A 115,343-nucleotide genomic window follows, 5' to 3' on the forward strand; every position below is an offset into this window, starting at 1 on the left:
GACGGCGGCAGCGTGTGGTAGCCCTGCGAGCGGTAGAACTCGCCCTCGTAGGCGACCGGGCGGATCCTCTCGGGGTCGGCGAAGACGTTGCGCGCGTGGTCCAGCACGATGACGTCGTCGTCGTTGCCGCCCTCCCAGAAGGAGAAGGCGACGTCGACGTACTCCTGGGCCGCGCGGTAGCGCTCGTCGTGCGGGACCATCGCGGACTGGCCGAGCATCGCGGCCATCGTGTTCTGCGAGGAGCCGGTGACGATGTTCCAGCCGATCCGACCGCGGGTGACGTGGTCGAGGGTGGAGAACTTGCGCACGGCGTGCAGCGGGTGGTCGGCGCCGGTGGTGCTGGTGACCACGAAGTTCAGGCGCTCGGTGCCGACCGCGAGCGCCGGGATGAGGTACGCGCCGTCGAGCGCGAAGGTCATGCCGGCCTCGACGAGGACGTCCGAGAGCTCGCCGCGGCGCGAGGAGTAGCCGAAGGAGCCGCCGGCGAAGAAGAGGAAGTCGAAGCCGGCGTCGTCGAGGAGGCGCGCCATCCGCTGCCAGTAGTCGATGTCGCGGAAGTCACCGTCGCGGCTGCGCGGATGCGACCAGCTGATGGTGCCGCCGACGTGCGGGGTGCCCGCTTCGAAGACCCCGAGGACGATCCGCTTCTGCATGCTCTCCCGCGTTCCGGCCGGCGTCCGCCGGCCCTGCTCCGGGAACCCTAGCGAGCGCGCGTTTCGGGGCTGTTGCGGGGGAGTGCGCGGGGTGGGTGGGTCTCGGTACGCCCGCTGCGCGGGCTACTCGACCGGCATGGGGTGCCCGCGGCGCGGGCTGCTCGGCCGGCATGAGGCGCGGGTCGCCGCTGAAGCCGCGCACAACACCAGCTGAGACGGGGGTCCCTCCGCTGACGGGGGAGGCCCTGTGCTCTCAGCTGATGTTGTGCGCGGCGGGGTCTCGATTCGCCCGCTGCGCGGGCTACTCGACCGGCAGGGGGCGCGCCAGCATGCTGGTCGAGTAGCCGCGCAGCGGCGTATCGAGACCCGCGCGTCAGCCGCTGACGCCCGTCAGGCCGAAGCGGAACTCGAGGCGGCCGTCGAGCGGCCGGACCTCGTACTCGGGGTGCGGGCGCGCGCCCCAGGAGTCGTCGCCCGCGACGCCGCGGCGGCGCAGCGCCGGACGCAGCACGGTGCGCTGCACCGGCGGCAGCTCGTTCGGGTGCTGCGCGTTCTCGATCTCGTACGGCGTCCACGGCAGGGCCGAGAACTCCATCCCGCCGGCGCAGTCGAGCCGCAGGCCGAAGCCCGTGTCGTCGGTCACCTCGGCCCAGCGCACTCCGGTGCGGCTGCCCGATTCCTGCGGCTTGAGGTACGGGGTCAGCTCCCGCGCGACGTCGCTCTCCCAGACGTCCAGGCGCGCCCCCAGCCGGCGGTCGGAGTAGCACTCGTCCGGTCCGTCGCCGTACCAGCGCAGCCGGTGCGCGTCGGCGCCGGTGGTCAGCTGCATCCCGAACTCGGGCAGATCGGGCAGCCCGTCCGGCACCGTCATCGCGACGGTCACCTCGATCCGCCCGTCGCCCGTGACCCGGTAGTCGACGTCGCAGACCGCGCGCGGAGTGGTCGGCAGCTCGTAGCGGAAGCCGACGACCACCGCGTGCTCCTCGACGGACACCCGCGCCGTCCGCAGCGCCTCGCCCGCGGCCCGCGCGTAGCGGCTCGCCAGCAGCCACTGCCCGTCCTCGAAGGGACCGCCCCAGCCGCGCTCGTTCGAGGTCGGCGCGTGCCAGAAGGACGGCGTCGGGATCGAGGTGAGCAGCTCGCGGCCGCCCTCGGGCCCGCCGCCCCAGCGGTACGACATCAGCCCGCCGTGCAGCCGGGAGAAGAGGACGCTGAAGTGCTCGCCGACGACGCCCACGTTGTGGGTGCCGTCGATGAGCTCGGGCCGCGGCGCGTGCTCCGGCCGCGCATGCCCCGCGACCTCGAGCACGTGCTGCCCGCGCGCGACGACGTGTCCCGCCGCCGCCCACCGCGTGTCCTCGCGCAGCCGCAGCTCGACGTCGAGCGTGTACTCGCCCGGCAGCTCCGGCAGCGGCACCGGCTGCGGGAAGGTCGACGACCCACCCGCGGCGACGTCGGTCGCGAGCTCCCTCTCCGCCAGCACCCGCCCCTCCCGCCGCAGCACGACCACCGCCGCGTACGCGGAGGAGGAGGTGGCCAGCAGCCGGTTCCCGATCACGATCTCCGCCGCCGAGACGTCGACGCGGAACGGCTGGTACAGGTGCGCGACCTCCTGCAGCTTCGGCGTCGGCGTGCGGTCGGCGAAGAGGATCCCGTTGCCGCTGAAGTCGCCGTCGTGCGGCGACTCCCCGCTGTCGCCGCCGTAGCCGAGGAACGGCACGCCGTGCCGGTCGGTCATCGCGACGGCCTGGTCCGCGAAGTCCCAGATGAAGCCGCCCTGGAAGAGCGGCTCCCGCTCGGCCAGATCGAGGTAGCGGTCGACCGCGCCGAAGGAGTTGCCCATCGCGTGCGCGTACTCGCAGAGCAGGAACGGCTTGTCGCGGTGCTCCGCGAGGTACTCCTCGATCTCCGCCGCCGGCGTGTACATCTGGCTGACCACGTCGGTCGTCTCCGGGTAGCGCGAGTCCCAGTGCACCCCCTCGTAGTGCACCGGACGGTCGTCGACCGCGCGGAACCAGTCGGCGAGATCGCGGAGGACGGTGCCGCCGAACGACTCGTTGCCGAGCGACCACATCACCACGCTCGGGTGGTTCTTGTCGCGCTCGAGCAGGCTCCGCGCCCGGTCGTGCAGCGCGGGCGCCCACCGGCCGTCGTCGCCGGGCACCGACTCGGCGAGCGGCGCGTCGAGGTAGCGGACGCGGTCCCACAGCCCGTGCGTCTCGAGGTTCATCTCGTCGATCACGAGGAAGCCGTACTCGTCGGCGAGGTCGTAGAAGTAGGAGTTGTTCGGGTAGTGGCTGGTGCGGATCGCGTTGACGCCCACCCGCTTGAGGATCCGGAGGTCCTCCTCCGTCTGCGCCCGGTCGACGACCCGCCCCTGCAGGTCGAACTCGTGCCGGTTGACCCCGCGGAAGACGACCCGCCGCCCGTTGAGGCTGAGCACGCCGTCCTCGATCGCGAAGCGGCGGAGCCCCACGGTCTGCGGGACCACCTCGGTCACGGCGCCGTCCGCGTCCCGCACGCGCACCGTCAGGCGGTGCAGGTGCGGGTCCTCGGGGCTCCACAGCCGCGGCTCCGCGAGCCGGAGACGGTGCACGCCGTCCGGATCGAGCCGCAGCGGGCCGACGCCGTCGAGCTCGACCGTCGCCGAGCCCGCCCCGTCGAGCCGCAGCTCGACCGCGATGCCGGCACCGTCGTCGTCGACCGTCGTCCGCACGCGGAGGTCCTCGACGTGCGCGCGCGGGCGGCGCAGCAGCACGACGTCGCGGAAGATCCCGGAGAAGCGGAAGAAGTCCTGGTCCTCGAGCCACGAGCCGGCGCTCCACTTGACCACCTGCGCGGCGAGCAGGTTCTCGCCGGGCAGCAGCGCCTCGGTGAGGTCGAACTCGCCGGGCGAGAAGCTGTCGGCCGAGAAGCCGAGGTAGACGCCGTTCAGCCAGAGCGCGATCGTGCTCTCGGCGCCGCGCACGTCGAGCGCCATCCGCTCGCCGGGCGCGAGCGGCGCGTCCAGCTCGAAGGTCGTCCGGTAGGAGGCCGTCGGGTTGAACCGCTCGGGCGCCTGCCCGGGCAGGATGCTCTCGCGCCCGTCCCAGGGGTACTGCGTGTTCACGTACTGCGGGCGGTCGTGGCCGTGCAGCTGGATGTGCGCGGGCACGGGGATCAGCTCCCAGTCGCCCGCGTCGAACTCCGGCCGCTCGAAGCCCGCCGGCGCGTCGGCCGGCCGGGGCGCGCAGTGGATCCGCCACAGCCCGTTCAGCGACTGCTCGAACGAGCTGACGCCCGTCGCGGCCTCGTCCGAGGAGCGGAACCAGCGGTGATCGGAGTGCGCCGGCCGCCGGTTCTCGGCGAAGAAGCCGGGGTCGGAGAGCCGGGCGAGGTCGAACCCGGTGGCGGGCGCCGCCTCGCCCGGGAGCTCCGCGAGGCTCACTTGATCGCCCCGGTGATGCCCTCGGCGAAGGAGCGCTGCAGGACCATGAAGACGATGACGGTGGGTACCGAGGCGAGGAAGACGGCCAGCATCAGCACGCCGTAGTCGACGACGTAGCCCGCGCTGAGGTTCGAGATCAGCATCGGCATGGTCTGGAAGTCGTTGTTCACCAGGATGACCTTGGGCCAGAGGAAGTTGTTCCAGGCGGTCATGAAGGTGATGACTGCGGCCGCGGCGTAGGTCGAGCGCATCGACGGCAGGTAGATCCGGGCGAAGATCCCGAGCTCGCTGACCCCGTCGATCCGCGCGGCCTCGATGATCTCGTAGGGGAACGAGCGCGAGGCCTGCCGGAACAGCAGGATCAGGAACGGGGTCGAGATCGCCGGGATGATGACCGCGCCGAGGGAGTTGATCATCCCGACCTCGGCGAAGACCTGGAAGAGCGGGATCATCGTCGCCGCGAACGGAATCATGATCGCGATCAGCAGGATCGCCATCAGGAGGTCCTTGGCCCGCGAGTGGAAGACCTCGAAGCCGTAGCCGGCGATCGAGCAGACGATCAGCGCGAGCACCGTGGTGCCCACCGCGACGGTCGCCGAGTTCCACATCGCCGAGCCGACGTCCTGCAGATCGAGCAGTCCGGCGAAGTTGTCGAAGAGCGCCAGGCCCGGGATCATCCGCGAGTCGAGGACGTCCTGGCTGGTGTTCGTCGCCGAGACGGCCATGAAGTAGAGCGGGAAGATCGAGAAGAGCGCGAAGACCGAGAGGAAGAGGTACTTCGGCAGGCCGCGCAGCCGCGAGGAGAGCGGCGCGCTGCGGACGGGGACGGACTCGCTCGGAGTGACGGACTCGACGTCCTCGATCGCGGGCAGGGTGCTGACGCGCTCAATCACGCTTGTCACCGACTTTCAGCTGAACGAACGCGAGGACCGCGACGAGGATGAGGATCACGTAGGAGAGGGCGGAGGCGTAGCCGAAGTTCGGGTTCTTCAGGAACGAGACCTCGTAGAGGTAGTGCGACATCGACATGGTCGTGTAGGCCGGGCCGCCTCTGGTCAGCGCCCACGACTCGTCGAAGAGCTGCAGCGTCCCGTTGGTCGACATGATCGCGGTGAGCAGGATGATCGGCTTCAGCTGCGGGATCGTGACGTGCCAGAAGGTCTGCAGCGCGTTCGCGCCGTCCATCCGCGCGGCCTCGATGCTCGAGTAGTCGACGTTCTGCAGCGCCGCCAGGTAGAAGACCATGTTGTAGCCGGTCCAGCGCCAGAGCAGTCCGAGGATGATGACGAAGCGCCCGGTGTCGGGATTGCCGAGCCAGTTGATCGGCGAGTCCATCAGGCCGACGCCCATCAGCACGTCGTTGACGAAGCCGTCGTTGGCGAAGATCGTGCGGAAGACGAGCGAGTAGGCGACGAGCGAGACGGCGCACGGCAGGAAGATCGCGGTGCGCCAGAAGGTCTTGAACTTCAGGTTCCTGGTGTTGAGCAGATTGGCCAGCACCAGCGCCATGATCAGCATCACCGGCACCTGGATGATCAGGTAGATGAAGGTGTTCTGCAGCGTCAGCCGGAAGATCTCGTCCTGCAGCAGGCGCTCGTAGTTCAGCCAGAACGGCTGCGCGTAGCTGAGGTTCGCCCCGCGGCCGGTCTGCAGCGAGAGCAGGAAGGCCTGGATCATCGGCAGGAAGCTCACCAGGAAGATGAGCACCGCCGCCGGCAGGAGGAAGGCCCAGCCGGTGAGGCTGCGGCGGCGCTCCCCGGTCATGCGGATCGGGCGGCTGCGGAGATCGCGCTGCGGCCGGGGTGGGACGCGCAGGCGCGGGCGCGGAGGGGCGGAGGTCGACACGGGCGGGCTCGCATTCTCGGAGAGAGGGACGGGGAGGGACGGGCCGGGGAGGAGGAGTCCTCCCCGGCCCGGGGTGCGAGCCGGCTCGCGGTGACGTCGGGTCTCGGTGACGTCGGGTCTCGGCGACGCCGGCTCGCGGCGAGCCCTAGCTCATGGCGAACTCGACGTTCTTCTGCGCCTCCTCCAGCGCCGAGGCGGGGTCCGCACCGCCGATGATCTGCGTGATCGCGGCGCTCACGGCGTCGCGGCCCTCGTAGTAGTAGGCGCCGGTGTTGTTGCTCGGCACCTCGGCGCCGAACTCGGCGACCTCGGCGAAGATCGGCTGGCCGGCGAAGAACTCGTTCGGCTGCTCGTAGGCGGTCGAGGAGCCGGCGGGCAGCCAGTTCGCGACGGCGCCGGACTTCGGCAGGATCGTGTCGTAGAGCTCGGTCGAGCCGGCGAAGGTCGAGGCGAGGAAGTCGGCCGCGAGGTCGACGTCGGCGTTCGCGCTGATCGCCCAGGACGATCCGCCGCTGGCCGTGTAGTTGGTCGCGCCGGAGATGCCGTCGAGCGAGGGGACGTTCGTGATCGCCCAGTCACCGGCCTGGTCCTCGGCGGTCTGGATGGAGCCGACGATCCAGACGCCCTGGATGGTGCCGCCGACGGAGCCGTTCACGAAGGTGCCGAGGTACTCGTCCCACGAGTTGACCTCGACGAAGACGCCCGAGTCGACGAGCTGCTTGTAGACGTCGATCGCGGCGAGCAGTGCGTCGTTGTCGGTGATGGTGGGGTTGCCCTCGTCGTCGAAGAGGCTGGCTCCGGCGCTCTGCAGCATCATCATGATCATGTCCGAGGAGCCGGCCTGGCCCGAGAGCAGCGGCGATCCGGTCTTCGCCAGGACGTCCTTGCCCTTGGTGAGGAACTCCTCCCAGGTGATGTCGGTGAAGTCGTCGATCGTGTAGCCGGCCGCCTCGAGGACGTCGGTGCGCAGCGCGGTGACGGCGGTGCCCGAGTCGAACGGCACGCCGTAGTGCACGTCGTCGAGGGTCGAGTAGGCGGCGACGGCCTCGGGGAACTCCGCGAAGTCGACGGCGTCGGCGGGCAGCTCGCTGAAGATCTCGGGGTAGTTGACGAGGTTCTTCTGGAACGCGTTGTTCTGCATCAGGAAGACGTCGGGCAGCTCCTCGTACTGCTGCGACTGGGCCAGGGTGGTCAGCTTGGGCTGCAGGTCGTCCCAGGGGGTCTCGATGATGTCCAGCTTGAAGTCCGGGTGGTCCTTCTGGTAGATCTTCTCGGCCTCCTCGAGGGCCGCGATGTTGAACACCGGGTCCCAGGCCCAGACGCTGAGCGTCTCGTCGCCGTCGCCTCCGCCGGCGGCGTTCCCGCCACCGCCGCCGCCGGCCGCGCAGGCGCTCAGCGCGAGGACGAGGGGCAGGGAGACGGCCACGACGGTCGTGAACTTCTTGGAGCTTCTTCGCACGGATTCGTTCCTTCTGTGTGGGTGGGGTGCTGCTGCGGATGCAGTGGTGCTGCGGAGTGCAGTGGTGCTGCGGGAGAGAAGACAGTGGTGCTGCGGGAGGGAGGAGGAGGGCGCTCGGGCTCAGCCGAGCGGCTGCCAGGGCCCGTACGGGTCGCCCGGGGCCTGGTTGCGGGTCCACCACTTCGCGCGGTAGCGCTGGCCCTGGTGGACGACGACGTCGCCGGTGTCGAAGATGCGCGAGGCGGTCCAGACCGCGGTGCCGTCGGGTGCGGTCGCGAGCTGCTGCCACGGGCCGTTCGGGTCGCCGGGGGTCTGGTTGCTGGTCCACCACGACGCCCGCCAGAGCGAGCCCTGGAAGAGGACCGTGTCGCCCTGCTGATAGACGGAGGTCGCCGACCAGGAGGCCGCGGCCTGGCGGCGGAGAGCCAGCGCGTCGACCGTCAGTCCGGCGCCGCCGGGGCCGCTCGCCAGGATCGAGACCGTCGCGGTGCCGGCCGGCAGCGAGAACTCCGCCGAGCGCACGTCGGCCCAGCCGCTGGTCGCGGGGATCTCGGTGCGGTGCTCGACGCCGTCCGCGCCGGTGACCACGATCCGCGCGGAGTCGAGTCCGCCCGGCCGGTCCGCGCGGAGCGACAGGGTGTAGACGCCCGCGGGGACCTCGTCCTGCTGCTGCACGCCGCCCGAGAAGGCCTGCGCCGCGCCGAGCCGGAGCGCGAAGCGCGAGCCGTCGGCGCCGGGCGAGGGGTTCGAGACGAAGCCGGTGGTCGTCGAGGCGGGGTCGGTGGTCTGCGTCCAGCCGGTGACGGTGGTCACCGCGATCCGGTCGGCGGCGAAGTCGGGGTTGAGGATCCAGTTGTTGCCGGCGCCGACCTGCCACTCGCCGGAGCGGGCGTTGAGGTCCCACTCGCTCAGCGACTCGAAGCGGACGTCCGCGCCGGTCCCGCTGAGCGGCAGCCACTGGTTGTAGCCGAGGCCGTTCCAGGCGAAGTCGGCCCAGCGGTCGCCGGCGTAGATCACGGTGTCCTGCTCGGTGCCCTGCACCGTCAGGAAGAAGCCGCTCTGCGTGACGTGGCTGTAGTCCTTCTCGGTGCCGGGGAGGACGTACATGCTCGAGTACGGCCCCTGGATCCGGCCCTCGAGCGAGCGCACGAGGTAGGTCTGCGAGGTGTTCCAGCCGTGCAGGTCCGAGCTCGCGACGTAGTACTGGCCGTCGAGCTTGAACATCGCGTTGCCCTCGCGGCCGGCGCCGCGGTAGACCTCGACGGCCGTCTCGACCGAGAGCGAGTCGGTGTCGCTGATCCGGCCCACGTAGGTCCGGCTGCGGCCGTCGCGGTAGGAGAAGACGAGGTAGTCCGCGCCGTCGTCGTCGGTGAAGACGGTCTGGTCGCCGGTGCCCTGCTCCCAGCCGGGCTTGCTCGGGTTCCGGTAGACGCCGGGGATGTGGGTCTGCAGGTTCGCGTACTCGAAGTCGGCGACGGGCGAGTCGCCGCTGAGGAAGAGGACTCCGGCGTTGGTGACGCGGGCGGGGTCGGGGCTCTCGAACTGGGTGAGCAGGACGTACTTCCCGGTCTGCTCGTTGTAGGCGACGCCGAGCCGGCCGATCCAGACCGCGTCGGCGAGGGTGTCCATGTCCGAGAAGTAGGTGCCCGTGACGTCCTTCGATGCGGGGATGTGCAGCACGGTGTCCTTCGTGGCGACGTCGTTCTCGAAGGTCCAGTTCACGAGGTCCTCGGAGGAGTACGCGGTGACCGCGACGAAGTCGCCCTCGCCGGCCCGGGTGTAGGTGCGGGTCGGGGAGTCGTAGTAGAGCTGCGAGCCGGTGTACTCCACGCCGTACCAGTAGTAGCGGTCGCCGAAGCGGAAGATCCCGCCGCCCTGGGAGAAGATCGGGTCGCCCGCGGTGTCGAGCCAGAACCGGTTGTTCTCGATCGTCTGAAGGGTGCCGTCGGCGAGCGGGAAGAGGGCGGCGGCGGTGGTCTGCAGGCCGTTCTTCGCGGCGACGACGGCCGCGGCGCTCGCTCCGGCGTCGTCGAGGACCTCGCCCGCGGTGACGGTCGCCGCGGCGAAGGGCGCCCAGGACGCGGCGGTGTAGGCGGAGGGGACCCGGGTGCGGTACTCGTCGAGGCGCTCGCGCAGCCCGGAGATCCGGACGAGGCCGGTCTCGGCCGTCTCGAGGGCGCTGCGGGCGGAGAGCAGGGCGGCGTCGGTCGAGGCGGCGTCGTCGCGGGCGGCGGTCGCGGTCGCGACGGCGGCCGAGAAGGGGGCCCAGGAAGCCGCGGTGAAGTCCGGAGCGGCGAGGGCGCTCAGCCGGTCGAGCGCGGCGGCGAGGCGGGCGCGCTCGTCGACGAGCACGGTGCTGGTGAACTCGGCGGACGCGTGGTTGATGAAGCCGACCGTGACGACGCGGAGGACGTGGTCGCCGGGGGCGAGCCCGGTGAAGGACGCGATCGGGACCGTCGTGGTCGATCGGGCGCCGCGGTAGTCGGCCGAGCCGATCTTCACGCCGTCGACGAAGACGTCGGCGGTGCCGTTGGTGGTGGCCTTCCGGCCCGAGAGGGCGACCGTCTCGCCGGTGAAGGCGATCTCGAAGGCCGCGCCGCCGGTCGCCCAGGTGTGCGTGCTGTTCTTCGACCAGGCGCCCTCGTAGAAGGTGGCGTTCGGCGTGCCGCGCACGGTCGTGGTCTCGGTGAAGGCGACCGTCGTCGTCCGGATCTCGGCGGCCTCGGCGGTCTGCCCGGCGAGGGGCGACTGGCCGGCGAGCACGAGCAGCCCGGCGAGCAGAGCAGCGATCAGGGCGGGGAGCCGCCTCGTCGTCGTACGCGTCATGTCGTGCCTCCGTCGTCGCAGGTCCACTTGGTACAGCGCTGTACCACGAACGCGAATCTAGCCTGGAGGATCCTGTGAGGGCAAGGAGACTTTTCTCTGATCAGCGTGTCGTGCCGCGGGCGACGACCTGCGACCGGGCGAAGAGCGTGGTCGCGGGAGCCTCCACCCGGTCGATCCGCGCGACCAGCCGCTCGAGCGCCGTGCGGGCGATCCACTCGATCCGCGAGTCCATCGAGGTGAGCGGCGGGGAGAGGAACGCGGACTCCTCGATGTCGTCGAAGCCGATCACCTGCACCTCGTCCGGGATGCGCAGTCCGCCCTCCCGCAGGGCCGAGATCGCGCCGGTCGCGAGGACGTCGTTGAAGCAGACCAGGCCGTCGAACGGCACCCCCGCCTCGACGAGCGCGCGGGCGACCCGGAAGCCGGAGCCGATCGTCCAGTCGTAGCCCGTGACGCCGACCAGGCGCGGATCGAGCGCGCGACCTGCGGCGGCGAGCTCCTCGACGACCCCGCGCAGGCGCTGCTCGGCGTTCCCCTCGCGGGCCGCGCCGATGCGGCCGGCGTCGAAGGGCGAGTGCGCGCCGACGACGGCCAGCGCGGTGCTGCCGCGTGCGAGGAGGTGCGCCGTGGCCGCGCGGGCGTCGGCGACGTCGTCGGTCGTCACCCGGTCCACCAGCTCGTAGGTGTCGCGGGTCCCGAGGCAGACCAGGGGGTACTCGACGGCGAGCGCCGAGCGGTCGAGGGTCTCGTGCTCGGACAGCGAGAGGAGCAGCCCGTCGGTGAGCTGCGAGTTGAAGCGCTGCAGCAGCCGGCGCGAGCCGTCCCCGCCGTCGTCGGGGTAGGTCGTGACGGAGACCGCGAGGTCCATGTCGCGGGCGGTCTCGATGACCGCCTCCGCCAGCTCGGCGAGGTAGGCGGCCTTCAGGGTCGGCACGGCGAGCGTCACCGCGTCGGTTCGTCCGCGGGTCAGATTGCGGGCTGCGACGTTCACCGTGTAGCCGAGCTCCTCGACCGCGGCCCGGACGCGCTCCCGCGTGCCGTCCGCCATCCGGCCCGTGCCGTTGACCGCGTTCGACGCCGTCTTCAGCGAGACCCCGGCGCGCTCGGCGACCGACTCGAGCGTCGCCTTCCGGCGCGGTGGGGCCATGTCGTCGCGCCTTCCGTCGTCCCGGGCGGTCCGCCTGCGCCCTCCCCATGGATACACCACGGCTCGGATCCCGTCCTGCGCGAGGGCCGAGGTCAACCCTCCCCGGCGCACGGAGCGCGCTGGAGGAGAGCGGCGGATACTGGAGGGGCACCCGATAGCAGACAGATGTCGGACTGCGCGGAGCGCGGCCCGGCGAAGGAGGAATCGTGAAGGCACTGCGCTACACCACCGTCGGACAGGCCCCCGAGGTCGTCGAGATCGAGAAGCCCGTGCCCGGGCCGGGCGAGATCCTGCTGAAGGTGACCGCCGCCGGCGTCTGCCACTCCGACGACTACGTGATGAGCCTCCCCGAGGAGGACTACCTCGCCCAGCACTACCCGCTGCCGCTGACCCTCGGCCACGAGGGCGCCGGCGTGATCGAGGAGTTCGGCCCCGGCGTCGAGACCGGCCTGCAGATCGGCGAGGCCGTCGCCGTCTACGGACCGTGGGGCTGCGGCCACTGCCTCAACTGCTCGCGCGGCGCGGAGAACTACTGCACCAACGCCGAGGCGGAGGGCATCCGCCCGCCCGGCCTCGGCAACCAGGGCTCGATGGCGGAGTACATGATCGTCGACGACGTCCGCCACCTGATCCCGATCGGCGACCTCGACCCGGTGAAGAACGTCTCGCTCACCGACGCCGGGCTCACGCCGTACCACGCGATCAAGCGCAGCCTCCCGAAGCTCGGCGCGGGCACCTTCGCCGTCGTCATCGGCTCGGGCGGGCTCGGCCACGTCGGCATCCAGATCCTCAAGGCGCTCTCCGGCGCGACGGTGATCGTGCTCGACGTCAGCGAGGAGAAGCTGGAGCTGGCGAAGCACGTCGGAGCGGACGTCACGCTGATCAGCGACTCCTCCGCAGCCGAGAAGATCCGCGAGATCACCGGCGGGCTGGGCGCGGACGCCGTGTTCGACTTCGTCGGCGCCGGCCCGACCATCGCGACGGCCACCGCGGTCGCCGCCGTCGAGTCGGACGTCACCATCGTCGGCATCGGCGGCGGCCAGGCGACCGTCGGCTTCGGCACGATCGCCTACGACGCGGCCCTGCGGATCCCCTACTGGGGCTCCCGCAGCGAGCTGATCGAGGTCTTCGAGCTCGCCAAGGCGGGCCGCATCGACGTCGAGGTCCAGCAGTACGCCCTCGCCGACGCGCCCCAGGCCTACGCCGACCTGCACGACGGCACCGTCCGCGGCCGCGCGGTCATCGTCCCGTAGGCCGCGACTCGCGGAGCGGTGGATCTCGATACGCCCGCTGCGCGGCCTACTCGACCAGCATGGAGGGGCCGCCCCTGCGAGGCCCGCGGTCAGCACCAACCATGCTGGTCGAGTAGCCCGCAGGGCGTATCGAGACCCGCCCACCCGTCTAGCCTTCGAGGATGCGCTCCCGGCTCCTGCACGCCCGCGAATCGTTCTGGTTCCTGCCCACCCTGTTCGGCGTCCTCGCGATCGCCCTGGCGTTCGGGCTGATCGAGCTCGACCGGCTGCTCATCCGCGCGGGCATCCAGGACCTCCCCCTCGTCGAGGACCTCTCCGCCACCGGCGGCCGGGCGATCCTCTCCGCGATCGGCGGCACGATGCTCGGGGTCGCCGCGACCTCGTTCTCGATCACGATCTCCGTCCTCGCCACCACGTCCTCCGCCTACGGGCCCCGGCTGGTCCGCAACTTCATGGCCGACCGCGGCAACCAGGTCGTCCTCGCGGTGCTGACCTCGACGTTCCTCTACTCGCTGATCGTGCTCCGCTCGGTGCACACCGAGGAGGACGCGACCCTCGCCTTCGTGCCCGTCGTCGCGGTCGGCTTCGCCGTGGTGCTGGCCGTCGGCGACGTCGCGGTGCTGGTCTACTTCATCCACCACATCGCCCTGTCGGTGCAGGTGACCACGCTGCAGAAGCGCGTGCTCGGCGAGCTCGAGGACGTCATCGCGGAGCTGTCGGGCGACGAGGACGAGCCGGACCGCCGCGAGGAGCCCTTCCCCGCCGGCGGTGTCGTGCTGACGGCACCCCGCTCCGGCTACGTCGAGCAGCTCGAGTTCGAGCGCCTCGTCGCGCTCGGCGCCCGCCACGACGCGGTGCTGCGGATGCTCGCCTCACCCGGCGACCACGTGCTCGCCGGCGACCCCGTGCTCGAGCTCGTCGGCGGGAGCGACCTCGAGGAGGCGGCGCTCGCCGCGGTCGTGATCGCCGACGCGCGCACCCCGCACCAGGACCTCCGCTACGCCGTGCAGCAGGTCGTCGAGATCGGCGTGCGCGGCCTCGCGACCGGCACCAACGACCCGTACACCGCGGTCAGCGCGCTCGACGCCCTGACCGGCGCGCTCGTCGAGCTCTGCCGGGGCGACGGCCCGCGCACCCGATTCCGCGACACCGACGGCGTCGCCCGGCTGTGGTGCACCTGGCCGACCGCCGCGGACCTCCTGGCCGAGGTCTACCTCGCCCTGCGCGCCTACGCGCTGGACCAGCCGCTCGTCGTCCGCGCCGGCCTCCGCCTGGCGCAGCGCCTCGAGCCCGTCGCCCGCGGCACCGCGCGCACCGAGCTGCACCGCCAGCTCGAGGCCTTCGCCGGCGCCTACGACGCCGCCGACCGCGACGCGCTCGAGGCCCCCGTGGTCCGCCGCGACCTGGCCGAGCTGGGCGCGCGCCTGTCCGCCGTGGAGTCCGCGCGCAGCTGAGGTCCAGCTGCGCCGCACGATCCGTGCCGTTCTGCCGCGCCGGTGTCAGAGGTTGGGCGCGAGCGTGGCCGGGGTGCGACCCTGTCCGGGCTCGACCCCCGTACCCCGCTCGCCACCCCTGAGGAGCACCCGTGTCCCGTCCTCGCCCCCGGCCTCTCCGCTCCCGCCGTCGCCACCGCGGCCCCGCGGCCGCCGCCTCCGTCCTGATGACCGTCGCGCTGTTCGGCGCGGCGGCGACCACCGCTCAGGCCGCTGATCCCGCCCCGACGCCGTCCACTTCGCAGACCGTCTCACCCGCGTCGTCCCAGGCGCCTGCGGTCGAGCATCCCGCCGTGGAGGTGAGCGTCGTAGGGTCGTTCCTCGTCGAACCGGGTCGTCCGATCGGGGTCGGTACCCGGGTGAATTTCACGTATCGCTGGACGAACACCGGTGATGTGCCTCTCCGTGGTCTTCACGTCACTCCGACGCTCGCCGTCGGAGCTGTCTCGGAAGTGGTCTACGAGAGGACGATCGAACAGGAGGAGCTCGACAGGGGATACATGTTGATGGCGGGAACGTCCGGCAGCCTGACCACTCCTGGGGGCGCGGAGGCCGAGTACGACCTCGACGAGACGAGGCTCCGAATACCTCCCGTCGGTCCGCAACGAGAGGCCGCCGTCGAGCGTCCGAGTCTGACGATCACCGTCACCGGGAAGTACCTCATCAAGCAGGGCGAGACGGTGCAGGTCGGCACACCGGTGCAGTACACCCTGCACCTCGCGAACACCGGCGACGTCCCGCTCACCCTGGCCGGCACGCAGATCGAACCGGGGCGGTCGACGGACGTCGTCCAGAACAGGACGGTTACGCAGGAGGACCTCGACAGGGGGTATGCGGAGACCGCAGGGAGCCTCGGGCAGATCCCCACTCCCAACGGCTCGTACTCGAGACCCGGCTACTCCTACCGTCTGCCGATCCCCGCCGCGACGCCGACTCCCACCCCGACTCCCACCCCGACTCCGACTCCGACTCCGACGTCCGCTCCGTCGGCGGGACCCGTGGTCGAGCATCCCGGGATGACGATCACCGTCACCGGCAAGTTCCTCATCAAGCCGGGCGAGACGGTGCAGGTCGGCGTTCCGGTGCAGTACACGCTGCATGTCGCGAACACCGGCGACGTCCCGCTCACCCTGGCCGGCACCCGGATCGAGCCGGGGCGGTCGACGGACGTCGTCCAGAACAGGACGGTCACGCAGCAGGATCTCGACAGGGGATACGCGGAGACCGCGGGGAGCTTCGGCCGGATCCCCACTCCCACCGGCTCGTACGCGAGTCCCGACTACTCCTATCGTCTGCCGATCCCCGCCGTGACGCCGACCCCTGCGCCGACTCCGACTGCCACGCCCACATCCACGCCGACGCCCACGCCGACACCGACCCCCGCGGTCGAGCACCCCGCGGTGCCCGGGCTCGCCGGCCGCGTCGCCGGCTCGCCCGTCCTCGCTCCGGGGGAGAAGCCGAGGATCGGCACGAGGGTGACGTGGACCGTGACGGTCACCAACACCGGCGACGTCGAGCTGCAGGACGTGCGGCTGCGCGGCGGGAAGGAGCGGGTCTTCCTCGCGCCGGGCGAGACCCGGACCCTCACCCGGTCGACGACGCTGTCGGCGCACGATCTCGAGACGAGGCGCGTCTCGAGCATCACCCAGGTGTCGGGCCGCACTCCGGAGGGAGCGCTCGTCCACCTGGAGGTCCGGGGAGCCCGCCTGATCCGCCTCCCGTAGACGGGCACGCAGCGGACTCACGAGGCCGGCGGCACACCCGTCGAGCCGCACCCCGTGCTGGTCGAGTGCCGCGCAGCGTCGTCTCGAGCGGCGAAGTCGCTTCGCGTCTCGGTGGTGAGGGAAAGGACGCGCGGCGCCCCTTTCATGCTGGTCGAGTAGCCCCGCAGGGGCGTATCGAGACCCACCACCGTCAGCAGGGCGGTTCTGCAGACTCGCGTTCCGACGGTGGTGGATCTCGATACGCCCGCTCCGCGGGCTACTCGATCAGCATGGTTCTCCCATCCGTATGAAGTGATCTTTTACGAGGAGACCGCGCGTCAGCGCAGCGGCGCCGTCGACGAGCGCAGCACCAGGCGGGCGGTGACCGCGGTCCGCTCCTGGCGCTCGCCGGTGCGGATGCGCGCGGCCAGCATCTGCAGGGCCTTCTCGCCCAGCAGCTGGTGGTCGAGGTGCATCGTCGTCAGCGGCGGCGAGTAGTACGCGGAGTCCGGCATGTCGTCGACGCCGACGATCGAGTAGTCGCCGGGCGCCGTCCGGCCGCGCTCCGCCATCGCGCGGAGGAAGCCGAGCGCGATCTGGTCGTTGGCGGCCGAGACCGCGGTGAAGGACTGCGGATCGACGGCCCGGCCCTGCGCGGCTCCCGACTCGGCGTCCCACTCCGCACAGCGCAGCACCTCGAGCGGGGCGACCCCCGCCTCCGTCAGCGCCGCCAGGTAGCCGCGCTCGCGGTCGACGGCCTCGTTGCGGTCGCCCGGGCCCGCGAGGTGCAGGATCCGCCGGTGCCCGAGCTCGAGCAGGTGCCGGGTGCCGAGGTAGCCGGCGCCGTAGGAGTCGGCGTAGGTCGAGTCGCCCGCGGGGCCGCCGCGCTCGGAGCGCGTCACGACCGGCACCGAGGCGGCGATGTACTCGACCAGCTCGTCGAGTCCGCCGTAGGGCGTGCCGACGATGATCCCGTCGACCTGGAAGGAGAGCAGCTTGTCGACCGCGTGCCGCATCTCCTCGCGGGCGCCGGGGGCGTCCGGCCCGACCTCGAGCAGGGCCGTGATCAGCGAGAGCCCTTCGGCGCGCGCCGCCCGGCTCACTCCGGTCAGCAGCTCGGAGTGCCCGTAGTTCAGCGGCCCCATCGCGAGGAAGCCGACGGTGTCGGTGCGCTGGACCCGGAGGTTCCGGGCGACGCGGTTGTGCCGGTAGCCGAGCTCGGCGATGGCCGCCTCGATCCGCACCCGCGTCGCCGGAGCGACGTAGCCACCGGTGAAGAAGCGGGAGACGGTCTGCGCCGAGACCTCCGCATGCCGCCCGACGTCGGCCATGCTCGGCCGTGCGCGGGGCGGGAACGTGCTCGACATCGAGGCTCCCTCCCTGGCGGCGACCCGCTCACTCTACTGAGCCGGTTCCGGGCCGATCGCCGTTACCCGATCGTGACCCATCAACCGGTTGCGCGCATTGTCGCCCGAATGTGTTATCGATAACGTATCCCTCATCCACCGCCGCTGGAGCTCCAGTCCGGCCCCGATCGGCGGATCCGACGTCGATGTCGCGCTGCTGCGATGTCGAGCAGCGAAAGGACGCGAAGATGCGTGCTCTGACCCGTTCCAGTGCTCTGACCCGATCGGTCGCCCTCGCCACGGGCGCCCTCCTCCTCGCAGGCCTGGCCGGCTGCTCCGCGGGCGGCGGCGACTCCGGCGGGAAGACCGAGATCACCTGGTTCAAGCTCACCGAGTCGGCCGACTCCGCGAACGCGACGATCAACGAGATCGTCAGCGACTTCGAGGAGGCGAACCCCGACATCACCGTCAAGGTCGAGCAGCGGGCGGTGGACGCGCACAAGGACGCGCTGCGCACCACGCTCGGCACGAGCGGCGCCCCCGACCTCTTCTTCTCCTGGGCCGGCCCGGGTCTCGGCGGCGAGTTCATCGACGCCGGCGCGAGCCTGGACCTGAAGGAGTACTACGACGAGTACGGCTGGGCCGACCGCTTCTCCGACACCACGATGTCCACCGTCACCCAGTACGGCGGCTACGACGGCGTGCCGTACACCCAGCGCACCGAGGCGGTCTTCTACAACAAGGACCTCTTCGAGCAGGCCGGCATCGACGCCGCGCCCACCAGCTACGACGAGCTGGTCGAGGACGCCGGGAAGCTGAAGGACGCGGGCATCACCCCGTTCGAGTTCGGCGGCACCGTCAACTGGCACGTGATGCGCCTGCTCGACAGCCTGCTCGAGACCGAGTGCGGCGCCGACGGCTACCAGGCCCTCGTCACCGGCGAGGCGAGCTGGGCCGACGAGTCCTGCGTCACCGACACCTTCACCGAGTTCGCCACCTGGACGAAGGACTACGTCAACGACGGCTTCATCTCGATCAACAACGACGAGTCGAGCTCGCTCTTCTTCGCCGGCAAGGCGGCCATGGCGATCGAGGGTGACTGGTTCAACCAGCAGATCCGCGACGCCGGCATGTCCGAGGACTCGGTCGGCATCTTCGCCTTCCCCACGGGCACCGACCGCATCTACGGCTTCAACGAGAACAACTACATCTCCGCGAACTCGGAGCACGCCGACGAGGCCGCGAAGTTCCTCGACTACCTGACCTCGCCCGAGGCGCAGGCCACGTTCATCGCCACCTTCGGCAGCCGCTCGGTCAACGTCGACGTCACCCCCGAGGACCAGAGCGCCTTCGACGCCCTCTGGAACCCGATCACCGAGGCGGCGACCGGCGTCTACATGAACAACGACCAGAACCTCTCGCAGTCGCAGACCACCGAGTACTGGCGCATCCAGAACCTGGTCGCGACCGGCGACCTCGACCCGGCCGACGCCGGCGCCGAGTTCCAGAAGTTCATCGACCAGCAGTGACGCCCGGGGCGGAGGGGGCCGCGTGTCCCCTCCGCCCGAGCGCCGCCGTGCCCGAGCACCCCGCGTCCGAGACGTCCGAGAGGTCCGCCATGACGACATCCACCCCCGCCCGCCCGCGGCAGTCCGCGCCGGAGCAGCCGCGGAGGAAGCATCCGCGCCGCCGCGCCCTCGCCCGCTTCGGCGGCACCGGCTTCGTCGCCGCCCTGCCGTTCCTCGCGCCGGCGCTCGCCGCCTACCTCGTCTTCGTGGTCGGCCCCTCGCTCGAGTCGGTGCGGCTCAGCTTCTTCGAGTGGTCCGGCTTCCAGGGCGCCCCGCAGGTCTTCGTCGGACTGCAGAACTACGTCCGCATCTTCACCCAGGACCCGGTGTTCTGGACCGCGTTCTCGAACACCCTGATCTGGGTGGTGCTGTCGCTCTTCATCCCGGTCGGCCTCGGGCTGGTGATGGCGCTGGCGCTGAACCGCCCGCTGTTCGGGCGCAACGCCTTCCGCTCGCTCTTCTACATCCCGGGCGTGCTCGCCCCGATCGCCATCGCGAACATGTGGCGCTGGATGTACAACCCGAACTACGGCGTGGGCGTGAACCTCGCGCAGCTGTTCGACCTGCCGTGGCTGGCCGAGGTGCAGTGGCTGGGCGACAAGAACCTCGCGCTCTACTCGATCTTCGCGGCCTTCGTCTGGCAGATCGCGGGCACGAACATGGTGCTCTTCCTCGCCGGCCTGCAGAGTGTCTCGCCCGACCACGTCGAGGCGGCCCGGCTCGACGGCGCGAACGCCTGGCAGGTGTTCCGCAACGTGACGATCCCGGCGCTGCGGCCGACCACGGTCATCGTCGTCGTCCTCACGATCATCAACTCGATCAAGGTGTTCGACCTGATCGTCGGCATGACCGGCGGCGGCCCGGCGCAGCAGACGCAGGTGCTCGCGCTGTGGTCGTTCCAGCAGTCCTTCAACAACCACGAGTACGGCCAGGGCAACGCGATCGCCACGGTCCTGCTCGTGATCACCCTCGTCATCGTCGTCCCGTACATGGTGTGGACGGCTCGTCAGGAGAAGAACTCATGAGCGTCACGAGCATCCCGACCAGCTCACCCGGCCTGGTCGCGCCGCCCAAGCGCACCCGCCGCCCGGTCGGCGGCCGCGACTGGATCCGGATCGGCCTCTGGATCGCGCTGGTCTTCGCCGTCCTGATCTGGGCCGTCCCGCTGATCTTCATGGTCTTCACCTCGCTGAAGAGCGAGGCCGACATCTTCAGCACTCCGGCCTTCGTGCCGCCGTGGTCGCCCGACTTCGGCAACTACGTCGAGGCGCTCGACCGCGGCAATCTGCTCACGGCGGGCGGCAACAGCCTGATCATCGCGCTCTTCAAGGTGCCGATCGGCCTGTTCATCTCGGCGGCCGCCGCCTTCGCGCTGGCCCGGATGCGGTTCCGCCGGCAGCGACTGCTGATGGGCGTGATCGCGCTCGGCGCGATGGTCCCGATCCAGGTCGCGATCGCGCCGCTCTTCCAGGTCATCAACGGGCTGGGGCTGCTGAGCAGCAATTTCGGCATCATCCTGCCGTACATCGCGTTCGGCCTGCCGTACCAGACCTTCATCCTCTACGGCTTCTTCCGCCAGATCCCCGAGGAGATCGACGAGAGCGCGCGGATCGACGGCGCCGGCAACTGGCGGCTGTTCCTGACGATCATCCTGCCGCTGGCCCGCCCGGCCCTCGCCGCGCTGTTCATCCTCGACTTCGTCTCCACCTGGAACGAGTACTCCATCGCGCTCGCGCTGCTGCAGAGCCAGGACTCCTGGACGATCCCGCTCGCGCTGCAGGGCTTCCAGTCGCAGTTCACCAGCTCGTACGGGCCGCTGAACGCCTTCACCATCATGTCCGTGTTCCCCGTGCTGATCGTCTACCTGATGTTCCAGCGCTACTTCGTCGAGGGCGCCTTCGCCGGCGCCGTGAAGGGCTGACCGTGCCGCACACCACCGACACCGCCGAGCGGTTCTCGCGCGAGACGCGCCTGTTCGAGGTCCTCCGCGACCCGCGCGGGCACGAGATCGTCGAGCGCCGCCTCCCCGGGCTGGTGCACTCCTCGATCCTGCACACCCTGCACGGCTACCCGATCGGGCTCGTCGTCGACACCGAGGAGTCGCTCGACGCGGCCGAGCGCGAGGCGCTGCTCGCCGAGGTCGCCGCGATCCCGACGGAGGAGCCGGCGCCGGTCCGCGAGCAGGAGCGGTACGTCGAGCCCTCCGGCGACTACGAGACCGCGGACGTCCCGCTGGCGTCGGCCGTCGTCTCCGCGCCGGCCACCGCCTCCGTCTTCGGGCGCTTCGAGATCGAGCTGCGCGGGCCCGCGCACGGCAACCCGTTCATCGACGTCGCGCTCTCGGCGATCGTCGACGGGCCCGACGGCTCGGTGCGCGTGCCCGGCTTCTACGACGGGGACGGCGTGTACCGGCTGCGCTGGATGCCCGAGGCCGCCGGCGAGTACGCCTGGACAACCTCGAGCAGCGCCCGCTCGCTCGACGGCGTCACCGGCTCCGTCTCGGTGACCGCGGCGGTGGCGGGGCAGCACGGCCCGGTGCGGGTGGCCGACACCTTCCACTTCGCGCACGCCGACGGCACCCGCCACCGCCCGCTGGGCACCACCTCCTACGCCTGGACGCACCAGGGCGACGCGCTGGAGGAGCGCACGCTCGCCGCGCTTGCAACTGCCCCTTTCACGAAGATGCGGATGTGCGTCTTCCCGAAGTCGTACCTCTTCAACGAGAACGAGCCGGAGCTCTACCCGTTCGAGGGCTCGCCCGAGGCGGGGTTCGACTGGCAGCGCTTCGATCCGGAGTTCTGGGCGCACCTCGAGCGGCGGATCGAGCAGCTCGGCGAGCTCGGCATCGAGGCGGACCTCATCCTCTTCCACGCCTACGACCGCTGGGGCTTCTCGACGATGGACGCCGTCGCCGACGACCGCTACGTGCGCTACGCCGTGGCGCGGCTCGCCTCGTTCGCGAACGTCTGGTGGTCGCTCGCGAACGAGTACGACCTGCTGTTCGAGAAGACCGAGGAGGACTGGGAGCGCTTCGCCGGGATCGTGGGGGAGGACGACCCGTCGCGGCACCTGCTCTCGATCCACAACTGCCGCGAGTTCTACGACCACTCCCGCCCGTGGATCACGCACGCCAGCATCCAGCGGCAGGACGTCTACAAGACGGCCGAGATGACGACCGAGTGGCGGCGCTGGGGCAAGCCGGTCGTGATCGACGAGTGCGCCTACGAGGGCGACATCGACCAGGGCTGGGGCAACATCACCGGCGAGGAGCTGGTGCGGCGCTTCTGGGAGGGCGCGCTGCGCGGTGGCTACGTCGGCCACGGCGAGACCTACGTGCACCCGGACGACGTGCTCTGGTGGTCGAAGGGCGGCGAGCTGCGCGGGACGAGCCCGACGCGGATCGCGTTCCTGGAGTCGGTCCTGGCCGAGGGGCCCGCTCGCGGCCTCGAGCCGATCCCGCTCGACTGGGACGTGCCGCGCGCCGGCGTCGAGGGCGAGTACTACCTCTACTACTTCGGCTTCGACCGGCCGACCTACCGCCGCTTCCTGCTCGAGCCCGACGTCTCGTACACGGTCGACGTCCTCGACACCTGGGCGATGACGATCGAGCGCCTGCCCGGCACCTACTCGGGCCGCTTCCGCATCGACCTGCCGGGCCGCGAGTACATCGCGGTGCGCCTGCAGCGCGCGGACTGACGCCGGGGCGCGTCCTGCTGATCGAGCAGCCCGCGGAGCGGACCGCCGCATGCTGATCGAGCAGCCCGCGGAGCGGACCGCCGCATGCTGATCGAGCAGCCCGCGGAGCGGACCGCCGCATGCTGATCGAGTAGCCCGCGGAGCGGGCGTCTCGAGATCCACCCTGCTCACGACGGTGGGTCTCGATACGCCCCTCCGGGGCGACTCGACCAGCAGAGCGGGCGGGCGTCGCCTCACTTGCGGCCGGCCCACTCCATGCTGATCGAGTAGCGGCCCCGGGCCGCGTATCGAGACCCCGCCAGGAGACCTTCACTGGGCCCTGTGCTTAGTCGAGGCCCCAGGATGCGTCCGTTCGCAGCCGCCGCGCGCACCGACTGGACTCGGGACGGGGTCTGCTCGTCGTCGCGACCCCGATGCGCGTCGGATCGTTCATCGCGTATCGAGTCGTGAACTGCGGCCGGATGTCGACTCCAATTGAGCGGACCTTCGCGGCTGTTTCTGCCACTGTGCGATCGAGCTCGAACGCTGCACGGAGAGGCACCGCCGGATCAGTCAGCGTGATGTTCGCCACATCGCGCAGCAGGCACAGTGCCGCACGCGCGTCACCGTCGCCCCTGTCCTTCCGGAAGCCCCAGGCCGGCTGCTGCACGAGTGGACGCCCCGGCTTCGGACAAGGTCACGCCGGCAGGTGCGGATATCCGGTCGACGTGCGCGGTCGTTGTGCCAGTGCTCTGATGAGGCGGACGAGCCCGATACTCCCGCTCACGGGAATCGCGAAGAACAGGAGGCTGATTCCTACCGCGGTGGCCCAGTGAGTGGTGGTCGAGTCTGGACCCTGGGTGGCGAAGCCCGCCCCCAGGAACATGAGCCCGATGTAGGTGATCGCGAGTACTGCGAGGGTGCCGGGTCGTCGCAGGCGCTCCGCGGGGGTTCGCCAGCTCGCCGGTGGCTCGAGGGAGCGGCGCAGGAGTCTGATCACCAGGGTCCCGAGCAGCCCGAAGAACCCCGCACTTCCCAAGAGCACGCCGACCGTCACGAGTGAGTAGGAGAGACGGGGGTCGGAGGACGCGAGCGAGCCCCAGATGGTGGGGACGAATCCGATGACGCCGCAGCTGAGAGCTGCCCAGATGCCGAAGCCGCCACGAAGAACGGGTTCTCGGCGTCGCTGGCCGCGCAAGGGCGGCAGTGCGATGTGCCCCTCCTCCTGATCGTCCATCGGACGAGGAAGGGGCGGGGGCGCGGGGATGCCGACCGACGGGCTGCCGTAGGGAGCCGCGGTAGGCGGCGGGTAGTCGGGCTTCGCCTCGGTCGTCGACCCCGCATCCGCCGGAGCAGGAGTGCTCGGGACGGATGGAGCGACTGCCGCCAACGGAAGCGGCCTCGTGATCGCCGGTGAAGGGGACTGCAGTACCGCCGGAGCGCTGCCGAGTCCGATCAGTTCTTTGACGGGGATGTCCCGGAGCGGCGCCTCGACGCGAACCTCGGGTCGACCTGTCACCGTCACGGAAGCGGCGACGTCCGCACTTCGCTTCAGAAGACCTGGGGAGAACGTGACCGATGGGCGCCCGGTTAGGCTCCAGTTGTCCGACCGGCTCCCGCTGCCGGCCCAGTCGAGTCCCTGCGCCTCGCGGCCGAGGTGCACCTCGATCGGACGTCCCGCGTCGAAGGAGTCGGAGGGGATGTCCGCCTTTCCTTGATTGCGCAGTGTCAGGTCGAGACGCCATCTGTCGTTCTCAAGAGGGTGGAGCTGAACAGCGATCAGCAGGAGCCGCTTGGGGTTGTTGCGCATATAGCCGATGTAGATCGGCACGATCGAAGCGATCGTCGCGAGAAGGCTCAGGACGGCGACGACGATCTCGATCTCCATTCCGGAAGTAAAGCACTCGCCGTATTCGCATGCATGCTGCCGGGCGGCTGAGGGTCGATACTCGTGGACCCCTGTTTATCGAGGGCTCGAATCAATTCGACTAGGCTCGACGGCATGACCGAGAACACAGGCACGACCGAGATCCCCGGGGAGTTGCGCGTCGGCGTCGTCGGCCTCGGCTTCGCCGGCACCACCCACCTCGACGCCTTCCAGGCCCTCCCCGGTGCGCGCGTCGTCGCGCTCGCCGGCCAGGAGGAGGGGCGCCTGCGCGAGCTCGGCGCCACCCGCGGCGTCCCCGACCTCTACGCCGACTGGGAGGAGCTCGTCGCCCGCGACGACCTCGACGTCGTCTCGATCGGCGTGCCCAACCACCTGCACCACCCGATCGCCGTCGCCGCGCTCGCCTCCGGCAAGCACGTCTTCTGCGAGAAGCCGCTGGCCACCACCGCCGAGCTCGCCGCCGAGATGGTCGACGCCGCCCGCGCGAACGACCGCGTCCTCGAGATCGCCTACAACCACCGCCGCCGCGCCGACGTCGCCTACCTGCGCACCTACCTCGACGACGCCCCGCTCGGCGAGATCTACCACGCCCGCGCGAGCTGGCAGCGGCGCACCGGCATCCCGGGCATCGGCTCCTGGTTCACCAGCAAGGAGCTCGCCGGCGGCGGTCCGCTGATCGACCTCGGCTCGCACGTCCTCGACATCGCGCTGCACCTGCTCGGCGAGCCGCGGGTGACCAGCGTCTCCGCCGTCGCCTACGGCGAGATCGGCCGCTCCGGCCGCGGCGGGCGCCCGCACGGCGTCGCCGCCACCGGCACGCACGCCTTCGAGGTCGAGGACTTCTCCAGTGCGCTGCTCCGCCTCGACAACGGCCGCAGCCTGCAGCTCGACGCCTCCTGGGCCAGCTACTCCAAGGTGCACGAGGACATCGAGGTCGAGCTGCTCGGCTCGGCCGGCGGCGCCCGCCTGCACGTCGCCGACTACGCGACGGAGGGGACGCTCACGTTCTACTCCGAGGTCGCCGGCGCCCCCACGGTCTCCCGCCCCGACGTGCCGGTGCCCGCCGGTCACCACCGCTCGGTGATCGCGGAGTTCCTCGCCGCGATCGCCTCGGGTGCCGACGCGCCCGCCGGCGGACCCCGCTACGCCGGCCACTACGGCGACTACGCGCTGCACCGCAGCCGGGTGGTCGACGCGATCTACCGCTCCGCCGCCGAGAAGAAGGAGGTGGCGGTCGCATGAGCGCTCCCCTCGAGGTCCTGGTCTGGAACGAGTTCCGCCACGAGACGCGCGGCGACGAGACCGTGATGCGGCACTACCCCGACGGCATCCACCGGGTGATCGCCGACGGCCTGACGGAGTCGCTCGGCGATGCCGTCTCGGTGCGCACGGCGACCCTCCCCGAGCCCGAGCACGGCCTGACCGAGGAGGCGCTCGCGAAGACCGACGTGCTGCTCTGGTGGGCGCACATCGCGCACCCGGAGGTGTCGGACGAGGTCGTGCAGCGGGTGCTGCGGCACGTGCAGGAGGGCATGGGCATCCTGATCCTGCACTCCGGGCACTACTCGAAGATCTTCCAGGCGCTGATGGGCACGACCTGCTCGCTGAAGTGGCGGAACGACCACGACCGCGAGCTGGTCTGGACGATCGCGCCGACGCATCCGATCGCGGAGGGCGTGCCGAGCCCGATCGTCATCCCCGAGCAGGAGATGTACGGCGAGTACTTCGACATCCCGGTGCCCGAGGAGACGGTCTTCCTCTCGACCTTCTCGGGCGGCGAGGTCTTCCGCTCCGGAGTGACCTACACCCGGGGCCTGGGCAAGGTGTTCTACTTCTCGCCCGGCGACCAGGACTACCCCGTCTACCACCACCCCGACATCAAGCGGGTGCTCGCCAACGCCGTCCAGTGGGCGCGCCCCAAGCGCGAGCGCACCCCGCTGACGGCCGACCACCATCCCCGGGGCTGGTTCGAGTCCTGACCCCTTCCGCGAGATGCCACTTGTGCACGCCTTTCACGGCGTGTCGCGTGCACAAGTGGCATCTCGCGAAGGTGCGGCAGCCGTCCTGCTGATCGAGCAACCCCTTCATGCTGATCGAGTAGCCCTCGCAGAGGGCGTATCGAGATCCACCACCGCCGACACGTCGGGTCTCGATACGCCCCTCCGGGGCCACTCGACCAGCAAGAAAGGCGCGGCTCCGCCACCAGCAAGGAAGGCGCGGCTCCGCCACCGGCAAGAAGGGCGCGGCTACTCGGCCGGCGTGCTCACCTCGCGCGGCGGGCGTGCCAGGCGCGGAGGGCGGCGACGCCGAGCGCGGCGACCACCAGGGCCGTCCCGGGCGTGCGGAGCGACACAGCAGGGAGCATCAGCGCGCTGGTGAAGACGGCCTGCGCGTAGTCGAGCATCTCGAGCGGATAGCGGGCCAGCACCCGCGAGCCGGCGGCGGCGGAGACGGCGGTGACCAGCACCGGCCCGACCCAGAGCACGGCGAGGCTCACGATCCACGCGATCACCCGGCCGGCGGAGAGCACCCCGCACCAGGCGAGGGCGAGACCGGCCAGGATCCCCGGCAGCCACTGCACCGCGTTCAGCAGCGAGAGTCCGGCGGCCGAGCCGTCGCGGCTGAGCGGCGCCACCACTCCGGTCAGTCAGCCGCCGGCGGCCACCGCAGCGAACGCGATCGCGACGGCCGCCCCCGCCCGCGGCGCCCGGGCGATCACGAGCAGGAGCAGCGCGCCGACCGCGATCGCGGCGACGGTGCCGCCGACGATCGCCGCGAGGTAGAGGTCGGAGTCGCGGTCCTCCCGCAGCCCGGCGGACACGGTCAGCGCCGACTGCACCAGCGCGACGACCTGCACGCCGACCGCTCCGAGCGCCGCGCCGAGCGGGCCGATGCCGCGGCGCCGGCCGACCCGGGCCGCGAGTCCCGCGAGGGCCGACCCGACCACGATCACCGAGACGATCAGCGTCAGGAAGTACTGGCTGAACGGCAGGAGCGCGAGCGGCATCTCCTCCGGGAGCACGTCGGTCGCCCAGAGGTTCTGCAGCGGCAGCCGCAGCCCGGTGAGCAGCCAGGGCAGAAGCCCGAGCACGCCGGCTGCGACGCCGGCCCCGAGACTCGGGAGCAGGCGCGGGCGAGGGTGGGCGGGCGCTGCGGAGGAGGTCACCCGACCATCCTCGCGCGAGTGCTGTCCCGCGGGGGCCCGCTCGTGCGACTGTGAGGAGTCCCCGCTCCTCCCCGCACCCGCGCCCCACACGAGAGGAGGGCCGCCGTGGCCCTCGACCAGACCGTCCGCTCCTCCGCGGCCGAGCTCGACCGTCTCGACCCGCTCGCCGGCTACCGCTCCCGCTTCGTCGGCTCGGACGACCCGGCGCTGCCCGCCTACGTCGACGGCAACTCGCTCGGCCGCCCGCTGAAGGTCCTGACCGAGCGCTACGCCGCGTTCGTCGAGCAGGAGTGGGGGACCCGCCTCATCCGCGGCTGGGACGACAGCTGGTTCCAGCTCCCGCTGACGCTCGGCGACCGCCTCGGCCGCTCCGTGCTGGGTGCCGCTCCCGGCCAGATCGTCGTCGGCGACTCGACCACCGTCTCGCTCTACAAGCTGATCCGCACCGCGCTGACCGCCCGACCCGGCCGCTCCGAGATCGTCATCGACCGCGGCAACTTCCCGACCGACCGCTTCGTGGTCGAGGGGATCGCCGCCGAGACCGGCGCGAGCATCCGCTGGATCGAGACCGAGTCGGGCTCCGGGGTGACCCCGGACGACGTCCGCGCGGTCGTCGGCGCCGACACGGCCGTCGTCGTGCTGAGCCAGGTCGCCTACCGCTCCGGCTACGCCGCCGACGTCCCGGCGATCACCGACATCGTGCACGAGCACGGCGCGCTGGTGCTCTGGGACGTCTGCCACTCCGTCGGCGTGCTGCCGATCGAGCTCGACGCCTGGGGTGTGGATCTCGCGACGGGCTGCACCTACAAGTACCTCAACGGCGGCCCGGGCGCCCCCGCCTTCCTCTACGTGCGCCGCGAGCTGATCGCCGGCGCTCGGCAGCCGATCCAGGGCTGGATGGGCGTCAAGGACTCGTTCCGGATGGGCGAGGACTACGACCCCGCCGACGGGATCCGCCGCTTCCTCAGCGGGACGCCGCCGATCGTCGGGATGCTCGCGATGCAGGCGATGCTCGACCTGATCGAGGAGGCGGGCCTGCCCACGATCCACGCCAAGTCGATCGCGCTGACCGCCTTCGCCGTCGAGCTGTTCGACGAGCACCTCGCCCCGCTCGGCGTCGAGCTGTCGACCACCCGCGAGCCCGCGCGCCGCGGCGGCCACATCACCGTCGACCACCCGGAGTTCGCCGCGATGGTGCCGGTGCTCTGGGAGCGCGGGATCATCCCGGACTTCCGCACGCCCAGCGGCATCCGGCTCGGCCTCTCGCCGCTCTCCACGTCCTTCGCGGAGGTCGAGACCGTGGTCCTGGCGGTGCGCGACCTGCTCCTCGAGGGGGCGCGCGAGTCCCGAGAGGTCCACGGCGGAGCGTGAGCGGGGTCCTCGACCTCGTGGCGCGCGAGGCCGACCAGGTGCTCCGCTACGGCGAGGCGCCGGAGCAGATCGCGGAGCTCTACCGCGGCTCGGGGCGGGGTCTCGTGCTGTTCGTGCACGGCGGCTTCTGGCGGGCGCGCTGGGACCGGAGCCACGCGCGTCCGCTGGCCGCCGCGCTCGCCGATGCCGGCTGGTCGGTGCTGCTGCTCGAGTACCGGCGCGTCGGCGACGCGGGCGGCGGATGGCCGGGCACCTTCGACGACGTCCCCGCGGCCGTCGCGGCGCTCCCGCCTCTGGTCCCCGTCGTGGAGCGGCCGCGCACGGTCCTGGTCGGCCACTCGGCCGGCGGGCATCTGGCGCTGTGGTCGCAGGCCGCGCATCCGTCGCCGCACGTCGACGCCGTCGTCTCGCTGGCAGGAGTGACCGACCTGCGTGCCGCCGCGGACGAACGACTGGGCGACGGCGCCGTGGCGGAGCTGCTCGGCCCGGACGGCCCGCTCGACGACCTCGACCCGGCGCGGCTCCCCGCCCCGCCGATGCCGACCGTGCTCCTGCACGGCGACCTCGACGACGAGGTCCCGATCGCGTACAGCCGCCGCTACTGCGTCGCGCACCCGTCCGCGCGCCTCGTCGAGCTCCCGGACGCCGACCACTACGCCCCGATCGACCCGCGCACCCCGGCGTTCGCGACCCTCCTGGCCGTCCTCTCGTCCGCGCGCGTGCACACGTAAGGCTGAATCCCCCGAATCGATCTGTTCTCCCGCCGATCGGGCTTCCCGGCCTTCGTTGTGCACCCGACCGCGGGTCGAGGCTCGGCCGTCGAGTCGACCTCATGCTGGTCGAGTAGCCCCGCAGGGGCGTATCGAGACCCGCCCAGCTTCAGCAGGGCGGCCTGCAGACTCGTCCTGCTGGGCGGGTGGATCTCGATACGCCCGCTTCGCGGGCTACTCGATCAGCATGAAGACCGCGAAGGTGGATGGCGCGGCCGCTGCGCGTCGTCATGCTGGTCGAGTAGCCGCGCAGGGGCGTATCGAAACCCGCCGTCCTCATCGGGGTGGTCTGCAGACTCGTCCTGCTGGCGGTGGTGGATCTCGATACGCCCGCTCCGCGGGCTGCTCGATCAGCAGGGGCGGCTCCGCGCTGAGGCGGTGAGCGATCCGCGAGGCGGCGGGTTCCGCCGCTACAGGGCGGGCGGGTAGAGGAAGAGGGGGACCTGCGCCGTGGGGAAGGTGCGGGTGACGTAGCTGTGGCGGCCGCCGTAGTTGTACTCCTCGAGGAGGACGGTGCCGTCTGTGTTGACCTGCTGCACGTAGGAGACGTGGTTGTAGGTCCACCAGGCGACGCAGCCGACGATCGGGACGGCGCTGGTCGCCCAGCCCATCGCGGCCCAGTTGTCCGGCCACTCCCAGGCGCTGCCGCCCATCGGGGTGATGTTGCCCCAGGTGTACTTCCACGGCGCGGCGGTCGCGCCGGCGTCGCGGTTGAGGCGCCAGGCCACGAAGTCGACGCACTCGCGGTAGTAGTAGCCGAGCGGGGAGAGCCCGCCGCCGTTGTCGTCGATGGTCTCGTAGGGCCACGGGTAGTCGTCGCCGACGGCGCGGGTCTGCACGGTGCTGAAGCCGCCGCCGTTCGCGTTCTGCAGCACGGCCGCCTGGCGGCTGGCCTCGTCGAGCTGCGCCTGCGTCGGCGCGGCGAACGCGTCGCGGACGGCGGTCTGCCCGGCCGCCTCCGACGAGACGGTGAGGTTCTGCAGGCCGGCGCGGTTCGCGGCGGTGCCGGCCGCGGTGGCCGCGGTGCTGCGGGCGCCGTACGCGGGGAGCGCGGCGGTGGCGAAGAGGCCGCCGACGATCGAGAACGTGGCGAAGCCGAGGGTGCGCCGGCTGAGCCCGCCGGAGCGAGCGGGCTGCGGGACGGCGGGAGTGCGCGGGGCGACCGGAGTGCGCGGGGCGACCGTGGCACGAGGAGTCGCGACGGGCACGGAAGCGACGGGCGCAGTAGCGGCGGGCGCGGAAGCGGCTGGCTCCCCAGCGACGGCCGCGGCAGCGACCGGCACAGCGGCACCGGCCGCCCGTGCCGCGGCGGCGGCCTCAGCGGCGCGGACCTCGCGGCGGGTGCGGTGCACCGGCGTGGAGGGAGAGGTGTCGTGACACTCCTGCGGATCGGGAATGCCAGTGGTCGACACGCGTGCGCTCTCCTCGGGTGGGCGGACTGGGGTGGTGCAGGGGGGGGCCTGCGGGGTGGTGCGGGGCGCCGGCAGGGCCCGGCGACTCGTCACTCTAGCCCGCCACCGCGCGGTAACGGAATGATCACGACGGAACTCGTCGCGCAGCGTCTCCTCCCGCTCCGGCCCCGGTGGGAGGATGGAACGACCAGGGAAGGAGCCGTCCATGACCGAATCCACTCCCTCCGGACCCGTGCTCGTCGGCGTCGTCGACGGGCAGCGTCCCGAGGTCGTCCGCACCGCCGCGCAGCTCGCCTCCGGGCTCGGCGCGCCGCTGCTGCTGCTCACCGTGGTCGCCGATCCGTACCTCGTCGGCGAGTACGTCGACCCGATGACCGGCGGCATCCCGGTCGGCCTCGTGCCCCGCTCCGGCGGTACCGGCGCCGGCCCCACCGAGCCGCCCGGACTCCGCGAGGAGATCGGCGCGGCCCTCGCCGGAACGGACGTCGACTGGACGCTGCGCACCGTCCAGGGCGAGCCGGCGCTGGTCCTCACCGACGTCGCCGAGGAGGTCGACGCCCGGATGATCGTGGTCGGCACCCGCGATGCCGGAGTGCTCGCGAGCATCGCCGAGTTCCTCAGCGGCAGCGTCGCGGTGCACCTCGCGCACCGCCAGCGGCGCCCCGTGCTCGTCGTGCCCCGCGCCGACGAGGGCACCCGCCGCCGCGTCCCGTGGGACACGGGGGAGTGACGCCGCCGCAGGCTCCGTCGCAGGATTCCGGGCCGCACGCTGAGGGACCGCGCTCGCCCTGCCGCCGCTCGGCACCGTCCCGGTGGCGACGATCACGGTCGACCTCGTCGGCGCCCTCCTGCTCGGGCTGCTGCTCGCCTGCCTAGGCCGCCGCGGATGCTGCTCGAGCGGCGCTGGGTCGCCGGCCTCGGGATGTGGGCGGCGGCGCTCGCCGCGGCGGCCGGCGGACCGGCTCTGACGGCGGCTCTGCTCGCGCGCTGAGACCGAATGTCTCGTCGACCGGCCCGAGAGGTGCTCCGACGACGGAGCCGAGCCCCCCTTTTGCGGGGTTCAACCGCCCCTGAGCACGATCTTCGCCGATCGCGTGTCCGGCACCGGGTCAAGATATGCGGTGTGACATTCGGGGGAGGTCTGAGGGAGCTGCGGCTCGCCGTCGTCGACGACCAGCCGCTCTACCGCCAGATGCTCGCCTCGCTGCTGCGCGCGGTGCCGGGCGTCCGGAGCGTCGTCGAGGCCTCCTCCGCCGCGGAGGCGCGCGAGCGGCTGCGGCCCGCCGAGCTCGACGTCGCGATCATCGACATCGAGCTGGGCGACGGCGACGGCATCGAGCTCGGCCGCGAGCTGCGCGCCGGCGACCCCGAGCTCGCCGTCGTGCTGCTCTCGGCGGTCGACTCCATGCACCGCTTCCTCCGCCTCGGCCGCGACGAGGTGCGCGGCTGGAGCTACCTCTCGAAGAGCTCGTCGCTCTCGTCGCCCGCGCTGATGACCGCGATCCGGGCGACCCTCGACGGCCGGACCGTGCTCGACCCCGCCCTGGTCGCCGCGCGCACCGCCCGCCGGAGCTCGCCCGTCGACGCGCTCAGCCGCCGGCAGTACGAGGTGCTCGGCGCCCTCGCCTCGGGCCTCACCAACGCCGCGATCGCGGAGCGGCTCGGCATCGCGGTGCGCTCGGTCGACAACCACGTGAACGCCCTCTACGGAGCGCTGAGCCTGCGCTCCGACGGCTCGCGCAACCCCCGCGTGGAGGCGACCCTGCTGTTCCTGGAGCACACCCGGTGACCCTCCCCGACGACTCCCGGCCGCGCCGCGCGGACGACGCCGAGGACAACCGGATCCTGCGCGGGACCGTCGCGATCCTCGGCGGGGTGCTGGCCGTCCTCGCGGCGCTGCAGGCGGTCTTCGCGCTGGGCATGCTGTCGCAGACCGTCCGGGGAGTCGAGAGCGGGCCGGTCGTCGACGTCGTCGTGCGCGTGGTCGTCAACACCGCGTCGATCGGCCTCGCGGTCGTGCTCGTCGCGCTGCTGCGTCCCGAGCGCCGCGCGCGCACCGGGCGGCTGCTGGTCTCGGCGGGGATCGCGGCGGCCGTCGCCGTCGTCCGGGTCGCGCTGCAGCTCATCGTCGGGGTCTACCTGCCGACCGCGCTCGACGCCCTCGTGGTCGAGCTCGTGGTGGGCGCGGTGGTCGTCGGCCTGATCGTCTCGTTCGGGTTCCTGCTCGTCGATGCGACCCGGCGGGTGCGCGAGAAGGAGCGGGAGCGCGCCCGCGTGCTCCTGCAGGCCGTCGACGCGGTGCAGGCGCTCCAGCAGGAGGAGCTGCGCGTGCGCCGCGAGGTCGCGCAGGGCCTGCACGGCCGGCTGCAGAACACGCTCGTGGTGCTGGCCGCGGAGCTGCGCGGGCTGGCCGCGACTCCTCCGTCCGCCGCGACCGCCGAGCGCCTGAGCGGGATCGCGAGCCGGCTCGACGAGCTGCGGGAGCAGGAGGTCCGGGCGGTCAGCGGGGCGCTCTACCCGGTCGACATCGAGCACGGGCTGGTCGCCGCCGCCCGCGATCTGCTCTCGCGCCTGCCGCCGGAGATCGCCGTCGACCTGGACGTCCACGACGACTACCCGGGCCTCGAGGAGCGCGGTGTCCCGATCGAGCAGCGGGTGCTGCTGGTGCGGCTGATCGAGGAGGCGCTGACCAACGCGCTCAAGCACGGCGGCGCGCGGGCCGTGCGGCTGCAGCTCGACGTGGCGCGCGGGGAGCGGGAGCACGCCGTGGTGATCGGTCTCGACGACGACGGCGGCGGGCTCGCGGCCCCGCCGGTGCTCTCCGGGCTCGAGCGCCTCTCGCGCCAGTTCGCGGTCTACGGAGGCTCGATCGAGCTGGCCCCGTCGGCCGCCCTCGGCGGCGCGCGGCTCGCCGGCCGGCTGCCGCTGCGGCTGTCCTGAGCCAGGGAGCCGTCCTGACACGACGAGGGGGAGGCGATTCCGTCCGCCTCCCCCTCGCTCCGCGCCGTCTCTCCGGCGCTCAGCCCGCCGTCAGCTCTGCGGCGGCGTGTAGTACTGGAGGTCGTTGCCCTCGGAGTCCTTGAAGGGGAGGATGCGACCCCACTCGTGGTCGCTGATCTCGCCCTCGATCGACGCGCCGCGGGCCTTCAGCCGCTCCAGCTCGTCCTCGATGCTGCCGTCGGGCTGGAACGAGATGACCGCTCCGCCGCTCTCCGCGACCGAGGCCGACTCGCGGGCGTTCAGCCCGATCATCAGTCCGCCCGCGTCGAGCTCCGACCAGTCGCTCGAGGTGCTCTTCACGTCGAGGCCGAGGGTGTCGCGGTAGAACGCGACCGCCCGCTCCATGTCCTCGACCGGCACCCATACCGTCGCCACTCCTGCTGCCGCCATGATCCGGTCTCCTTCGATCGATGTTCCCGTCCGCTCACGGTAGGGCGGGGCCCGAGGCGCCGAGGGGCGTCCTCACCGTTCGTCCAGCCGGCGGCCCGGTGACTGGCGGCCGGCGACTCGGAGATGCACAGCAACGCGGGCGGCCAAGGGGTTGCTTCCGCCGGATCGGGCGCGACTCGTCGCCGCCCTCGACGTCGCGCATGTTCTGCCGTTCCGGCTCCATGCTGGTCGAGTAGCCCCGAAGGGGCGTATCGAGACCCGCCTCCCCCCGAACGCCGGCCTCCTCCCCGCCCTGCGCCCGAACCTGACCCGCCCCCTCCGCTCGATACGCTGACGGGAGACCGCGGCCGATCGCGCCGGTGCCCGCCGCGCCGCTCGCCCGCCGCTCGAAGGGACTCCCGTGACGACGCCCGCTCCGACTCCGCCCCGATCGACCGAGCCCCGCCCGGCCCGCGCCGATCGTCTGCGCGTCGTGGCCGCCACGCCGATCAGCGAGGAGCTGATCGCGCGGGTGATGGAGTTGGAGCCGCGGATCGACTTCGTCGCGGATCAGTCGCTGCTGCCGCCGATGCGCCACCCGGGGGACCACCCCGGCGACCCCGCGTTCCAGCGGACCGCCGAGCAGCAGGCGGCGTTCGAGGAGCTGGTCGACTCGGCCGAGGTGCTCTACGGGATCCCCGACGAGACGCCGTCGGAGCTGGCCCGCACGGTCGCCGCGAACCCGGGGCTGCGCTGGGTGCAGACGATGCCCGCGGGCGGCGGCGCGCAGGTGAAGAAGGCGGGCCTGAGTGAGGAGCAGCTGGCGCGGGTCGCGTTCTCGACCTCCGCGGGCGTGCACTCCGATCCGCTGGCCGAGTTCTCCCTGTTCGGGCTACTCGCCGGCGCTAAGACGCTGCCGAAGCTGCAGGCACTGCAGGACGCCCGCGAGTGGGGCTCGCGCTGGACGATGGGACTGCTCTCGGAGCAGACGATCCTGATCGTCGGGCTGGGCACGATCGGCCGGGCGACCGCGCAGAAGCTGTCGGCGCTGGGCGCCCGGGTGATCGGCACCAGCCGGCACGCCGACTCCGTCGAGCACGTCGACGAGATCGTCCAGCCGTCGGCGATCGCCGACGTCGCGGGGCGGATCGACGGCGTCGTCGTCACCCTCCCCGGCACCGAGCAGACCGAGAAGCTCGTCGGCGCGGACTTCTTCGCCGCGCTGCGCCCCGGAGCGACGCTCGTCAGCGTCGGCCGCGGCACCGTCATCGACGAGGACGCACTGCTCGCCGCGCTCGAGGACGGCCGGGTCGGCTTCGCCGCCCTCGACGTCGTCGCGGAGGAGCCGCTCGCGCAGGACAGCCCCCTCTGGAGCCACCCGAACGTCCTGCTCAGCCCGCACACCGCCGCGCTGAACGCGGCCGAGGACCGCCTGATCGCCGAGCTCTTCGCCCGCAACGCCACCCGCTACCTCGACGGCGAAGAGCTGATCAACCGGGTCGACACCGTCGAGTTCTACTGACGCGAGGGCGCGCGCGACCCCGAGAGACCCCTCCACAGCCGCCGATCCGGCGCGAATGCCCGCTCAGAGGCCGGATCTGCGCTCGCGCGCGCCTCCGACGGCCTACCGTTGCACTATGGCGTCCACCGATACACCCGAACCCGCCCCCCAGGCCGACGGCGCGACCGCGCCCGCCGCCGACAGCACCGCCCCGGCCGCGCCGGCAGCCGAGACCGCCCCCTCGATGGTCTTCTCGGACCTGGGTCTCAGCGACCCCGTCCTCAAGGCCCTCAAGGAGGTCGGCTACGAGACGCCCTCGGCGATCCAGGCCGCGACGATCCCCTCCCTCCTGTCCGGCCGCGACGTCCTCGGCGTCGCGCAGACCGGCACCGGCAAGACCGCGGCGTTCGCGCTGCCGATCCTCTCCCGCCTCGACGTCTCGCAGAAGACGCCGCAGGCGCTCGTGCTCGCGCCGACCCGCGAGCTGGCGCTCCAGGTCTGCGAGGCGTTCGAGCGCTACGCGTCCGGCCTGCGCGGCGTGCACGTGCTCCCCGTCTACGGCGGCCAGGGCTACGGCACCCAGCTGTCCGCGCTGCGCCGCGGCGTCCACGTCGTCGTCGGCACCCCCGGCCGCATCATGGACCACCTCGAGAAGGGCACCCTCGACCTCACGCACCTGAAGTACCTGGTGCTGGACGAGGCCGACGAGATGCTCAAGATGGGCTTCGCCGAGGACGTCGAGACGATCCTCGCCGACACCCCGGTGGAGAAGCAGATCGCGCTGTTCTCGGCGACCATGCCGTCGCAGATCCGCCGCATCTCGCAGAAGTACCTGAAGGACCCGGAGGAGATCACGGTCAAGGCCAAGACCACGACCTCCGCGAACACCACCCAGCGCTACCTGATGGTGTCCTACCCGCAGAAGGTCGATGCGCTGACCCGCATCCTCGAGGTCGAGAACTTCGAGGGCATGATCGTCTTCGTCCGCACCAAGAGCGAGACCGAGACGCTCGCCGAGAAGCTGCGCGCCCGCGGCTACACGGCCGCCGCGATCAGTGGCGACGTCGCGCAGGCCCAGCGCGAGCGCACCGTCGAGCAGCTGAAGTCGGGCAAGCTCGACATCCTCGTCGCGACCGACGTCGCGGCCCGCGGTCTCGACGTCGACCGGATCAGCCACGTCGTCAACTACGACATCCCGATCGACACCGAGTCCTACGTGCACCGCATCGGCCGCACAGGCCGGGCCGGCCGCAGCGGCGCCGCGATCAGCTTCGTGACCCCGCGCGAGCGCCGCCTCCTCTCCGCCATCGAGAAGGCGACCCGCCAGCCGCTGACCGAGATGCGCCTCCCGAGCGTCGAGGACGTCAACGTCACCCGCCTCTCCCGCTTCGACGACGCCATCACCACGGCGCTGGCCGACCGCGAGCGGCTCGACCGGTTCCGCGACATCATCGGCCACTACGTCGAGCACCACGACGTCGTCGAGTCGGACGTTGCCGCCGCGCTGGCGATCGTCGCCCAGGGCGACGAGCCGCTGCTCCTCTCACCGGACGACCCGCGCTTCCGCCGCGAGGACAGCCGCGGCGACCGCCCGGAGCGCTCCGACCGGTCCTCGTACGACAACGACCGGGAGCGTCCCGAGCGCCGTCAGCGCTCGTCGAACAGCAACCTCGCGTCCTACCGGATCGAGGTGGGCCGCCGTCAGCGCGTCGAGCCCCGCCAGATCGTCGGCGCGCTCGCGAACGAGGGCGGGCTCAACCGCGGCGACTTCGGGCACATCGACATCCGCCCGGACTTCTCGATCGTGGAGCTGCCGGCCGACCTGCCCCAGGACGTGCTGGACCGCCTCGCCGGCACCCGCATCAGCGGCCAGCTGATCGAGCTCAAGCCCGACCGCCGCCCCAGCCGCGCCGGCGCCGACCGCGGCGCCCGCCCCTCGGGCCCGTCCCGCTCCTCGGAGCGTCCGGAGCGCAAGCCCCGCTACTGAGCCCTGCCCCCTCCCCTCCGCGAGATGCCACTTGTGCACGCCTTTCACGGCGTGTCGCGTACACAAGTGGCATCTCGCGGAGGTGGTTAAGGCGTCAGAGGATGTCGGCGTCGGCCAGTGCCTCGGGGCGGAGCAGCTTCCGTGCGCCGAGGATCTCGACGCCGATCAGGTGCCCGGCGGCGTCGAAGTCGAGGATGATCTCGCCGAACCCGCGCGGGTCGGCGATGTCGCACACCTGCTCGACGGACTCGCCGGCCTCGGGCTCACGCCCGACGGGCAGGTAGGCGGCGTTCGCTTGCGGGTCGTATCGGATCCTCATGACTCCCACCGTGCTGACTCCTCCCGCGAGATGCCACTTGGGTACGCGTTTCGCGGCGTGTCGTGTACGCAAGTGGCATCTCGCGGAGGGGGAGGGGACGCGCGGGTTAGCGGCGGAGGACTCGGCGGGCCAGGACGTTGCCGAGCAGCTGGACGAGCTGGACGATCACGATGATGACGAGCACGGCCGCCCAGGTGACCACGGGCTCGAACTGGCGGTAGCCGTACTGGATCGCGAAGGTGCCGAGGCCGCCGGCGCCGATGTAGCCGGCGACGGCCGACATGTCGATGATGGCGACGAAGACGAAGGTGTAGCCGAGGATCAGTGGTCCGAGCGCCTCGGGCAGCAGGACCGTGCGGACGATCCGGAAGCGGCTCGCGCCGACCGAGCGGGCGGCCTCGATCACGCCGGGCTGCACGGTCAGCAGGTTCTGCTCGACGATCCGTCCGATGCCGAAGGCCGCGGCGAGCGAGAGGGTGAAGACGATCGCGTCGGTGCCGATGCCGGAGCCGACCACCAGGCGCGCGAGCGGCTGGGCGGCGGCGATGAAGATGATGAACGGGATCGGCCGGAAGACGTTGACGATCACGTTCAGCAGGCCGAAGACGAAGCGGTTGGCGTAGAGCGCGCCGCCGCGGGTGACGGCGAGGCCCAGCCCGATCAGGAGCCCGCCGATCCCGCCGAAGAGCAGGCTGAGGGCCACGATGTAGAGGGTCTCGCCGGTCGCCTCGGCGAGCTGGGGCAGCAGGGGGATGAGCTCGTTCATCGGGGCACCTCCGTGAGGGCGACGCGGGCGCCGAGGCGGGCCAGCAGGGGGTCGATCACGGCGTCGGACGCGTCGAGGGCGACGGTGAGGTGGCCGAAGGCGCGGCCGCGGACGTCGGTGATGCCGCCGTAGACGAGCTCCAGCGGGACGCCGGCCTGCGCGATCTCGGCGAAGACCTCGCCCTGCGAGGCGGAGCCGTCGGAGAAGGACAGCGTGACGAGACGGCCGGGGTGGCGCGCGCGCAGCACCGCCGCCTCCTCCCGCGAGGGCACCGTGCGCACGACCGTGGAGACGAAGCGGCGGGTGACCGCCTCCCGCGGGGCCGAGAAGACGTCGAAGACGGGGCCGCGCTCGACGATGCGGCCCGCCTCCATCACGGCGACCTTCGTGGCGAGCTGCTGGACGACGTCCATCTCGTGCGTGATGACGACGATGGTGACGCCGAGCTCCTCGTTGATCCGGCGCAGGAGCGCGAGCACCTCGCCGGTGGTGTCCGGGTCGAGGGCGCTGGTGGCCTCGTCGGCGAGGAGGATGCGGGGCGAGGCGGCGAGGGCGCGGGCGATGCCGACCCGCTGCTTCTGGCCGCCGGAGAGCTGCTCCGGGTGGCTGCGGGCCTTGTCCGAGAGGCCGACGAAGCGGAGCATCTCGTCGACGCGGGCGCGCAGCTCGGCACGCGGCGTGCCGGCGACCTGCAGCGGATAGGCGACGTTCTGCTCGACGGTCTTGGAGCCGAAGAGGTTGAACTGCTGGAAGATCATGCCGATCCCGAGCCGCAGCCGGCGCAGCTCCCGCTCGGGCAGGCCGACGATCTCGCGGCCGTCGATCTCGATGCTGCCGCCGGTGGCGGGCTCGAGGGCGTTGATCAGGCGCGCGAGCGTGCTCTTGCCGGCTCCGGAGTAGCCGATCACGCCGTAGACGTCGCCGGCCTCGATGTCGAGGCTGACGCCGTCCACGGCGGTCAGGGCGGACGCGCCGCGCGCGAGCGGCGGGTAGACCTTGCTCACGTCGGCGAGGCGGATGAGCGGCACGGCGCTTCCTTCACTGCTGGGGTCGGACACTGCTGGGGTCGGGCATGGCCGGGTCGGGCACTGCTGGGCCGCGGGGTCGCGGCGGGGGAGGGGCGGGTCAGCCCTGGGCGGCGGCGTCGGCCTCGACGGTGGCGAGCGTCGACTGCAGCTCGGCGGCGGGGGTCGTCGCGAAGACGGCGGTGCCGCCCGACTGCTCGGAGACGCCGTCGAGCACGTCCTGCGAGGTCTGGTAGACGTCGACGAGCTTCAGGTAGGTCTCGTTCTCCGCGTCGTCCGCGCGGGCGGCGAACACGTTGACGTAGGGCACCGCGGTCGGGTCGCTCGGGTCGTCCTGCGCGAGGGCGTCGGTGGCCTCGAGGCCCGCGCCCGCGAGGTAGTCGTTGTTGACGACCGCGGCGGCGACGTCCGGGAGCGAGGTCGGCACGAGCGCCGCGTCGAGCGCGGTGACGGTGACCTTCGACGCGCCGGTGTCGATGTCGTCGAGGCCGGAGAAGGCGGTGCCGCCGTCCGTCAGCTCGATCAGGCCGGCCGACTGGAGGACGAGGAGCGCGCGGGCCTGGTTGGTCACGTCGTTCGGGACGGCGACGCTCTCGCCCTCGGGGATGTCCTCGACGCTGTCGTACTGGGTCGAGTAGAGGCCGAGCGGGTAGATCGCGGTCGCGCCGATCGGCACGAGGTCGGCGTCGGCGGAGGTGTTGTACTGCGCCAGGTAGACGAGGTGCTGGAACTGATTGAGGTCGATCTCGCCCTCGGTCAGCGCGGGGTTCAGCTGGTTGTAGTCGGTGAAGTCGACGATCTCGACGTCGATGCCGGCGTCCTCGGCGGCCTGCTCGTAGGTCGCCCAGTAGGGGTCGCCCGCGCCGACCACGCCGATGCGGACGGTGTCGTCGCTCGCGCCGGCGGCGGACGAGCAGCCGGCGAGGAGGAGGGCGGAGGCGGCGATCGCGGTGGTCGCGAGGAGAGTGCGGCGCAGGGACATGCGGTGGATCCTTCCGGGGAGAGGATCCGGGCGGCGTCCACGGGCGGTGCTGGTCCCCGCCGGCGCTGCGACCGGCCTCCGGTCGCTCGACGCCGCGACTGCGCGGATCCCGGAGACCACCGTACGCAGGGCGCCACCGGGCGCGCGAAACACGCCCGTAACACGGCGACTTCCGCGGGGGAGGGAGAGCGGGGGAGGAGGGTCAGCCCGCGAGGGCCTGGTCGCCCGACTCCGCCGCGAGGGCCTCGTGCTTCGCGAGGCGCGCGGCGATCGCGTCGCGCTCGGCCCGGAGGGAGGCGATGGTCGGCTGGTCCAGGCGCGGGTCGGCCAGGTCCGCGAACGGGCTCGAGGTGCCGGTGCGGGCCGAGACGAGCGCCGAGTAGGCCTTCGTCGCGGCGCGGAGCTCGGACGCGGCACGCGCGACCTTGCTCGGCTTCGACGACTTGTCGCCGACGAGGCCGGCGTGCTTGTCGAGGGCGGCTACCAGGGCGCGATGCGCCGCGTCAATCTTCTTGCTCATCCAGGAAGTATGGCGCAGGATCGCCTCACGAGGCGAAGCCCCCGAAGCGCCCCCGCCGACCCCCTCCGCGAGATGCCACTTGTGCGCGGATTCCACGGCGTGTCGTGCTCACAAGTGGCATCTCGCGGAGTGCGACGGGGCGCGCGTGTCACGGGATCGGGGTCAGGGTCCAGGCGCCGTCGGTGCGGATCGCGACCACGCCGGGGAGGGCGGCGTCGACGACCCGGGCGAAGGCGGTGGTGTCGCCGAAGGTCTGCCGGGTGCCGGCGGTGCCGAGGACGCGGCCGGAGAGCGAGTCCTCGCTGCTCGCCGGGCCGTAGGAGACGTCGAGGCTGTCGACGTCGTCGGAGAACGCGAGCACCGCGGATCCGCTGCCCGACTGCTCGCCGGAGACCTCGGGCAGGTCGTTCCAGCTCTGCAGCGTGAGCGTCCAGTGGCCGGCGGTCTGCACGAGGAGCGACTGGTCGACGGGGTCGGTCGCGACGGTCTCGAGGAGCCACGACGACTGCGTCCCCGCCGCGGCCTCGCCCACCGGAGTGCTGCGCCCGGGCGCCGACACGGTGACGGTCCCGGAGCAGGCCGAGCAGTCGAGCGCGACGACCACCGCGAAGTCGCCCTGCCGCTGAAAGGAGACGTCGACGGTCCCCGCGGCGGAGACGCTCGCCGAGGTGCCGTCCGCCACGCCACCGGCACCGACCGCTGCCGGCCCGGACGACGCCTCGACGCAGCCGCCCAGCAGCAGCGCGACGACCGCGACGGCCGCCGCGGAACTCCCTCGTCGGCGCATCGCCCCAGCCTGGCACTGCGTGCTGCCGGTCGGCGTCAGACCGGGCCGGTGCCGCGCTGCACGGGGGTGGACTCGGAGCGGTTGGCGGCGCTCGTCGAGACGGCGGCGAGGACGCGCTGGACCTCGAGGGCGTCGGCGAAGGTCGGGGTGGCGGGGGTGCCGGCCGCGATCGCCTCGACGAGGTCGACGACCTGGTGGCTGAAGAGGTGCTCGTAGCCGATGCCGTGGCCGGCGGGCCACCAGGCCGACATGTACGGGTGCGAGGGCTCGGTGACCTGGACGGTGCGGAAGCCCTGGGCGTCCTCGGGGTCGCGGGCGTCGTAGTACTCGAGCTCGTTCATCCGCTCGAAGTCGAAGGCGAGGCTGCCGGTCTCGCCGTTGATCTCGATCCGGTTGGCGTTCTTCCGGCCGGTGGCGACGCGGGTCGCCTCGAAGACGCCGAGGGCGCCGCCCTCGAAGGAGGCGGTGAAGGCGGCGGCGTCGTCGACCGTGACCGGGCCGCGCTCGGCGCCCTCCTCCGCGCGGCCGCCGAGGCCCGACTGCGTGGCGAGCACGGGGCGCTCGGTGGTGAAGGTGCGCAGGACCGCCGAGACGGAGGAGATCGGGGTGCCGGTCAGCCACTGCGCGCTGTCGATGATGTGCGCGCCGATGTCGCCGAGCGCGCCCGAGCCGGCCTTCGCGGCGTCGAGGCGCCAGGTCAGCGGGGCCTCGGAGTCGCTCAACCAGTCCTGCAGGTACTGGGCGCGGACGTGGCGGATCGCGCCGAGCCGGCCCTCGTCGACGAAGCGCTTGGCCAGGGCCAGCGCGGGGGTGCGGCGGTAGCTGAAGCCGCACATCGCGACGCGGCCCGAGGCGGCGGCCGCGGCGACCATCCGCTCGGCCTCCTCGACGGAGTTGGCCAGCGGCTTCTCGCAGAGGACGTGCTTGCCGGCCTCGAGGGCGGCGATCGCGATCTCGGCGTGCGTGTCGCCGGGGGTGCAGATGTCGACGAGGTCGATGTCGTCGCGGGCGATCACCGCGCGCCAGTCGGTCGAGGACTCGCTCCAGCCCAGGGTCTCGGCGCGCTCGGCGGTCCGCTGCGGGTCGGTGCCCACCAGGACGGCCAGCTCGGGGCGCAGCGGCAGCGGGAAGAAGCGGGGGGCGGTGCGCCAGGCGTGCGAGTGGGTGCGGCCCATGAAGGCGGTCCCCACCATCGCGACGCGCAGTGCTCGGTCGTTCGACATCGTCGTCCTTTCGTCGGCGGGTCGACCCTCCCATGCCCGCGCTCGGCTCCGCCAGCTCTTTCTGCTGAGCGGGAGGGCGGCGACGGAGGGCTCGGAGGCCGAAGGTCACGATCCGGTTGCGGCCCGGATGGGATTCATAGGGTCGGAGAGCGCTCTATGACGAGACTCCGTGTCCAGACGCGCCGTGCACTGCGCCGTCAGATGTCGCCTAAACCCGCGGATCCCAGGGCTGGCGCGGGTGACGGAAGCGTTTCGACGCGCTGGGCGACCGCCGCGATCTCCTTCGAAACGGCTCAGAACTTTTGGTTGACCCGCGACTTAAGTCGCTGTAGCTTCGTCCGCATGGTCAACGCAGACCCCGGCGACACCGCCGCCCAGCCTCTTTCCCGCACCCAGGACACCGCGTCAGAACTGCTTCTGCAGATGCGCGGCATCGTCAAGATCTTCCCCGGAGCACGAGCCCTCGACGGCGTCGACCTCGACGTCCGCCCGGGCGAGGTGCACTGCCTCCTCGGGCAGAACGGCGCCGGCAAGTCCACGCTGATCAAGACGCTCGCCGGGGCCCACCAGCCCACCGAGGGCGAGATCCTCGTGGACGGGAAGGTCGTCACGATCCCCTCGCCGACGGCCGCGCTCGCGCTCGGCATCGCCACGATGTACCAGGAGCTGGACGTCGTCGACGGCCTCTCCGTCGCCGAGAACATCTACCTCGGCCACGAGCTCTCCCGCGGCGGCTTCACCGCCCGCTCCAAGGCCGCGCGGATCACCCGCGAGCTGATGCAGCGCCTCGGCCACCCCGAGATCGCCCCGCACCGCGAGGTCGGCAGCCTCTCCGCCGCCGGCAAGCAGATCGTGCAGATGGCGCGGGCCCTCTCCCACGACGCGCGGGTCATCATCATGGACGAGCCCTCCGCGGTGCTCGACTCCGAGGAGGTGGAGAACCTCTTCCACGTGGTCCGCCAGCTCACCGCCGACGGCGTCGCCATCGTCTACATCTCGCACCGCCTCGAGGAGATCCGCGCCATCGGCGATCGGATCACCGTCATCAAGGACGGCGCGACGGTCGCGAAGAACCTCGCCGTCGCCGACACCCCGACCTCGAAGCTGATCACGCTGATGACCGGCCGCGCCGTGGAGTACGTCTTCCCGGACCGCACCGAGCTCCCGACCGAGGCCGAGACGCTGCTGAAGGTGGAGAATCTGGGGCTGCGCGGCTCGTTCGCCGACGTCTCGCTCGAGATCCGCGCCGGCGAGGTCGTCGGCCTCGCGGGGCTCGTCGGCTCCGGCCGCTCGGAGATCCTGGAGACCATCTACGGGGCCCGCCGCGCCAGCACCGGCACGGTCAGCGTCGCGGGCAAGCGGCTGCGGGCCGGCTCGGTCACCTCCGCGGTCGACGCCGGCATCGGCCTCTGCCCGGAGGAGCGCAAGAGCCAGGGCCTGCTCCTGGACGAGCCGGTCTACCGCAACATCACCCTCTCGACCTTCGACCGCTTCGCCAAGCGCGGCTTCCTCGACGAGCGCTCCGAGCGCGCGGCGGCGGCCGAGCAGGCGGTGGCGCTCGACCTCCGCCCGCACGGCGTCGACCGCGACGCCCGCACGCTCTCCGGCGGCAACCAGCAGAAGGCGCTCCTCGCCCGCTGGCTGGTGCGCGGCTGCCGCGTGCTGCTGCTCGACGAGCCGACCCGCGGAGTCGACGTCGGAGCGCGGGCCGAGATCTACACCCTGATCCGGGACCTCGCGACCAACGGCGCCGCCGTGCTCGTGGTCTCCAGCGAGATCGGCGAGGTCCTCGGGCTCTCGGACCGAGTGCTCGTGATCTCCGACGGCGCCGTGGTCCACGAGGGCCCCGCCGATTCGATCGACGAGCACCGCGTGCTCGATCTCGTCATGGAAGGAAGTGCAGCGTGAGCGGACAGCTCGACACCGCGTCACCGTCGATCGGCGGTCCGCAGGAGGACGCCGGACGTCACGCCTCGGCCGCGACCGGAGGGCCGAGCGGCGGGACCCCGTCGAAGGACGCCCGCTCCGGGCTCGCCGGGATGATGGGCGGCTCGCTGGGCCGCAACATCGGCCTGGTGCTCGCGCTGGTCATCCTCTGCATCGTCGGGTTCGCCACCGCGGGGGAGCGCTTCGCCAGCGTCGACAACGTGCTGACGATCCTCCGCCTGGCCGCCGTGATCGGCGTGCTCAGCATCGGCATGACCTTCGTCATCACCTCGGGCGGCATCGACCTCTCGGTCGGCTCGGTGATGGGGCTCGCGACGGTCTGGGCCAGCACCGTGTCGACGCAGTACTACGCGGCGAACACCTCCTGGCTGGTCATCGTGCTGACCGCGGTGCTGGTGGGCCTGGTCTGCGGACTGATCAACGGGGCGCTGATCGCCTACGGCCGCGTGGTCGCCTTCATGGCGACGCTGGCGATGCTCGTCGCGGCCCGCGGCTTCGCGGAGCTGATCTCGAACCGGCAGACGCAGATCGTCACCGTCGACCCGTTCCTCGACTTCTTCCGCGCCGACGTGCTCGGCATCCCGGTCCTCGTGCTGATCTTCGCGCTCGTCGCGGTGGCCGGCTGGATCCTGCTCAACCGCACCACCTTCGGCCGCCGCACCGTCGCGGTCGGCGGCAACCCGGAGGCGGCCCGCCTCGCCGGCATCAAGGTCCGCCGGCACACCATGTACGTCTACGGCCTCGCAGGCCTGACCGCGGGCATCGCCGCGGTGATGATGCTCGCCCGCACCACCGCCGGCTCCTCGACCAACGGCACGCTCTACGAGCTCGACGCCATCGCGGCGGTCGTGGTCGGCGGCACCCTGCTCGCCGGCGGCCGCGGCACGATCGTCGGCACCGTGTTCGGCGTCCTGATCTTCACGACCCTCACCAACGTCTTCACGCAGAACAACATGTCGACCTCGGCCCAGGCCGTGGCGAAGGGCGCGATCATCGTCGCCGCCGTCCTGCTGCAGCAGCGCTTCGCCGCCCGCGGCAAGTCCTGACCCGAGGGGCCGCCGGCCCCACCTCGTCCCGGGGCGCTCGCCCCGCTTCCCAGCACCAGCAGCATCCACCTCGACCACTCCGGTCACCCTCCGCAGGCACCGCTGTGCCCTGCGGCCCCTCATGGATCCATCGAAGGAGATCACTTCCATGTCCGTTCGCCACCCCTCCGGCTCCCGCCTCGGCCGCACCACCCGACTGGGCCGCACCACCCGAATGGGCCGCACCGCCCGCCTGGGCACCGCCGGCTTCGCCTTCGGCGCCGTCGCGCTGATGCTCACCGGCTGCATCTCCAACGCCCCCGTCGAGACCGGGAACGCCTCCGGCGGCGGCACCGCCGCCGCGGTCGCCGCCTCGGACAACGACGCCTCGGGCGACAACGTCGTGATCGGCTTCACCGCTCCCGCCGCCGACCACGGCTGGATGGGCGCCGTCAGCCGCGCGGCCATCGCCGAGGCCGAGAAGTACGACGACGTGGAGCTGCGCACCGCGGAGGGCACCAACGACGTCAACCTGCAGATCAGCCAGGTCGAGACCTTCATCAACGACGGCGTCGACGCGATCGTGCTGCTGCCGATCGACGGCGCGGCGCTGACCGAGGTCGCGACCGAGGCGATGGAGGCGGGCATCACCGTCATCAACGTCGACCGCGAGTTCTCCAGCCCGTTCGCCGCCCGCTCGACGGTGCTCGGCGACAACTACGGCATGGGCGTCAGCGCCGGCACCTACCTCTGCGAGCAGCTCGGCGACAACCCGGACGCGGTCGTCGCCGAGATCGCCGGCATCGACTCGCTGCCGCTGACCCAGGACCGCAGCCAGGGCTTCGCCGACGCGCTCTCGGGCTGCGGACTCGACGTGGACAACCGCGTCGCCGCCGACTTCACCGTCCAGGGCGGCGAGCAGGCCGCGGCCAACCTCCTCCAGGCGGCGCCGCAGATCGACGCGATCTGGAACCACGACGACGACCAGGGCGTCGGCGTCCTCGCGGCGATCGACACCGCGGGCCGCGACGAGTTCATCCTCGTCGGCGGCGCCGGCTCGGCGAACGTGATGCGCTCGATCGAGGCCGACGACTCCGTGGTCAAGGCCACGGTCGTCTACCCCTCGACCCAGGCCGCGGACGGCATCAAGCTCGCCCGCCTGATCGAGCAGAACAAGTCGATGAGCGACACCACCTCGCTCGGCGTCCCGCGCCAGATCCAGCTCTTCGCGCCGGTCGTCACCAAGGACAACGTCGCCGAGTACCTGCCCTCGGCCTTCGAGTCCTGATCCGCTGATCCGCTCGGACCACTGATCCGCTCGGCCCACTGATCCGATCGGCCCACAGACCCGCCGGCGCGGGGGAGACCCCGCGCCGGCCCGGACCAGCCGGAACCGCACCTCCCTATTAAGAGGAGCGACCGGCGCCGCGACAGCATCCCGCGAGAGGAGGCGACGACGAAGACATCGGCCCACGGGCCGACCAGAGGAGACCGGATCCGCACGTCGTGCGGACAGAGACGGATCCGGCCTCTGCGATGAACACCTCGTTGAAGGAATCACATCACGCATGAATGGTAAGCGATCCACGAAGAGAAGCATCAGGTCTCTCTTCGCCCTCGGCATCGCCGGGATGGTGACGGTCTCCGGACTCACCGCCCTCGGCCTGCCCGCCTCGGCCCACGACGGAGTGGACCACGGCTCGGAGCCGGGCGCGGAGTCCGCGCTCGACTGGAGCAACTACGAGAAGGTGCTGCTGACGAAGAACGTCGGCGAACCGATCGACCTCGCCGTCCTCCCGGACAAGTCGGTCCTCCACACGGCACGGAACGGCGAGATCCGCCACACCGATCCGAAGACCGGCACCACGCGCGTCGTGGCCACGATCCCCGTCTACCAGAACTCGGAGGACGGACTCCAGGGCGTCGGCGTCGACCCCGACTTCGCCGAGAACCAGTGGGTCTACCTGGTCTACGCGCCCCAGAGCGGCACGCCGACCGGCGCGGCCCCGAACATGCTCCCCGCGGGCGAGGACGAGAGCTACTGGGACCAGTGGAAGGGCGTCAACCGCCTCTCCCGGTTCAAGTGGACCGGCTCGGGACTCGACCTGGCGAGCGAGCAGAAGATCATCGAAGTCGAGGCGCAGCGCGGGCAGTGCTGCCACGTGGGCGCCGACTTCGACTGGGACGCCGACGGCAACCTGTACCTCTCGACCGGCGACAACACGCCGGCGAGCGCTCCGGGTGCCGCGGGCTTCGCGCCGAACAACGACGCGCCCGGCATGAACCCCGGCTTCGACTCGCGTCGCGGTGCGGGCAACACGAACGACCTGCGCGGCAAGATCCTCCGGATCACGGTCCAGGAGGACGGCTCGTACACGATCCCCGAGGGCAACCTCTTCCCGGTGGGCACCGAGAAGACCCGCCCCGAGATCTTCGTGATGGGCGTGCGCAACCCGTTCAAGATCGACGTCGACGCGGAGACGAACACCCTCTCCTGGGGCGACTACGGTCCCGACGCGACGAAGGCCGCCGCGGCCGACGGCGTGCGCGGCCCGATGGGTCTCGTCGAGTGGAACGCGACCGGTCTCGACCAGCCGCAGAACTCGGGCTGGCCCTACGTGCACGGCCCGAACCTGCCGTACAACGAATGGAACTTCGAGACGGCGACGCCCCGCGGCTTCTTCGACCCGCAGAACCTGAAGAACAACTCGCGCTGGAACACCGGCCTCGTGGACATCCCGGCGGCCACGCCGGCGACCGTCTACTACGGCGACAACCCCGGCGACCAGCCGTTCGACGAGCTCGTGAACTTCGGCACCGGCACCGGCCAGGGCCCGATGGGCGGCCCGGTCTACCACTTCGACGAGGAGAACACCTCGACGTCGAAGTTCCCGGCCTACTGGAACGAGAAGACCTTCTTCGGCGAGTTCTCGCAGGACTACATCGCGGCGTTCACGCTCGATGACGACCGCGCGGTCACGCACATCGAGGACTTCCTGCCCAACGCGGCGCTCACCCAGGCCGCGCAGCCGATCCACGACAACCCCATGGACATGGAGTTCGGCCCCGACGGGTCGATGTACGTGCTCGAGTACGGCGACGGCTTCTTCCGCGCCAACCCCGACGCCGGCCTGTACCGGATCGACTACGCCGAGGGCAACAAGGCCCCCCAGGCGCGCTTCACCGCGACGCCGCTGTCCGCCTCCGAGACGCCGCTCGAGGTGACGTTCGACGCCACGGGATCCTCCGACCCCGAGGGCGACGCGCTCACCTACGACTGGGACTTCGACGGCAACGGCACCTTCGACGCCACGGGCGTCACCGCGAAGAACACCTACACCGAGCTCGGCCAGTTCACGGCCCGCCTGCGCGTCACCGACGCCAAGGGCAAGTTCAGCCTCACCTCCCGGGTGATCTCGGTGGGCAACCAGGCGCCGCAGATCGAGATCACGACGCCCGGCAACGGCTCGTTCTTCGAGTGGGGCGACGCGATCCCCTACCGGGTGACCGGCCGTGACGCGGAGGACGGCGACCAGATCGTCGGCAGCCGCGTGGGCTGGACCTACGGTCTCGGCCACGACGAGCACGCCCACCCCGAGGTCACCGGCACCGGTGCCACGGGAGCGTTCCCGACGTCCGCCGACTCGCCCGAGCACGGCCCCGGCGCGCTGCTCTACGGCACCGTCGTCGTGACCTACACGGACGCCGGCTACAACGGACTGCCCCCGGCCGCGGCCGAGGCGACGCTGCGGCTGAACCCGAAGACGCAGGAGGCGGAGCACGCCGCCCGCGAGGGCGTCCTGCCCTACGCGGACACCACTGCCAGCGGCGGCAACGCGGTCAGCGGACTCGGTGCGGGATCCTTCCTGCGCTGGGATCCGGTGAACCTCGCGAACCTGACCGGCGTCGTGGTCCGCGCCACCGGCGAGGGCACCGTCGACCTCCGCTGGAACGCCGCCGACGCGGCGCCCTTCGGAACGGCGACCATCCCCGCCGGCGCCGGCTGGCAGGACGTCCTCGTGCCGTTCTCCGGCCAGCCCACCGGCACCGGCTCGCTCTACGTGACCTCGCCCTCCGGCCTGTCGCTGGACTCCCTCACCTTCCAGGGTGCGGGTGCCGGCGACAAGACGGCGCCGACCGTCAGCGCGACCCTCGACCCCGCAGCGCCCACCGGCGTCGGCGGCGTCTACAACCGCGCGGTGAACCTGAACCTGGCGGCGGCCGACAACGGCGCGCTCGCCAGCGTGCAGTACTCGGTCGACAACGGGACGACGTGGACCACGGTCCGCGCCGCGAACGGCGCCTACTCGGTGCCGTTCACCACCAACGGCGCCCGCACGGTCCAGTACCGCGCCACCGACACCGGAGGCAACGTCTCCGCGGTCGGCACGGTCTCGTTCACGATCGACCTCGCCGCGGGGAACGCGCCGACCGTCGACTCGACCACGACCGTGGCGCTCGGCGCCCCGCGCGTCGTCTTCGGCGCCCCCGGATCGGCGACGGTCACCGTCTCCGGTCAGGGCGGCACCCCCGGCGGCGAGGTCGTCCTCTACGAGGGCGACACCGAGATCGGCCGCAGCGCCCTCGAGGGCGGGAAGGCGACCATCGCCCTGCCGCAGACGCTCGGGGCCGGGACGCACACCTTCCGCGCGGCCTACGGAGCGGACGGCACCTTCAAGGCGTCGGCCGGCACCGCCCGCCTGATCGTGTCGAAGGCCGACTCCGTGCTCACCGCGACCGTCTCGCCGAACCCGGTCAAGCCGGGCGCCAGCGCGCAGGTCTCGGTCGAGTCGACGACGTCCACCGGCGTCGCCGGGACCGGCCAGGTCACCGTGATGGTGAAGAGGAACCTCGCCACCGTCGCGATGCTCACCGGCACCCTCGACGAGAACGGGAAGGTCGTCGTGACCCTGCCGAAGCTCGCGGCGGGCAGCTACAAGCTGACCGTCACCCACACCGCCACGGCGAACACCAACGCCGCGTCCAGCCTGCTGAACCTCACCGTCCAGCAGTAGCCGCGGCGGGACCGGCCGGCTCGCGCCGAGAGCCCGGGCCGGCCGCCCCCCCTGATCCATCTGCATGTTCCGTTTCGAAGGAGAGACAATGCACCACCACCACGGATCCATCACGGCGAAGCCGATGAGCCGACGCGCGCTGATGACGGCGCTCGCCGCCTCCACGGTCGCCGTCGGAGTCGGAGCCGGCGCGCTGGCGCCCGGCGCCCTCGCCGCTCCCGCCCCCTCGTCCGGCGCCAACCGGCTCGTCCCGATCAACCGGATCGGGATCCAGCTCTACAGCGTCCGCGACAAGGTCTCGTCGATCGGCTTCCGGGCCGTCTTCGAGGAGCTGGGCCGCATCGGCTACAGCGAGATCGAGTTCGCCGGCTACACGCAGGGCAACGTCGGCGCGATCACCCCCCAGGAGATCCGCCAGCTGCTCGACGACAACGGCCTGCGGGCCGTCGGCTCGCACGTCGGCACCAACCTGCTCCGCTCGGAGCTGGGGAAGCAGATCGAGATCGCGCAGATCCTCGGCACCCCGCACCTCGGCACCGGCAACGCGCCGACCAACGTCAACACCGTCGCGGGCTACCGCGCCGCTGCCGACGAGTGGAACGCCTGGGGCCAGCAGGTCTCGGCCGCCGGCATGAAGCTCTACCAGCACAACCACGCGGGCGAGTTCGCCTTCGGCTCGGACGACCCGAAGACGCGCCTCTACGACGTGTTCTACGACAACACCGACCCGAAGCACGTGTTCCTCGAGATGGACGTCTACTGGGCCTACGTGGGCAAGAAGCTCTACCCGGGCTTCGAGCCGCTCGACTACATCAAGCGCAACCCGCGCCGCTACCCGATCCTGCACCTCAAGGACGGCAAGACGAACAACGCCAACACCAACGGCTACGACATCATCGAGTTCGGCGCGGGCAACCTGCCGTACCAGGCGTTCCTGTCGGAGCTGCGCGACCGCGGCCAGCGCTACGGCGTCTGGGAGCAGGACACCGCGCCCACCCAGGCCGTCGCACCCAACCCGGTGAACTCGCTCGGCAACGCCGCGCGCAGCTACGACGCCATCGAGGCTCTCCGTGGCTGAGTCCTCGCGCCGCGCCGGCGCCTCCCTTCCCCGCACCACCACGCGCACCGGCGCACCGAGGAGAACCCCCATGAAGTGGAAGACGACCACGGCGGTCCTCGCGGCCGCCTCCCTCGCGATGGTCGCCGCGCCGTCCGCCTTCGCGGCGACGACGGACTGCACGACCGAGCTCGGCAACACGACGATCGCGGGCGACCTGACCGTCGCCGCCGGCGAGACCTGCGTGCTGGGCAACGTCGTGGTGCAGGGCTCGATCACCGTCGGCGACGACGCCTGGCTCGACGCCACCTCGGCGACGATCGAGGGCGACGTCATCGGCACGGACGCGTACGGCATCTCGATCGACGGCACCAGCGTCGGCGGCGACGTCGTGTCGTTCTCCGAGGGCTCGCGCGCCGGCTTCCTCTACCTCCGCGACCTCACCGTCGCGGGCATGGTCGAGGCGGGCGGCATCGACGTCGAGCTCAGCGACGTCTCGGTCGACGGCTCGGTCAGCACCGATGCGGCGAACTACGTCGACGTGGCGCGCACCAGCGTCGGCGGCGACGCGACCTTCGCCGGCAGCGACTTCGGCGTGAGCGTCGGCGGCGCGATCGTCGGCGGCTCGCTGACGGTCAGCGGATCCTCGCGCGGCGTGCTCCTCGGCGCGAACGAGGACGGCTCCGCGGCCGCGCTCGGCAACACCGTCGGCGGGAACCTCGTGCTCTCGGGCAACTCCGGCAACGTCCAGCTCGCGGGCTCGACGGTCGGCGGGCGGATCACGCTCGCGGAGAACGCTCCGGCGGTCAACTTCGGCGCGGGCAACACCGCCGCCGGAGTGGACGGGGACTTCACCGGCACGGCCGCCGGCGCTGCGGCGCAGGGCGACCAGGCCGTCGCGGTCATCGTGCCGGACGCGCGCGAGGGCGAGCTGACCTGGAGCCTCGAGGGCACCAGCAACCTGGTGAACCTCGGTGTCGCCGAGGAGCAGGGCGACCACTTCGCCGCGTCGGGCGAGCTCGTGCCGGTCCGCGTGACCGACTCGCGCCTGTCCGGACCGGAGTGGTCGGTGACCGCTCAGATCAGCGACTTCCGCGCCGGCGACCAGACGGTCTCGGGCAAGTACCTCGGCTGGACCCCGAAGGTCCTCGAGAACGAGGGCGGTGCCGTCGCCGGCGCCCCCGTCGTCTCCGGGTTCGTCTCGGGCGAGGGCCTCGCCACCGCTCGCGTCCTCGGCTCCGCCGCGGCCGGGCACCCGACCGGATCCTCGGTCCTCGGCGCCGACCTCGACCTGCAGCTCCCGCTGTCGGTCGGAACCGGCACCTACACGGCGACGCTGACGCTCACCGCGCTCGGCTAGCCACCCCGGGCGGCCGGTCGCTGACGCGGCCGGTCGCCCCCTCCCTCTCCTCTCTCCTCCGCGAGATGCCACTTGTGCACGCCTGACACGGCGTGTCGCGTGCACAAGTGGCATCTCGCGGGGGACCCACCCCCTCGAAAGGCTGGACGATGATGTTCCGCTCCACACTCCGCTCGCTCGGTGTCCTGCTCGTCGTCGGGCTCGGGGCCGCCGCGCTGCCGGCGCAGGCCCTCGCCGAGGAGGCGAGCTCGGCCGTCACCTGGGGGGTGCGGCCCGCCGACACCGAGCAGGGCAGCGACCGGCCGAACTACGCCTACGCCCTCGAGCCGGGCGGGCAGCTGAGCGACGCGCTGATCGTCTCCAACTACGACGACGAGGACCAGACCTTCCGCGTCTACGGCTCCGACGGCTTCATCACCGAGGCGGGGCAGCTCGATCTGCTGCCGGCCGCCGAGCCGTCCACCCAGCTGGGCAGCTGGATCTCCTTCGAGGCCCCGGACGTCGTCGTCCCCGCGGGCGAGAGCGTGCAGATCCCGTTCCAGCTCGAGGTGCCGGCCGACGCCGTGCCGGGCGACTACGCCGCGGGCGTCGTCTCCTCGATCCTCGTCCAGGGCGAGACCGGGGTCTCGGTCGACCGCCGCCTCGGCTCGCGGATGTACCTCCGCGTCGGCGGCGACCTCGCCCCGCGCCTCTCGGTCGACGGCCTCGCCGTCTCGTACCAGGGCGAGTGGAACCCCTTCGCTCCCGGCACGACCACCATCGACTACACCGTCACCAACGCGGGCAACACCCGCCTCGCCCCGGGCGCCGAGCTCGCGGTCTCCGGTCTCCTCGGCCTCGGCAGCGTCGCCGCGACCGATCCGGAGCCGCTGCCCGAGCTGCTCCCGGGCAGCTCCACCAGCCGGAGCGTCACCGTCGCCGGGGTCTGGCCGCTGTTCGTCGCGACCGCCCGGATCGCGCTGACCGGCACCGTCGTCACCGCCGACTTCGCGGGGCAGGCCGCCGACCCGGCCGCCGTGCCCGAGGTCGCCGCCGTCTCCTCCGAGGCCTCGACCGCGGCCGTGCCGTGGAGCGCGCTGGTGCTGCTGGCGCTGCTGATCGGGCTGATCGTGCTGGCGGTCGTGCGCCGCCGCCGCCGCGCCGCGGGCGAGCAGCGGCGGATCGACGCCGCCGTCGCCGCCGCGGTGGCCAGCGCCTCGACGACTCCGCGAGATGCCACTTATGACGAGGAGTCGCGGCGTGTCGAGCCCACAAGTGGCATCTCGCGGGAGACGACCGACCCGGCAGCGCCCGACCCGTCCGCGACCGACCCTTCCGCGACCGGCCGGGCGGGGGTGCGCTCCTGACCTCCGTCGTCGCCGGGGCGCCAGTCGCCGGCGAGGGCTCAGTGCTCGGCGAGGGCTCAGCGCTCGGCGAGGCTCTGCTCGCGGAGCTGCTCGAGGAACGCGTCGACGTTGCTCGGGCCGAGGAGGTGCTGCCGGAGCATCAGCGCCGCGCCGCGGACACCGCCGCTGCCGCCGAGCTCGGCGGTCACCACGTGCAGGCGCTGGGTCGCCAGCGGCAGGGAGCGCCGATCGACGACCTCGCGCACGCCGGCCAGGATCTCCGGGGCGGCGAGCGCGACGCTGCCGCCGAGCACGATCACCGACGGGTTCAGCAGGCTCACGCAGGTGGCCAGGACCTCGCCGATCTGCAGGCCCGCGAGGCGCGCCGCCTCGATCGCCTCCGGGTCGCGGTCGCGCAGGAGCGCCAGCAGATCGCGGACCGAGTGCACGTCGCGTCCCGCCTCGGCCAGTGCGCGCACCAGGGCCCCGCCGCTCGCGAGCGCCTCGAGGTCGCCGTCGCGGCCGTCCGCCGCCTCCGGAGCGGTGCGCGGCACCTGGACGTGACCGAGATCGCCGGCCGCGCCGAGCGCGCCGCGCTGCAGGACGCCGCCGGAGACGATGCCCGAGCCGATGCCGGTGCTGATCTTCACGAAGATCAGGTCCTGCGCGTGCGGGAAGCGCGAGGCGCGCTCGCCGAGGGCGAGAAGGTTCACGTCGTTGTCGACGAGCACGGTGGTGTCGACGCGGCGGCGGATGTAGCCCGGGATGTCGAAGCCGTCCCAGCCGGGCATGATCGGCGGGCGCACCGGGCGGCCGCTCGCGTGCTCGACCGGGCCGGGCACGCCGAGGCCGAAGCCGGCCAGCGCCTCGGGCGCCAGATGCGCATCGGCGAGGATCTCGTCGCAGACGTCGAGCGCGTGGTCGAGCACCCGGATCGGGCCCTGCGCGATGTCGAGCTCCTCGCGCCGCTCGACCACGATGCGGCCGTCGAAGTCGGTCAGCGCGATCGTCGAGTGCGTCGCGCCGAGGTCGATGGTCAGGAACGCGCGGACCGACGGATCGAACACCAGCCGCGCCGACGGGCGGCCGCCGGTCGACGGCGCGCGGTCGAGGTGCGTGATCAGGCCCAGCTCGAAGAACAGGTCGAGCCGCGTCATCACGGCCGTGCGGGCGAGTCCCGTCTCCTCGACCAGCTCCGCGCGGGTGCGCGGACGGCCGTCGGCGAAGAGCCGCAGCAGGTCGCCGGTCTGCGAGCCGGCCCGCACGCCCACGCTCAGCGCCCGCCGGTCGTGCACACGTCGTCCGTGCGACGGCAGGCGACTGCTCGGGAGGTCGGGTGGCGGCTCGGCACACCTGAGGAAAGCAGTCGCCGCGAGGTGACGCAATCTCGACGCGCAGTGAGACCCCGAATGACGTCCCCCTCATGAAGTCCACAGACAGGAGAGAACGATGACCTCGTCCACCACCACCGGCACTGCCCCCACCACTGACCGCGCCCCGCAGCAGGAGCGCATCGGCCTCTGGCTGATCGGAGCCCGGGGCAGCGTCGCCACCACGGCCGCCGTCGGCCTGCACGCCATCGCCTCGGGCGCGGCGCCCAGCAACGGCTGCGCCACCGCGACCCCGGCCTTCGAGGACGTCCCGCTCGCCGGCTTCGACGCGATCGTGATCGGCGGGCACGACGTCTCGTCGACCCCGCTGCTCGAGAAGGCGATGGGCCTGGCGGCCGGCGGGATGTTCCCGACCTCGGTCGTCGCCGAGGTCGCCGACCGGCTCGACGCGACCGACCGCGAGATCCGCCGCTCCTTCGGCGTCGAGGGCGGCTCGCAGCAGGACGAGATCGACCGCCAGGCGGCGGACATCGTCGAGTTCCGCGAGCGGCACGCGCTCGCCCGGGTCGTCGTGATCGACGTCGCCTCGACCGAGGTGCTGCCGCAGGACCGCCCGGAGTTCCACGACCTCGCCGCCCTGCGCGCCGCGCTCGCCCGGCCGGGCGAGACCGTGCTGCCGCCGAGCTCGATCAGCGCGCTCGCCGCGGTGACCGCCGGCTCGCCCTACGTCTGCTTCACCCCCTCCACCGCGCTGGCGCTGCCCGCGCTCGAGGAGTGGGCCGCGGAGGCGGGGATCCCGATCGCGGGACAGGACGGCAAGACCGGCGAGACCCTGCTCCGCAGCGTGCTCGCGCCGATGTTCACGGCGCGCGGGATGCGCGTGCTGTCCTGGGCGGGCGCGAACCTGCTCGGCGGCGGCGACGGGCAGACCCTCGCCGACCCGGAGGCGGTGCGCTCGAAGCTGGTCTCGAAGAACCGCGGGCTCCGCAGCCTGCTCGGCGACGAGGTCGTCACTCCGCTGCACATCGACAACGTGCCGGACCTCGGCGACGTGAAGACCGCCTGGGACCACGTGTACGCGGAGGGGTTCCTCGGCTCGCGGATCACGGTGCAGACCATCTGGTCGGCGTACGACTCGGCGCTCGCCGCGCCGCTGATCCTGGACCTGGCGCGCCTGATGTCGCTCGCCGACGCGGCCGGGATCTCGGGGCCCGTCGCCGAAATGGGCTTCTTCTTCAAGGACCCGTGGGGGAGCGACGTGCACGGCTTCGCGGAGCAGACCGCCGAGCTGGTCGCCTGGTCGGCGCGCACCGGGGCGGCCGTCGCCCAGCGCTCGCTCGTGGCGGGCGGACCGATCCGCCATGGCTGAGCTGCGCGACTGGCTCGAGCTCGTGCGCGCCAAGGCGGCGCTCTCGGTGCTCGGCGACACGGTGGCCGGAGCGGCGTGGGCCGGCCGGGCGCCCGGAGTGCGCACGGTCGCGCTGCCGCTCGCGTCCGCGCTCCTCTACTCCGCGGGCATGGCGCTGAACGACTACGCCGACGCGGAGCTCGACGCGGAGGAGCGGCCGGAGCGGCCGATCCCGTCGGGGCGGATCCGGCGCGGCGCCGCACTCGGGCTCGCCGCAGGGCTGACCGGCGCGGGGATCGCGGTCGCGGCGCTGGTCGACGGGCGTCGCTCGCTCCTGCTCAGCGTGCCGCTCGCGGCGAGCATCTGGTCGTACGACCTGATGGCCAAGCCGACTCCGCTCGGGCCGGTCGTGATGGCGGCCTGCCGCGGGCTCGACGTGCTGCTCGGTGCGGGAGCGGGCGGTGTGCGCGCGGCGGCTCCCGCTTCCGCCGCCGTCGCGGCGCACACGCTCGGAGTGACCGTGCTCTCGCGCGGCGAGGTGCACGGCACCCGCCCGGCGATCGCGGGAGTGGCGGCGACCGGCACGGCCGCGCTCGCCCTCGCGCTGGGCGTCATGGCGGTCCGCGCGAAGGGCGGCCCGGCGATCGGCGCGGTCGTCGCCGTCGCGATCGCGCGCTGGATCGCGCTCGTGCTTGTCCCGCAGCTGCGCGCCGTGCGGACGCCCGACGCGTCCTCGGCCCGGACGGCCACCCGCTCGGGCATCGCGGGGATGGTCCCGCTGCAGGCGGCGCTCGCCGGGCTGCAGCGGCCCGAGCTCGGCGCGGCCCTGCTGGGGCTCGACGCGCTCGGGGCCGTCGTGCTGCGGCGCCCGAGGGTCTCGGCGGACATCACATGAGCGGGCAGGAGCAGAGCATGCAGGACAGCGCCGATCCCGTTCTGGGCGCCGGTCCCGTCCTGGGTTATGGCACCAACGGCTTCGCCGACCACACCCTCGACGACACCCTGACCGTCCTGCACGTCGCCGGCTACCGGGCGGTGGCGCTGACCCTCGGGACCCCGCACCTCGACCCGTTCGCCGACGACGTCCGCGAGCGCACCCTCGCCCTGCGCGCACGGCTCGACGCGCTGGGCTTCCGCGTGGTGATCGAGACCGGGGCGCGCTACCTCCTCGACCCGTTCGCGAAGCACCGGCCGACCCTGGTCGACGAGGAGGCCGGGCCGCGCCTGGCCTTCCTGCACCGCGCGATCGAGATCGCCGCGCTGCTCGGCGCCGACGCGGTCTCGCTCTGGTCGGGCGTGCTGCCCGAGGGGATGGAGCGCGCCCGCGGCTGGCGGCTCCTGGTCGAGCGGATGCTCGGCGTCGTCGCCGAGGCCGAGCGCTACGGCGTGCGGCTGGGCTTCGAGCCGGAGCCCGGCATGCTCGTCGAGACCGTCGCGGACGCGCTGCTGCTGCGGCGCGAGCTCGGCGACCCGGAGGCGTTCGGTCTCACCGTCGACCTCGGCCACTGCGTGGTCGTCGAGCCGGACGGCGTCGTCGGCGCCCTCCGCAGCGCGGCCGGCCTGCTGGTGAACGTGCAGGTCGACGACATGCTGCCCGAGCGGCACGAGCACCTCGAGCTCGGCACCGGCGTGCTCGACCTCGCGGCCGCCTTCGCGACGCTCGAGGAGATCGGCTACCGCGGGATCGCCGCCGTGGAGCTGCCGCGGCACTCGCACGATGCGCCGCGCCTCGCGGTCGCGAGTCTCGCGGCGATGCGGGCGGCGATCCGGACCCGGGGGACTGGGGCGGAGTCGCCGCAGCACCCCTGGACCGCCGGCGCCTGCGCCGTCCTGCGCGAGCAGCCGCGGCGCATCGAGCGATACTTCCCGGCCGCCGGTCGGGAGGCCGGCCGCGCCCCGCTCCGCCCGGACACGGATCCGCAGGGCTTCGTGCACGGCACGCAGGACGACGCGGCGCGCTCGGCGCTGATCGCGGCGGCCGCCTCGGCGCTCGACGACGACGACCTCGCCGCGCTGCTCCTCCGTCTCTACCGCGGCGGCGACGACGCCGAGCGCCGCGGCGTGCTCGTCGGCCTGCACGCGCTGACCGCCGCCGGCCGCACCGGCGCGCCGCTCGTCGCGGCCGGTCGCGAGCTGATCGCGGACGCCCTGCGCGCCAACGACACCCGGCTGGTCGCCGCGGCGATGGGCCGCTTCGCCGAGGAGCACCTCGACGCGCACGCCTGGCGGCACGGCGTGCTGAAGCTCGTCTTCTGCGGCGTCCCGCTCGCGGCCGTCTCCGGTCTCGAGCGGCGGAGCGACCCCGAGCTCGCCGCGATGGCCGGCCGCTTCGCCGACGAGCGCCGCGCCGCCGGCCGAACGGTGCCGGACGACCTGGCGGTGCTCCTGCCGAGCTGAGGGACCCCGGCGCGTCCCCCGACACGACCGCCGGCCCCGCACACCCCACGACCCCTCACGAGAAAGGCGCGACGATGCGCATCTTCGACCCGCACATCCACATGACCTCCCGCACGACCGACGACTACCAGGCGATGCACGACGCGGGGGTCCGCGCCGTGGTCGAGCCGTCGTTCTGGCTCGGCCAGCCGCGCACCAGCGTCGGCTCCTTCACCGACTACTTCGACGCCCTGATCGGCTGGGAGCGCTTCCGCGCCGCGCAGTACGGCATCCGGCACCACTGCACGATCGGCCTCAACCCCAAGGAGGCGAACGATCCGCGCTGCCGCGAGGTGCTGCCCGAGCTCGACCGCTACCTCGCCAAGGACGGCGTCGTCGCGGTCGGCGAGACCGGCTACGACTCGCTGACCGCGGAGGAGGACGCGGTGTTCCGCCACCAGCTGGAGCTGGCGAAGGACCACGGCCTGCCCGTGCTCGTGCACACCCCGCACCGTGACAAGGCGGCGGGCACGCAGCAGACGCTCGACGTCGTCGCCGAGTCCGGGATCGACGCCGGCCTCGTCGTCGTCGACCACCTCAACGAGACGACCGTCGACCTCGTCCTCGGCTCCGGCTGCTGGCTCGGCTTCTCGATCTACCCGGACACCAAGATGGACGAGACCCGCCTGGTGACGCTCGTCGAGCGGATCGGCCTGGACCGCGTGCTGGTCAACTCCGCAGCCGACTGGGGCCGCTCCGATCCGCTGACCACCGCGAAGACCGGGCACCTGCTGCTCGTCGCCGGCTTCAGCGCCGCCGAGGTCGACCGGCTGCTCTGGCAGAACCCGATCGACTTCTACGGGCAGAGCGGACGGCTGAACCTCGACCCGATCCCGGGCTTCGACGCGGTCGACGCCATGGGGCGCAGCTTCGAGGGCAACTCGATCCTCCGGGGCGCGCCGCGCGTGGCGGAGGTCGTCTGATGCACCTCTCCTACTGCACCAACGTCCACCCGGCCGAGGACCTCGAGGGCGTCGTGCGCCAGCTCGACGTCTACGCCGGGCCCGCCCGCGTCGCCGCGGGGCTCGACACCGTCGGCGTGGGGCTGTGGATCCCGCGCGACCTCGCCGCCCGGCTGGTCGCCAGCCGCGAGGACCGCGCCGTGCTGCGCGCCGCGCTCGAGCGCAACGGCCTCGAGGTGCGGACGCTGAACGCCTTCCCCTACGCCGCCTTCCACGCCGAGGTGGTGAAGCTCGACGTCTACCGGCCCGACTGGACGACGCCCGAGCGCCTCGCCTACACGATCGACTGCGCGCGGATCCTCGCGGATCTGCTGCCCGCGGGCGCCGACGGCAGCATCTCGACGCTGCCGCTGGGCTGGCGCGAGGGCTGGGGCGCGGAGCAGGACGCGGCCGCGGTCCGGCAGCTCGCGCGGCTGGTCGACGAGCTGCGCGAGCTGCGGCGCTCGACCGGGCACGCGATCCGCCTGGCGATCGAGCCCGAGCCGGGCTGCATCCTGGACACGGTCGAGGACGTCGTCGCCTGGCTGCACCCGCGGATCGGCCTGGTCGACCCGGCCTACGTCGGTGTCTGCCTCGACACCTGCCACCTCGCGGTGTCGTTCGCCGACCCCGCTGCGGCGGTCCGGCGCATCCGGGACGCGGGCCTGCGCGTGGTGAAGGTGCAGGCCTCGGCCGCGCTGCACGTCGCCGACCCGGCGGACGCGGCCGCCCGCGCCGCCGTCGGCGCGTTCGTGGAGAAGCGCTACCTGCACCAGACCCGCGAGAACGGCGCGGGCGGGGTGCTGCGCGTCGACGACCTGCCGGAGGCGCTCGACACGCTGCCCGGGGAGGGGCCGTGGCGCGTGCACTTCCACGTGCCGCTGCACCACCGCCCGGCCGCGCCGCTGTCGGCGACCACCGCGGTGCTGGCGGAGGCGGTCTCCGCGGTCGACACCGCTTGGCCGTACGACGAGATCCACCTCGACGTCGAGACCTACACCTGGGCGGTGCTCGCGGACGCGCCGAGCGATCTGTCGGTCGGCATCGGCGCGGAGCTGGCCTGGGCGGCGGAGCACCTGCTGACCGCCCCGGCCCGCGCCGCGGTGCTGGCGGCGGGTGCCGAGCCTGTACCGGTCGTCGCCGTCCCGGTCGCCGCCCTCGTCGCGGAGGAGGTCGCGCTGTGAGGCCCGTCCTGCTGCTCGACGTGGTCGGCCTCACCGCGACGGCGCTCGCCGACATGCCGCGGCTGTCCCGGCTCGCCCGGGCCGGCGGGCAGCTGCCGCTGGACACGATCCTCCCGGCCGTCACCTGCAGCGTGCAGTCGTCGATGCTCACCGGCACGATGCCCGCGCAGCACGGGATCGTCGGCAACGGCTGGTACTTCCGCGACCTCGGCGAGGTGCACCTCTGGCGCCAGCACAATCGCCTGGTGACGGGGGAGAAGGTCTGGGAGACGGCTCGCCGGCTGTCCGACGGCGACCCCTACCGCGCCGCCAACATCGGCTGGTGGTACGCGATGGGAGCGACGACCGACGTCACGGTCACCCCGCGGCCGATCTACCACGCCGACGGCCGCAAGTCGCCGGACGCCTACGTCCGCCCGCCGGCCCTGCACGACGAGCTGGTCGGGAAGCTGGGCGCCTTCCCGCTGTTCCAGTACTGGGGGCCGACCGCGTCGCTGCGCTCCACGCAGTGGATGGTGGACGCGACCCGGCACGTGCTCGCGGGCGACGGCTCCGGGTCGCCGCAGCTGACCACGGCGTATCTGCCGCACCTCGACTACGACCTGCAGCGCTTCGGGCCGGACTCGCCCGAGGCGCGGCGGGCGGCGTCCGAGCTCGACGTGGTGCTCGCGCCGCTGCTCGACGACGCGGCGGCGCTCGGCGCGTCGGTCGTCGTGGTCGCGGAGTACGGGATCGCGGCGGCGGACACCCCCGTGGACGTCAACCGGGCGCTTCGGCGCGAGGGTCTGCTCGAGGTGTACGTGCAGGACGGCCGCGAGCAGCTGGACCCGTGGACCTCGCGCGCCTTCGCGGTGGCGGACCACCAGATCGCGCACATCTACGTGCCGGACGCGGCGGACCTGCCGCGGGTGCGATCGCTGCTCGAGGCGCTGGACGGGGTGGACGAGGTGCTCGACCGCGAGGCGCAGGCGCGGTACGGCCTCGACCACGAGCGCTCGGGCGAGCTGGTGCTGGTGGCGAGGCCGGGCGCGTGGTTCACCTACTACTACTGGCTCGACGACGACCGCGCGCCGGACTTCGCGCGCGGCGTCGACATCCACCGCAAGCCCGGCTACGACCCGGCGGAGCTGTTCTTCGACCCCGCCGACAAGCTGGTGAAGGCGAAGGCGGCCGGCAACCTCGCGAAGAAGGCCCTGGGCCTGCGCTACGCGATGAACCTCGTGCCGCTGGACGCGTCGCTGGTGCGCGGCACGCACGGCCGCCTCCCGGTGTCGGCGGCGGACACCCCGCTGGTGCTGACCTCGGACGCCGACCTGCTGCCGGCCGGCGCCGCATCGCTGCCGGTGACGGCGGTGCGCGACCTGGTGCTGGCGGCGCACGGCCCGGCACTGGCGCGCGCGGCGGCGTCGGCGCGGGCCTGACGCGGGGCCGGACTCGAGGCGTTCCGAGTGGACGCGCAAAGGGCCTTCTCAGAACCGGGTGGGCCGCTGGCCCGCGACGGTGTCGGCGCGCGCGGCGACGATGTCGGGCAGCCGGGAGTGGCTCCGGATCCAGGCGGCGAGGTCGTCGTCGATGCACTGCGCCAGCTCGCACAGGTATCGGTGGTCGACCATCAGGTCCCGAGCATGTACCGGCTCGTGGTGTGCGGCTCGATTGCGGAGCAGTCGCAGCCGCTCCAGGCGCGCGTGCAGGTCGCCTCGGCGGCCGGTGAAGAAGGGGAACGCGCGCGCGAGTGCGGGCTCCCAGAGCGCGCGGTGGTAGCGGTTCACCAGGAGCCCCTCGCAGAACGACGCTCTCAGCTCAGCGACAACATGGCCGGCCGACCACTGTCCCGCGCCGCGACGCCGGTCGAGGAAGCGGATCGCGTCGTGGACCTGATCGCCTTCGTTCGCCCGGAGCGGCGCGACGTCCCACCACGACTCCCGTCCCCAGTGCGCCATAAGTGCTCGGTGCATCGCATTGCGCACACCGACGTCGAGGGCGGAGCTCGCTCCGAGGATCGCGGCGCTCGCCTCGATGTTCCAACTGTAGAGCCGGAGCGCGGCGGCCAGGTCGCCGGTGGAGGCGAGGTACGGGCCCAGGCGATCGCTCCCGATGACCGTTGGAAGGTTCGGCAGAGTCGCCGGGTCGACGGGCGTCATCCGGCGTCCGGGGCCGGAGTGGATCTCCGGATCCTGGTACCGTTCTTCACGTATGCCCCGGACGGGACGCGAGAGCGTCGGCGCGCCGGGGCGATCAACGTTAACGGGGTGCGGACGCTGTGCGTTCGATGACCGAGGAACATCCGTCGATCCTCGAGGGCTGGGTTCCCCGCCTCAAGAAGATGGCGCTCCGGCGGTCTTCCGGCGGGCGGCAGTCAGTCTGCTGGGGCGGGATCGGCGCCGTCGAGGTCCGCGAGGTCGAGGACGAAGCGGTAGCGGACGTCGTTCGCGGCGAGACGCTCCAGTGCGGTGCCCACCTGAGCGGAGGGCAGCACCTCGACGTCCGCCGTGATGCCGTGCTCGCCGCAGAAGGCGAGCAGCTCGCGGGTGCTGCGGGTGCCGCCGCTGCCGCCGGAGGTGAGGCTCTTGCGTCCGATCAGCAGGTCGGTGACGTCCACGGTGACCGGCGCGAGCATCCCGAGGACGCTCAGTGCGCCGTCCAGCGCGAGGACGTGCAGGTACGGTGCGAGGTCGTGCGGGGCCGAGACGGTGTCGAGGACGAGATCGAGGCGTCCGCGCTGCGCCGCCATCGCCTCCTCGTCCTGTGAGACGACGACCCGGGTGGCGCCGAGCGCGAGGGCGTCGGCGGTCTTCGCGGCGGAGGTCGTGAAGACCGTCACCTCGGCGCCGAGCGCCCGGGCGAGCTTCACGGCGAGGTGGCCGAGGCCGCCCAGCCCGACCACGCCGACCCGTGAGCCGGGGCCGACGGAGTGCGCGCGCAGCGGGTAGGCGAAGCGGTCGCGGACCACGTACTCGCGCGAGAACGCGCCGAGTGTGGTGCTGCCGTCGTGCCGGTCGGTGCCGCCGTAGGTCAGGGTCGGGAACTCTCGGCAGAAGTTCTCCTGCTCGGCCGTGCACATGTCGCACGCGCCGCAGGAGTCGACGATGTTGCCGACCGCGACGCGGTCGCCCGGGGAGAACGCCGTGACGGCCGCGCCGACGCCGAGCACTGCGCCGACGAACTCGTGACCCGGGACGAGCGGGCCGGGGTCGGCGGCGGGGTCGGCGGAGTGCGCGGAGTGTGCGGCGTGGGTCCGGAGGGCGTGCAGATCGCTGCGGCAGACGCCGCAGTAGTCGACGCGGACGGCGAGGTCGTCGGGGCGGAGGGCGCGCCGCTCGATGACGGCGGGCGCGAGGCCGCCCCCGGCGGTGGCCGCGTAGGCGGTGGTGCTGGTCATCGTGCGCTCGTTTCTACTAACCGGTTTGTTTTGTTGACGCTAGCACTGGCGAGCGTCGGAGAACAGACTGGTCGGTAGTCTCGAGGGATGGGAGCGACACCGGCCACCGGCAAGGGCGAGGCGACGCGCGCGCGGATCATGGCGGCGGCCACCGCCGAGTTCGCCCGCTACGGCATCGCCGGCGCGCGGGTGGACCGCATCGCGGCCGAGGCCCACAGCAACAAGGCGCAGCTGTACTCCTACTTCACCAGCAAGGAGCTGCTCTTCGACGCGGTCTTCGAGGCGTCGCTCGACCGGATCGTCGACGTCGTGCCGATCGACCCGACCGACCTCGGCGACTGGGCCGTCCGCCTCTACGACGAGTACCTGCGCCGCCCCGATCTGATTCGGCTCGCCACCTGGGCGCGCCTCGAGCGCCGCCCGGCCGGCCACCTCGTCGCCGACGACGAGGCGCGCGTGCGCGAGGAGGGCAAGCTCGAGGCGATCCGCGCCGCTCAGGCCGACGGCACGGTGGGCGTCGCGGCCGACCCGTTCGACGTGATGGCGCTGGTCATCGCGATGTCGATGGCCTGGTCGCCGGTGAGCAACGTCTACGCCGCCACGGCGGAGGAGGCCGCGTCGGAGCACGAGCGCCGGCGGACGCTGCTGCGCCAGGCGGTCGGCCGCGCGTTCCCGCCCGCCTGAGCGGGGGCGTCAGGCCGCGGCGACGCGCGCGGTGCCGGTACGGCGGGCGGCGGTGACACGGAGCAGGAGCGTCGCCACGAGCACGACGGCCGCAGCGATCAGCGCGGCGATGCCGGCGGGGATCGACACGAGCTCGCCGGAGAAGCGGCCGACCGCGACCCAGGCCAGGCCCCAGCAGAGCGACAGCATCGGAGCGATCCGGCCGCGTCCGGTGATGGCGATCAGCACGCCGATCAGTGCGGCGACGATCAGGACGACGATCGCCCAGGGTGCGGCGCCGGGCCCGTCGGCGCTGCCGATGCCCGCGCCGACGAGGCCGGCCGTGACGTTGGCGACCGTCGCGACGCAGACCCAGCCGAGGTAGAGGCCGAACGTGCCGTCGGTGAGGACCGCGTCGACGACGCCGCCGGTGCGGGTGCTGCGCAGGAGCATGAAGATCCGCGCGAGCACGGCGAGGAGCAGTGCGATCACCACGACGCTGAGCGCGAGCAGTCCGGCCTGCACGACCAGGATCCACGCCGCGTTCAGCAGGAGGCTCGCGGCGGCCCAGTAGCCGAGCCGGCGGTGGCGGGTGCGCGTGGTCTGCGACGGCAGGAACTGCCAAATCGCGTAGCCGAGGAGGCCGGCGTAGATGACGCTCCAGATCGCGAAGGCGGGTCCGTCGGGCGCGACCGGCGTCGAGGACGCGGACAGCGCACCGCCGGCGGCGTCCTGGATCTGCGTGCCGCCTGCTGCTCCCGAGCCGATGAACGAGCCGATCACCGCGAGCACGGCGCTGACGGCGACGGTCGACTGCCGGATCCGGTCCGCGCGGGTGGGGGATGTCGTGGCGGTCATGGCACTCCTCGATTAGTCAGCTGGCTGAGTAATGAGCGTAGCGTGCCGGGCGGTTCCGGCGCACGCGGCTTCCGGGCGCCGGCCCAGCCGCGCGGGGAGCGGGGCGTCGAGTTCCACCGTCTGGCGGGCCGGGTCTCGATACGCGCTGCGCGCTACTCGACCAGCATGTGCGGGCGCGTGCTGACGCGCGCTGCACGGGCTGCACGCGCTGCACGCGCTGCACGGGCTACACGCGCTGCACGCGCTGCACGCGCTGCACGGGCTGCACGCGCTGCACGCGCTGCACGGGCTGCACGCGCTGCACGGGCTGCACGGGCTGCACGGGCTGCACGGGCTGCACGGGCTGCACGCGCTGCACGCGCTGCATGCGCTGCGCGCGTCAGCATGCGCTGCACGGGCTGCACGCTGATGCTCCGTGTAAGCGCTGCATGCTGATCGAGTAGCCCGCGGAGCGGGCGTATCGAGATCCCCCACCGTCAGAACGGTGCTGGCACAGTGTCGAAGCGCGGCCCCGGCGGCGGGTCGGGCGGCCGTCCGGGGAGCGGCGGTGGCCGGTTGCTGATCCGCCGGCCGGTCGGGCTCGTCCAGACGATCGTTCCGTCGTCGTGTCTGACGTACGTCCACTGGTCCCCGTGCCGGATGTGGTGGTGGGACGTGCAGAGCGAGACGAGGTTCTCCAGGGAGGTCTCGCCGCCGTTGCGCCATTCGAGGGTGTGGTCGGCCTCGCTGGTGGCGGCGGGGCGGGTGCAGCCGGCGAAGCGGCAGGTCTGGTCCCGCAGCTGCAGGTGCAGGCGCATCTGCGGTGGCGGGACGCGGTGGGTGCGGCCGACGGAGACGACGGCGCCGGTCTCCGGATCGGTCAGGACGCGGGTGAAGGAGGCGGCCGTGCGGATCAGCTCGCGGGCGATCTCGGCGGGGACCGGGCCGTAGCCGTCGAGGTCCGCGGGAGCGTCGTCGAGGCCGACGGCGGTGGAGGCGGCGAGGGTCAGTCGGACCTCCGCGCGGATGCCGGGGATGAACGTCGGGTCGGGTCGGTGCTCTTCGTTCGGTGTCGTGCCGGCGATGTCGCCGTCGCAGAGCAGATCGACGGCCGCATCCGCGCTCAACTGCTGCAGGGTGCGTGGGTCGCCGTCGTCGCGGAGGGTGCGGGCGATGCGCCGCAGCCGGTCGTAGGCGCCCGTCACCGCCGGCGCGGGAGCGTGGACGCAGAGGGTCGCCATCCCGTCGACGTCCGGCGTGACCCAGACCGCGCGGTCCTCCCGGGCGCGAGCGTGCCGCTCGGCGAGGGGCTGCTCGTGCAGCTCCTCGCGCCAGCGGGGCAGGGCGCGGCGCAGCTGTGTGGTCGTCATCGTGAGGGCGGCGTCTGCGGCGAGCTCGTCGAGTGCCGCGCGGGAGTTCTCCGGGAGGCCGCTCGCGGTCTTGCAGATCGCTTCGCCGACCTCCCAGAGGATCCGGCCGTCGCGGAGCAACGCACGGGTGAGCGGCAGGTGCTCCACCAGCATCTGCGCGGTCTCGAGGCGTCGGCAGACGTCCCGCTCGGACACGCCGAGCGTCACCGCGAGCTCGGCGCGGATGGAGCGCTCGACGAGGTCGCGGGTCTCGCTGCGGGTCGCGCCGCGGGCGAAGGATTCCGGGACGGTGAGCGCGACGCGGCAGCCGCGGTGCATCCGTTCCGCGGCCCTCAGGCGCGTCGGGGATGCGGCGCGCTCGGCGGCCGCGGCGTCGGTGAAGCAGTCGCGCACCTCCGCGAGTGCTGCCGCATTCTCATCTTCAGACATACGCGTATTGAAGCAGGAGTCACCGACACTGAGGTCGGAACTACGGTCTGATCGGGGACAACATCGTCGGAACCCGAGTGTGGAGGAGGCTCGCTCCCGGATCGGTGGTGGTGGGTCTCGATACGCCGCAGGAGGCGGCTACTCGACCAGCATGAGTGGGCCGCAGGAGGCGGCTACTCGGCCGGCGTGAACGCGGCGTGTCGAGCGCTCGGTCGGAATGACGCGCCGAGCCTCTAGCGTTGGCGTGTGCCCCTCCGTCCGCCGTGCCCCCGACCGTGAGCGCGCTCGTCGCGCGGCTCGAGCGGCGGCAGGTCGCCGTGTACCTCGGCGCGATCGCCGCCGGCGCCGTGCTCGGGCTGCTGCTGCCCGCCGCGCTGCACCTGGAGGGTGCGATCGAGCCGGTGCTCGGGCTGCTGCTGTTCGCGACGTTCCTCGGCGTCCCGTTCGCGGCGCTCGGCCGCGCGCTGCGGGACGTCCGCTTCCTCGCCGCGGTCGGCGTCCTGAACTTCGTGGTCGTCCCGGTCGTCGCGTTCGGGCTGTCCCGCTTCGTCGCCGAGAGCCCGGCGCTGCTCTTCGGGGTGCTGCTGGTGCTGCTGACGCCCTGCATCGACTACGTGATCGTCTTCGCCGGCCTCGCGGGCGGCGCGTCCGACCGGCTGCTCGCCGCGGCACCGCTGCTGATGCTCGCGCAGCTCCTGCTCCTCCCTCTCTACCTCCTCCTGTTCCTCGGGCCGGAGGGCGTCGCCGTGGTCGAGGTGGCCCCGTTCGCGCGGGCGCTCCTGCTGCTGATCGTGCTGCCGCTCACCGCCGCCGCGCTCGTGCAGGCGCTCGGCCGCCGGCATCACGCGGGGCGGGTCGTCGAATCGACGATGCTCGGCCTGATGGTGCCGCTGATGGCGGCGACCCTCCTCGTCGTCGTCGCCTCGCAGATCGGCGCCGTCGGTGCCGCCGCCGGGAGGCTGCTCGTCCTCGTCCCCCTCTACGCCGCGTTCCTCGCGGTGATGGTCGCGGTCGGTCTCGGCGTCGCCCGGCTCGTCCGCCTCGACGTCCCCTCGTCCCGCGCGCTGGTGTTCAGCGGCGCCACCCGCAACTCCCTCGTGGTGCTGCCGCTCGCACTCGCGCTCCCCGCGCCGCTGGCACTCGCACCCGTGGTCGTCGTGACGCAGACCCTCGTCGAGCTGATCGGCATGGTCGTGCTCGTGCGGCTGGTCCCGCGCCTCGTCCCTCACCCCTCCACCCGCGACGCGCCCACCCCCGAGTAGGGCCCGGCGCCCGGATCCGCTTCCCCGGCGGTGCCGCCCCGATCTACGCTCGGCCCTGACCCCCGCCGAGAGGACCCCGCCGTGCCCGACCTGACCGCTCCCCCCGCGTCGCTCGCGCGCCGCACCCTCGTCGGAGCGGCCTGGGCCGCTCCCGTGATCGCGCTCGCCGTCTCCGCACCGTCCGCCGCGGCGAGCGGCACGCTCCCTCCGCTCGGCGCTCGCGCCGAAGGTCCCGCGGAGGACGTCGCGTCGGCCTCGACGGCGTATCGCGTCTACGCGACCAACACCGGCTCCGCCCCGCTCGAGGGCGGATCCGTGATCGTCGTCCTCCAGGATCCGGGAAGCGGCTACTCGTTCGCCGGCTTCAACGGACAGCAGTGGAGCTACGCCGACGGCTTCCCGGAGGGACGCATCGCCCTCCGCTACGACCCCGCGCTCGCGGCGGGCGAGGAGTCCGGCATCCTGCTGCTGCTGATCGCCAGCGACGATCGCACGCAGAGTCCGGTCCCCGTGGCGGACCTGGTCATCACCGCGCCGGGTTTCGACGTCGCGGTGCTGTCGCTGACGGTCCCGTACTGATCCGCCGCCGCACCTCCGACGTGTGAGCGCCCCGGGGCGACGATTGCCATCGATTGCACAAGATGAGGATTTTCTCATTCGGGGCAATCTTCATCAATCTTCGGCGATCGACCCGCTTGCCGTCAGTCGCCCGTGCAGTCAGTTGCCCGTGCAGAACACCCGGTCGGACCTGACCGACGCCGTGCTCTTCGCTCCGGTGCCGACGGAGCCCTCGGGGAGGGTCACCGTCGCGTTCAGGGTGAAGGCGCTGGTGATCGAGAGGGTGGTGCGCAGGCCCAGGGTGGAGCCCGCGGGCAGCGGACCGGTGAGGGTGACGAAGCGGGTGGTGCTGCTCGGGGAAGTGATCGTCGCGATGCTCGGGGTGGCCGTGAACACGCCGATGTTCGCGACGCCGCTGCCGACGATGGTGATCGTGGTCCCGACCGGCAGGTCGGCGGAGCCTGCGGTGAGCGTGAAGCCGGGGCCGAGGATCCCGGGACTGCCGCAGGTGCCGTTCAGGACGAAGGCTCCCACGTCGAGGCCGGACGCGGCGGCCGCGGGGGTGCCGACGGCGACGGCCACGACGGGCACGGTCCAGGCGGCGGCGGTGGTGACCGCCCGGCGGGAGACGCCACGGGGGGCGGGGCGGCCGGCGGGGCGGCTGGCGGGGGTGCGGACGTCGTTCATGGCGGCCTCTCGTGCGGCGGGGGAGGGGCTCCCGGGGGAAGAGGGCCCACGAGGGATCCTGGCAGGCGGCACGCCCCGCCGCGCAGTGCCGGCGCGCCCCCCGAGTGGGGCGGCGACGACTCCGGCCCGGACTAGCGCGGCTCGGTCGTCGCGGACTCCGCGCCGAGGAGGACGCGGAACATCCGGTCCAGCGGCTCGCGGAGATCCTCGTCGGCGGCGGAGGCGATCGGCTCCACGGCGGCGGAGGTGCGCATCACGGTGACGCCCATCATCGTGGCGATGGCGAGCTGGGCTCGGACCAGTACCGGGGCGGTCCGCGGGTCGTCCGGGCGCCAGCCCGCCGCGACGGCGAGCCGGCGGGTGAACTCCTCGAGGGTCTCCCGGCGGATCCGGTCCGCGGTCGAGTCGCCCGAGGAGCGCAGCAGGAGGAGGAGCTGCAGCGGGTCGTCGTTGTTCGGCGCGCGGAGGACGTGGCCGATCAGCCGCTGGACGATCGCGTCGAGATCCGCGGGGCCGTCAGGGGTCTCGGACTCCAGCTCGTCCGAGGTGCGGCGCATGCACGCCTCGAAGAGGCCGTCCTTGGAGACGAAGTAGCGGTTGATCAGGGCCACGTTCACTCCGGCGTCGGCGGCGATGTGCCGCACCGTGGTCGCGCGGTAGCCGTCGGTCGCGAACCGGCGCCGCGCGGCCCGGATCAGCGCGCGCTTCGTCGCCTCCGCGTCCCGGCCCGGGCGGACGAGCTCGTCGTCGGCGTCGCAGCCGGAGACCGCTGCGCCGATGTCCTCGCTGTCAGTGCTCATGTCCCACTCCCGTCGACCAACCTAGCCGAGGACAAGTAAACACGTGTTGACAGGCGTGCCGCGCTGGCTACACTCGACAAGTCAGCATCTGTTTACAAGCCGCTCACCAGCCTAGGAGACGCATGTCCACCACCAGCCAGCCCGCCGCGACGGGCTCGGTGCCGACCGGAGTCCCGCCCGAGAGCGCTGCGCCGCAGCGGAAGCCGCGCGGCACCGCGATCGTGCTCTACCTCTCGCTCGGCGGTCTCTCGTTCGCCGTCCTGCAGTCGCTGGTCGCCCCCGCCCTGGGCACGATCGGGCAGGACCTCGGCGTGGCCACGAGCGACGCGAGCTGGGTGCTGACGGCCTACCTGCTCTCCGCCTCGGTGCTCACGCCGATCCTCGGTCGCCTCGGCGACATGGTCGGCAAACGCAAGGTGCTGATCGTGGTGCTGTCGCTGCTGCTGGTCGGCACGGTCGTCGCCGCGATCGCGCCGAACCTCGGCGTCCTCATCGTCGGACGCGTCCTGCAGGGCGCGGCCGGCGCGGTGATGCCGCTGTCGATCGGCATCGTCCGCGACGAGCTGCCCCGGGAGCGCGTCAGCGTCACCATCGGGCTGCTGTCCGCCATCTTCGGCATCGGCGCCGGAGTCGGCATCGTGGCCGCGGGCCCGATCGTCGAGGCGCTCTCCTGGCACTGGCTGTTCTGGCTGCCCGCCGTGCTGGTCGCCGTCGCCCTCCTCGGAGCGGTCTTCGGGATGCCGGAATCGCCCGTGCGCACGCCGGGCAAGCTCGACCTCGTCGGCACGACGATCCTCTCGATCGGCCTCGTCGCGCTCCTCCTCGCCATCAGCGAGGGCCAGAACTGGGGCTGGGACGACGCGAAGACGATCGGCCTGCTCGTGCTCGGCGCGGTCGCCCTCGTCGCCTTCGTGCTGGTCGAGCTGCGCGTCTCCGAGCCGCTGATCGACGTCCGCCTCTTCCGGCACCGCGGGGTGTGGACCGCGCACATCGTCGCGCTCGCCTTCGGCTTCGCGATGTTCGGCACCTTCATCCTCGTGCCGACCCTGCTCCAGCTGCCCACGGTGCTGGGCTACGGCTTCGGCAAGTCGGTCAGCGAAGCGGGCCTGTTCCTGCTGCCGACGGTCGTCGCCATGGTCGTCTCCGGCGTCGTCGCGGGGGCGATGATCCGCCGCGTCGGGCCGAAGATCCCGATGATCACCGGAGGCGTCGCCGTCGCGATCGCGTTCGTCCTCCCCGCGCTCGGCCACGGCGAGGAGTGGCAGATCCTCGTGTCCGGCGTGCTCACCGGCATCGGCATCGGCATGGCCCTCGCGGCCACCTCCAACGCGATCGTCGAGAGCGTCCCCGCCGCCCAGACCGGCGAGGCCATCAGCGCGAACACCGTCCTGCGCACCATCGGCAGCAGCATCGGCACCGCGGTCATCGCCGCGCTGATCTCCTCCAGCGTCACTCCGCAGGGCGCCCCGACGGACGAGGCGTTCACCGTCGGCTTCTGGGCCTCGGCCGGAGTCGGAGCGCTCGCGATCGTCGCCGCGCTGCTCGCGCCGTCCCTGCGCGCGCGACGCCGCGAGGCCGCGGCCGCCGGTGTGGACGACATCGAGGAGCTCGGAACCGCTTCCTGATCGGACCGCGGCCGCTCGGCGCGTCCGCCGGTGCTCGCTCGGGACGCCGGCGGCTGTCGCTGCCGTCCGGGATCTGCGAGGCTGCCCGGATGGCATCGGAGCAGAGCGGCCCGCCGGTCTTCGCGGACCCGCGCCGGCTGGGTGCGGTCGTCGGCCTGGCCGGCGCGGTCGTCTTCGCGTTCTCGTACTCGCCCGCGGAGCCCGTCGCGCTCGTCGCCCGCGTCCTCGTCGCCGCGGCCGTCGCCGCCGCACTCTGGTTCCTCTTCGTCCGGCCGCGCCCGCTCGGGTCCTTCGCGCCGCCGAAGCCCGCCCGGCTCGCCGTCTACGGCGCCTGCGTCGTCGCTGAGTTCGCGCTCATCGCCGTCGGCAGCCGCGCCCTCGAGGCGGCGGGTCGCGGCGAGCTGCGCCCGGCGCTCATCGCGCTCGTGGTCGGGCTGCACTTCCTCCCGTTCGCGTGGGCGTTCTCCGAGCGGATGTTCGCGCTGCTCGGCGGCGCGCTGGTCGTGCTCGGCGGGATCGGGCTGCTCGTCGGCAGCGGCGACGCGGCCGTGCTGGCGGCGGTCGCGTCGGGAGTCGCGATGGCGCTGCTCCTACTCGTGTACGCCCTCGGCGCGTTCGCTCCGCGGAGCCGGGCGCCGCGGGGCCGGGCGCCGCGGAGCTGAGCCCACCCGTTCCCCGCTGTCTGAGATCCTTCTCATAGACTCGACCGCAGTGCGGGATGAACGTCTCGCTCCTCCGCTCCGTACCCCCTGTGACGGGCCGCCCGGCCGGTCGGGACAGGAGGCGCCGATGGCACTCGCGGCGCTGACGATGCCGACGACGATCGGGCCGACCGCGATCGGGCCGACGATCAGCGGGCTGCAGACGACCGGGCCGACGACGACGAGGCGACGAGGGGACCGCACCGCGATGACGCAGCCCGACCCGCGCCCGGCGCCCGTGCCCGCCGCCGGACCCGCCGCCCCGCCTCTCGATCCCCCGCCGCTCGATCCCCCGCCCGGCGACTCCTCGCCCCTCGATCTCACCGCGGCGTTCGACGAGCACGGGTCCGCCCTGCTCGGCTTCGCCGTCAACGCCCTGCGCGACCGCGGTCTCGCCGAGGACTGCGTGCAGGAGACCTTCCTGCGCGCCTGGCGCTCGCGCGAGCGCTACGCCGCGGAGCGTGCGAGCCCGCGCACGTGGCTGTTCGCGATCGCCCGCAACGTGGTCGTCGACGCGCACCGCTCCCTGCAGCGGCTGCCGCGGATCGTGCCGGCCGAGGTGCTCGACGACGTCCCCGGCGACGACGTCGATCCCCTCGTGTCGCTGATGATGGTCGAGGCTCTCGCCCGGCTCTCGCCCGAGCACCGGCAGGTCGTCGTCGCGATCCACCTCCGCGGCGAGAGCTACGCCGAGGTCTCCGCGGCCACCGGGGTCGCGGTCGCGACGCTCCGGACCCGCACGTTCTACGCTCTCAAGGCGCTCCGCACGCATCTCGCGGCGCCCGACCCGACTCCGGAGGACCGATCGTGACCAGCAGTGGCGGACCCGGCACCGGCGGACCCGGCGACGGTGGACCCGGCAGCGGTGGCCCGGACGAGGGCGGCCGTCGCGAGGAGCTGATCGCCGCGGCCCTCGCCGGCGAGCTGTCGCCCGGGGAGGCCGCCGAGCTCGACCGCCTGCGGGCCGAGGACCAGAGCGTGGACGAGGAGCTGGCCTCCTTCGGCGCCGTGCTCTCCGGGCTGGGCGGGGTCGGCCGCTGGGAGGAGCCGGAGCCCTCGGCGGACCTGCGCGCGCGGGTCGCGGCGCTCGCCGGCCCGGCGCCGGTGGCCCTCCCGGATGCCCGCGATGCGGAGGAGCGGGGTGCGCCGAAGCGTCCCGCGCGCGGTCGCCGGATCGCGCTCGGCGTGACCGCCGCGGCCGCCTGCGTCGCGCTCGGCGCCGTCGGCGGTCTCGCCCTGCAATCGCTCGGCGACCGACCGCCAGAGGGCGGACCGGGCACGCTCGGCGCCGTCGAGCCGATCGCGTTCGCCGAGGACCCGGCCCTCGACATCGACGCCGAGCTCGTCGCGCACACCTGGGGCACCGAGACGATCCTGCGCGGCAGCGGCTTCGCCGTCGGCGAGAGCTACGAGGTCGTCCTCGTCACGGCGACGGGCGTGCGGCTGCCCTCCGGTTCCTTCCTCGGCAGCACCGCCGAGCTCGACTGCGCGATGAACGCGGCCGTGCTGCGCGCCTCCGTCGCCTCGATCGAGATCACCGACGAGAGCGGCGGCGCCGTCGCGGTCGCCGAGCTGCCGGTCGTCGAGAGCTGACGAGCCCGCTCGAGTGCCCTGGCGCTGATGGGACTCGATCGGGCGGAGCGTTGCGACTCCCCGGTCAGTCGATGGAAGAGTTGACGCATCCAGAAGACGACGCCTCGAGCGCGCCGACTGTGCAGAGCGAGTGGAGACGACATGGTCGATGGGACAGAGCCGATCACGGGCCCGTACGAGCCCTTCCCGAGCTTCCCGGAGTGGGAGGGACGCCGCGCCGACGTCCACCTGGTGAACGACTTCGGCGAGATGCTGACGGCCGATCGTGCGGAGAGCTCACCTGAGCTCTGGAGCCGGATGCTCGACATCACCAACAAGTGGGCGGCGGTGGACACCGGCGCGATCGAGAACCTGTACGAGGTGGATCGCGGATTCACGTACACCGTCGCCGCGACGACCGTCGCGTGGGCGCGGATCCCGCAGGAGAAGGGCGAGGCGGTCGCACGGGTCATCGCGGACCAGCTCGCCGGCTACGAGCACGTCCTCGATGCCGCCACGGCGAACGTCCCGATCAGCGAGTACTGGATCCGAGGGCTGCACGAGGTGCTCTGCCGTTCGCAGGACACCTACCGGGTCCTCACCTCGGTCGGCTGGCAGGAGCGCCCGCTCCAGACCGGCGCGTACAAGAAGGATCCGAACAACCCGCTGAACCTCGCGTCGAACCACTTTCACAGCTACGCCTCGCCGGCGGACGTCGTCCCGGAGATGGAGCGATTCGTCGCAGAGTTGCGATCGGCGGAGTTCCTCGAGGCGCCGGCCGTGATCCAAGCGGCCTATGCGCACTACGCCTTCGTCTGCATCCATCCCTTTCCGGACGGGAACGGGCGGGTGTCGCGCGCTCTCGCCTCCGTCTTCCTCTACCGGGCGTACGGGGTACCGATCGTGATCTTCGCCGACCAGAAGGCGCGCTACCTCGATGCTCTCGAGGCGGCGGACGCGAAGCGCGGAGAGCAGTTCACGGTCTTCTTCCGCGACTGCGTGATCGACACGATCAACCTGATCCGAGCCGAGCTGGAGACGGCGCGCACGCCCGAGCTCGCGGATCAGCTCTCCGCCTTCGAGGTCCTCCTCACGGGCCGCGGCGGGCTGGAGCACGAGGTCCTCGACGAGGTGGCGGACCGGCTCACAGGGCTGGTGTCCGACGAGGTGCAGTCCGCGCGGGACTCGACAGTTCTGCGGTCGTCTCTCTCGCTCTCCGCGGTCAATGGCGAGGTGTCGTATCGGGTCCAGGAGGGCTATCGGCGGAGTCGGTCTGCATTCACGAAAGCATTGCGGCTCGAAAGCGCCCGGCCTGCGATTGCGGAGGCGGAGCGCGGCTTCTCCGTGCAGATCGCACGCCCTGACACCGATGGCGCGGACTTCATCGTCGTCGACGAGCAGGGCCGCCTCCTCCTGCACGTCTTCCTCCGCGAGGTCTACCCGGTGATCTCGGAAGGGTTGAGGATCCGGGTGCGGGCGATGGTCGAGGCGGCGCTCAGAAGACTGCTGGCGGAGGTCGCAGCCGCAGCGGAGCAGGCACTCCGGGACGCGGGATACGGCCGCTGAGAGAGCTGGTAGTGACGCGGCTCGGGATGACGCCGGCGGCTCAGCGCCGCGGCACCGGCACCAGCCGGGTCAGCCGGCCGATCAGCCACTCCAGCGGCCCGATGCCGACGAAGCGCCACCACAGCACCGCGACCGCCCACACTCCCAGCACCAGGAGGAGGGCCGCGCCGGGAGTGTCGGCGACGTAGCCGAGGCCCTGGGTCGCGAAGGCGGCGACCACCGCCACCTGCAGCACGTACACCGAGAGCGCGAGCGAGCCGACGGCGCGGAACGGCGTGAGCACCGCCGCGATCACGGTGCTCGCCGGCCGCCGCCGGACCGTCGCGAGCAGCACCACGGCGACGTAGGCGGCGAGCACCAGGCCGAGGTCGTGCAGCGTGTCCGGGTGGCTGCCCGAGACGGATTCGAGGCCGATCAGCCGGTCGAGCGCCGGCCGCACCGGGTAAGCCAGCACCGCGACGACGGCGAGCACGGCGAGCAGGCGGTCGCGCCGGAAGCCGTGCCGCAGCAGCAGCGCGCCGAGCAGGAGGAACGGGAGCAGGTTCGTCAGGCGGTAGTGCGGATCGACGAAGCTCCACTGCAGCAGGAATCCGACGGGCGTCCGCGCGTAGAGGACCGCCGGGTCCACCGACGCCGCGACCAGCGCGTTCAGCGGAGCACCCGCCACGAGCACGACGGCGGCGACGATCGCGACGAGGCGGCTGCGCAGGAGCAGGATCGGCGTCCCGAGCGCGAGCGTGAGCCCGAGGTGCGGCAGCACGATCGCGATCCAGCTGCCCCAGCCGCCCAGCCAGACGCCGAGCGCGACGAGCACGGCCCCGCGGATCAGGTTCTGCACGACGACCCGCCCGCCGGAGGCGCCGGGCCGCGCGAGGACCAGAGCCGCCGACATCCCCATCACCAGGGCGAACAGCGGCGACGCGAGGTCGTTGATGTTCCCCGCCGCGAAGCCGGCCGCTCCGTCGCGCAGACTCGGCAGGAGCGGCATCGCGTGCGCGATCAGCATCGCCAGGATGGCGACCCCGCGGAGGACGTCGGGCACGAGGACCCGGTCCGGCTGCAGCCGGGGTGCGAGGGTCGCGGCGCGCGGAACGGTCGTGGTCGCATCCATGGGGGAGAGGCTACGGCGTGGCCGCCCGCGCCCGCGCGCCGTCGCGCGCCGGGGCGCCCCCACCTCGCGCCACACGACGCTCGCGGTGCGTCCCTGGCTCCGCCCGCGGCACCTCGGGCTCGTGAAACGCGGTCCGGCTCGTCGAATTCGGCGGGTTCCGCGTGCCGAGGATGTTCTCGCGTGCCGGAGATGCCCGGCGGGCGCCGACGTCCGCGTCGGTCGCACCTCGGGCTCGTGAAACGCGGTCCGGCTCGTCGGATCTGGCGGTTTCCGCGTGCCGGAGGCGTTCTCGCGTGCCGGAGCCGTCTGTCGGCCGAGCGCGCCGCTCCCCTCACGCCTCCGGCACGTGAATCGCGGCTCGGCTCGTCGGATCCGACGGTTCTCGCGTGCCGGAGACGGTTCCGCGTGCCGGAGGTGCCCCGGCAAGCCGGCACTGCGGACGGGTCATGAGGTTCCTGCGAGCCCGAGCCGAGCGAGCGCGCCGGGCGGGCGCGGGCGGCATGCTGGAGGGATGACCGACGCCACCACGCCCGCCGCGCCGTCCGAGCGCCGCGCCCGCCCGTCCCGCCCGCAGCTCGTGCTGACCGTGCTGCGCACCGAGCGGCTCACCGAGCACTTCGTGCGCGTGCACCTCGGCGGCGAGGGCTTCGACGCCTTCGTCGAGGCCGCGGATCCCGACCGGCTCGCCGCCACCGACCGCTACGTCAAGCTGCTGCTCGCCCCGCCCGGAGTCGCGCTCGAGCCGCCGCACGACCTCGACGCCCTGCGCGCCCGCCTCGCCCCCGAGGAGCTCCCGGTGCGCCGGACCTACACGATCCGCTCCGTCGATCTCGAGGCGCGCAGCCTCGCGATCGACTTCGTCCTGCACGGCGACGAGGGAGTGGCCGGACCCTGGGCCGCCTCCGCGCGCCCCGGCGACCGCCTCGAGATGTCGGCCCCGGGCGGCGCCTGGATGCCCCGCGCGGACGCCGCGAACCTCCTGCTCGGCGACGAGTCGGCGCTGCCGGCGATCGCGGCGGCCCTGGAGGCGATGCCCGCCGAGGCCCGCGGCACGGCGCTGATCGAGGTGCACGGCGCCGAGGACGAGCTGCCGCTGACCGTCCCCGCGGGCGTCGAGGTGCGCTGGCTGCACCGCGGCGACGAGGAGGCGGGCCAGGCGCTGACCGCCGCCGTCGCGGAGCTCACCCGCCCGGCCGGCGCCGTCGAGGTCTTCGCCCACGGCGAGCGGACGGCGATGAAGCGGCTCCGCGCGATCCTCCAGGACGACTGGGGCGTCGAGCGCGCGGCGCTCTCGCTCTCGGCCTACTGGGCACTCGGCCGCGCCGAGGACCGCTTCCAGGCGGAGAAGCGCGAGCCGGTGGGCGCGATCTTCGCCGACTGACGGCGACTCCGACTGACGGCGACTCCGGCTGACGGCGACTCCGTCACCCGCGGACGACGAAGGGCCCCTGCACTGCGCAGGGGCCCTCCGGCGTTCAGGCGGTGATCACTCCGGGCGTCAGACCCGCTTCAGGAGGATCGGAGCGCTCGTCGTGGCGTTGCCCGCCGCGTCGACGGCCTTCGCCGTCACCGAGTAGGTGCCCTTGGGGAACACCGCGGTGTTGACCGTGAGGTACCAGTTGCCGTCCGACGCCTTCACGGCGTCGCCCAGCTTGGTGGTGCCGACCCAGTACGTGACTCCGGTCACGGCGGTGTCGTCCGCGGCGGTCGCCATCAGGCTGACGACTCCGGTGACCGACGAGCCGGAGCCCGGCGAGACGATCGCGACGGTCGGCGCCGTGCGATCGACCGGGGCGGGCGTGGCCGTCGGGGTCGGAGTCGCGGTCGGCGTCAGCGTCGCGGTCGGCGTCGGCGTGGCGGTCGGCGTCGGGGTCGCGGTCGGGGTGGCGGTGGCCGTCGGAGTCGCGGTCGGCGTCGCCGTCGGTGTCGCCGTCGGGGTGGCCGTCGCGGTCGGCGTGGCCGTCGGCGTGGCGGTCGGCGTGGCGGTCGGCGACGGAGCGGTCACTCCGCCGAACTGGTCGGCGCCGGCGGTGCGGGAGCCCATGACCTGGCCGTCGATGTCGGTGCGGGCCGACGTGGTCGATCCCCATCCGGCGATCTGGGTCCCGGTCGCGGACAGCACGTGCAGGTCGCCGGTGGCCACCGAGGCGAGCGCCGGAGCGCCCTGGACGTTGCCCTGCTGGTTGAGCAGCGACGGCGTCTTGCAGAGCTTGGTGTTCCAGTTCTCGACGATGGTGTTCGTCATCGGGCTGGTGCAGGAGGAGAGGTAGCTGACGATGTTGCGGTCGAAGACCGTGTTCTTCGCCCCGCCGACCCGCAGCGCGCCCGACTCGAAGGTGTTGTTGCGGATGTAGATGCCGTCGGCGGAGGCCTCGCGGAAGTCCGCGGACGAGCCGCCGCGGCAGTCGCTGGTGATCGCGATGCAGCCGGAGACGAAGTTCGACTCCACGGTGATGTCGGTCATGCCGTCGCCGCCGCCGGGGGAGAAGATGATGCCCGCGTTGTAGCAGTTCATCAGCGTGTTGCCGCGGAGGGTGACGTCGTTGCTCTCGAAGACCTGGATGCAGTCGGCGTGCAGGCCGTTGTCGATGTTCTGGTCGAAGTTGCGGACCAGGTTGTTCTCGATCAGCCCGTTGTCCGTGCCGCCCACCTGGATGCCGTCCATCGACGAGCCGTTCTCGAAGAGCGAGTCGCGGACGACGACGTTCGCGCTGCGCACGAAGATGCCGGCGCCGTCGATGTGCATCCGGTTCACCGTGATGCCCGAGCCGTAGGTGTAGAAGGTGCTCTTGGAGAAGATGTCGTTCCACACGGTGTTGGGCGTGTAGACCTTCGTCGAGCCGAGCACGGGCGAGGCGCCCGGGGCCGGCTGGACGACGACGGGAGCGGCGACGGTCGCCTTCCCGCCCTTGAGGGTGGTCGTCGGGTAGGTGCCGGCGGTGAGCAGCACGGTGTCGCCGGCGGCGGCGTTCTGGACGGCGGTGGTCAGGGCGCAGGGAGCGGCTGCGGAGCAGACCGTTCCCGTGCCGTTGGGCGAGGCGTAGCGGTTCGCCGCCGCGAAGCTGGGCGCGGCCGCGAAGAACGCGGCGATCACGACCAGCAGGGCGGCGAGAGTCGCGCTGAGCGTTCGAGTCATGGGCGTGGTGTCCAATCGGGGAAGGTGTGAGCGGGGACTCGGGGCTGGGAGAGGAGAAGGGAGAAGACGAGGGGAGGCCGCACCGGGCCTCGGCGGTGCGCGCCGGGCGAACCGGGGACGACTCCGTACACTGGGCGCGGCGGGAGCGTCCCCGGCGGCCGAGCACCACCGATGCACGTGCCGCCCAGCTCGCGCCCTGACGGACGGATGCGGCGACGGGCCGCCTCCGCCATCGATGAGCACGGCTCCGCGACGGGGCCGGGAACGGGATCGCTGTGAGCGGAGTAGGTTCGCGAGTCCGGACGGTGCTGGGCGGGCTGCGCAAGCGCACCGCCCCGCTGCTGAAGAGCCCGGCGGTGCTCTCGCTCGGCGCGCGCGGCGTCTTCCTCGACGCTCCGCGCCTGCGCAGCGCCCGCCGCTCCGGCGGGGCCAGTGGTGCTCAGGGTCGCGCGATCCTGATCGCGCCCCCCGGCGCCGGCAACATCGGCGACGCCGCGCTGGTCGGCGCGTTCCTGGAGAACGTGGCCGGGCCGATCACCGTGATCACCCGCTACAAGGGCGACTTCCGCATCCCGGCCGAGCAGGCCGACCGCGTCGAGATCGTCTCGCTGGGCACCCTGCTCTACGGCGGACTGCCGAGCTTCGTCCGCGACCTGCGCCGCTTCCGGGCCATGCTGCCCGGCGCCGCGTCGGTCTCGATCGTCGGCGCCGACATCATGGACGGCGCCTACAACTTCCGCGCCTCGACCAGCCGTGCGCTCGTCGCCCGCAGCGCCGCGTCGGCCGGCGTGGACACCCGCGTCCTCGGCTTCAGCTGGAACGGCAAGGCGCACCCCGGTGCCCTCGCGCAGCTCCGCGACGCGGACCGTGCCGGCACGACCCTCTTCCTCCGCGACCCGCTCTCGGTCGAGCGCGCCCGCCGCGACGGCCTGGACGCGAAGGCCTCGGCGGACATCGTCTTCTCGGCGCGCTCCGTCGACCAGGGCCGCGCGAGCACCGAGCTCGCCGCGCTGGACACGACCGGCGGCATCGCGATCGTCAACGTCTCCGGTCTGATCGACACCGACCAGACCGGCGCCTACGTGGAGATCATCGGCGGCCTGCGCGCCCGCGGCCTCGCGGTCGTGCTGCTCCCGCACGTCATCAAGCACGGACCGGACGACCTCGCGGCCTGCCGGAAGGTCTACGCGGCCCTGCCGGACACGACCGGCGTCGCCTTCGTCGAGGACGTCCTCACCCCGGCGGAGGTGCGCGGCTTCACCGAGCGCGCGACCGTCACCGTCACCGGCCGGATGCACCTGGCGATCATGTCCCTGATGAAGGGCGTCCCCGCGATCACGCTCGCCACCCAGGGCAAGGTCGAGGGCCTGATGGCGATGTTCGAGCTGCCGTACCTCTGCGTCGAGCCGGGTGCCGGACTCGCGGGCCGCGTGGGCGACGCCCTCGAGCGCGTCCTCTCCGACCGCGACAGCGTCTCGGCCGCCATCCTCGCGAAGCTGCCCGCCGTGCAGGAGCTCAGCGCCGCGAACTTCGCCGGCCTGCCGCGCGCCTGAGCGGCGCGGGCGGGCTGTCGCGGGGGTCGTCGGCACGGGCGTCCTTCCGGGCGTCGAGGGCGGAGGAGCGGCTCGCGCCCTGACCGCGGCACTGCGGTGGGGGAGTCGCTCGAGAGCTCGGCCGGAGGAGTCCGGCGCGTCTGCTGCGACCCTAGGCGGGGCGTTCGAACGCCTGTTCGCAATGAACCTTCCTCCGGACGGGGGTTCCCGTTCAGGGGGCGCACTCCGGCTCGACGCGCCGCCGGTCCGTCCGATCCCGCCCCGGACGGGTGACGCGGGCCTCGGGTGCTGCCCCGAGCGCGAAGACGCGTTCGGCTCGCGGAACCGCGTCGGGCTCGCGGGACTGTCCGGATCCGGCGTGCCGAGGCGGGTTCTGCGTGCCGGAGGTGGCTGCGGGCGGCGGCGCGGGCGCGTTCGGCTCGCGAAAGTGCGTCCGGCTCGCGGAACCGCGCACGTTCTGCGTGCCGGAGCCTGTTCCACGAGCCGAGGATGCGGGCTGCCGGACTCGGCGCCGTCAGACCAGGCGCCTCCCGCTGAAGCGGTCGATCGGGGCGTCGCGGCGCATCGCCTGCTCGTACATGCGGTGGAACGGCTCGGTCAGCACGCCGTTGGAGCGGTCGAGGGCGTCCTGCCAGGCGACGATGTCGCCGAGCTGCGCCGCCAGGTCGGCCCGCAGCGCCGCCTCGTCCACGGTCGTCGACTCGCCGCCCGCGACGACGACCCGCCCGGCGACGATCACGGTGTCGATCGACGAGCCGTTCTCGGAGTAGACCAGCTGGTTCTCCAGGCGCTGGCGCGGGGTGAAGGCGAGCGTCTCGAGGTCGAAGAGCACGAGGTCGGCCTGCTTGCCCACCTCGATGCTGCCGGTGACGTCGCCGAGGACGGCGCTGCGCGCGCCGCCGATCGTGCCCGCGGTCAGCACCTCCGCCACCGTCGGCCAGGACGACAGGTCCGGATCGGTCACCTTGTGCAGCAGCGCCGCCGCCTTGATCACGTCGAGCATCCGCGGGGAGTCGCTGCTCGAGCAGCCGTCGGTGCCGAGTCCGAGGTTCACCCCCGCGTCGTGCAGTGCCCGCCACGGGGCGATGCCCGAGCCGAGCTTGAGGTTCGAGATCGGGTTGTGCGAGACGGAGGTGCCCGCCGCCGCGATCGACGCCATGTCGGAGTCGGTCAGCCAGATCCCGTGCGCGAAGGTCGTGTTCGCGGAGAGAGCGCCGATCCCGGCCATGTACTCGACCAGCGTCGAGCCGTGGAACTCCTCCCCGGTCACCAGCTGCGTCTTGGTCTCGAGGACGTGGATGTGGCACTCCGCGTCGTGCTCGAGCGCCAGCTCCGTCGCCCCGACCAGCAGGTCGGCGCCCACGCGCTGCGGGGCCGAGGGCGCGACCATGTAGCGCAGCCGTCCGCCGCCCCGCCCGTGCTGGGTGGCGAAGGCGGTGCGACTGAAGTCGAGGTAGCCCTCGGTGGTCGGCCGGGCCGCCCCGCGGACCGAGTCGAGCAGCTCGGCCGGCAGGTGCTCCTCGAGGAACGGCATGGTCTCGAAGAACGGCTTGCTGATCACGTGGCCGGAAATGTTCGCCCGGATGCCGATCTCGTCGTAGGCGTCGAACACCGCCGCCAGCTGCGCCGCGTCCTGGTCCGGGTTCTCGAGCACGTCGTCGACGAGCGTCGTGACGCCCGCCTTCAGCGACTCGAGCGCGAACAGCGACGAGCGCAGCCGGATCAGGTCCGGAGCGACGCGGCTGTCGCCGAGGATCGGATACGACAGCAGCATCCACAGCTCGAGCGGCAGGTTGTCGTAGCGCCCCTTGTAGAGGTACTCCCACGAGTGGGTGTGCGCGTTGACGAAGCCCGGCGTCACGAGGCGGTCGCGCCCGTCGAGGATCTCGTCGCCCGGCTCGGGCTCGAGCCCCGGGCCGATCGCCGTGATCACGTCGTCGACGATCCGGATGCTCGCCGTGATCGGGACGGCGCCCGAGACGGGGTCCATGGTGATGACGGCGGCGTCGGTGATGAGGAGGGGCATGGCGGTTCCGTTCGTGATGCGGTGGTGCGGGAACAGGGTGGAGCGGGAGCGGATGGTGCGGGAGAAGAGGAGCGGGCGGAGTGACGGGGCCGGCTACCCGAGGACGGGCTCGGACTCGCGCGCGGCCGGCTCCAGGGCCTCGCGCTTCCGCACCCAGGACGCGGCGTCGCCGCGGCCGAGCAGCAGGTAGGCGAGCCCCGCCGAGACGCCGCCGGCCAGCCAGGAGACGTCGACGCCGCCGAGCGCGGTCGCGGCCGGCCCCTGCAGCGCGGGCACGGAGCCGTTCATGAACAGCCAGGTCAGCGTCGCGCCGATCGCGAAGGAGAGCAGCGCGCGCCAGCGGACGTCCGGCAGCAGCGGCGAGCCGACCGGCGCGAAGAGGTGCCCGAACGAGCGCACCCGCGGCTCGAACACCGTGTAGTGCACCAGCACGATCGCGCCCCACGGAGCGACCCAGCCGACCAGGCCGACGAGCCAGGCGTCCAGCGTCGTCGCCAGGTCGTCCTGGAAGACGAAGAAGACGGAGGCCGCGAAGGCGAGCACGCCGACGATCAGGCTGAGCGCGCGGCGGCCGAGGCGGATGTCGAGCGCCTGGGTGGCCATCCCGAAGGAGTAGATGTTGAGCACGTTGGTCGCGATCGGCCCGTGCACCACGAGCAGCAGCACCGGGATCGCGAGGGCGCCGAAGTTCTCCACGATCAGCTGTCCGGGGTCGACCGAGCCGTTCTTCGTCGCGAGCGTCGCGCCGAGGACGCCCAGCCAGACGACAGGCACGAACTGGCCGAGCACGCTGGCGAAGTAGAGCTTCCGGCGCGAGGCGCGGGGGCTGACGAAGCGGGAGTAGTCGCCCGCGTAGGCGAGCCAGGTCAGGCCCCAGCCGATGCCGATCGCGGTCATCACGATCGACATCGCCGCGATCCGGTCGCCGCCGGTGAGGGCGCCCTCGGCCGGGCCGGCGTAGGACCAGTCGATGTCGAGGAAGAACCAGGCGACGATCGACATCACGGCCAGCACCAGCAGCGTCGGCGGCACGGTCCAGCGCTCGAACGCGGCGATGGCTTTATAGCCGAGGAACGAGATCGCGACCTGGATCGCCATGATCACCGCAGCGACCGCGACCTTCCAGCCGATGTTGGCCGCCTCCGGATCGACGAGGCCGACGGAGCCGAGCAGCGCGATCACCAGGTCGAGCACGATCCAGGTGTTGATCGCGCACCAGCCGATCACCACCACGGCCTGGATCACGGCGGGTGCGTAGTTGCCGCGCCGCCCGAAGACGGCCCGGCCGACGAGCATCCCGGTCGCGCCGGTGCGCTGGCCGAGCAGCACGAAGAAGCCGAAGACGGCCATGCCGACGACGTTGCCGAGCACGAGGACGGTGATCGTGTCCCAGAGGCCGAGGCCCATGTTCACGCCCAGCGCGCCGAGGACCCAGTTGATCGGGGCGATGTTGGCGCCTGCCCAGATCCAGAACTGGCCGTCGAGGCGCGCGTTGCGGCGGCTCTCGGGGAGCGGGGTCAGCGCGTCCTCGGTGTCGGTCGTGCCGTGCAGGGTGTCGGAGCTCATGGGTGGATCCTCTCGAAGCGTGAGGTGGAGCGGGGAGGCGGAGCGGGGAACGGTGGACGGCGCTGCGGATGAGCGGCTGTGGAGGAGTGCGGCGGGTCGGGGTCCACCCTCCCGGCGGGCGGTTTCCGCGGCCGCCTCGCCGTGTAAATTCGCCGTGACGCGAGAGGACGTTCTGCATGGTGATCCCGCTGTCCGAGGCGCTCCTCGACCCGCTGCTCGCGGCCGCCGGACCGGTCGTGGTCGCCGGCGGGGAGGCCGCCGCGCGGGTGCCGATCCGCTGGGCGCACGCCAGCGAGCAGCTCGACGTCGCGCCGCTGCTCCTGGGCGGCGAGCTGCTGCTGATGGAGGGCGTGAACCTCTCCTCGGACCAGGATCCCGAGGAGTGCCGTCGCTACGTGGAATCCCTGGTCAAGGCGGGGATCGGCGCCCTGGCCGTCGAGCTGTCCGAGCGGCTGCCGAGTGTCCCGGCTCCGCTCGTCGCCGCGGCCGACGACCTCGGGCTCGCCGTGCTCGCGCTGCCCCGGCGGGTGCCGTTCGTGCAGGTCTGCGAGAGCATCAACACCCGGCTCACCGAGCAGAAGTTCCGGAGCCTGCGGGTGGCGGACAGAGTGTCCGGACTTCTCGGCGAGGCGGCGGCCGCGGACGCCGGGATCGACGAGCTGCTGAAGGTCGTCGCGAGCGCCACGGGCGCCAGTGCCGCGCTCGTCTCGCCGGCGGGCGAGGAGATCGTGCGCGCCCATCCCGGCCGCGGCGTCGACACCGCGCGCACCGCGGGCGCCTCGTCCGGGGTGCTGCGGGCCGGCGACTCCCTGCTGGGCACGCTCTACCTCCGCGCCCACGACGAGGCCGACCTGCACGGCGTGGCCGTGGCGCTCGACCGTGCGCCGGACGTGCTGGCGATCGCCCTGCTCCGGCGGCGGCCGCCGACCGCGCGCGAGCGGCTCACCGCCCAGCTCTTCGCGGTCGCGACGGCGCCGGCGGCGCGCCCCGACCCGAGCGCCGAGCTGCAGATCGACGCGCTCCTCGGCCGGCTCGGGATCGGCGGGCGGGAGTGCTTCCTCGGTGTCTGGGCGGACGTCGGCGACGACGAGCGCACCCTCCGTGCGGTCCGCGCCGCGCTCGACCGCTCGGTGCGGGGGTCAGCGGACGCGGCGAGCGTGGTCTGCGTCGCGGGCGGCGAGCTGCTCGCGCTGCTGGCCTTCGCGGACGCCGCCGCGCGGGAGCGGGCGAGGGCGCTGCTGCTCGGCGAGTGGCCGCCCGCTGCCGGGGCGGCCGCGCTGGTCTGCGTCGGCAGCGGCGCCGACGCGGTGGCGCGGGTGCCGCGCGAGCTCGCGGAGGTGCGCGGCGCGCGGGAGTGGACCCGCGCCGAGAGCGGCGTCGTCGACGCGCGGCTGCACCGGCTCGAGCGCTTCGCCAGCACGCTCCGCGACGACGCCGAGGCGGATGCTCTGGTGGAGGAGGTGCTCGGCCCGCTGCGCCGCGGCCGCCCGGAGCTGCTCGCGACCCTCGAGTCGTTCGCGTCGCACTGGGGGAGCAAGACCGCCACCGCCGCAGCCCTCGGCATCGGCCGGCAGACCCTCTACGACCGCCTCGCCCGCATCGAGTCCCTGATCGGCCCCCTCGACGCCTCCCCGGCCCGCACCCGCGTGCTGCTCACCGCCGTCTCCCTGCACCGCGCCCGCGCGGCCCTGCCCCCGGCCGCCCCGCGCTCGACCCGCCCGTTCCCGCCGCCGCCGGACCGCTGACGCGTTGCGGACGCCTGTCGCGGCGCCTTGTGAGACGCTGAACGGGAGGAGAGGGGGGGAAGATGCGCACCAGCTCCGTGGATCCCCGTGATGTGGACGCCGAAGTGACCACGCCGGTGTACCGCGTCTACTTCGCCGAGACGGAGACGATGGTCGACGAGATCCGGATCACCGGCGCGCGGGACGTCCTCGAGGTCGTCGACTGGGCGGAGAGCGACGCCCGCGGAGTCCCGTTCACGGTCTACTGCGAGCACCCCAGCCCCTTCAACCCGGGCAGGGTGACTCTGCAGCTCCTCCTGTCGCGCTGAGCGAGGTCCTGTCGACCGAGGTCTCAGCGCGGCGGCAGCGCGGCGCCCGCGACGGCAGAGCTGCCGAGGTCGCTCTGAGGGAGGGGCTCGCGGGAGGCGAGGGCGTCGATCCAGGCCTCCGTGTCGGCGACGGCCGCGAAGTTCGAGTTCAGCAGGGCGAGCAGGGTGGTGTGCACGGTCTCGGCGTCGACGGAGCCCGCGGCGTTCGAGATCGCGATGGCGCCGGTCGCGTCGGAGAGCACCTCGGCTTTCACACCGTGCGTCTCGGCCTCGGCCGCCGAGGCGAGGATGCAGTTGTTGGTCATGTAGCCGACCAGGGTGATCGTGTCGACGTCGCGCTCGCGCAGCCAGGCGAGCAGGTCGGTGCCGGCGAAGACGGTGCCGAACTGCTTGGTGATCGACTTCCACTCATCACTGCGGCGGCCTTCGATCTCGGGGTGCAGCGCGAAGCCGGGAGTGCCCGGTGCGAAGACGGGTGCTCCCTCGCCGCTGCTGTGCTGGACGGCGGCGATCGGCAGACCGGCAGCCGTGGCGGCGTCGAGCGCGACGGTGATGGCGGGCAGCGAGGTCGCGTGCGGCGGGTAGCGGATCTCGAGCGGTCCGGCGAAGTACTCCTGCTGGACGTCGACGAGGATCAGGGCGCGGCGAGGTGCGGTCATGGTGTCTCTCCTGGATCGGGGTGGTGCTCACCAGCCTGCCGTCTTCGGGGAGTCGAGGGGCTCGCGGATCGGCGGAAGCGGCGGTCAGGTCGTCGCGAGGGCGATCCCGAGCAGGAGGAGCGAACCACCCGAGGCGAGCACGCGCGCGGTGTTGGCGCGGACCCAGGCGCGCTCGAAGCCGCGCCGGGCGTCGGAGAGCGGACCGGCGGCGGCGCGGTCCAAGCGCAGGTTGAGCGGGATGCTGCGCCCGAAGGTGATGACGTACTGGAGGAGGGCGAGGGCGAGGGCCCCCGCGATCGCGCTGGTCGTCACGGCACCGGCGCTGCCGACGAGCGCGGTGACCAGCGCGGCGGCGGAGGAGAGACCGCTGCCGGCGAACGACAGGGCGAACAGCGGGTTCTGCACGGCGGCGTTGATCGCGGTCATCGCGCTGACGAAGGCGCGGTCGTCGGTCCGGCTCAGGCCCGGCATCACCGCGCAGGCGAAGGCGTAGAAGAAGCCCGCCGCCAGGCCGTTGGTGACGAGCGCGGCGAGCAGGAGCGGCACGAGGAGAGCGTCGGGCACGGCTGCCTCTCGGAGGGGATGGGCGGGTGGACGGTGCGCGACCAGCATGCGAGGGCCGTCGGAGGTGGCTGCTCGACCAGCGGAGGGGCGGGCGACCTCATGCTGATCGAGTAGCCCGCGGAGCGGGCGGATCGAGATCCACCAGCGTCTGCACCTGAGTCTGCAGACCCGCCCTGCTGGTGACGGCGGGTCTCGATACGCCCCTGGCGGGGCTACTCGACCAGCATGCACGCCCTGTGGGCGGCTCGACCAGCATGCTCGCGCGCCGGTGGCATCGCTGCCGGCGCCGCCGTCACTCCGTCTCGGTGCGGGTCTCCGTCTCGTCGGAGGAGGTGATCTCGGTGTCGGTCTCGTCGGCGCGGTCGCGGAGCGCGTCGGCCATGGCGCCCGCGCCCTCGTCGCCGTGGTCGTGGTCGACCTGCTCGATCAGACCGTTCAGCTTGTCGTCGTTGCTCGCGTCCTCGGCGCCGTCCATGACGGGGCCGTTCTGGGTGTCGCTCATGACTGCCTCTCCGCGCGGACGGAGGTCGACCGCGCGCCTCCGACGCTACGGACCGCGCCGCCGGAGCGCCCGCCCTTGACGCCGCGACCGCCCCGTGGAACGGCCTCCATCCCCTTCAGCGAGCTCCGGCTCGTGGAAAGCGGTCCGGCTCGTGGAATCGGACGATTCCGGCGAGCCCGGTCCGATTCTGCGAGCCGGAAGTGCGGCGGGAATGCGAACGGCCCGGCTCCCCCCGAGGAGGGAGCCGGGCCGGTCAGGCGGAGCGGGTCAGTTCTTGATCACCAGGGTGATCGAGGCGCTGGAGCCCACGTTGCCCGCGGCGTCCGTGGCCCGGGCGACCACGGCGTAGGTCGCGTTCGGCCAGTTCTTGCTGTTCGCGGTGAGCGACCAGCTGCCGTCGGCCTGCTTGACGCCGTCACCGAGCTTGGTCGAGCCGGACCAGAAGGCGAGGCTCGTGACCGCGACGTTGTCGCTCGCGTTGGCGACGAGGGTCACGGTGCCGGTCACGGTCGTCTGGCTGGCAGGCGAGACGATCTTCGCCTGCGGCTTCACCGTGTCGGCGCCGGAGGTCGGCGTGGGGGTCGGCGTCGCGGTCGCGGTGGGCGTCGCGGTCGGCTTCGGCGTCGCGGTGGCGGTCGGCGTCGGCGTGGCGGTCGCGGTCGGCGTGGCCGTGGGCGTCGCGGTCGGCTTCGGCGTCGCGGTCGCCGTGGGCGTCGCGGTCGGGGTCGGCGTGGCGGTCGGCGTCGCGGTCGCGGTGGGCGTCGCGGTCGGCGTGGGCGTCGCGGTCGGCGTCGGGGTGACGACCGTGCCCACCGGGATCGTGCTCACGCCGTAGCCGTAGTAGCGGCCGGAGACGGGGCGCGTCGGGTCGCCGGCGAAGGTGCGGCCGCGATCGACGGTGGCCGACTTGGCCTGGGCGATCACCTGGGCGATGACCTGCGCCGGGCTCTTGCCCACGCAGGATCCGCCGGCCGCGAGGCAGTCGAGGACGACACCGGAGGCGGCGGCCGTCGACATGCTGGTGCCGGTCTGGATGTACGCGTAGGTGTTGCCCTTCTTCGTCGTGTAGGGGCAGGTGCCGGGCGCGGCGATCGTGTGACCGGCATCGGCGGGGCTCGCGAAGTTGCTGTTCAGCGTGTAGTTGTCGTCCTTGGTGGTCACGTTCGAGCACGGGACGGCCGCGAGCGAGCCCGGCTTGCCGTCGTAGTTCGCGAAGTTCGTGACGGCGAGGACCTCGTCGTAGGCGGCGGGGATGTAGGCCGACAGGTCGGCGGCGGAGTTGCCGGCGGCCGAGACCACGGTCACGCCCTTCGCGACGAGGTCGCAGACCGCCTGGTGGATGGTGTCGCCGTTGGTCCGCCCGCAGTTGTTGTCGTCGACGCCGTTGGTGGCGAGCGACATGTTGACGACCTTGATGTTGTAGGTCGCGGCGTTCTGCGAGACCCAGTCGAGCGCGCACATCAGGGTGGAGATGCTGCCCTTGTTGTTCGCGTCGAGCGCGCGGACCGAGTAGACCGGCGCGCCGGGGGCGATGCCGACGGTGCCGGAGCCGTTGTCGAGCGCGGTCATGTAGCCGGAGACGCCGGTGCCGTGGCCGTTGGCGTCCTCGGCGGTGCCGGAGCCGAAGCAGTTGACCTGCTTGGCCAGGTTGTAGTCGGGGTGCGCGCTCACCCCGGAGTCGATGACCGCGACGGCGGGTCCGGTCCAGTTGGTGACGCCGTCACCGGCGCTGACCGGGGCCTTGTCGGCCTCCGCGGTCAGGACGTGCGAGGGCATGGTCTGCGCCTGGCCCTCGACCACCTGGTCGGCGGGCGAGAGGCCGAGGACGCGGCTGTCGGCGGCGAGGATCGCGTGCTGACGGGCGGTCAGGGTCGCGGTGAAGCCGGAGACGCCTCCGCCGTAGGACGCGTCGAGCGAGAGGCCGAGGGCGCTCGCGAGCGTCGTCGAGACGGCCTTCGAATCGACGGTGACGACGTAGCGGCCGGCGCCGGTCTGCGCCGACTCAGCGGCCTGCGCGGGGAGCGCGGAGGCACCGACGAGACCGGCGGTGACGACGGCGGCGGCGGCGGTGGCCGCGAGGAAGCGGCGCAGTCGGCCGGCGGGGCGGCGCGACGAGGTGGAGCGAGGGATCACGAAGGTCCTGTGTTTCTGTGCGGCGGGCGGGGCGGAGTGACCGTGCGGGCTCGGCGGGCAGGAGTGACCGACGACCATCGGACGCGGGGGAGCATCCGGCGGAGGAGTGCAGAGGGGATCAGGAGCCAAAGCTAGCCGCCCTGGGTTTCCGGCGCACTACTCTTCGAGATTTTTCAGCGGGCGGATTCTGCGGGTGGGGGTGCCGACGACGGTGGATCTCGATACGCCCGCTCCGCGGGCTACTCGATCAGCATGAACGAGGCCGCTGCGCGAGCCACGCAGTCAGCATGAACGAGGCCGCTGCGCGAGCCACGCAGTCAGCATGAGCGGGGCCGCTGCGCGAGCCACTCGATCAGCATGAGCGCAGCATGCTGGTCGAGTAGCCCCGGAGGGGCGTATCGAGACCCGCCCCGCCCCGCTCAGCGGGGGCGCGGAGCGCGCAGCACGCGGCGGTAGACGTCGATGGTCGCGCGCGCGATCGCGTCCCACTCCAGCGCCGACAGGTCCGCGGAGGCGTCGGCGGCCACCGCGCGCTCGTCGAGCCAGGCCAGCGCGCCGTCGAGGGCGGCGGTGTCAAAGGCGCCGTCGTAGAGCCGGACCCAGTCCGGGCCGACCAGCGCGGCCAGCTCGTGCATCGCGCCGAGGTCGGGCACCAGCACCGGGCGGTCGGCCGAGACCGCGAGGATCGCCGAGCCGGAGTTCTGGATCGCCGAGTAGGGCAGCACGACCAGGTCGCTCGCCCGCAGCCAGAGCGCCATCCGCTCGTCGCTGAGGAAGGACAGCTCGAGCCGGATGCGCGCATCGCCCGCGGCCGCCTCCTCGATCACGCCGCGCAGCGGCCCGCGGGCCGGGTTGCCGGCGACCGCGAGCAGCGTGCCGTCGTCCTCGCGCTCGCGGAAGCGCTCGATCAGCGTCGGCACGTTCTTGTACGGCCGGATCTGGCCGACCGACACGACGAGCCGCGCGTCCGGGTCCAGACCGAGCTCGGCGCGCGCCTCGGCTCGACTCGCGGAGAAGTCGTAGTCGTGGCGGTAGTGCCCGTGCGGGGTGACGAAGGCGGGCACCGCCGCCAGCTCGGGGTAGGAGCGCCGCATCGCGGTCACGCCCTCCTCCGAGAGGCAGACGATCGCGTCGAGGTTCTCGGTCAGCAGCCGCCGGTACCAGTTGCGCAGGAACGGGGTGCCGCGCTCCTCGTGCGAGGTGACGTTGTGCGCGGTCCAGATCAGCCGGGTGCCGCGCAGGCGCGCGACGCGCAGGAAGGCGAAGAAGAAGACCAGCCGCGCGACGATCCGGTAGCGCCGGACGCCGCTGAGGAAGGTCAGGTCCGGCCAGTGCAGGTGCACGACGTCGACCTTCGCGACGAGCAGGCGCAGCCAGGAGAGGTCGCGCACGAGCACGCCCTCGGCGGTCATCGCCGTGTAGAGCCGCGCGTTGTAGGGGTTCGCGTAGCGGGTGCGGAAGGCCGGCTCGGCCTCGATCCGCAGCCGGCGGCTCCGGGCGTCCTCACCGGAGAGCAGTCCGCGCACGCGGGTGCGCAGGCGGCCGCGCAGGGTGCGGGTCCCGCCGGCGATCATCGGGCGACCTCCGCCGCGCCGGTGCCGGGCACCCGGCCGAACAGCGTGCGCTCGGCCTCCGGGTAGCCCACGCGCCAGTCGGCCCGGCGCTGCCAGACCTCGGTCCAGGCGCGGCGCTTGCGGCGGGTCGCGGTCTCGAGCACCGTGCGCACGAGCGCCCCGGCCTGGAGCAGCGCGATGCCGATCCGCGCGGGCAGCGGCTTCCACGCCAGGCGGATCATCGTGGCCTTGCCGGCCATCACCATGCACATCTTGCGGCCGGAGTTGCCGGCGGTCGCCGCGTCGCGGGTGGAGGCGCCGACGTCGTGCACGATCACGGCGGTCGGCACGATCACCGGGCGCAGTCCCGCGCGGCGGGCGCGGATCGAGAACTCGGCGTCCTCGCCGTAGAGGAAGAAGCGCTCGTCGAGCCGGCCGACCCGCTCGTACTCCTCGCGCGGCATCAGGAGCAGGCAGCCGGTGATGATCGGCACCTCGCGCACGCTGTCGCGCTGCCAGCCGCCGAGCGACTCCGGGTCGAGCAGCGGGTTGCCGCGGAAGGCGGTGGAGAGCATGGTCGCGTAGGTCAGCAGCGACCACAGGCTCGGCGCGCCCCAGCAGGACGAGGGGTCGACCGAGCCGTCGGGCCGGAGGGTGCGCCCGCCGTACACGCCGTAGCGCGGGTTCGCGACGGCGAACTCGAGCAGCGCGCGGAAGGAGCCCTCGAGCACCAGGGTGTCGGGGTTCAGCAGCAGCACGAAGCGCTCGGTCGCCGCGGCGACGCCGCGGTTCACGCCGCGGGCGAAGCCGAGGTTGTCGCCCGCCTCGATGACGGTCGCCTCGGGGTGCGCGGCGCGGATCGCCTCCGCGCTGCCGTCCTCGGAGCCGTTGTCGACCACGATCACGTGCGGGGGAGTCGGCGCATCGCCGAGCGGGATCGACGCGAGGCAGGCCAGCGTCTTCTCGCGGGTGTTGTAGCTGACGACGACGATCGCCAGGCTGGTGTCCACGGCCTCAGGCACGGTCGGCCTCCGGTCGCTGCCCGATCACCTTGGCGGGCACGCCGCCGGCGATGCAGTTCGCGGGCAGGTCCTTGGTGACCACGGCCCCCGCACCGACGATCGCGCCGTCGCCGATGGTGACGCCGGCGACGACGACCACGTTCGCGCCGAGCCAGACGTCCCGGCCGATCACGATGTCCTTCTCGATCTTCGGCTGGTCCATCACCGGCGTGCCCTGGACGATGCCGTAGTTGGAGGCGGTGATCGTGACGTTCGGCGCCAGCAGGCACTTCGCGCCGAGGGTGATCCGTCCGGTGCTGTTGCCGGCCCAGAGCAGCGAGTTCTCGCCGATGTGGGTGCCGGCGCCGAGGGTGATCCGCTCGGCGTTCCGGAACGACACGTTCGGCGCGAACGACACGTCGGCCCCGCGGGTGAGCCGCGGCACCTGGTCGGCGTGACTGTACGCGTGGAAGTGCAGCAGGCGCACGGCCTGCAGGTAGGTGCGCACCTTCGTGAGGGTGCGCAGCGGTCCGCCGCCCTGGCTCATCGGCCGGCTCCGTTCGATTCGTGGTCGTCCGGCGATCCGGCGGGGGTCTGCTCGGCGAGCGGGTCGATCACCGGCGCGCCGATCTCGGTCAGCGAGGCGGCGATGGAGCCGATGAAGCGGTCGGCGTCGAGGTCCGAGCGCACCGAGATCGCGATGTCGAGCCGCTTGGTGAAGGAGCTCGCGAAGACCGCGGCCTCGTCGTCCGGCTCGGTCACCGGCCAGAGGGTCATCGAGGCCAGCTCGGCCCCGCCGAACCAGCGCGGGCGAAGGAAGACGGGGAGGTAGGACGCGTAGCCCTGCCAGTCCTTCCGGCCGCGGGTGATCCCGCTCTCGCCGGTCTCGACGGCGAGCTGCACCTGCTCGCGGACGCTCGCCACCGTCTCCGCGAGGCCGAGCGACACCGGGACGGCGACGCGCACCATCGACACGTGGTTGCGCTTGACCTCGTTCTTGTCGCGGCGCGGCGACACGGGCACGAGCGTCGCGATCTCCGCGCGCTCGGGGTGCAGCGCGGCGAAGGCGTGCAGGGCCAGCGCGACGGTCAGGTCGGCGACCGAGCCGCCGGCCGCGCGGGCCGCCGCCTTCGCGGTCTTGAGGTCCACGGTGAGGATCGCGGCGTCGCGCGGCTTGATGCTGCGCTCGAGCAGCCCCGAGCGGCGGATCCACCAGTCGCGGGCGGAGCGGATGTTGCGGCCGCCGACGCGGGTGATCCGCTTCTTCAGCGGCTTGCGCTTCCACTCGGTCCACTCGTCCGCGAGCGACGCGTGCGTCGACGCGATGTGGCGGCGGGCGGCGAGGGTCAGCGAGAGCGGACCGCGGGGCGGCCGCGGGTCGTCCGGGAAGCGCATCGGCGCGCGGCTGTACGCCGGGAACTCGACCGGCTCGCCGGAGGTGAACGCCTGGATCAGCACCAGCCCGAACATCCCGTCGCCGAGGGCGTGGTGGATGCGCACCGCGAAGCCGAGCTGCCCGGTCGAGAGCTCGGTCACGAGGATGTCCCAGAGCGGGCCCTTCGGGTCCATCGGCCCGTTGAAGGCGCCGGTGAGCAGCTCGACGTGCCGCGGGTCCCACTCGACGACGCCCGGGTGGAAGCGCACGTGGTCGCGGACGTCGATCTCGTCGACCGACACCCAGGACGGCGTGAACAGCCCGAGCGGGGCGCGGGCGAGCCGCTGCCGCACCGAGGGGGAGGTGCGGATGAACGCCTCCCAGGCCGAGTAGACCAGGTCGCGGTCGAGCGAGCCGTCCGCGCGGCGGAACGGGGCGCCGTCGACGATCATCGAGCCGGTCGGCCGGGCGACCTCGTAGACGACGGCGTTCGAGACGAACTTCTCGTCGAGCGTGCGCAGCGGCTCGGCGTGCGGTCGCCCGGTGCGGCGAGGGGGTCGGGTCATGGCGGTGCTCCCTGGTCGGAGGCGGAGGAGGGGAGCGGTCAGCTCGGGGTGCCGGCGGGGGCCGGGTCCGCCTGCGCCGTGCCGGACGGCGCGGAGGTCGCAGGCAGGCGGATCGGCGTCGGCGGGTACTCGTCGACGAAGGTCGAGCCGGAGAGGCGGAGGTGGCGCGAGCGCAGGTAGCCGCGGAGGATCCCCTCGACCATCGCGAGCTCGTCCTTCGCGCCGCGGCCGCGCCGCTTGGCCGAGCGCACCAGGCGCCGGCCGCTGCGGACGGCGAGGGTCGCGGTGAGCCGCGCGCCGACCTTGGGCGACAGGCGCCACCATTTGCCGACGAGCGCGCCGAGCCCGAGCCCGTAGCCGCGCATGAGGCGGCGGTAGGCGACAGGGTTGCGGGTGTTGACGTGCAGCACGACGCTGTCGGGCACGAAGACGGCGGTGCCGCCCGCGGCGAGGGCGCGGCAGAAGATGTCGAGGTCCTCGGCGCCGGCGAGGTAGCGGCCCGCCCCGAGGGTGTCGTCGAAGGCGCCGAGCGTCTGCAGCACGTCGCGGCGGAAGGCCATCACGGCGCCGTGGCCCGCGTCGAGGCCGCGGACGGCGGAGCGGTAGACGATGCGGTCGGTCGGCGGCACGTCGGTGTCGACCAGGGTGTGGTCGAGCATCCGCCCGGTCGCCACGGTGACCCGCTCCTCCTCGAACGCGCGCAGCAGCGCCTCGATCCAGCCGGGCGTCGGCGAGCAGTCGTCGTCCGTGTAGACCACGATCGGCCGGTCGCTCGAGTCGAGCCCGAGGTTCCGCGCGATCGAGAGGCCCTTGGTGTCGGTGCGGACGTAGCGCACGCCCGCGGCGAGGGCGACCTCGCGGGTGCGGGAGTCGGTCGACGCGGAGTCGACGACGATCACCTCGACCTCGGGGTCGGTGCCGGCGGCGATCGCCGCGAGCGCCTCCCGGAGCATGTCGGGCCGCTCGCGGGTGCACAGGATGATCGAGACGTCACCCGGGGTGAGGACGGAGGGATTCACGGCGTGTCTGTCCTCGGCTGGTCGGAGCGATCGTCGGAGTCGGCGGCGGAGCCCGTGCCCGCTGGGCCCGCGGCGGCTGAGCCCGCGGCGGCTGAGCCCGTGCCCGCGGAGCCCGTGCCGGCCAGGTCCTCGCGGACGAGCACCATCGCGGCGCGGTAGGCGGCGACGAGGTCGATGCTCGCGCGCTCCCAGGTCAGGTTGCCGCGGTTGTCGAGTGCGGCCCGGCGCATCCGCGCGAGCAGGGCGCGGTCGGAGGAGAGCAGGTCGATCTGCGCGGTGAGCGCCTCGACGTCGCGCGGCTCGTGCACGAGCCCCTGCACGCCGTCCTCGAGGTTGGCGCCGGCGGCGGAGGAGACGAGCGGCACGCAGCCGGCGGCCTGCGCCTCCGAGGTGACCAGGGCGCTGCCCTCCTCGATGGTCGGCAGGATCAGCACGTCGGCGCTCGCGAAGACCCCGGCGACGTCGCCCGTGAAGCCGCGCAGCTCGACGCTCGGCTGCTCGAGCAGTCCGGCGAGGCGCTCCTGGTAGCCCGGGGTGAAGTCGCCGTAGACCAGGAAGCGGCCGGTGCTGCTCGCCTTGGACTGCTGCCAGGCCTGCAGCGCGTAGAGCAGGCCCTTGCGCGGCTCGATCCGGCCGACGAAGACCGCGGTGAACACGTGGTCCGGCTCGTCGCGCGGGTCGGGATCGAAGCTGCGGGTCGTGTCGACCAGGGCGCCGTAGCGGTGGCGGAGGAGCTTGCGCGGCGAGAAGCCCTTCTCGAGGAAGGTCTGCTCCACCGAGGCGGACGGCACGAGGATCGCGGTCGCGGACGCCCACTCGCGCTCCTCGCGGCGCAGGCGCACCGCGTTGTAGGTGTGCGGCGAGCCGACCGGGGGCGTGATGCCCAGGCGCTCGTACTCCTCGGCGACGACCTCGAAGGCGTGGGCGGTGTGCGTGTTCGGGGCCTCGCGGACCGCGGGCACGCCCTGGCGGGCGGCCTCGTCGAAGGTGCGGGCCGAGCCCCACGGCCAGCCGTGCACGACGTCGTAGTCGCCCTCGGCGAGGATCCGCGCGGTGACGCGGTCGTGGTGGGCGATCGAGCGGCTGCGGCCGAAGAGACGGTGCGGCAGGCGGACGCCGCCGACCGTGAGGGTCGTCACGGCGCGGGCGACCGGGCCGAGCGACTCGGTGATCGAGGCGGCGACGACGGTGACGCGGTGCCCCGCGGCGACGAGCGAGCGGACCTGCTGCAGCGCGGTCCAGCCGATCCCCGGCGAGCCGATGCCGTGCGGGAACGAGTACAGGATCGACAGCGGAGCCCCGGCGGGCGCGCCGGAGGCGACGCTCGTCAGCGGACGGGCGTCGCGGTCGGTGCGGTCGTGCTCGGGGTCGTCTCGGTGGTCGGGTGGGCCTGCGGCAGTGGTGGAGCACTGGTGCTCATCATCCATGCGTCTCCTGTCGTGAGGGCGGCGCGCTCAGGAATGAACGATAGCCACCATCCTCGACCACCTGAGAGGAACGCAAGTCCACTCCCGGCTCGGCGAGTCGTCGCTCCCGCAGACTTAACACAGCCGCAATACTTCCGGCATCCGCATGCCGTGGGTTATGGTCACAATGAGTGTGTCGGGGCACCGCACTCGTGGGGTCCCGGTTCTGTGCTCGTTCCGGCCCCATCGAGGCATGCCCGAAGGCCGGTGCGAAAGCAGCACCGCACCGCTCCGAAACCGCCCTTCGCACCAGGCTCCGTCGTCACCTCGACAGCCGCAAAACCCGTTCCGCCATCACCGCCGTGATGGACGGAGGCGTTGCTCCAACGATTGCAGCAGCAATGCGACCTCCGAGCACGCGGCGCGTCGCCCCGAGGTCCCACACCTCGCCGTCTGGAAGTCGAGACCGAGATGTCCGTCCCCCTTTACCTTCGAGTGCTCTGGAGCTACAAATGGCTCCTCGCGGTCGGCCTCGTGGTCGCCGTCCTGGCCGCCATGGTCGCCGGTTACACCGTGAAGGACGGTGAGATCGTCTCGCGCGCCGAGTCGGCCTACCGCTCCGACACCACGATCCTGCTCGGCGGTGGCTCGCGGAACCCGCTCCAGGCCGTCGAGCCCGGTCAGGCGCTGCAGGAGGGCACCTCCGAGGCCCAGCAGAACGACCTGACGAACACCGCGGTCATCTACGCGTACATCGTCAGCGGCTCCGAGATCCGCACCCAGGTCGAGCAGGCCATCGGCGGCTTCGCGCCGACCGAGGCCCTCAGCGCCGTGCGCCGCACCACGCAGCCGGCCGGCACCGAGCAGAACCCGGGCCGCTTCAGCCTCCCGATCCTCTCGATCGTCGGCGAGTCGACCGACCCGGCCCGCGCCGTCCTGATCTCGCAGACCGCGACCCAGATCTTCCAGGGCTACATCACCGCGCAGCAGGACGCCCAGGGCGTCGCCCCCGAGCTCCGCGTCACCCTCCAGGTCACCGACCAGGGTGCGGCCGTCGAGCAGGAGGGGTCGAACCCGATCATCCCGATCGCGATCACCGGTCTCGGCGTCTTCCTCGCGTTCATCGCGCTCGCCTTCATCCTCTACAACATCCGCATCTCGCGGGAGCGCGTCACCGCCAACCGCGGCAACCAGCGCCGCGGCGAGTCCTTCCGGCGCGGCCCGGCCCTGACCGGCACCGCGTCCGAGAACGGCCAGCGCCCCGCCGCCCTCGGCACCGCCCCCGAGAACACCGCCGGGCCGGGTGAGCTGGCCTCCTCCGGGAAGCGCAGCGCCACCTGAGGCGGTCGCAGCAGATGAGCACGCCGACGCTGAAGGGGACCCCGCTCGGGGTCCCCGGGAACGACGACCCCTACGCGGGTGAGATCCTCGTCCGCCGGACCTTCACGGTCCGCGCCGTCCTGTCGACCGTCCTGCTGGCGGCCGTGGCCGTCGCAGCGGTCTACTACCTCAATCCGCTGTACGCGGGGGCGATCCTCTTCGGGATCTCGTTCCTGTACCTGACGCGCAAGCTGGTCTTCAACTGGACCGGCGCGTTCATCGTCCTGCTCGGCGTGATCATGTTCATCCCGGTGCGCTACTACGCGCTGCCGATCCCGCTCGGCTTCGCTCTGGAGCCGTACCGGCTGGTCATCGTGCTGATGGTCGTCGCGGCGATCGTCGCGCTGATGATCGACCCGACCTTCGTCTGGCGTCCGGCCGCGTTCGGCTGGCCGCTGGGCATCTGGGTGGCCTCGAGCCTGCTCTCGATCGCCGCGAACGTGCAGTTCATCTCCGAGGGCGCCCTCGGCAGCGGTGTCGCCGGCGCGATCGTCAACGACCTGCTGATGCTCTCGGTCTACTTCGTCGCCCGGCTCGTGATGCGCAACGAGAAGCTCGTCGAGGCCTTCCTGACCTTCCTGGTCTGGTCGGCCGTCGTCGTCGCCTTCTTCGCGGTCATCGAGCGCGCGACGCAGCAGAACGTCTTCACCATGCTCGACAAGTTCCTGCCGCTCGAGCGCCTCGGCGCCGAGCAGGAGGCCTACCGGGCCGGCGGCTACCGCTCGTTCGGCTCGTCGCAGCACCCGATCGCGCTGGCCGTCATGTTCACCATGATGATCCCGATCGCGATCTACCTCTCGAAGTACGCCCGCTGGCCCTTCAACGAGATCAACCGCCGGATCATCTACTACGGCACGATCCTCGCCCTGCTGCTCGGCGTCGTCACCGCGGTCTCGCGCACGGCGATCGTCACGCTCGGCGTGATGTTCCTGCTCACGGTCATCCTGCGGCCGAAGGTCGGCGGCTACCTGCTCCTGGGCATGGTGCCGGTGCTCGGCCTCGGCTTCGTGCTGATCCCGAAGATCCTCACGGACATGATCGGGTCCTTCCTCGACCCGGACGCGCTCATCGCCTCGCAGTACACCTCCGCGGGCATGGCGGGCGCGGGCCGCCTGGCCGACCTCGAGCCGGCCATGGCGATCGTGCGCGAGCACCCCTTCTTCGGAACGGGAGTCGGCAGCCGCATCGTGGTGGGCGAGGACAAGAACGCGTTCATCCTCGACAACCAGTGGCTGGGCACGTTGCTCGACGGCGGCGCCGTGGGCGTCATCGGCCTGGCCGTGCTGTTCCTCGTCCCGATCGTGATGCTCCTGCGCTACTCGTTCAAGAGCACCACGACGCCGCAGTACGCGAGCCTCGCGTTCGCGATCGCGGTCCTGCTGCTCGGCTACACGATCGCCGCGTACTTCTACGACGCCTTCGGTTTCTTCCAGTCCTTCATGCTCTTCTGGATCCTCCTGGCCGTCGGGGCCTGGGTGCTGACGGAGGCACCACGGAAGTCGACCCGCCGGCGCCTGTCGCCGGAGGAGGCGGGGCACGTCTCCGCCTTCACCCGCGGGGGACCCCACGTCCCGGTCGGGCAGCCCGCCCTCGGCTCGCACGTCGGCGCTCACGTCGTCCGCAAGCCGACGCAGATCGAGTCGTGAGCGCACGCGTCAGCGTCGTCATCCCCGCGCACGACGAGGGGGCGGTGATCGCCCGGCTCCTCGGCGCCCTGGTGGCCGGGGACCCGGAGGGCCGGCTCGAGATCGTGGTCGGCGCGAACGGCTGCACCGACGACACCGCCGCGGTGGCGCGGGCCGTCGATCCCCGGATCCTGGTGGCGGAGACGCCCCGGGCCTCGAAGATCGCCGGCCTCAACGCGGCCGACGAGCTCGCCACGGTCCTCCCGAGGATCTACGTGGACGCGGACGTCTCGGTCTCGGCCGAGACGCTCCTGGCGCTCGGCGACGAGCTGGCCCGCCCCGGCGGACCGCTCGCCGCGGCACCGGAGTTCCGCGTCGACACCCGCGGGGCCTCCTGGCCGGTGCGGGCGCACTACTCGATCTGGGAGCTGTCCGACTACCGGGCTCCCGGCCTGGTCGGCTCCGGGATCTACGGCCTCTCGGCCGAGGGACGCAGCCGCTTCGGCGCGTTCCCCGAGATCATCGCGGACGATCGCTTCGTCCAGCAGCTCTTCACCCCCGAGGAGCGGCTGACGCTCCCCGGCCGGTCCTTCACCGTGAAGGCGCCGCGCCGGATGCGCAACCAGATCAAGCGCACCGTCCGCATCGCGATCGGCAACGCCCAGCTCGCGGCCTCCGGGCTCGTGCCCGAGCAGACCGGCGCCGGCGGCGGCGGCCCGGTCGCGCTGCTGAAGCGCGTCCTGCGCCGGCCCGCCCTGTGGCCGGCCTTCCCGATCTACTGCTACGGCTATCTGCGACCCCGCCTCGAGGCGCGGTCGATCATCGCTCGAGGAGGCGTACCCGAATGGAACCGCGACGAGACGACGCGCGCGTGACGGGGTCGACCCCCGCGGGCGGCTCCTCCGCCCGCCACGGCACCACGGCGAGCGACGCCCAGATCGAGGCGGCGATCGACGACACGGCGCACACCACCGAGACGCTGGCGACCGACGCGATCGCGCAGTCGCCGACCGTGGGGGACGGGCCGAACCTGCCGCCCGCCTCGCCCAAGTCCGACCTCGGGCACAAGGCGAGCCGCGGAGTCATCCAGACCCTCGGCGGCCTGTGGGGCAAGACCGCGATCCAGCTGATCTCCACGATCGTGCTGGCGCGCCTGCTCTCGCCGAGCGACTTCGGTCTGCTCGCCGCCGTCACGGCGATCGTCGGTGTCGCCGACCTGGTCCGCGACTTCGGCCTGACCGGCGCGATCATCCAGGCCAAGAAGATGAGCGAGACCGTCTGGCGGTCGGTGCTCTGGCTGTCGGTCGCGCTCGGCGTGGTCGGCACGATCGTGATCGGCGCCTCCGCCTGGCTCATCGCCGGCATCTACAACGAGCAGGCGCTGGTCGTCCTGACGCTCGCCGTCGCGCCGACGCTCTTCATCAACAGCCTCTGCATGCCGCTCCAGGCGCGCGTGCAGAAGGAGATGAAGTTCGGCCTGATGGCGCAGATCGACGTGGTCTCGATGCTCGTCGGCGTGATCGGCTCGATCATCGCCGCGTTCCTCGGCTGGGGCGTCTGGTCGCTCGTCGTGCTGCAGGGCGGCGCGCTGATCTACCGGTTCATCGCGCTCTGGGTCGCGGCCCGGCCCACCTTCGGCCGCCCGCAGATCTCGCGCGAGGTCATCCCGCTGGTCACCACCGGCGGCAGCATCTTCGGCGTCCAGCTGCTCAACTACTTCGCCCGAAACGTCGACAACGTGCTGATCGGCGCGCAGCTCGGCACCGGCGTGCTCGGCCAGTACACCCGCGCCTACTCGCTCTTCCTGCTGCCGCTGCAGCAGCTGAACGGCCCGCTCGGCCGCGTCGCGCTGCCGGTGCTCTCCTCGCTGCAGGACGACGGCGAGCGCTACCGCCGCTACGTCCGCGGCGCGCTGCTCGTCATCGGCTACCTCACGCTGCCGACGTTCGGTGTCCTCGCGGCGCTGGCCGGGCCGCTCGTCGAGCTCCTTCTCGGTCCGCAGTGGTCCTCCTCCGCGACGATCCTCTCGCTGCTGTCCATCGCGGGCATCGCGCAGGGCATCGGCAACGTGCAGGGCTGGATCTACATCTCGCTCGGCCGCGTGCACCGCCAGCTGGTCTACTACGTGGTCACCCGCCCGCTCGTCATCGGCTCGTTCTTCGTGGGCCTGTGGTGGAACGGCGTCGAGGGCCTCGCGCTGCTCTACGGCCTCACCACCCTGGCGCTGCTGGTGCCCGGCTTCTGGCTGGCGATCCGCGGCACCTTCGTGCGCGGCTCCGACGTGATCGTGCCCGTCCTGCGCCCCGCGCTCGTCGTGCCGTTCATGTTCGGCGCGGCCTGGGCCGTCGGCGCGTACACCGATCTGCCCGCGATCGTCCACCTGCTCGTCGGCGGACTCGCCTCGCTGGTGCCGCTGGCGCTCGCGATGGCGATCCCGGCCTACCGCCGCGACATGAACCAGATCCTCGCGTTCGTGAAGCAGGTCCGGAAGCCCAAGCCCAAGGGCCCGGCGACCCCTGCCGCGCCTGCCGCGCCTGCCGCGCAGACCACCCCGGCCGATGGAGGCACTGCATGACCCGCTCCACCCGCTCCCGTCGCGCCGGTGTCCTCGCCGTCGTGGCCGTCGCCGCCGCGCTGCTGGCCGGCTGCACCTCCGCCCCGGCTCCCGCCGAGACGACCGAGCCCGCCGCCTCGGGCGAGCTGCCCTTCGCGGCCGGCTCGATCGCCGCGCTGGGCGACTCGATCTCGGTCGGCGTGGCCGCCTGCGGGCAGAACAAGCCCTGCCCCAGCGCGTCCTGGACCACCGGCGAGGACGAGACGGTCGACTCGGTCGCCCGCCGCGCCGGCGAGTCGGTCGGCGCCGTGCCGGAGATCGAGAACGTCGCCTCCAAGGGCGCGACCTCGGCCGAGCTGCCCGGCCAGGCCGAGAAGGCGGTCGCCGCCAGTCCCGACCTGGTCACCGTCCTGATCGGCGCGAACGACGTCTGCCGCAAGAACAGCGCCGACATCACCACGCCGGACGCCTTCCGCGCCAACGTGACGTCCGCGCTGACGACGCTCTCCACCGGCGCTCCCGAGGCGACGATCTTCGTCTCCTCGGTGCCGAACCTGCTCGACTTCTTCGAGACCGAGCGGACCGACGCCGAGGCCGTCTCGCGCTGGGCCGGCAGCTCCAACTGCAACTCGCTGCTCTACCAGCCCACGTCGGACGACGCGGACGCGCAGGCCCGTCGCGACAACGTCTCCACGACGATCGACGCCTACAACGACGTCCTCGCCGACGTCTGCGGCGCCACCGCGAACTGCGTCTACGACCAGGGCGCCCTGCACGACTTCGACGTCACCTCCGATGACATCTCGGACGTCGACCACTTCCACCCGTCGCTGGCGGGCCAGGCGAAGCTCGCGGACATCGCCTGGACGGCGCTGCTCGCGAACGCCTCCTGAGGCGCTGAGAGCGCCGCCTGCGCCCGCTGAGGGGGCAGGACGAGGGCGGGGGAGCTGCGGCTCCTCCGCCCTTCTGCGTGAGCGGGCGGCTTCTCGCGTGCGCCGGTGGTGATAGTGGTGGTGGTGACGGCGCGCTCGTCCGGCTCGCGATTCGTCCTCCGGCTCGCTGGAACCCCTGGATCGGGCGTGCCGGGCCGGTTCCCGCGTGCCGGAGATCTCGACGGAGCCGGTTCGGCTCGCGATCCGTCCTCCGGCTCGCTGGAACCCGTGGATCCGGCGTGCCGGGCCGCTTCCCGCCTGCCGGAGATCTCGACGGAGCCGGTTCGGTTCGCGATCCGGTGCCCGGCTCGCTGGATCCGGTGCTTCCGGCGTGCCGGAGGTCTTTCCGCGTGCCGGAGGTGCCGGGGGTGAGGTCCGGCACGTGATTCCGGCTCGGGCTCGCGGGGTCCTGCGGTTCCGGCGTGCCGGACCGGCTTCCGCGTGCCGGAGGTCCCGGCGGCCCCGGTTCGGCTCGCGATCTCGCGTCCGGCTCGCGCGAGCCGGTGCTTCTGACGTGCCGGTGGTCGTTCCGCGTGCCGGAGGTCTCTGCGGCGGCGTTCGGCTCGTGGAGACGGCTCCGACTCGCGGAATCCCGGGGATCCGGCGTGCCGGTGGTCGTTCCGCGTGCCGGAGGTCTCTGCGGCGGCGTTCGGCTCGTGGAGACGACTCCGGCTCGCGGAATCGTGGGGATTCGGCGAGCCGGAGGTGGTGCGGCGTGCCGGAGGTGATCCGGCGCGAGGTGGGCGCAGGGCCCCCGTGTCAGGCGGTCTCGAAGCGGGTGTCGCCGCGCTCGGGGCGCCAGGAGGGGACGCTCGCGGAGGCGCGGCGCCGCGAGCGCGCGCGGGACGGGCTGAAGCGGAACGGCGGCACGGTCGGGGCCAGCGCGGCGGTGCGGCTCGCGGCGCGCAGCAGCAGCTCCTCGGTCAGCTCCTCCGGCGCGGCGGCGATGGCCAGGCCGCGCTGGTCGAGCTCGCGGGCGATCTGGATCTGGTGGTCGTCGATGTGCTCGCCGCGCGCGACGAGGCGGGGGACGAGGATCGGGACCTTGCCGTTCTCGATGGCCGTGATGGCGGCGCCGGTGCCCGCGTGGGCGATGACGACGTCCGCCTCCTTCACGGCCTCCTGCAGCTCGTGGTGCGGGACGCTCGCGCGGCCCTCGATGCCGTAGGGGGAGACGTCGGCGAGGCCGGTCTGCCAGAGCACCTCGGCGTCCTTCAGCAGCGGCACCGACGCGGCGATCAGCCGGTCGAAGGGGTAGAGGTCCTGGGTGCCCACGGAGATCACCGCGCGGCGGATCGCGGAGACCGGCTCGTCGGGACCGGTCGTGTACGCGTCGAAGATCGAGCCGCCGAAGAGCCAGCGCTCGTCCGCCCACACCGGGTACTGCGTGTAAGTGTTCACGCCCGGCAGACGGGCCATGATCTTGCCGGTGATCGAGGGGCCGTCGGCGCGCGCGGCGCTCTCGATGTAGTGGCACTCGATGCCGCGCAGCGAGGCCTCGGGCATGAACGACACGGCGGGGCTCGAGCCGGTGCTGAAGACGGCGGAGTAGTCGCCCTTGGCCAGGATCCGGTGCGCGATCAGCGCGTTCTCGGCGATCGGGCGGGCGTCGCGCGGAGCGGCGAAGCGGCTGTAGGTCACGCGGCGGCCCTCGAGGAGGGAGCGGCTGAGGCCGTTGTCGAAGGTCACCCAGTGCTGGTCGGCGGGGTCGATCCCGAAGCGGGAGGACAGGGTGAAGAGCTGTTTGAGATGCCCTCCACCGGAGCAGACGAACAGGAACTGTGACATGGCGACCCTTCTTGCGTCCGGGGGAGCTCTCGGGCTCTCCTCCGGCGGAAGCTGACTGAGGCGGTAGTGCAGGGCTGGGTGTTGTGGGGGTGGGTGGTGCTGGTGGTGCTGGGGCGGCGCGGAGCCGGGCGGGAGCCCCGCTCTGCACGGGAGCGGCCCGGTGGGAGGGAGATCCGGCGGTGTCGTGACCGCGCTCTCCCCGGAGTGCGTCAGGACGTGGGGGCGTCCCGGGCATCGGCGGGTCGACGTCCAGGGGGATGCGCGCGGGGTGGGGCGGGGAGCCTGCGCTGCATCGTGGTCCTGGTCGGTCGGGTGGTTCTCGGGCGGGTGAGGATCGTGACGTCGGGTGCGACGCGGTGCCGGCACGGCGGGATCCGCTCCTGCGCCTGGGCGAGTGCTCGCCGTCCGAGGACGAGGGCACAGCGGAACGGGCCGCGGTGCCACCCCCACGATAGTGAGGCGCCCGTTCCCTGGCTACTTCGGAGTCGGACCCCTGGGTGGATTGACCTAGCCCGCCTGCAGTGCCGACCGGGTGGCTCCGCCCGCGCGGGCGCGGCCGTCGTTGCGGTCGAGCAGGATGTCGAGCACCGTCTCGTGCCGGGCGGCCCAGGAGTTCGCGTGGATCCAGCCGAGGCGCTCGTCCTCGGTGGCCGGGCCGTCGGCGAGCGCGTCGTCGACGACCGCGGCGAACTCCGCCATTGTCGGGACGATGCGGATCCGGTCGCTGATGCCGTGGATCGGCGGCAGATCGACGGAGATCACCGGGCAGCCGCTCGCCACGTACTCGTAGAGCTTGAGCGGGCTCATCGCCTCGGTCAGCGGGGTGCGGCGGTGCGCGAGGAGGCAGAGCTCGACGTTGCGCATCGTCGCCACCAGCTCGCGGCGGCCGACCGAGTGGTGCAGGTGCACGTTCGCGAACGGGGCGAGCGGGGCGAGGTAGCCGGGGTCGGGCTGCGGGCCCATCAGCACGATCTGCAGCTCGGGGTGCGCCGTCGCGACCGCGACGATCCCCTCGACGTCGAGCCGGTCGTCGAGCGTGCCGACGTGCAGGGCGCGCGGGCCGGGGATGCGGCTGAGCCACTCGGGGGCGTCGGGCACGGGGCCGGTCCACTCCTCCGGGCTGACGCCATTGGGGACGACGGCGTGCGGGCCGGTCGGCGCGATGCGGTCGATGATCTCCTGCGAGACGGCGGTGACGGAGCGGCCGCTGGTCGCTACGCGGCGGTAGGCCTCCTGGAAGGCGGGCCAGTGGCCCTTCCAGCGGGTCGAGGTCGTCCAGTCGTCGCGGGCGAAGAACATCACGTGCTCGGCCCACTCGAACGGCGAGAAGCCGGCCACGACGGGGCTGGTCGTGACGACGACGGGGCGCACGAGCTCCATCTCGTCGGCGAGCTTCGCGATCCCCTGGTCGTAGGCGCGGTACTCCTTCTCCAGGCCGGCGATGTCGGTCGGGTCGGAGCGGCGCAGGCGCAGCGGGGTGTGCAGGATCCGCTGCGGCGTCGACGGGAACTCGACCTCGCGGCCCAGAGCCCCGCGCACGAGCGTCGTCGGCAGGAAGCGGAAGGGGTTCGCCACGATCAGGCGACCGACCTGCGGGCTCTCCATCAGCGAGTGCAGGATCCGGTCCGGCGGGCGCATCATCCCGCGGCGGGCCGCATCCGTGTAGGTCTCGTAGGAGAAGGTGAAGACGACGTCGCGGACGATGCCGTCCGCGGTCGGCTCGGGCGCCGTCCGGTCGGGCGCTGGCTGCTGGGGCACGGCGTTCCTCACGCGAAGGTCCGGATGACGCGCGCGGGCACGCCGACGGCGACGGAGTAGTCGGGAACGTCCTCGCGGACGACGGCGTTCGCGCCGATCACGGCGCCGCGGCCGACCGTCACGCCGGGCATGATGACGGCGTTCTCGCCGAGCCACGCTCCGCGGCCGATGCGGACCGGGGCGATCCGGTCGACGCCCTGGTCGCGGATGAAGCGCGTCGGGTCCTTGAAGCCGTGCGAGTGGTCCGAGATGTAGACGCCGCGGGCGATGCCGACGCCCTCCTCGATGATCACGCTCTGCACGGCGCTGATCGCGGTCATGTTCATCCGCACGCGGTCGCCGATGATCAGGGCGGGCGTGGGCGCGTCGTCGGTCGGGACCATCAGCATGCAGTTCGCGCTGATCAGCACGTTCTCGCCGATGGAGATCCGCTTGCCCTGCCCGGGTCCGATCCGGAAGGGCAGGCAGATGCGGGAACCCTTGCCGAAGCGGTGGAAACCGCCGGCGACCAGCTTGCTGAAGGCCAGATCGCGTGCTCGCTGCGCGAGGATCGCGAGATCCAGTCCGTTCAAGGCATCAACTCCAGGGAATAGCGGCGGGCCGGACGGCGGGGGTGGACGTCCTGGGCCTGGTGGGGGTGGTGATCGCGCCCGGGGGTGAGGCGCGCGGGTGGGACCCACGATAGCGAGCGCCTCCTGTGCGCCACGAGTCCGTGCGGATCGGCACCGCGGTGTTTACGCCGCGGAAACACGCTGTGCTCTCCGCGGCGGGCTCGGTGCGTGCTCAGAACGGGGGTGCTCACCTGCACGGTGGCCGAGCATCCCGGCGCTCGGGAGGCTCCCGGCGCCGGGAGCGCCCCGGGGAGCGTAAAATCGCAGGGTCCGCGGAGGCGGCCGCCCGCTCCGGGCCGGCGCGTCCTCCGGATCGTGCGGGACACCGCACCGACGGACCCGGCGACGCCGCTCGGTCCCCGCCCTCGCGCGACCCCGACCCGCCCGCACCACCAGAGAGGCTTGACCGTGGCCGAAGCCGACACCGCCAGCCGACTGTGGACCGTCCACCTCGCGCGAGCCGCCGTCGCGGCCGTCGCCGGTGTGGTGATCACCTTCTCGCCCGACCACGGCCCCGCCTTCGGCCTCGCCGTCTTCGCCGGTTTCGCGATCCTCAGCGGCGCCGTCGCCCTCGTGATCGGCCTGCGCACCCTCGCCGGGCGCGGCCGCACGCTCGCCCTCGCCTCCGCCGGGGTCACCCTCGCCGCCGGCGTGCTCGCGCTCGTCGCGCTGCCGGTCGCCGCGCTGCTGCCCTTCATCGCGCTGATCGCCGGCTGGGCGCTCGTCTCCGGCTCCCTCGAGTTCTCCAGCGGCCGCCGCGGCACCGGCCTCGCCGCCCGCGACGCGGTGATCGTCGGCCTCGGCACGGCACTGCTCGGAGCGGTCTTCGCCCTCCTCCCGCCGCACCCCGTCGTCTCGGTCGGACTCCTCGGCGCGTACGCCGTGATGCTCGCCGTGTTCCTCGCGATCGCCGCGTTCTCGCTCAAGTGGGCCGCCGGCGCCGATGCCGCCGCACCCTCCACCCCCACCACCGGAGGAGACCGATGACCGCCCCCGACCCCGCCTCCGAGCCGTCGCCCTCCGACGACGACTTCGCGCCGCGCACCTTCCGACCCACCCGCAAGGACCGCCTGCGTCCGCTCGAGCTCGTCGGCCTCTCCGCCGTGATGGCGGCCTTCGTCGGCCTCGTCGTGCTGATGTCGACCCGCGAGTTCGTCGTCGCCCTGATCGGCTTCGGCGTCGCCTTCATCGTCGTCCTCGTCGCCATCGCCATGTTCTCGCTGACCTTCAAGCCCGACGAGGCCGAGATCGCCGACCTCGACGAGCAGGACGGTGCTCACTAGGTCGGAGTGACGCGCGCGCCGGTGCGGGCGACTCCGTCGCCCACGCACCGGCGCGCGCGTCACTCCTCCCCGCGGTCGGCTTCCTGAGGGGGCCGGGTTCCGCAGGGCGTCCTGTGTTCGCTGCGCCGATTCGCCTGGGCTGTGCTTCTGGGGTCGGTGCGACTGCGTCGCCCCTCCCCGCGGTCGGCCCAGCGAAGTGGCCGGGTTCCGCAGAGCGGGTCGCGTCCGCTGCGCGTAATCGCTTGGCACGCGATTCTGCGGTTCGCTCGCGCCTGCGGTGGAGCCCTGCTGGCATCCGCGTGGTCGGCCCCTTCGTGCGCTCAGGGGGCGTGGATCGTCGGCTGAGGGCGTCATCCGCCACGTTCTGGGTGAGGAGTGCGTTGCCTGCCTCGGGATAGCGAACGGAGACCGCGCAGGGCTGGTTATTTCTAAGGCGAGCGCTGCGCTGTCAGTCCGAGTCCATGCCGACCCGGCGGAGACGCTCGACCCACTCGCGGAAGCGGGGCGTGAATGCGAGTGCTGGGCCGAGATCGTCCTCCAGTACCGCGACGCCGTCTCGGACCTTGCTGTAGTCGGGAAGCGCGAGCAGAACTCGTTTCGACGGCGCCGTAGCCGGTCCGTCATTGATCAGTTCGGCGTTGTCGGACACTTCAGCGACGAGGCTGCGGAAAGTGTCAGCCACATCGGAGCGACCTAGCACGTCGCCCGACGCCGCCCCGGCTGCGATCACGAGAGTTTCGAATTCGTGCAGCGCGAGGAAAGGCACGAATCGAGAATCGTAGGCGAATGTGCGCGCGATGGCTCGCTCGCGGGAGGTGGCGCAACCCGGCTGAGCATGGACGCTCGTGCAGTCACACTGAGGCGCGTCGGAGGGGTAGCCGTAGAAGTCGATCATCGTCGTGATCAGTGACCAGTGCGGCTGATGCAGCAGACGACGGAGCTGAGCCTCGTAATGGGCCCACTTCCCACCACCACGGAACGTCGTGCCGTCCGCGGTCCGCGCGGTGTGCACGACGATCGGCTGAAGGTAGGCGACCGACGTGCCGATGAACGGCTGAAGGACCTGGTTGACGAAAGCCTCCTCCGTCTGGCCCTCGACGAGGATGACGATGAGAGCGGTCACGCCGCGGAAGTCCTTGCCACCGTCACCTTGGAGCCCGGCCGCCCGCCGAGCAGATTCATCTCCCACAGCTCGCCAACGGAGTAGTCGGCGAGCCAGACCTCCAGAATCTCCCGATCGGGCCGGTGGACGACCGTTGAACCGTTGTCCCGCTCGACGACGGCGATGTCAGCCAAGGTGAATTGGCCGAGCAAGGTGACGGACTGCGTGGCGGCGACGATCCTCCGGCCGGTTTCGGTTCGCCTCATCAGATCTGCAAGCTGATGGATCGCAGCGGGATGAAGTCCGAGTTCCGGCTCGTCAAGCACGATCGTCGCCGGAGGTCTCGGCTGCTGAAGCAGTGCGGCGAGACAAGCGAAGCGCAGTGTGCCCGAACTGAGAGCGGCCCCCGAGAAGACGCCGTCCAGGCCCCGTTCGCTCCATCGAAGGAGGACTCGTCCTCCTTCGGGCTTCAGTACGAAGTCGTCGAAGAAAGGTGCGACATTGCGCACTGATCGGCGGACTTGCTCGTACCTCGCGAGATGGTTGAGCTTCATGTCGAGGAGTACTGCCGCGAGATTCCTGGCATCGCTGTGCAGCGATTCGGAATCAGCCACGTCCACGAAGCGAAGAGGCGCCGCGGAGGGGCTCGTGTCATCGAAGTGGAAGACGCGGCAGCCGGACAGGATGTCGAGAAGGTACTGGTTGGCGGAGTGGTCATGAGCGCGAGCAGTCAGTCGGCTTTCGCGACTGAGACCGAGCCGATTGTCGTACGGCTGCTCGTAGTCGTGGCGATGGGTGAAAGTCGTCTCCTCGAGCAGAGCCGAGTCGTCGGGCCCGGACGTGAGTCGCATCCGGTAGCCGTTCCGGTACGGCCCGTTCCAGCCGCCCCATGCGTCGATGACGATTGCGTCGGCCGATGCCGGCCCGGTGGATCGGTGCAGCATCTGCGCGAAGCCGCCGCTGCGCAGCACATGGTCGCCGAGTTTTCCGTCCACCGTGTAGCCGAGCAACTCGAAGGCGTCGACGATGTTGCTCTTGCCCGCACCATTCGCCCCGATCAGAAGGGTGACGGACGATGACAGGTCCAAGGTGATCGATTCGATCGAGCGGAATCCGGCCACCGTGATGGACGCGAGAGGTGCACTCATCCGTATCCCCTCTCCGCGAGCCTTCCATCCAATCCTACGGACGGGATCGGCGGTGCGCATCGACGCGTTCGTTCTGCAGCGGTGAGCCGGCCGTTCTACGGCGCGACGTCGTCGCGGGCGGTCTCCCCGAGCGCGTACGCCAGGCTGCGCGCGTAGATCTCCTCGAGGCGGGACGCGACGATGCGGTACTGGACCGAGCGTCCGCGGCGCTGCTCGCGCGGGAGGTTGCCGAGCACCACTCCGGCGTCCTCCAGCTCGATGAGGTGCCGGTAGAGGCTCGTCGTCGTGGCGCGGCCGGTCGGCAGCTCCGGGCCGATCGCCTCCACCAGCTCGCCGAAGAGCAGGCCCTGCTCGGGACGCGCCGCGCGGGAGAGCGACCGCAGGATCCCCCGGTTGATCTCGCTGCCGACCACCCGGACGGCCAGGTCGGCCTCCTCCGGGGTCGCTCGACTCCTCGTGGACGACGTGGACGAAGGCATGACGCCCATCCTCCCGCACGGTGCCGTGACGAGATCCCACAGGCGCGTATTGCCACACCGTCTGGGTACCGGATGATTCGCGCCAGCGGGATCATGAACCCATCGAACGGTTACCTTGATGTCCGTCGGCGCGCCTCTCGCGTGCCGGTACGCGACCGCATCCGGCGCTCGCGTGGGGCGCGAGCCTCGACGCACACAGGGGAGAGAACGGCATGGATCGACGACGACGGGCGGGGGAGCCCGCGAGAGCCGCGGTGGGCGGGCAGTGTGTCCGGAGACGAGCGGCGGTGTGGCCGAGCGGCGTGCACCGCGGCCGGATGCGGGTGGGGCGCCGACTGGTTGCAGGCCTCCTGGCGGCGGGACTGGTCGGCGGGGCCGGCACGTCGCTGGCGGTGACCTCGTCGTTCCTCGCGCCGCTGTCGGCGTCGGCGGCGACGCACGGCGCGGGCTTCGACCTGGGGAAGGGCTTCCTCGGCGCCTACCGCCACCCGGACGGGACGCTGGCCTACTGCCTGCAGATCAGGGCGTCGATCCCGTACAGCCCGACGTCCGGTCCGTCGC

Annotated in this window: 97 protein-coding genes (2 of these 97 running past the window's edge); 49 read left to right on the plus strand and 48 right to left on the minus strand. The window is 72.4% G+C overall.

The features are described 5' to 3' along the window. From EDF36_RS02495 to EDF36_RS02525, 7 genes are all read right to left on the minus strand, one after another. On the minus strand, positions 1–653 hold the 5' portion of the coding sequence (locus tag EDF36_RS02495; RefSeq protein WP_123731761.1) for an NtaA/DmoA family FMN-dependent monooxygenase. 733 nt of this gene lie to the left of the window's left edge; only the first 653 of its 1,386 coding nucleotides appear in the window; its start codon is at positions 651–653; its stop codon lies off the left edge, out of view. Between the two features lie 373 nt (positions 654–1,026). Beyond that, positions 1,027–4,080 (minus strand): glycoside hydrolase family 2 TIM barrel-domain containing protein, encoded by a 3,054-nt coding sequence (locus tag EDF36_RS02500; RefSeq protein ID WP_123731762.1) that lies wholly within the window; start codon positions 4,078–4,080, stop codon positions 1,027–1,029. Continuing rightward, complete coding sequence (locus EDF36_RS02505) at positions 4,077–4,973, minus strand: carbohydrate ABC transporter permease (protein WP_260300487.1); 897 nt, start codon at positions 4,971–4,973, stop codon at positions 4,077–4,079. The genes EDF36_RS02500 and EDF36_RS02505 overlap by 4 nt, the downstream gene beginning before the upstream one ends. Beyond that, on the minus strand, positions 4,966–5,844 hold the full coding sequence (locus tag EDF36_RS02510) for a carbohydrate ABC transporter permease (RefSeq protein WP_123731763.1): 879 nt from the start codon (positions 5,842–5,844) through the stop codon (positions 4,966–4,968). Before EDF36_RS02510 ends, EDF36_RS02505 begins: the two co-directional genes overlap by 8 nt. A gap of 226 nt (positions 5,845–6,070) precedes the next feature. Further along, the gene (locus tag EDF36_RS02515) at positions 6,071–7,384 is read right to left on the minus strand and encodes an extracellular solute-binding protein (RefSeq protein ID WP_123731764.1); all 1,314 of its coding nucleotides are present in this window, start codon (positions 7,382–7,384) and stop codon (positions 6,071–6,073) included. Positions 7,385–7,504: 120 nt separating this feature from the next. After that, entirely contained in the window at positions 7,505–10,210 is a 2,706-nt protein-coding gene (locus EDF36_RS02520; RefSeq protein ID WP_123731765.1) for a carbohydrate-binding protein, read from the minus strand. Between the two features lie 100 nt (positions 10,211–10,310). Continuing rightward, positions 10,311–11,357, minus strand: coding sequence for a LacI family DNA-binding transcriptional regulator (locus tag EDF36_RS02525; RefSeq protein WP_123731766.1), 1,047 nt, complete (start codon positions 11,355–11,357; stop codon positions 10,311–10,313). Positions 11,358–11,563: 206 nt separating this feature from the next. Between EDF36_RS02525 and EDF36_RS02530 the strand changes: the two genes are divergently transcribed. The 3 genes from EDF36_RS02530 (at position 11,564) to EDF36_RS21110 (ending at position 15,827) form a co-directional block, all read left to right on the plus strand. After that, complete coding sequence (locus tag EDF36_RS02530) at positions 11,564–12,610, plus strand: NAD(P)-dependent alcohol dehydrogenase (protein WP_123731767.1); 1,047 nt, start codon at positions 11,564–11,566, stop codon at positions 12,608–12,610. A 161-nt stretch (positions 12,611–12,771) separates the two neighbouring features. Beyond that, the gene (locus tag EDF36_RS02535; RefSeq protein ID WP_123731768.1) at positions 12,772–14,064 is read left to right on the plus strand and encodes a DUF2254 domain-containing protein; all 1,293 of its coding nucleotides are present in this window, start codon (positions 12,772–12,774) and stop codon (positions 14,062–14,064) included. A 545-nt stretch (positions 14,065–14,609) separates the two neighbouring features. Beyond that, positions 14,610–15,827: a hypothetical protein gene (locus EDF36_RS21110; protein ID WP_185020339.1), complete on the plus strand. Its 1,218-nt coding sequence runs from the start codon at positions 14,610–14,612 to the stop codon at positions 15,825–15,827. 317 nt (positions 15,828–16,144) lie between these two features. Here EDF36_RS21110 and EDF36_RS02550 read toward each other — a convergent pair whose 3' ends face one another. After that, a complete protein-coding gene (locus EDF36_RS02550) occupies positions 16,145–17,173 on the minus strand; it encodes a LacI family DNA-binding transcriptional regulator (RefSeq protein ID WP_123731771.1) in 1,029 nt (342 codons plus the stop codon). Between the two features lie 227 nt (positions 17,174–17,400). On the opposite strand from EDF36_RS02550, the gene EDF36_RS02555 reads away from it, so the two are divergent. From EDF36_RS02555 to EDF36_RS02570, 4 genes are all read left to right on the plus strand, one after another. After that, positions 17,401–18,681, plus strand: a complete 1,281-nt coding sequence (locus EDF36_RS02555; protein ID WP_123731772.1) for an ABC transporter substrate-binding protein — start codon at positions 17,401–17,403, stop codon at positions 18,679–18,681. A gap of 89 nt (positions 18,682–18,770) precedes the next feature. Further along, complete coding sequence (locus EDF36_RS02560) at positions 18,771–19,745, plus strand: carbohydrate ABC transporter permease (RefSeq protein WP_123705725.1); 975 nt, start codon at positions 18,771–18,773, stop codon at positions 19,743–19,745. Then, a complete protein-coding gene (locus tag EDF36_RS02565; RefSeq protein WP_123731773.1) occupies positions 19,742–20,641 on the plus strand; it encodes a carbohydrate ABC transporter permease in 900 nt (299 codons plus the stop codon). Before EDF36_RS02560 ends, EDF36_RS02565 begins: the two co-directional genes overlap by 4 nt. Before the next feature lie 2 nt (positions 20,642–20,643). Beyond that, positions 20,644–22,416 carry a DUF5605 domain-containing protein gene (locus EDF36_RS02570; RefSeq protein WP_260300488.1) on the plus strand — a complete coding sequence of 591 codons (1,773 nt, stop codon included), beginning with the start codon at positions 20,644–20,646 and terminating at the stop codon, positions 22,414–22,416. A 676-nt stretch (positions 22,417–23,092) separates the two neighbouring features. Here the strand turns inward: EDF36_RS02570 and EDF36_RS02575 are convergent. Next, the gene (locus EDF36_RS02575) at positions 23,093–24,283 is read right to left on the minus strand and encodes a hypothetical protein (RefSeq protein WP_123731774.1); all 1,191 of its coding nucleotides are present in this window, start codon (positions 24,281–24,283) and stop codon (positions 23,093–23,095) included. Between the two features lie 114 nt (positions 24,284–24,397). Between EDF36_RS02575 and EDF36_RS02580 the strand changes: the two genes are divergently transcribed. Together EDF36_RS02580 and EDF36_RS02585 are read left to right on the plus strand one after the other, a co-directional pair. Further along, positions 24,398–25,525 (plus strand): Gfo/Idh/MocA family protein, encoded by a 1,128-nt coding sequence (locus EDF36_RS02580; RefSeq protein ID WP_123731775.1) that lies wholly within the window; start codon positions 24,398–24,400, stop codon positions 25,523–25,525. Then, positions 25,522–26,262: a ThuA domain-containing protein gene (locus EDF36_RS02585; protein WP_123705721.1), complete on the plus strand. Its 741-nt coding sequence runs from the start codon at positions 25,522–25,524 to the stop codon at positions 26,260–26,262. The genes EDF36_RS02580 and EDF36_RS02585 overlap by 4 nt, the downstream gene beginning before the upstream one ends. Before the next feature lie 284 nt (positions 26,263–26,546). Here EDF36_RS02585 and EDF36_RS02590 read toward each other — a convergent pair whose 3' ends face one another. Further along, the gene (locus tag EDF36_RS02590) at positions 26,547–26,921 is read right to left on the minus strand and encodes a hypothetical protein (RefSeq protein WP_221181591.1); all 375 of its coding nucleotides are present in this window, start codon (positions 26,919–26,921) and stop codon (positions 26,547–26,549) included. A gap of 9 nt (positions 26,922–26,930) precedes the next feature. Continuing rightward, positions 26,931–27,449, minus strand: a complete 519-nt coding sequence (locus EDF36_RS02595; protein WP_123731777.1) for a hypothetical protein — start codon at positions 27,447–27,449, stop codon at positions 26,931–26,933. A 105-nt stretch (positions 27,450–27,554) separates the two neighbouring features. On the opposite strand from EDF36_RS02595, the gene EDF36_RS02600 reads away from it, so the two are divergent. Further along, on the plus strand, positions 27,555–28,820 hold the full coding sequence (locus tag EDF36_RS02600) for a kynureninase (RefSeq protein WP_123731778.1): 1,266 nt from the start codon (positions 27,555–27,557) through the stop codon (positions 28,818–28,820). Next, positions 28,817–29,551, plus strand: a complete 735-nt coding sequence (locus EDF36_RS02605) for a S9 family peptidase (RefSeq protein WP_123731779.1) — start codon at positions 28,817–28,819, stop codon at positions 29,549–29,551. Before EDF36_RS02600 ends, EDF36_RS02605 begins: the two co-directional genes overlap by 4 nt. Before the next feature lie 449 nt (positions 29,552–30,000). Here EDF36_RS02605 and EDF36_RS02610 read toward each other — a convergent pair whose 3' ends face one another. Beyond that, positions 30,001–30,798 (minus strand): CHAP domain-containing protein, encoded by a 798-nt coding sequence (locus EDF36_RS02610; RefSeq protein ID WP_123731780.1) that lies wholly within the window; start codon positions 30,796–30,798, stop codon positions 30,001–30,003. Between the two features lie 409 nt (positions 30,799–31,207). Here EDF36_RS02610 and EDF36_RS02615 point away from each other — a divergent pair, with 409 nt between their 5' ends. The 3 genes from EDF36_RS02615 to EDF36_RS02625 all read left to right on the plus strand — a co-directional run bounded on the left by EDF36_RS02615 (position 31,208) and on the right by EDF36_RS02625 (position 33,942). After that, entirely contained in the window at positions 31,208–31,732 is a 525-nt protein-coding gene (locus EDF36_RS02615; protein ID WP_159423666.1) for a universal stress protein, read from the plus strand. A 393-nt stretch (positions 31,733–32,125) separates the two neighbouring features. After that, entirely contained in the window at positions 32,126–32,791 is a 666-nt protein-coding gene (locus EDF36_RS02620) for a response regulator transcription factor (RefSeq protein ID WP_243839844.1), read from the plus strand. Then, a complete protein-coding gene (locus EDF36_RS02625) occupies positions 32,788–33,942 on the plus strand; it encodes a sensor histidine kinase (protein ID WP_123444607.1) in 1,155 nt (384 codons plus the stop codon). Before EDF36_RS02620 ends, EDF36_RS02625 begins: the two co-directional genes overlap by 4 nt. Positions 33,943–34,032: 90 nt before the next feature. Here the strand turns inward: EDF36_RS02625 and EDF36_RS02630 are convergent, their stop codons facing one another. Further along, positions 34,033–34,392 carry a VOC family protein gene (locus tag EDF36_RS02630; RefSeq protein ID WP_123705714.1) on the minus strand — a complete coding sequence of 120 codons (360 nt, stop codon included), beginning with the start codon at positions 34,390–34,392 and terminating at the stop codon, positions 34,033–34,035. 400 nt (positions 34,393–34,792) lie between these two features. Here EDF36_RS02630 and EDF36_RS02635 point away from each other — a divergent pair, with 400 nt between their 5' ends. Beyond that, positions 34,793–35,893: a D-2-hydroxyacid dehydrogenase gene (locus EDF36_RS02635; protein ID WP_260300489.1), complete on the plus strand. Its 1,101-nt coding sequence runs from the start codon at positions 34,793–34,795 to the stop codon at positions 35,891–35,893. 115 nt (positions 35,894–36,008) lie between these two features. Beyond that, the gene (locus EDF36_RS02640; protein WP_123731782.1) at positions 36,009–37,859 is read left to right on the plus strand and encodes a DEAD/DEAH box helicase; all 1,851 of its coding nucleotides are present in this window, start codon (positions 36,009–36,011) and stop codon (positions 37,857–37,859) included. Between the two features lie 94 nt (positions 37,860–37,953). Here EDF36_RS02640 and EDF36_RS02645 read toward each other — a convergent pair whose 3' ends face one another. The 7 genes from EDF36_RS02645 to EDF36_RS02675 form a co-directional block, all read right to left on the minus strand. Then, a complete protein-coding gene (locus tag EDF36_RS02645) occupies positions 37,954–38,178 on the minus strand; it encodes a DUF2283 domain-containing protein (RefSeq protein ID WP_123731783.1) in 225 nt (74 codons plus the stop codon). A gap of 106 nt (positions 38,179–38,284) precedes the next feature. Then, entirely contained in the window at positions 38,285–38,944 is a 660-nt protein-coding gene (locus EDF36_RS02650) for a methionine ABC transporter permease (RefSeq protein WP_123731784.1), read from the minus strand. Continuing rightward, positions 38,941–39,972, minus strand: coding sequence for a methionine ABC transporter ATP-binding protein (locus EDF36_RS02655; protein ID WP_123731785.1), 1,032 nt, complete (start codon positions 39,970–39,972; stop codon positions 38,941–38,943). Before EDF36_RS02655 ends, EDF36_RS02650 begins: the two co-directional genes overlap by 4 nt. A gap of 97 nt (positions 39,973–40,069) precedes the next feature. Further along, the gene (locus EDF36_RS02660; RefSeq protein ID WP_123731786.1) at positions 40,070–40,951 is read right to left on the minus strand and encodes a MetQ/NlpA family ABC transporter substrate-binding protein; all 882 of its coding nucleotides are present in this window, start codon (positions 40,949–40,951) and stop codon (positions 40,070–40,072) included. Between the two features lie 202 nt (positions 40,952–41,153). Further along, entirely contained in the window at positions 41,154–41,471 is a 318-nt protein-coding gene (locus EDF36_RS02665; protein ID WP_123444613.1) for a hypothetical protein, read from the minus strand. A gap of 148 nt (positions 41,472–41,619) precedes the next feature. Further along, positions 41,620–42,258, minus strand: a complete 639-nt coding sequence (locus EDF36_RS02670; RefSeq protein WP_123731787.1) for a hypothetical protein — start codon at positions 42,256–42,258, stop codon at positions 41,620–41,622. Positions 42,259–42,293: 35 nt separating this feature from the next. Beyond that, positions 42,294–43,481, minus strand: coding sequence for a Gfo/Idh/MocA family protein (locus EDF36_RS02675; protein ID WP_123731788.1), 1,188 nt, complete (start codon positions 43,479–43,481; stop codon positions 42,294–42,296). A 423-nt stretch (positions 43,482–43,904) separates the two neighbouring features. Here EDF36_RS02675 and EDF36_RS02680 point away from each other — a divergent pair, with 423 nt between their 5' ends. The 7 genes from EDF36_RS02680 (at position 43,905) to EDF36_RS02710 (ending at position 55,231) form a co-directional block, all read left to right on the plus strand. Then, positions 43,905–45,389, plus strand: a complete 1,485-nt coding sequence (locus EDF36_RS02680) for a sugar ABC transporter ATP-binding protein (protein ID WP_123731789.1) — start codon at positions 43,905–43,907, stop codon at positions 45,387–45,389. 131 nt (positions 45,390–45,520) lie between these two features. Further along, positions 45,521–46,474, plus strand: coding sequence for an ABC transporter permease (locus tag EDF36_RS02685; protein ID WP_123445318.1), 954 nt, complete (start codon positions 45,521–45,523; stop codon positions 46,472–46,474). Between the two features lie 214 nt (positions 46,475–46,688). After that, positions 46,689–47,741: a substrate-binding domain-containing protein gene (locus tag EDF36_RS02690; RefSeq protein ID WP_123731934.1), complete on the plus strand. Its 1,053-nt coding sequence runs from the start codon at positions 46,689–46,691 to the stop codon at positions 47,739–47,741. A 280-nt stretch (positions 47,742–48,021) separates the two neighbouring features. Next, entirely contained in the window at positions 48,022–51,468 is a 3,447-nt protein-coding gene (locus EDF36_RS02695) for a PQQ-dependent sugar dehydrogenase (protein ID WP_123731790.1), read from the plus strand. An 88-nt stretch (positions 51,469–51,556) separates the two neighbouring features. Further along, positions 51,557–52,546: a sugar phosphate isomerase/epimerase gene (locus tag EDF36_RS02700; protein ID WP_243585986.1), complete on the plus strand. Its 990-nt coding sequence runs from the start codon at positions 51,557–51,559 to the stop codon at positions 52,544–52,546. A 70-nt stretch (positions 52,547–52,616) separates the two neighbouring features. After that, positions 52,617–53,885, plus strand: coding sequence for a hypothetical protein (locus EDF36_RS02705; protein ID WP_123444620.1), 1,269 nt, complete (start codon positions 52,617–52,619; stop codon positions 53,883–53,885). Positions 53,886–54,037: 152 nt separating this feature from the next. Then, positions 54,038–55,231 (plus strand): hypothetical protein, encoded by a 1,194-nt coding sequence (locus EDF36_RS02710; RefSeq protein ID WP_148059952.1) that lies wholly within the window; start codon positions 54,038–54,040, stop codon positions 55,229–55,231. A gap of 56 nt (positions 55,232–55,287) precedes the next feature. Here EDF36_RS02710 and EDF36_RS02715 read toward each other — a convergent pair whose 3' ends face one another. Then, entirely contained in the window at positions 55,288–56,505 is a 1,218-nt protein-coding gene (locus EDF36_RS02715; RefSeq protein ID WP_260300490.1) for an ROK family protein, read from the minus strand. A gap of 154 nt (positions 56,506–56,659) precedes the next feature. On the opposite strand from EDF36_RS02715, the gene EDF36_RS02720 reads away from it, so the two are divergent. The 6 genes from EDF36_RS02720 (at position 56,660) to EDF36_RS02745 (ending at position 63,871) form a co-directional block, all read left to right on the plus strand. After that, complete coding sequence (locus EDF36_RS02720; RefSeq protein ID WP_123731792.1) at positions 56,660–57,910, plus strand: inositol-3-phosphate synthase; 1,251 nt, start codon at positions 56,660–56,662, stop codon at positions 57,908–57,910. Continuing rightward, positions 57,903–58,784, plus strand: a complete 882-nt coding sequence (locus EDF36_RS02725) for an SCO3242 family prenyltransferase (protein ID WP_221181592.1) — start codon at positions 57,903–57,905, stop codon at positions 58,782–58,784. The genes EDF36_RS02720 and EDF36_RS02725 overlap by 8 nt, the downstream gene beginning before the upstream one ends. A 17-nt stretch (positions 58,785–58,801) precedes the next feature. After that, positions 58,802–60,286 (plus strand): EboA domain-containing protein, encoded by a 1,485-nt coding sequence (locus EDF36_RS21710; RefSeq protein ID WP_123731938.1) that lies wholly within the window; start codon positions 58,802–58,804, stop codon positions 60,284–60,286. Positions 60,287–60,360: 74 nt separating this feature from the next. Beyond that, complete coding sequence (locus EDF36_RS02735; protein ID WP_123444625.1) at positions 60,361–61,248, plus strand: TatD family hydrolase; 888 nt, start codon at positions 60,361–60,363, stop codon at positions 61,246–61,248. Continuing rightward, positions 61,248–62,450, plus strand: a complete 1,203-nt coding sequence (gene eboE / locus EDF36_RS02740; protein WP_123731793.1) for a metabolite traffic protein EboE — start codon at positions 61,248–61,250, stop codon at positions 62,448–62,450. Before EDF36_RS02735 ends, eboE begins: the two co-directional genes overlap by 1 nt. Beyond that, positions 62,447–63,871 (plus strand): alkaline phosphatase family protein, encoded by a 1,425-nt coding sequence (locus EDF36_RS02745; protein ID WP_123731794.1) that lies wholly within the window; start codon positions 62,447–62,449, stop codon positions 63,869–63,871. Before eboE ends, EDF36_RS02745 begins: the two co-directional genes overlap by 4 nt. A 48-nt stretch (positions 63,872–63,919) precedes the next feature. Here the strand turns inward: EDF36_RS02745 and EDF36_RS02750 are convergent, their stop codons facing one another. Together EDF36_RS02750 and EDF36_RS02755 are read right to left on the minus strand one after the other, a co-directional pair. Then, complete coding sequence (locus tag EDF36_RS02750) at positions 63,920–64,591, minus strand: hypothetical protein (protein WP_123731795.1); 672 nt, start codon at positions 64,589–64,591, stop codon at positions 63,920–63,922. A gap of 215 nt (positions 64,592–64,806) precedes the next feature. Continuing rightward, on the minus strand, positions 64,807–65,829 hold the full coding sequence (locus EDF36_RS02755; protein ID WP_123731796.1) for an NAD(P)-dependent alcohol dehydrogenase: 1,023 nt from the start codon (positions 65,827–65,829) through the stop codon (positions 64,807–64,809). Between the two features lie 87 nt (positions 65,830–65,916). On the opposite strand from EDF36_RS02755, the gene EDF36_RS02760 reads away from it, so the two are divergent. Continuing rightward, positions 65,917–66,513: a TetR family transcriptional regulator gene (locus EDF36_RS02760; RefSeq protein ID WP_123731797.1), complete on the plus strand. Its 597-nt coding sequence runs from the start codon at positions 65,917–65,919 to the stop codon at positions 66,511–66,513. A gap of 9 nt (positions 66,514–66,522) precedes the next feature. Here the strand turns inward: EDF36_RS02760 and EDF36_RS02765 are convergent, their stop codons facing one another. The 3 genes from EDF36_RS02765 to EDF36_RS02770 all read right to left on the minus strand — a co-directional run bounded on the left by EDF36_RS02765 (position 66,523) and on the right by EDF36_RS02770 (position 69,128). Then, positions 66,523–67,350 carry a tryptophan-rich sensory protein gene (locus EDF36_RS02765; RefSeq protein WP_123731798.1) on the minus strand — a complete coding sequence of 276 codons (828 nt, stop codon included), beginning with the start codon at positions 67,348–67,350 and terminating at the stop codon, positions 66,523–66,525. A gap of 226 nt (positions 67,351–67,576) precedes the next feature. Next, positions 67,577–67,717, minus strand: coding sequence for a hypothetical protein (locus EDF36_RS21115; RefSeq protein WP_185020340.1), 141 nt, complete (start codon positions 67,715–67,717; stop codon positions 67,577–67,579). A gap of 109 nt (positions 67,718–67,826) precedes the next feature. Continuing rightward, positions 67,827–69,128: an HNH endonuclease signature motif containing protein gene (locus EDF36_RS02770; protein WP_123731799.1), complete on the minus strand. Its 1,302-nt coding sequence runs from the start codon at positions 69,126–69,128 to the stop codon at positions 67,827–67,829. A gap of 275 nt (positions 69,129–69,403) precedes the next feature. Between EDF36_RS02770 and EDF36_RS02775 the strand changes: the two genes are divergently transcribed. After that, positions 69,404–70,390, plus strand: coding sequence for a bile acid:sodium symporter (locus EDF36_RS02775; protein ID WP_123731939.1), 987 nt, complete (start codon positions 69,404–69,406; stop codon positions 70,388–70,390). A gap of 81 nt (positions 70,391–70,471) precedes the next feature. Beyond that, complete coding sequence (locus EDF36_RS02780; protein WP_123731800.1) at positions 70,472–70,969, plus strand: hypothetical protein; 498 nt, start codon at positions 70,472–70,474, stop codon at positions 70,967–70,969. A gap of 138 nt (positions 70,970–71,107) precedes the next feature. Here EDF36_RS02780 and EDF36_RS02785 read toward each other — a convergent pair whose 3' ends face one another. Beyond that, complete coding sequence (locus EDF36_RS02785; protein ID WP_123705690.1) at positions 71,108–71,635, minus strand: hypothetical protein; 528 nt, start codon at positions 71,633–71,635, stop codon at positions 71,108–71,110. A gap of 131 nt (positions 71,636–71,766) precedes the next feature. After that, on the minus strand, positions 71,767–72,435 hold the full coding sequence (locus EDF36_RS02790) for a TetR/AcrR family transcriptional regulator (protein WP_123731801.1): 669 nt from the start codon (positions 72,433–72,435) through the stop codon (positions 71,767–71,769). Between the two features lie 122 nt (positions 72,436–72,557). Here EDF36_RS02790 and EDF36_RS02795 point away from each other — a divergent pair, with 122 nt between their 5' ends. From EDF36_RS02795 to EDF36_RS02815, 5 genes are all read left to right on the plus strand, one after another. Then, positions 72,558–74,060, plus strand: coding sequence for an MFS transporter (locus tag EDF36_RS02795; RefSeq protein WP_123705688.1), 1,503 nt, complete (start codon positions 72,558–72,560; stop codon positions 74,058–74,060). Between the two features lie 89 nt (positions 74,061–74,149). Further along, positions 74,150–74,722: a DUF7010 family protein gene (locus EDF36_RS02800; protein WP_123731802.1), complete on the plus strand. Its 573-nt coding sequence runs from the start codon at positions 74,150–74,152 to the stop codon at positions 74,720–74,722. Positions 74,723–74,849: 127 nt separating this feature from the next. Continuing rightward, positions 74,850–75,572 (plus strand): sigma-70 family RNA polymerase sigma factor, encoded by a 723-nt coding sequence (locus EDF36_RS02805; protein WP_260300491.1) that lies wholly within the window; start codon positions 74,850–74,852, stop codon positions 75,570–75,572. Then, positions 75,569–76,354, plus strand: coding sequence for a hypothetical protein (locus tag EDF36_RS02810; RefSeq protein ID WP_123731803.1), 786 nt, complete (start codon positions 75,569–75,571; stop codon positions 76,352–76,354). Before EDF36_RS02805 ends, EDF36_RS02810 begins: the two co-directional genes overlap by 4 nt. A gap of 141 nt (positions 76,355–76,495) precedes the next feature. Next, the gene (locus EDF36_RS02815) at positions 76,496–77,899 is read left to right on the plus strand and encodes a Fic family protein (RefSeq protein ID WP_123731804.1); all 1,404 of its coding nucleotides are present in this window, start codon (positions 76,496–76,498) and stop codon (positions 77,897–77,899) included. A 40-nt stretch (positions 77,900–77,939) separates the two neighbouring features. Here the strand turns inward: EDF36_RS02815 and EDF36_RS02820 are convergent, their stop codons facing one another. Beyond that, complete coding sequence (locus tag EDF36_RS02820; protein WP_123731805.1) at positions 77,940–79,010, minus strand: DUF418 domain-containing protein; 1,071 nt, start codon at positions 79,008–79,010, stop codon at positions 77,940–77,942. A 511-nt stretch (positions 79,011–79,521) separates the two neighbouring features. Here EDF36_RS02820 and EDF36_RS02825 point away from each other — a divergent pair. After that, positions 79,522–80,391: a siderophore-interacting protein gene (locus EDF36_RS02825; RefSeq protein WP_123731806.1), complete on the plus strand. Its 870-nt coding sequence runs from the start codon at positions 79,522–79,524 to the stop codon at positions 80,389–80,391. Positions 80,392–80,508: 117 nt separating this feature from the next. On the opposite strand, the gene EDF36_RS02830 is transcribed toward EDF36_RS02825, so the two are convergent. Beyond that, positions 80,509–82,146, minus strand: coding sequence for an Ig-like domain-containing protein (locus EDF36_RS02830; protein ID WP_123731807.1), 1,638 nt, complete (start codon positions 82,144–82,146; stop codon positions 80,509–80,511). Between the two features lie 305 nt (positions 82,147–82,451). Here EDF36_RS02830 and EDF36_RS02835 point away from each other — a divergent pair, with 305 nt between their 5' ends. After that, positions 82,452–83,699, plus strand: a complete 1,248-nt coding sequence (locus EDF36_RS02835; RefSeq protein ID WP_123731808.1) for a polysaccharide pyruvyl transferase family protein — start codon at positions 82,452–82,454, stop codon at positions 83,697–83,699. Positions 83,700–84,213: 514 nt separating this feature from the next. Here the strand turns inward: EDF36_RS02835 and EDF36_RS02840 are convergent. Both EDF36_RS02840 and EDF36_RS02845 read right to left on the minus strand, forming a co-directional pair. Next, positions 84,214–85,725 (minus strand): amidohydrolase family protein, encoded by a 1,512-nt coding sequence (locus EDF36_RS02840; protein WP_123731809.1) that lies wholly within the window; start codon positions 85,723–85,725, stop codon positions 84,214–84,216. Between the two features lie 93 nt (positions 85,726–85,818). After that, entirely contained in the window at positions 85,819–87,291 is a 1,473-nt protein-coding gene (locus EDF36_RS02845) for a cytosine permease (RefSeq protein WP_123705679.1), read from the minus strand. Positions 87,292–87,467: 176 nt separating this feature from the next. Here EDF36_RS02845 and EDF36_RS02850 point away from each other — a divergent pair, with 176 nt between their 5' ends. Both EDF36_RS02850 and EDF36_RS02855 read left to right on the plus strand, forming a co-directional pair. Next, entirely contained in the window at positions 87,468–89,036 is a 1,569-nt protein-coding gene (locus tag EDF36_RS02850) for a PucR family transcriptional regulator (protein WP_123731810.1), read from the plus strand. Between the two features lie 62 nt (positions 89,037–89,098). Continuing rightward, positions 89,099–89,344: a hypothetical protein gene (locus EDF36_RS02855; RefSeq protein ID WP_132435113.1), complete on the plus strand. Its 246-nt coding sequence runs from the start codon at positions 89,099–89,101 to the stop codon at positions 89,342–89,344. A gap of 23 nt (positions 89,345–89,367) precedes the next feature. On the opposite strand, the gene EDF36_RS02860 is transcribed toward EDF36_RS02855, so the two are convergent. The 10 genes from EDF36_RS02860 to EDF36_RS02905 all read right to left on the minus strand — a co-directional run bounded on the left by EDF36_RS02860 (position 89,368) and on the right by EDF36_RS02905 (position 100,143). Then, a complete protein-coding gene (locus tag EDF36_RS02860) occupies positions 89,368–90,003 on the minus strand; it encodes an isochorismatase family protein (protein ID WP_123731812.1) in 636 nt (211 codons plus the stop codon). A gap of 84 nt (positions 90,004–90,087) precedes the next feature. Then, the gene (locus EDF36_RS02865; protein WP_221181593.1) at positions 90,088–90,567 is read right to left on the minus strand and encodes a DUF1772 domain-containing protein; all 480 of its coding nucleotides are present in this window, start codon (positions 90,565–90,567) and stop codon (positions 90,088–90,090) included. A gap of 292 nt (positions 90,568–90,859) precedes the next feature. Further along, positions 90,860–91,069 (minus strand): hypothetical protein, encoded by a 210-nt coding sequence (locus EDF36_RS02870; protein WP_123705674.1) that lies wholly within the window; start codon positions 91,067–91,069, stop codon positions 90,860–90,862. Between the two features lie 267 nt (positions 91,070–91,336). Further along, positions 91,337–93,202, minus strand: coding sequence for an Ig-like domain-containing protein (locus EDF36_RS21120; protein WP_185020341.1), 1,866 nt, complete (start codon positions 93,200–93,202; stop codon positions 91,337–91,339). Between the two features lie 419 nt (positions 93,203–93,621). Further along, on the minus strand, positions 93,622–94,776 hold the full coding sequence (locus EDF36_RS02880) for a glycosyltransferase (protein ID WP_123731814.1): 1,155 nt from the start codon (positions 94,774–94,776) through the stop codon (positions 93,622–93,624). Beyond that, positions 94,773–95,765 (minus strand): glycosyltransferase family 2 protein, encoded by a 993-nt coding sequence (locus tag EDF36_RS02885; protein ID WP_185020342.1) that lies wholly within the window; start codon positions 95,763–95,765, stop codon positions 94,773–94,775. Before EDF36_RS02885 ends, EDF36_RS02880 begins: the two co-directional genes overlap by 4 nt. Before the next feature lie 4 nt (positions 95,766–95,769). Continuing rightward, positions 95,770–96,303: a DapH/DapD/GlmU-related protein gene (locus EDF36_RS02890; protein ID WP_123705671.1), complete on the minus strand. Its 534-nt coding sequence runs from the start codon at positions 96,301–96,303 to the stop codon at positions 95,770–95,772. Then, positions 96,300–97,697 carry a wax ester/triacylglycerol synthase domain-containing protein gene (locus EDF36_RS02895; protein WP_185020343.1) on the minus strand — a complete coding sequence of 466 codons (1,398 nt, stop codon included), beginning with the start codon at positions 97,695–97,697 and terminating at the stop codon, positions 96,300–96,302. The genes EDF36_RS02890 and EDF36_RS02895 overlap by 4 nt, the downstream gene beginning before the upstream one ends. A gap of 38 nt (positions 97,698–97,735) precedes the next feature. After that, positions 97,736–98,716, minus strand: coding sequence for a glycosyltransferase family 2 protein (locus EDF36_RS02900; RefSeq protein ID WP_123731817.1), 981 nt, complete (start codon positions 98,714–98,716; stop codon positions 97,736–97,738). Then, on the minus strand, positions 98,713–100,143 hold the full coding sequence (locus EDF36_RS02905; protein ID WP_123731818.1) for a glycosyltransferase family 4 protein: 1,431 nt from the start codon (positions 100,141–100,143) through the stop codon (positions 98,713–98,715). The genes EDF36_RS02900 and EDF36_RS02905 overlap by 4 nt, the downstream gene beginning before the upstream one ends. A 450-nt stretch (positions 100,144–100,593) precedes the next feature. On the opposite strand from EDF36_RS02905, the gene EDF36_RS02910 reads away from it, so the two are divergent. The 5 genes from EDF36_RS02910 to EDF36_RS02930 are packed head-to-tail and all read left to right on the plus strand — an operon-like array spanning position 100,594 to position 106,574. Beyond that, positions 100,594–101,463, plus strand: coding sequence for a hypothetical protein (locus tag EDF36_RS02910; RefSeq protein ID WP_148059953.1), 870 nt, complete (start codon positions 100,594–100,596; stop codon positions 101,461–101,463). Between the two features lie 14 nt (positions 101,464–101,477). Beyond that, positions 101,478–103,148 carry an O-antigen ligase gene (locus EDF36_RS02915; protein WP_123731820.1) on the plus strand — a complete coding sequence of 557 codons (1,671 nt, stop codon included), beginning with the start codon at positions 101,478–101,480 and terminating at the stop codon, positions 103,146–103,148. Continuing rightward, positions 103,145–104,002 carry a glycosyltransferase family 2 protein gene (locus tag EDF36_RS02920; RefSeq protein WP_148059205.1) on the plus strand — a complete coding sequence of 286 codons (858 nt, stop codon included), beginning with the start codon at positions 103,145–103,147 and terminating at the stop codon, positions 104,000–104,002. The genes EDF36_RS02915 and EDF36_RS02920 overlap by 4 nt, the downstream gene beginning before the upstream one ends. Beyond that, positions 103,972–105,702 carry a lipopolysaccharide biosynthesis protein gene (locus tag EDF36_RS02925; RefSeq protein WP_123731822.1) on the plus strand — a complete coding sequence of 577 codons (1,731 nt, stop codon included), beginning with the start codon at positions 103,972–103,974 and terminating at the stop codon, positions 105,700–105,702. The genes EDF36_RS02920 and EDF36_RS02925 overlap by 31 nt, the downstream gene beginning before the upstream one ends. Next, a complete protein-coding gene (locus tag EDF36_RS02930) occupies positions 105,699–106,574 on the plus strand; it encodes a GDSL-type esterase/lipase family protein (RefSeq protein WP_123731823.1) in 876 nt (291 codons plus the stop codon). Before EDF36_RS02925 ends, EDF36_RS02930 begins: the two co-directional genes overlap by 4 nt. Positions 106,575–107,372: 798 nt before the next feature. Here EDF36_RS02930 and EDF36_RS02935 read toward each other — a convergent pair. The 3 genes from EDF36_RS02935 to EDF36_RS21945 all read right to left on the minus strand — a co-directional run bounded on the left by EDF36_RS02935 (position 107,373) and on the right by EDF36_RS21945 (position 110,731). Next, a complete protein-coding gene (locus EDF36_RS02935; RefSeq protein ID WP_123731824.1) occupies positions 107,373–108,401 on the minus strand; it encodes a glycosyltransferase in 1,029 nt (342 codons plus the stop codon). 507 nt (positions 108,402–108,908) lie between these two features. After that, complete coding sequence (locus tag EDF36_RS02940) at positions 108,909–110,159, minus strand: hypothetical protein (RefSeq protein WP_123731825.1); 1,251 nt, start codon at positions 110,157–110,159, stop codon at positions 108,909–108,911. Positions 110,160–110,167: 8 nt separating this feature from the next. After that, on the minus strand, positions 110,168–110,731 hold the full coding sequence (locus EDF36_RS21945; protein ID WP_123444661.1) for a DapH/DapD/GlmU-related protein: 564 nt from the start codon (positions 110,729–110,731) through the stop codon (positions 110,168–110,170). 447 nt (positions 110,732–111,178) lie between these two features. Between EDF36_RS21945 and EDF36_RS02950 the strand changes: the two genes are divergently transcribed. Both EDF36_RS02950 and EDF36_RS02955 read left to right on the plus strand, forming a co-directional pair. Beyond that, complete coding sequence (locus EDF36_RS02950; RefSeq protein WP_123731826.1) at positions 111,179–111,757, plus strand: hypothetical protein; 579 nt, start codon at positions 111,179–111,181, stop codon at positions 111,755–111,757. Continuing rightward, positions 111,754–112,053 (plus strand): hypothetical protein, encoded by a 300-nt coding sequence (locus EDF36_RS02955; protein ID WP_243586020.1) that lies wholly within the window; start codon positions 111,754–111,756, stop codon positions 112,051–112,053. The genes EDF36_RS02950 and EDF36_RS02955 overlap by 4 nt, the downstream gene beginning before the upstream one ends. A 448-nt stretch (positions 112,054–112,501) precedes the next feature. Here EDF36_RS02955 and EDF36_RS02960 read toward each other — a convergent pair whose 3' ends face one another. From EDF36_RS02960 to EDF36_RS02970, 3 genes are all read right to left on the minus strand, one after another. Next, positions 112,502–113,176, minus strand: coding sequence for a DUF4276 family protein (locus EDF36_RS02960; RefSeq protein WP_185020344.1), 675 nt, complete (start codon positions 113,174–113,176; stop codon positions 112,502–112,504). Next, positions 113,173–114,303 (minus strand): AAA family ATPase, encoded by a 1,131-nt coding sequence (locus EDF36_RS02965; RefSeq protein WP_123731828.1) that lies wholly within the window; start codon positions 114,301–114,303, stop codon positions 113,173–113,175. Before EDF36_RS02965 ends, EDF36_RS02960 begins: the two co-directional genes overlap by 4 nt. Positions 114,304–114,398: 95 nt before the next feature. Beyond that, entirely contained in the window at positions 114,399–114,782 is a 384-nt protein-coding gene (locus EDF36_RS02970; protein WP_133960843.1) for a hypothetical protein, read from the minus strand. A 323-nt stretch (positions 114,783–115,105) separates the two neighbouring features. Between EDF36_RS02970 and EDF36_RS02975 the strand changes: the two genes are divergently transcribed. Continuing rightward, positions 115,106–115,343 carry the 5' portion of a hypothetical protein gene (locus EDF36_RS02975; RefSeq protein WP_148059954.1) on the plus strand. 2,645 nt of this gene lie beyond the right edge of the window, so 238 of the gene's 2,883 nt are visible here — the first part of the coding sequence; its start codon is at positions 115,106–115,108; its stop codon lies off the right edge, out of view.

Origin of the sequence: Rathayibacter sp. PhB152 (assembly GCF_003751395.1) — a bacterium.
Taxonomy (GTDB): domain Bacteria; phylum Actinomycetota; class Actinomycetes; order Actinomycetales; family Microbacteriaceae; genus Rathayibacter; species Rathayibacter festucae.

Coding starts and splice junctions, on each gene's coding strand:
- EDF36_RS02510 (WP_123731763.1), bottom strand. CDS start 5,844: ATGACCGGGGAGCGCCGCCGCAGCCTCACCGGCTGGGCCTTCCTCCTG.
- EDF36_RS02520 (WP_123731765.1), bottom strand. CDS start 10,210: ATGACGCGTACGACGACGAGGCGGCTCCCCGCCCTGATCGCTGCTCTG.
- EDF36_RS02525 (WP_123731766.1), bottom strand. CDS start 11,357: ATGGCCCCACCGCGCCGGAAGGCGACGCTCGAGTCGGTCGCCGAGCGC.
- EDF36_RS02535 (WP_123731768.1), top strand. CDS start 12,772: ATGCGCTCCCGGCTCCTGCACGCCCGCGAATCGTTCTGGTTCCTGCCC.
- EDF36_RS21110 (WP_185020339.1), top strand. CDS start 14,610: ATGGCGGGAACGTCCGGCAGCCTGACCACTCCTGGGGGCGCGGAGGCC.
- EDF36_RS02550 (WP_123731771.1), bottom strand. CDS start 17,173: ATGTCGAGCACGTTCCCGCCCCGCGCACGGCCGAGCATGGCCGACGTC.
- EDF36_RS02555 (WP_123731772.1), top strand. CDS start 17,401: ATGCGTGCTCTGACCCGTTCCAGTGCTCTGACCCGATCGGTCGCCCTC.
- EDF36_RS02560 (WP_123705725.1), top strand. CDS start 18,771: ATGACGACATCCACCCCCGCCCGCCCGCGGCAGTCCGCGCCGGAGCAG.
- EDF36_RS02565 (WP_123731773.1), top strand. CDS start 19,742: ATGAGCGTCACGAGCATCCCGACCAGCTCACCCGGCCTGGTCGCGCCG.
- EDF36_RS02575 (WP_123731774.1), bottom strand. CDS start 24,283: ATGGAGATCGAGATCGTCGTCGCCGTCCTGAGCCTTCTCGCGACGATC.
- EDF36_RS02580 (WP_123731775.1), top strand. CDS start 24,398: ATGACCGAGAACACAGGCACGACCGAGATCCCCGGGGAGTTGCGCGTC.
- EDF36_RS02585 (WP_123705721.1), top strand. CDS start 25,522: ATGAGCGCTCCCCTCGAGGTCCTGGTCTGGAACGAGTTCCGCCACGAG.
- EDF36_RS02615 (WP_159423666.1), top strand. CDS start 31,208: ATGACCGAATCCACTCCCTCCGGACCCGTGCTCGTCGGCGTCGTCGAC.
- EDF36_RS02630 (WP_123705714.1), bottom strand. CDS start 34,392: ATGGCGGCAGCAGGAGTGGCGACGGTATGGGTGCCGGTCGAGGACATG.
- EDF36_RS02640 (WP_123731782.1), top strand. CDS start 36,009: ATGGCGTCCACCGATACACCCGAACCCGCCCCCCAGGCCGACGGCGCG.
- EDF36_RS02645 (WP_123731783.1), bottom strand. CDS start 38,178: ATGAGGATCCGATACGACCCGCAAGCGAACGCCGCCTACCTGCCCGTC.
- EDF36_RS02650 (WP_123731784.1), bottom strand. CDS start 38,944: ATGAACGAGCTCATCCCCCTGCTGCCCCAGCTCGCCGAGGCGACCGGC.
- EDF36_RS02660 (WP_123731786.1), bottom strand. CDS start 40,951: ATGTCCCTGCGCCGCACTCTCCTCGCGACCACCGCGATCGCCGCCTCC.
- EDF36_RS02665 (WP_123444613.1), bottom strand. CDS start 41,471: ATGAGCAAGAAGATTGACGCGGCGCATCGCGCCCTGGTAGCCGCCCTC.
- EDF36_RS02670 (WP_123731787.1), bottom strand. CDS start 42,258: ATGCGCCGACGAGGGAGTTCCGCGGCGGCCGTCGCGGTCGTCGCGCTG.
- EDF36_RS02675 (WP_123731788.1), bottom strand. CDS start 43,481: ATGTCGAACGACCGAGCACTGCGCGTCGCGATGGTGGGGACCGCCTTC.
- EDF36_RS02680 (WP_123731789.1), top strand. CDS start 43,905: ATGCGCGGCATCGTCAAGATCTTCCCCGGAGCACGAGCCCTCGACGGC.
- EDF36_RS02685 (WP_123445318.1), top strand. CDS start 45,521: ATGATGGGCGGCTCGCTGGGCCGCAACATCGGCCTGGTGCTCGCGCTG.
- EDF36_RS02690 (WP_123731934.1), top strand. CDS start 46,689: ATGGGCCGCACCGCCCGCCTGGGCACCGCCGGCTTCGCCTTCGGCGCC.
- EDF36_RS02695 (WP_123731790.1), top strand. CDS start 48,022: ATGAATGGTAAGCGATCCACGAAGAGAAGCATCAGGTCTCTCTTCGCC.
- EDF36_RS02700 (WP_243585986.1), top strand. CDS start 51,557: ATGCACCACCACCACGGATCCATCACGGCGAAGCCGATGAGCCGACGC.
- EDF36_RS02705 (WP_123444620.1), top strand. CDS start 52,617: ATGAAGTGGAAGACGACCACGGCGGTCCTCGCGGCCGCCTCCCTCGCG.
- EDF36_RS02710 (WP_148059952.1), top strand. CDS start 54,038: ATGTTCCGCTCCACACTCCGCTCGCTCGGTGTCCTGCTCGTCGTCGGG.
- EDF36_RS02720 (WP_123731792.1), top strand. CDS start 56,660: ATGACCTCGTCCACCACCACCGGCACTGCCCCCACCACTGACCGCGCC.
- EDF36_RS02725 (WP_221181592.1), top strand. CDS start 57,903: ATGGCTGAGCTGCGCGACTGGCTCGAGCTCGTGCGCGCCAAGGCGGCG.
- EDF36_RS21710 (WP_123731938.1), top strand. CDS start 58,802: ATGCAGGACAGCGCCGATCCCGTTCTGGGCGCCGGTCCCGTCCTGGGT.
- EDF36_RS02735 (WP_123444625.1), top strand. CDS start 60,361: ATGCGCATCTTCGACCCGCACATCCACATGACCTCCCGCACGACCGAC.
- eboE (WP_123731793.1), top strand. CDS start 61,248: ATGCACCTCTCCTACTGCACCAACGTCCACCCGGCCGAGGACCTCGAG.
- EDF36_RS02750 (WP_123731795.1), bottom strand. CDS start 64,591: ATGACGCCCGTCGACCCGGCGACTCTGCCGAACCTTCCAACGGTCATC.
- EDF36_RS02755 (WP_123731796.1), bottom strand. CDS start 65,829: ATGACCAGCACCACCGCCTACGCGGCCACCGCCGGGGGCGGCCTCGCG.
- EDF36_RS02760 (WP_123731797.1), top strand. CDS start 65,917: ATGGGAGCGACACCGGCCACCGGCAAGGGCGAGGCGACGCGCGCGCGG.
- EDF36_RS02765 (WP_123731798.1), bottom strand. CDS start 67,350: ATGACCGCCACGACATCCCCCACCCGCGCGGACCGGATCCGGCAGTCG.
- EDF36_RS21115 (WP_185020340.1), bottom strand. CDS start 67,717: ATGCAGCGCGTGCAGCGCGTGCAGCCCGTGCAGCCCGTGCAGCCCGTG.
- EDF36_RS02770 (WP_123731799.1), bottom strand. CDS start 69,128: ATGTCTGAAGATGAGAATGCGGCAGCACTCGCGGAGGTGCGCGACTGC.
- EDF36_RS02785 (WP_123705690.1), bottom strand. CDS start 71,635: ATGAACGACGTCCGCACCCCCGCCAGCCGCCCCGCCGGCCGCCCCGCC.
- EDF36_RS02790 (WP_123731801.1), bottom strand. CDS start 72,435: ATGAGCACTGACAGCGAGGACATCGGCGCAGCGGTCTCCGGCTGCGAC.
- EDF36_RS02795 (WP_123705688.1), top strand. CDS start 72,558: ATGTCCACCACCAGCCAGCCCGCCGCGACGGGCTCGGTGCCGACCGGA.
- EDF36_RS02800 (WP_123731802.1), top strand. CDS start 74,150: ATGGCATCGGAGCAGAGCGGCCCGCCGGTCTTCGCGGACCCGCGCCGG.
- EDF36_RS02805 (WP_260300491.1), top strand. CDS start 74,850: ATGGCACTCGCGGCGCTGACGATGCCGACGACGATCGGGCCGACCGCG.
- EDF36_RS02815 (WP_123731804.1), top strand. CDS start 76,496: ATGGTCGATGGGACAGAGCCGATCACGGGCCCGTACGAGCCCTTCCCG.
- EDF36_RS02820 (WP_123731805.1), bottom strand. CDS start 79,010: ATGGATGCGACCACGACCGTTCCGCGCGCCGCGACCCTCGCACCCCGG.
- EDF36_RS02825 (WP_123731806.1), top strand. CDS start 79,522: ATGACCGACGCCACCACGCCCGCCGCGCCGTCCGAGCGCCGCGCCCGC.
- EDF36_RS02830 (WP_123731807.1), bottom strand. CDS start 82,146: ATGACTCGAACGCTCAGCGCGACTCTCGCCGCCCTGCTGGTCGTGATC.
- EDF36_RS02840 (WP_123731809.1), bottom strand. CDS start 85,725: ATGCCCCTCCTCATCACCGACGCCGCCGTCATCACCATGGACCCCGTC.
- EDF36_RS02845 (WP_123705679.1), bottom strand. CDS start 87,291: ATGAGCTCCGACACCCTGCACGGCACGACCGACACCGAGGACGCGCTG.
- EDF36_RS02850 (WP_123731810.1), top strand. CDS start 87,468: ATGGTGATCCCGCTGTCCGAGGCGCTCCTCGACCCGCTGCTCGCGGCC.
- EDF36_RS02855 (WP_132435113.1), top strand. CDS start 89,099: ATGCGCACCAGCTCCGTGGATCCCCGTGATGTGGACGCCGAAGTGACC.
- EDF36_RS02860 (WP_123731812.1), bottom strand. CDS start 90,003: ATGACCGCACCTCGCCGCGCCCTGATCCTCGTCGACGTCCAGCAGGAG.
- EDF36_RS02870 (WP_123705674.1), bottom strand. CDS start 91,069: ATGAGCGACACCCAGAACGGCCCCGTCATGGACGGCGCCGAGGACGCG.
- EDF36_RS02880 (WP_123731814.1), bottom strand. CDS start 94,776: ATGATCGCCGGCGGGACCCGCACCCTGCGCGGCCGCCTGCGCACCCGC.
- EDF36_RS02890 (WP_123705671.1), bottom strand. CDS start 96,303: ATGAGCCAGGGCGGCGGACCGCTGCGCACCCTCACGAAGGTGCGCACC.
- EDF36_RS02895 (WP_185020343.1), bottom strand. CDS start 97,697: ATGACCCGACCCCCTCGCCGCACCGGGCGACCGCACGCCGAGCCGCTG.
- EDF36_RS02905 (WP_123731818.1), bottom strand. CDS start 100,143: ATGGATGATGAGCACCAGTGCTCCACCACTGCCGCAGGCCCACCCGAC.
- EDF36_RS02910 (WP_148059953.1), top strand. CDS start 100,594: ATGTCCGTCCCCCTTTACCTTCGAGTGCTCTGGAGCTACAAATGGCTC.
- EDF36_RS02915 (WP_123731820.1), top strand. CDS start 101,478: ATGAGCACGCCGACGCTGAAGGGGACCCCGCTCGGGGTCCCCGGGAAC.
- EDF36_RS02925 (WP_123731822.1), top strand. CDS start 103,972: ATGGAACCGCGACGAGACGACGCGCGCGTGACGGGGTCGACCCCCGCG.
- EDF36_RS02930 (WP_123731823.1), top strand. CDS start 105,699: ATGACCCGCTCCACCCGCTCCCGTCGCGCCGGTGTCCTCGCCGTCGTG.
- EDF36_RS02935 (WP_123731824.1), bottom strand. CDS start 108,401: ATGTCACAGTTCCTGTTCGTCTGCTCCGGTGGAGGGCATCTCAAACAG.
- EDF36_RS02955 (WP_243586020.1), top strand. CDS start 111,754: ATGACCGCCCCCGACCCCGCCTCCGAGCCGTCGCCCTCCGACGACGAC.
- EDF36_RS02965 (WP_123731828.1), bottom strand. CDS start 114,303: ATGAGTGCACCTCTCGCGTCCATCACGGTGGCCGGATTCCGCTCGATC.
- EDF36_RS02970 (WP_133960843.1), bottom strand. CDS start 114,782: ATGCCTTCGTCCACGTCGTCCACGAGGAGTCGAGCGACCCCGGAGGAG.